This window comes from Nocardia salmonicida NBRC 13393 (assembly GCF_001613085.1).
Classification (GTDB): Bacteria; Actinomycetota; Actinomycetes; order Mycobacteriales; family Mycobacteriaceae; genus Nocardia; species Nocardia salmonicida.
Genome location: NZ_BDBR01000035.1, coordinates 1 through 113,837, shown reverse-complemented (window position 1 = coordinate 113,837; position 113,837 = coordinate 1). Strand labels below are relative to the sequence as shown.

The window sequence follows — 113,837 nt, the reverse complement described above, 5'->3', positions numbered from 1 at the left end:
TTCGTGTCCGAGAGTCGTCGGAAGGTGTTTGAAAGCACCCATTTTCAGCAGGGCCATCATGCCCGGCGCCAGCCCGGCGGAGACGACCTTGACCACCACGTCGAGCGGTCCTGGCTGGGGAATGGGGATCTGTTCGAGGGTCAGGGCATGTGAGCCTTGGGTGGCACGGACGGCGAGCATGGTCATCGCGAGCTACTTTCCCCGGCGAGGGCATCGAGAAAATCGGGTGTGCAGGGCTGTGCGGTACGTGAGGTCTCGGCGACCTGAGGCAGTTCGCGATGGGAGAGCACGCTGAGGTACGCGCCGTCTTCGCGGCCGACGCTGGTGTGGGCGATGCCGAGCGGGATGCGGACGAAGTCGCCCGGACCGAGTTCGATGAACCCACGTTGGGTTACCAGGGTGCGTGCACCGCTGATCTGGTATTGGATTTCGTCGGCGTCGAGTGTGCGTGTGTAGCGCCGCACGTCGCCGCGCTCGGTCGTGAATGTCCCTGTGCCCAAACTGAATTGGTCGGTCGCGAAGAGCGGATTCGACCCCGGGCCGACAGCGAAGACCGACATCCGGTCGGGTTCGTCGTTGACGCGGTCGAGTAGGGCACCCTCGTCGATGGGGAACACGGTGATGTCGTGGCCCGGTGAACCCATGCACTGGGTGACAGCCTCGTTGAGCTGTCCTGGCCGCCATCCAGGAAACGGTGGCAGCGCTGCCTCCGACGTGCGCACGGCGCTACCTGTTTCGCTGACCGGGGCTGGAATGTAGAACAGCAGATGGCTTTCGGTGCGTCCGTAGTTGTCGTGAGCGACACCGCGAGGGATGCGGGAGAACTCGCCGGGACGGTGTTCGATGGTGCCGAGTTCGGTCATCAGGGTGCGTTCGCCGTCGATCTGATAGGAGATCTCGTCGACATCGCAGTTGCGGTGGTAGAAGGGCTGGCGATTGTCCATCGTCTGCCATTCGATGCGGATCTGGTCGTTCTCGTAGACTCCGCGCGGCGGCGCGAACGGCTGTGCATGGTATCGCTGGGGGAAGTGCACGACCGTCAGCGGCGGATGATCGCGCCACAGCTTCATCGGCATCTTGCCCGGATGTGGTGGGGCGAGCAGGTTTCGTTCGTCGCGGTGGATGCTGCGCAGGGGAACCTCGGACGTCATGGTGACGATGTCTTCGATGACAACACTCATGCCAGAGACCTCTTTGTCTCGTCAGGAAACGGATTCGGTGACAGGCAGAGCCTGGTAATAAGCCGCTGCGCCGGGGTGCAGCGGAATCGGGGTGATGCCCATGGTCGGCGGGTCGAGAGGGTAAGTGATCGGGCTGCGCTCGGGCGGCAGATGCCGGTACTGCGCCTCGATGAGGTGACGGGTCTCCCCCAGAATCCAGGCAACGGCGTAGGCGAGGTCCTCGGCCATATCCGCGCGGGTCACGACCAGGAAATCGGAGAAATCCAGGGTCTGGAACGCGCTGCGGCCGGGAAAGAACTCGTCGGCGACGGTGGCGGCGGGCCACCCGAAGTCCCGGTCGAAGGAGGCGAGCACCTCGGGTTCGACTTCGAGGAAGCGGTAATCGGCGCCGAACTGCTGCCAGTGCGGCAACATGACGGCTTCGTGCACGATCGCGTCGGCGCGGCCGGCGAGCACATGATCGAGCGACTCGAAGGGCCGTTCGTCGCCGAGAAACCGCCCGCCCCAGCCCTCGACATCGACGCCGGACCGGGCCAGCAGTTCGTGTCCGGCCACGCCGACGGCGTTGACGCCGTCGTTGACCGACGTCGCCACCCGCAGAACCGGTTTCAGCTCGCGTAGCTCGGCGAACGAGGTAACCCCGAGGTCGGCGTGCACGGCGAAGACCAGTCGATCACGTTGGGGCACGACACCAAGAGCGCGCAGGTCGGGATAGTGCTCGTCACGGTAGGTGCCGCGGCCGTCGAGCGCGACCGCGGTAAACGCGGCGGGCGTGGTCAGTGCGATGTCGACTTCACCGCGCCCGACGGCGCGTACGTTGTCGGAGAACCCGCGGCCGTTCCAGATGCCGACCCGAGTGTGCGGACCTGCCCGGTCGGTCAGTTCCTGAGAAATCCAACCACACACCCGGTGCAGATTGGCCGTGCCCCAGTCACCTTGCAGTTGCAGTCTCAGCGAACGGTCGATCCGGGGTTCGGCAGGCCGAGTGTTCATGCCGCAACCTCCTCGCCGCGAACCAGGTTCCGAACCGATCCGACACCATCGATCTCGACGCTGACCTGGTCGCCGTCGCGCAGGAACAGCTGCGGATCGCGACGATAGCCGACGCCGCCGGGGGTACCGGTCAAGATCACGTCACCAGGAGTGAGGGTGGTGAAGGTCGAGATCTCGGCGATCAGTCGGGGGATGGAGAAGATCAGCATCGACAGATCCGACTCCTGCACCTTCTCGCCGTTGAGCACGGTGCGGATACCCGCCGTCGACAGGTCGACCTCGCCCGGCGTCACCAACGAGGGGCCCAGTGGCGTGCTCGCCTGCCACGCCTTTCCCTGCATCCACTGGTGGGTCTTGTACTGGAAGTCACGCATGGTGATGTCGTTGGCAGCGCTGTAGCCGAGAACATGCTCGGCTGCGTCGGCTTCGGCGATGCGACGGCCGGGCCTGCCGATGATGACCGCCAGCTCACCCTCGTAGTCGACCTGGGTCGACTCCGGCGGCAACACGATGTCGTCGTACGCGCCGATGAGGCTGTCGGCGAACTTGGGGAACAGCACCGGATAGGTCGGCAGCTCGCGTTTGGTCTCGGTGACGTGCTCGCGGTAGTTCAGCCCGACGCAGAACACCTTCGACGGGTTGGGCACCACCGGCAGCAGACGGACCGCATCGATCTCGACTCGGCCACGAGTGTTGCGTTCGGCGTCGGACAGAACTTTCGAGGTGGTCGTCGAGCCGATCTCGGTGAGACCGTCCAACGGGACCAGGGTCGAACCCTGCACTTCGCCGACGCGGCGCACGCCGCGATGTTCGTAGGTCGCGTACGCCATGTCAGTGTCCTTCGCTGGTCTTGCGCCAAGAGGCGAGCTGGCCGCCCCAGAGGTTCACAGAATTGGGGATCGGCTTCCACCGGCGTGGCACGTACGTCACGCGGTCGTCGTGGAATTTCTCCATCTCGGCGGACAGTTCGATGTGGTTGCCTGCCGGGTCGTCGAAGAAGATGAACAGATTGTTGCCCGGGCCGTGGCGCCCCGGACCCCAGCTGACGTCGACGTTCTCGTCGGTCAACCGATCACACCACGCCTTGAAATCCTCCCATTCGGCTAGGTCGAAGGAGTAGTGGTCGATGTCGCCGCCCGCACCGACGTTGACCACGGCCAGGGTGTGGTGGTCGCGGTCGCTGCGCAGCCACGCGAATCGTCCGTCCTCGAGCTGATCGGAGATGCGGAATCCGACGGTGTCGACGAAGAACTCCACCATCGGCACCACATCGTCGGTGGCCAGGGTGATGTGCTGGTATTTGATCGGACGGCGACCGGTGTCAGCGGCGTTCTCGCCCTCGCGCGCCACCGCGGTGTGGAAGTGGACGGGTGTTCCGTGTGGATCGGTGACCACGATGCCGGTGGCGCTGCCGAGGCCGGCGTCGAGATAGGTCCGGTCGAGGGGCGATACGGTGTGCCCGGCGGCGGACAGCCGTTTGGCGATGCCCTCGACGCCGTCGAGGTCTCGGACCTCGAAACCGTAGTGGTGCAGTCCCTTCTCGCCCTCGATGAGATCGATGACATGGTGCCCGGCACCCCAGCCCAGGCGAAGTCCGCCGTCCGGCAGCTGCTCGTGCACCTGCAACCCGAGCACCCGACCGTAGAACGCAGCCGCCGCCGCGACATCGGGCACGCGGAACCCGATGTGGGACACGGTGGTACGGGTCAAAGTGCCTGCTGCCTCGCGCTCCTGCAAGATGATCCGCTGTGGTTTATCCATGGCTCAAAGCCCTTTCTGTCCAGGTCGAGATGGTGGCCATCGTGTCGGTGGTCCGGTCGGGCGACCAGGCGGCCGCGACCACCCGGTCCGGTCGGAGAAGCACGAATTGGTGGGTATAGGCCGCGAATTCCCGTGCCGCGGCCCCGTCGACGTCGATCAGAACCCGACGTCGAGTCCGTGGAAGGTGCTCCCCCAGCGCGAGCAACGCCGTGGTCGCGCCGAGCTGGCGGACTACCGGCTCGACTCCTGCCCAATCCCGCTCGTCGACGTCGACGCCGATCAGCGCCCAATCCATGCCGAGCACGTCGTCTAGCCGGACAACGGTGTGATCGGCTGAGTCGAAGACCAAGGGCTGCCCCAGGGCGACACCGACACCGACATGTCGACCGGCGTCGAGGACCAAACCTTCGGTGAATCGCTGCGAAGGGCGGTAGCGCATCTCTTCGAAGTACGCGCGGCCTTCCTCGGTGCCCAATGCTTGCTCGATCAGTGTGTCGCGGCGCTCCGCGAACCGCGACGATGTGGTCATCACGACACGACCCATACGCTCCGACATCCGGACCGTCGCCTGTACGTGGGACGCGCGTTCGCTTTGGTAGCTCGCCAACGCCGACGGAGCGAGCCGGCCGGCGACCACGTCGGCGATCTTCCAGGTCAGGTTGGCCGCGTCACGGATACCGGAGTTGAGGCCCTGCCCGGCGAAGGGCGGCATCATGTGCGCCGCATCGCCGAGCAGGAAGGAACGCCCGATCATCCACTCGTCGGCGATGACCGCGTTGAACCGGTAGTTCACCGCACGTTCGACCTGCGTCGGCGTCAAGTCGCGATAGGGCGCAACCAACGCACGGATCAGCTCGAACGACGGCGGCTCGGCGGGTGTCCCCTCACCGTCGAAGAGCCGGAATTCGTAACGGCAGCGGCCGTCGAGCCCGGGCACGATGACGTGCGGACGGGTCGGGTCGCCGTGATGCATAGCGAAGCGTTCGGTGTGCGGATCGTCGAGGGTGTCGGCGACCAACCACACATCAGGGTAACTACGCCCGGTCATCTCGATGCCCTGGCTGAGTCGGGTCACCGATCGACCGCCGTCACAGCCGAGGACGTAGGCGGCATCGAGGGTCACCCGGCCGGCGTCGGTACGAGCGTGCACTCGCACCGAGTCGGCCAGCTGGTCGAATCCAGTTACTTCGACGCCGAATCGCAACGACACATTCGGCATCTGCGCCAGTGCTTTGACCAGTGCTCGCTCGAGATCTGGCTGAGCAAAAGGGTTTTTGAACGGGTGCCCCAAGCGGAACGGCCGCGGACCGCGCGCGTGAAACAGCGGCCTCCCGTGGCGGCCGTAGTAGCGAGTGCCCGTGCCCGGAACCACGATCGGCAGCACCTGCTCGACGATGCCCGCTCGCTGGTACACCCGCAGGGACTCGTCGTCGATGCTGATCGCTTTGGGCTCATCGCTGGTGGAGTGATTCTGTTCGACCACGACCACATCGACACCCCGTGCGGCGAGCAGGGCCGCGGCCGTCAGACCGACCGGCCCAGCACCGCAGATCACCACCTCGGTTTCGTCTGGCGACTTCACCGGCGCCATCACCTCACCTTCTCCCGCTGTCGAACGAACTCGATAGTCCGACCCTATGCGCGGTGTCCTGCATTACAAAAGTTATGTCCTGTATTACAGGACATACATAACCTGCCCCGTTTGCGTATGAGTCACCTCACGGCGCCGATAATACTCTACCAATATACCTATACTGCTAGAGTTAAATGAGGTCCCGAATTCTCCCGGATCACGAGGCGCCCCCGATGTCGGCGCTGAGCTACTTCCGCCACCCCAAGAACTGGCTGATCCCCAGCGTCGTCCTGTCCGCCGCGTTGTTCGTGATCACCGTGATCTTCACCGGCAGTGTCGCCGACCCGGCGGCCGATCTACACCACGCGCCGATCGGAATCGTCACCCTGGACAAGGGCACCGCCGACGGTCCGATGAACGTCGGCGACCAAGTCGTGGCCGCCATCATGATCCAGCCACAGCAGCCGAGCGAGGCGGTGAACTGGCGGCAATTCGACTCCGCCGAGGCAGCCACCGGGGCGATCGCGGACAACAATCTGTTCGCGGCGATCGTCGTTCCCGAGGACTACTCCGCCAAGCTCGGCTCGCTGCTCGGCCCGAACCCGCAACGACCCGAGATCATGGTGCTGACCAACCCCGGCGCGGGCACTATGGCCGCCGAGATCGGCAGTCAGATCGCCGAATCAGCGGCGCGCGGCGGGTCGGCGGCGGCCGCCGGCCAGTTGCTCGCGCATGCGCCGGGCTCAATCAGCCCTGCCAACGCAGTGTTGATCACCGACCCGGTCACCGTCGCCCATCACCAGGCATTGCCCTTCGGCGACCGCACCGGCAACGGCATGACCGCCTTCTTCTACGCCCTGCTATTGATGATGGTCGGCTTCCTCGGCGCCAACGTGGTCAACGGCCTCGTCGATGCCGAACTGGGCTTCGGCCCGACCGAGATGGGACCGAAGCGGCGCATGCTGCCGCCGCGCCGGATCACCCGCATACACACCTATCTGGCCAAATGCCTCACCTTGGCCATCGCTTCGGTACCCGCAGCAACCGCGATTCTGGCCGCGAGCGTGTTCGTGGTCGACCTGGATCTGCCGCACTGTGGGCTGCTGTGGTTGTTCAGCCTGCTCGCGATCAACGCGATCGGCGCGGGCACCCTAGCTGTGGTCACCCTGCTGGGCCCGATCGGCATCGTGGTGAGCATGATCTTCTTCATCGGCTGGTCGATCCCGGTGTCGGGCGGCGCGATTCCACAACAGGCTCTGCCGACTTTCTGGCGCTTCCTCGGGTCGTTCGAGCCGATGCGCGCGGTCTCCGATGGTGTCCGTGCCATCATCTATTTCGACGCTCACGCCGACGCGGGCCTCAATAGCGCGGTAGTGCTGCTGGTGATCGGGCTGATCGCCGGACTCACACTCGGACTGCTGGGCAACCTGTTCTACGACCGACGCGGTCTGCACCGAATTCATCCGCGAGCCATCTCGCACATTCAGGAGTTCCTGCACCGCGTGCCACAGCACGAGGACCCGGCGTCACACACGTCCGTGGCCCACCCACCCGCACACCCGTAGCTTTCCTCCCTGCCGCCGAGCCCCTCGATTCGAAGGGCTCGGCGGCGTGCGTCACGCGGCGGACAGGTCATCGTCGACGAGGCCGACAACATCGCCCCGGCCGCGCATATCGGCAATTTCTGAATCCGTTGCTACACCAGCACTTCGGATACACATGCCTGGTTGCCCGCTGCGACATGACCACTCCCCCCTCTTCATCGTCCGACGGGCGCACCCAGAGCGTGTGCTGATATTCGCCTGCCTCATCCGGTTCGTGGACGGCTACGACCTGTTCACCCTGGTTCCATAATCGGCGGAGGTGGGCTGCGCCGCCGAAGCCGAGCCGCGAGTTCGAGCTTGCTGTAGACCCGATTGTGGCAGTCGTGCTCGAGGACGGCGCCGATCACGTCCGGGTCGGGTCGGGGTAGCCGGGCAGGCGCAGATGAAGTTCTGGGCGTAGTCATGGATGTGCTGGGTGAAAAGACGACCTCGACGATCTGGGTCGCCGCGGCGGCCGACTGAACCGACCTGAACGAGCAACTGCAGCGGGTGGTCCGTAGCCGGATCACCCGCTGCAGTTATGGGTGCTGATATCAGTCGTGGTGGAGAAAGCGCCACGACCGCACGCTGTCATGCCGACGTACAGCCGGATGTCACCCTCGGGTGGAGTGCGCGCCGCTCATCAGTGCGGCCAGGTCGTCGGGTTCCAGGAACGACGGCGGAGGCGGTGGCCCCCAGGCATACAGGCCCTGCAAACCCTCGAGTACCGCAGGGCTCCAGAGCTCGTCCTCGGGCACTGTGTCCATATCGGAGTAGTACTCGGAGAAATTGCCTGCGGGGTCCTTGAGGTACCAGAAGAAGTTCGCGCCGGCGAAATGGCGGCCAAGACCCCAGATGTGGCGCTCGGGGTGGCCTTCGAGCATCGCATGCGCCCCCCTGCCGACCTCGTCGATGTCGTCGACCTGCCAACTCGTGTGGTGCATGAAGTTGACCGGCGCGGCCAGTACCAGCACATTGTGGTGTTCGGCCGAGCAACGCAAGAACGCGGCCTTGTCACCCATGTAGTCGCTGACCTTGAAACCCAGTCCGTCGACGAAAAAGCGCATGGTCGCGGCAAGGTCCGTGCTCCCCAGCACCGCGTGGCCGAGCTTGCGTGGCCGGACGGGCTCGGTTCGCGACAGAAACGGTGCCCTGCCCCACCGGTCGATGCGGCCGGGGCCGTTGTACGGCGTCGGCGCGACGGCAGGCTCGGTGATGATTCGCGGGCGCACCAGCACGCGCACCACGGTTCCGGTTACCGGTTCGACGGCACGCACCGACAGCGGATTGCTGTCGCTCGCCACCCCCATCGCGGCGAGCCTGCCGGCCACCGAGGCGATGTCATCGCTGTCGTCGGCGGCGACGGTGAGGTCGAGCAGCTTCCGCAGTGGTGCGTGCACCACCTGGAGCTGTTCACCGCCGTCGCGGGTCGCGAAACGTCCCGCACCGAGCGGATCGAGTCCGAAATCGGTGTAGTAGGTGATGGTTTCGGCGGGGTTGGGGACTCCGATGGTGACCTTGCCCAGTCCGTGCAGTGCCATGACGGCTCCTTACCGCGTCCCGACGAAGGTCTGGCGCAACGCACCGATTCCCTCGATCCAGGAATCGAGACGTTCTCCGGGCTGCAGGAATCGCTTCGGCTCACGACCGATACCGACTCCGGCCGGGGTGCCGGTGAAGATCACATCGCCGGGGAACAGCGTGACCGTCTGCGACAAGGCGGCGATCAGGGACGGGATCGGGAAGATCAGGTCCCTGGTGCGGCCCTTTTGCACTTCTTCGCCGTCGATGCAGCACCCGAGCTCGAGATCGTCGGGATCGGCGAGCTCGTCCGGTGTCACCAGCCACGGACCTTGGGGCGAGAACCCGGGGAAGGACTTGCCGAGGCCGAACTGTGGAGCGGGACCGCGCAACTGGGAAGCCCGTTCGGAGATATCCTGGCCGACGGTCAGTCCCGCTACCCCGGCCCACGCCTGCGATGGTTCGATGTGACGCAACGTCTGGCCGATGACCACCACGAGTTCGACTTCCCAGTCCACATTTCCTCCTTCGGGGATGGTCACCGTAGTGTCGGGGCCGCTGAAGCTGGACACGTATTTGGTGAAGACCGGCGGCAGATGTTCGGGCGCATCGAACCCCGATTCCGCCGCGTGGGCCCGGTAGTTCAGTCCGACCGCGAAGACCTGGCGCGGCGCGGGCGACGGCGCGCCCAACTCGGCGCGATCCAGCGCGACCGAGTGCCCTTCGATTTCTTCGGATGACAGCGCGGCCGCCCACTCTCGCACGCTGTCCCAGTTGGCATACAGGTCCGCGAAGTCGCCGCTGAATCGGCCACCCGATGCCGCGGCGATTTCCACGGCGCGTTCGTGGCCGCGCTCGCCGTACACAATGGCTCCGCGGCCCCGCAGATTCGCAATACGCATGACAGTTGTTCTCCTCCGTGTGATGTGGTGCGTCAGCAGACGCTGGTCGTCAAGCAGGCGATGTACTCCGCCGCCAGGGTCGCTACGCCATCGGCGGTCTCGGCGGTGCCGAATACGTAGTGGTCGGGCCTTATCAGCACGGCGGCAAGGGAATTGGCAGCCAGCCATGCCGTCCAGGCTCCGTCGTGATCGCGTAGGTCGGGGTTGCCGCTGGTTGCCAGTGAGAGGGCGGTCACCTCCGCTGCGGCCAGCGATGCGCGCAGCGGCTCGTCGAGTAGGTCGGCGGCTGGTCGCTGCGCGGCGAGTATCAACGACGCGCCGTACCCGGTGGCGTTATCCAGCAGGACTGCGGTGTCGGCGACGGTGACGGGGAACTGTGGGGTCATCGTCCCCGAGAGTTCACCGCTCGTGCGCACTGCTCCCGCCCCGAGAACCGGACGTGCACCGACGGGCAACACCACCGCGGGGTCGGCGTTTCCAGCGATCATGCGGGCGTCGCGCTGTGCGGCCTGTTCCGGGTCGAGCACGCAGATCACTTTTCCCAGTTCCACCGACATCGCGATCGCGTGCTGCAGGTGCACGCTTCGTTCACTGGTGTAGGTGTCGAGCAGATCCGGCGGCGATACCCGGCGCAGGACCCGGTCCAGTTTCCAGGCGAGGTTGGCGGCGTCGCGCACCCCCGAGCACATGCCTTGGCCGGCGAACGGCGGCATCTGGTGGGCGGCATCGCCGGCGATCATCATTCGTCCGTTACGCCAGCGATCGGCCCAGCGGGCGGCGAAGGTGTAGATCGCGTGCCGTTCCAGCTGAGTGTTGGCCGGAGTCCGGCCCCACGGCGACAACAGCTCCCATGCGCGATCGACGGTGCCGAGTTCGGCGGGATCCTCGCCGGGGAGGCGCATGAATTCCCAGCGGCGCCGTCCCTGCCCACCGGAAACGATCGTGGTCGGGCGTGCCGGATCGCACAGCTGCCAGTTCTGCGGCGACCAGACGATGTCGTCGGTCGGGATCGTGTCCACGATCAGCCAGTCGAAGAAGAAGCCTTGATCGTGCATCGTCGCGCCCATACGCCGGCGCACCAGGCTGTTGGCCCCGTCGCAGCCGACGACATAGCGGGCGCTCAGTGTTCGGGCGACGGCCGATGCCGGCGCGGCTTGCCCGGAGTCGATGACGGTGTCGGCCACGCCGATGACGACCTGCCCTGGGTGCTCGTCGACGGCGACGACCTCTGCGCCGCGGATCAGCGTGACGTTGGGCATCGTCTCGACAGCGTCTGCCAGTACGTGTTCGAGTTGGGGCTGAGAGAAGAAATTGGCGGTGGGCCAGCCGTTAGGGCCGATGCCCGACCAGTCGATGCGCAGCAGCGCCTCCCCGGCCGCGTTGCGCCATTCGTAATGGTCGGGAACTGGATCCGAGATGGCCTTGACCTGTTCGGTCAGGTTCATCGATCCGAATACTCGGCCGATCTCGTCATCGAAGTGCACTGCGCGGGGAAGTGGATACGGTTGGGGCCAGCGTTCGACGATGACGACATCGTGGCCGCGCAGCCCGAGCATTCGCGCGGTGGCCAGCCCGACCGGTCCCGCGCCGACGATCACCACGTCGTGATCTGGATTGAGCATTGATCCTCGCTTGGATGGTTCTCAGTTGCCCTGGTGGACAATGTGTTTGACTTCTTGGAACTCCTCGATCGCGCGGTGACCGTTGAGCCTTCCGAGGCCGCTGTGTTTGAAGCCGCCTTCTTCCATCTGGTCGTGGACGACGCCCCAGGTATTGGTCCAGACGGTGCCCGCGTCGATGCGGCGCGCGACCCGCATCGGGCGATCGACGTCCCGAGTCCAGATCGAAGCGGCCAGCCCGTACTGCGTGGCGTTGGCGCGTTCGATCGCGTCGAGTTCGGTATCGAAGATCTCGAAAGTCGCTACGGGCCCGAAGATCTCGTCCTGCACCACCGGCGATGTCACGTCGGCTACTTCGATGAGGGCGGGACGAAGGAAGGCGTCTGTACCGGTCGGCTCGACCAGCCCACCACGCACCAGCACCTTCGCGTAGGCCGCTGCCTCGTCGATGATGCGGTCTATACGCTCGGCCGCGGCCCGGTCGATCAGCGGGCCCATGTCGGTCTCGGGATCGGTGCCGGGACCGACCTTGACCCGCGACAACGCCTCGGCCATCAGCTCGCGCAGTTCGTCGGCGATGCCGCGTTGCGCCAGAATTCGGCTACCGGCCATACAGAATTGGCCACTGAAGGTGGTGATCGCGGCGGTCAGGGTCGGTACGACCGCGTCGAGGTCGGCATCGTCGAACACGATCATCGGCGACTTGCCACCGAGTTCGAGTGAGACCGGTTTGAGGCCGGGCGCCGCGGCCGCCATGATGGCGCGCCCCACCACGGTGGACCCGGTGTAGCTGATCACATCGGAGTGCGGGTCCGAAACCAGTACCGGGGCACCGGTGTTGCCCGATTCGGTGAACGCGTTGACGACACCGGGAGGCAGTGCCTGGGCGATGAGTTCATAGAGCAGCCCGTTGGTCAGCGCGGTCTGCGCGGGCATCTTCATCGCCACGGTGCACCCCGCGGCCAACGCGGGCGCGAACGAGCGCACCGCCAGGATGATCGGCGAGTTCCACGGCACGATCACCGCGGCTACACCGATGGGCTGGGGCAAGGCCATCGAGTACATCCCGGGTGCCAGCTGGGCGGCCCGTCCGCTGTCGGTCAGTGCGAGGGCGGCGTTGTATCGCAGCTTGGGGATGGTGGCGTCGACTTCCATGGCGGCATCGGCGAGCTTCTTGCCGTTTTCCCGGGACAACAGCTCGACGAGTTCGTCGCGACGTGCGGTCATCGCGTCGGCGAGCGCGAACAGCGCCGTCGCCCGAGCCTGCCGGTCCTGCGACCAGGCCGTGGTGTCGAATACCCGGCGAGCGGCGTCGATCGCAGCCCGGGCGGTGACCGCACCCGCGTCGGCGAAGGTGCCCAAAGGCTGGCCGGTGGCCGGGTCGACGCTGGTGCCGATGGCGTGGCCGTCGCGCCATCGGCCGTCGATGAGGTTGCGGGCGTGTGGGAGTGTCATGGGGCCTCGAATCGGATGACGGGTTTGACGGTGAGACCGGAGCGCGCGTCATCGACAGCGCGTTGCAGTTCGGTCGGTGGATAGAAGCGCACGAGTCGATCCAGCGGCAGCCGTCCGCCGCGATACAGCTCGATCAGTGCCGGGATGAAGGTGACCCGGTCGCTGCCGCCTTCGGTGACACCGAGCAGGGTCCGGCCGTCGATCATGGCGTTGACGTCGACAGCGATGCGGGTTCCCGCTGCGGGCGCACCGATAACGGCGACGGTGCCGCCTGCTCGGATCTGTTCGAGTGCCCCTTCGAGCAAGCTCGGCACGCCGGTGGTCTCGATGATGTAGTCGAGCTCGCGTAGTTCGCCCGCGTCGGTTGTCGTCGCGGTGGCGCCGAGTTCGCGAGCCAGGCCGAGCCGGGCGGGAAGCCGGTCCACGGCCACGATTTCGCTCGCACCGCACAGCCGTGCCGCCATCACCGCCGACAAGCCGACCGCGCCTGCCCCAACAACGGCGACACGGGACCCCGGCGGCGGACGAAGGAGATTGAGCACTGCTCCGGCACCGGTTTGGATGCCACAGCCGATCGGCGCGAGCATCGCCAGTTCGTCGTCGTTCTCGACGGCAACCGGCACGACACTGTGCTGCGACGCCACCGCATATTGCGCCAGCGACGACTGCCCGAAGAACAGTCCGCCGATCGGCTGCCCCGACCGGTCCCGCAGGGGCGTCGTCCCATCAGGCCTGCGGGCACCGAAGTTGAGCGGAAAATAGGTGGGGCACTGAGTCGGACGGCCGGTCCGGCAACGAGTGCACGAACCGCAGGACGCGAACGACAACACCACACGGTCGCCGACCGCCGCGGTGGTGACACCGGCCCCCACCGCTTCGACCACACCGGCGCCTTCGTGTCCGAGAACGGCGGGCAAGGGTGTCGGCAACCGTCCTGCGAGAACTGACAAATCGGTGTGGCAGACCCCGGCGGCGACCAAGCGGACCAGTACCTCGCCGGGACCGGGGTCATCCACGATCACGGTCTCCCAGGAGAAGTTGTCCGCGGCGGCACGGGCGACAGCGGCAATGGAATCGATCGGCATGAACGCCACGCTACGATCGTGTCCTGCATAACAAAAGCAGCATCCTGTTATATAGGACACATCAAAATTCAGGAAGATCTACCACTAGAGGTAAACTGGGTTGTGCCCAACACTGACCACGGAGACCTCGCCGCCGACATCACCCGAACGAGTTGGGCGCTGCATCGAGCACTGCGGCAGAGCCAGGGAACTCCCCGCGGCGAAAACCCACGGCCGCTCGCCCAGGTAGAGGTCCTCAAACTAGTCGACAGCCGCCCCGGTATCACCGTCCGCGAGATCGCCGAGGCATTGCGCATGCAGGCCAACAATGTCAGCACACTGATCTCGGCCCTGACCAAGGACGGATTCCTCGACCGACGTAGCGACCCTGCGGACGCCCGGGTGATACAACTCCATCCCACCGCCAAGATGCGAGCCGCGAGCACCGAACTCGCCGACCGTCTCGACGCCGGGGTTTCCGACGCCCTGGCGACATTGAGCGAACAGTCCCGGACCCGCATCGCGTCGGTACTGCCGGACCTGCGCGCACTCGCCCAAGCGCTCGCCGCACAGCCATGAAGTCGGCAGCTACGCCCCGCTCTGCCTGATCAGGTATCGCCATCCAGCGTCCAGCTGGGCAGGATTCCAGACCTGCTCGCGCTTGAATTCCGTCTCCGCACGGTCCGACCACACCGCCGGGCCTCCCGCCGATGCGGCGAGAAGCTGTGTCCGGCAAGCACGTTCGAGCAGCACGGCGTACATGACGGCGGTGCCGATGTCGGGTCCCACCGTCACCGCACCGTGGTTGGGTATCAGAATCGCGTTCGCATCGGACAACCCTCGGGCCAGTGCGTGACCCAAATCCGTTGTCGCGATCAGCGCTCCGGTTTCTTCGAACCTGGGCAACTGCGGATACGCGAAGGGCACCGCGTCGTGCGAAATCGGCAACAGGTCACACCCCAAGGACGCGAAGGCCGCGAGTGCGGGTGCGTGCGTGTGCACCACCGCGCCGACGTCGGACCGCGCAGCCATGATCTCGGTGTGGATCGGGAACTCCAGGTGCCGCCGCCCCGACCCAGCCAGCACCTCCCCGGTCGGCGAGACCAGCACCACCGTGTCGAGATCGATCTCCTCGAACCCCCATCCGGACGCCTTCATCCACACCCCGGCACCGTCTGGATCACGCACCGAGGCGTGCCCCCAGACCATGTCGCCGAGCCCTGCGGCGGCCAACGCGCGACCGGCTTGGACCACCGCGTTCCTGAGGTCTTCCATATGTCTCCTTCGACCGAGTTGAGCGACTGAGAGATCCATCGCCGCCGCGACAGTCCTTACCGTAAGGTCAAAATCCTATATAACGGCACACACATCCTGCTTTACAGGACAATATTCTGCCGACTAACGTGTGTCCATGACCGAACGAAACGCCGCACCCAGCACCTATCGGGAACGCAACTCCACAGCCGATCGCGCGCTCGACATCCTGCTGCTGTTCTCCATCGACAAGCCGGTATGGACCGGCACCGAGGTGGCCGCGGGACTCGGCGTCGCCCGCTCGACGGGCTACCGATACCTGCAGAGCCTGTCCAGCAATGGGTTCATCGAGGAAACCCCCGGCGGATTTCGGCTCGGCCCCAGGATCTTTCAACTCGCTCGCCTCGCCCGCGTCGGTCTCGGGCTGTCCGAGGCCGCGCTACCGGCGATGCGGACACTGGCCGCGCAGGTCGACGAAACGGTGCTACTGACCCGCCGATCCGGTCGCTCGGTGGTCTGCCTCGATCTCGTCGAGGCCCATCACACAGTTCGGCTCTCCTACGAACGCGGCCAGGTCCTGCCGATCAACGCGGGCGCCGCAGCAGAAGTCCTACTGGCCTGGACCGACCCCGACGAGGTCACCTCGGTACTGGAACAGGCACCGCTCGAACGATTTACGAGCAAGACTCTCACCGATCCCAAAGCGCTGCGCACACGACTGTCCCGTATCCGCAAAGCCGGAATAGCGGTGTCACAGGGCGAACTCGACCCCCACATCCTCGGCGTCGCCGCACCGGTACGAAATGCCGCGGGTTCAGTCTGCGCCGCGGTCAGCGTCGCCGCCCTCGCTGCCCGGGTTCCCCGCACCCGCCTACGCGAGGTCGAGTCCGCGGTGAAAGATGCGGCCGCAGCGATCTCACGCCAGCTCGAACTACGCGACTCCTGAAGATCAGGACGCACATACCGATATCCAGGAAGGAATTTCTACGATGGGCGGAATCAGTCACCCCATCGAAGAGGAGACCTGGATGACCGTGCTGCACGACTTCGACCCGAGGACCCGACTTGTCGCCACTGCTACGGGGGTGTGCGTCGTATGAAGAACGAACCTGCCCTTGAACAGATCCGCGACACGATTTCCGAGCTGCTGCGCACCGAGGAACTCACCACCCTGGCCGTCATCGATGCCGACTGATTTCCCTCGGCCGCAGCCATGCACATCGCCGGCGACGGGCTCATCGCCTACATTCACACATTCCAGTACAACCGCAAGCACACCCATCTGCAGGCCAATCCGAACGTCAGCTACGTCGTGAGCGAATTGCCCGATGACGGATACGCCGAGCGCCGTCTGACTCGCTCGTTGCAAATGCAGGGTCGCGCCAGCCTGGTCACCGACGCCGACGAGATCCAGCATGCTGTGCAATTGAGTCTTGCCCAATTCCCCTGGCTCGCCGACACTTCGATGTACACCAACGTCAAATTGCCCGACCAAGGCCAACAGGTCTTCTATCGCATCACCCCGACCAAGGCTTTGTGGGCAGATCACCAGGTCCGCATGCTCTGGCGCGTCCTGCTCGAGTTCAGCGAGGACGGACACGAGATCATCGACTCGCAGGACTACAACGCTGTCATGGGCCGCAAGCGCTGATCCCAGCTTCCGAGGTCGCGCTGACCGAGGCGTGCGGCTGCGGCACAGGCCGAGCACCAGCGTTTCCACGCTCATGCTCGACTTGTGCCCACCTATTTGCGTCGGCGACTCGGGGACTCTGTCCCGAACGCAAGCCGACCGCTGACAACTATCAGGCCACACAGATTCCGGCGACCGCGACAGGAACGATCGCTTGGCGCGTGCACGTGGATCCTGGAGGGTAACCACCTGTCACCGCGGCGAACCCGGGATCCTCCACCGCCTCGAGCAGCGCTGCGGCAGACTCCCACACGGCCAGATTGATCAATACGTTGCTACCGGCGGATCCACGGTAGAGATCCGCCCTGAGGAGTCCGGAGCGCTGCCTCATGAACTGCGTGGTCTCGCTCCAGGCAGCAATGGCAGTGTCTACCCCGCCCTGCGGGGCAATGACGATATCGAGCAGTGTGAATGGACCGTCGGTTGCGGCCAGCTGGGACTTGAAAGTCGATCCTGGACAGAGCTCGAAGAAATCGATCGTCGACACGCTGCCTGTAGCACTGCCGGTTGTGGAATCGAAGGAATAGCCCCAAGGTGCACCCGCACAGACCCCCGGCACGGACACCGGCCGAACGAGATGCGGATACGACGCGGACCCCTCCGGATACTGCGGGAGAAGTTGCTGGAATTCCGTGCTTGCGAAAGCGCGCGCGAGGCATTCGGCCGACTCCCATACTGCGACGTTCGTCAGCACCCGACTGCCACCGGTACCCCGGTACAGCTGCGCGGAAACAAGACCGGAGTGCTTCTTCATCACTTCCGAATCCCGTCGCCATACTTCGATCACCGCATCGATACCGTCCGGGGGCGCGACAAAAGTATTGACAATCATCACCGGCTGACCCCCTTCTTCGTTGAGTTGCCCCATGAATGGGGTTGCGCGGTCGAAGTCGTTCAGCGTGATCATCGAAGTCCTCGGTTCGTGTTCGAATACGGCGGCGGTGCGCGCACCCAATCGACAATTGTCCGACCGAGTCCCAATTTTCGGTACCGAGGTCCTGATTTGCAGGAACCATGTGGCGTGACATCGCGAGACAGAGCACCACGCGAAGGTATGACCCCGTGGCCGCATCGCAGATGCCCCGGTACGTTCAATCGAGGTAATTCTGCTCGGCCATGTCGGTCGTCGGGCGGTCGTGGCGATGGGTGGCATCGGCTTCGGCTCAGCGGATCCAGTTCCGCGACGCCTCGTGATGCACTCCGAGTTGCTCGGCGAGCTTCGGGATCGTCGGCTTGGGATCGGACTCTCGATACTGCCACTGATCGACTCCTTCCGGTCCTATCGGACTACGGGTTGGAGCGATGCGTGAAAGCGGGGAACCTCAACCTGTCTGGCTGCGCAACCCGGACCAATACCATTGGGTCATCGTTTCCACGGCTTGATGTTGTCGTCACGAGGACCTCGCTCAGGGCAGTCGACAGGTCGTCGAGCGACTGCTGCACCACCGCGAGGTAAAGGTCGAGCTTGTTTGAACAATGTTGATAGAGAACCGGTTCGGTGACTTTCGCAAGCGTGCCGACAGTGGTCATGGTCGCGCCGTGGTAGCCGTGGGCGGAGAAGGCCGTCCGCGATTTTGCCTTCGTAGAATGCGGTGTCCTCGACGGATTCTGGGGCAGCCAGGGCAATTTCAGCGGCGACGTGACACGGTGGAGGGACGCGGAATCGCAACGCAATGCAGAGCGAGGTGGGCTGTCTCGGCCTTCAACCCGTGACGGTTCATTCTGCCATTAGTTCGTAGCCGGACCAGTGAGGAAGCTCATCGAGTCGCGGACCGCGCTGACTGAACCGGCCAGCGGTTCATCAGAAGATCAACGGGCGCCCAGCCACTCACGGCGGCCAGAACCTGCTGGGCTGCTGCCGGGTGGCAGATGATTGGCTGATGCTGGTGCGCACGGAAGCTATGCCGCAGATCCGGCTGACCAGCACACCCACCGTCGCGCCACCGACGAGCACCCATGCCCATTGGGGTTTCAGCGGGTTGTTGCATGGTGCCGAGCAGAGCACGAGCAATACGAGGTTAGAGCGATCGTGGGCATCCGGCGTACCGGTCGATGCCGCATCGGCGGCGGCATCGACCGTCATCGGACACCGTTCAATGCGCTGGTGAGTGCCCGGACGACTTCCGCTGCGAGCACGGCCTGACCAGCCGAGGCTAGGTGAATCCGGTCCTCGCTCAACAGGTCTGGACGCTTGTTGATGGGATGGTCCCAGGTGTCGATCAGGAGAGCGCCGTGTTCGGTGGCCAGTTGTCGGGTGATGGCGTTGACACGGCTGACCCGCTCGGCGAAGTCGGGGATCCGCGGGACCACGAAGCGCTTGACGAGGGTGAACACGGTCAGTGTCGCGCCGGTGCTCGCCGCGATCCCGTACAGCTCGCGCAGGTCGTCCTCGATGCGTTCATACGACGGTTCAGGACGAAAGATGTCATTGGCACCGGATGGCAGGTGCAGCAGGTCGGGACCGAACTCGACGATGCGCTCCGCCTGGGTCGCAACCGCCTTGCGCGTCGTCGCGCCGATTTCGGCGGTGTTGAGGTAGGCGATCGAAGGGTTCACCAACTGCAGTACGCCTCGAACACGCTCGGGCCACGGCAAGGTCCGGTAGCCCGGGCTGGGGTCACTCGTACCCGCGGACAAGCTGTCGCCGATGGACGCGAAGCGCATCCACGGCGCACCGGTGAGCAGAGCCGCTGCCGTCTCGTCGGAAAGGCAGTAGGGGTCCGTCGACTCGGTGCGGACGGGAGCGTCGATCGATGAATCAGTGGTCATGCCATCCAGACTTCTCTGCCCGATACCTGGACACGAGTGTCTGATCGGCCATCATACGTATGATTTCAGACATGAATGTTGTAGCCTTGGCGATCTCCGACGGAGTGCCCCTCTACGAGCTGGCCGCGCCGTGCGCGATCTTTGGTGCCACGGCGCCGCGCGGCATCGACGACTGGTATGACCTTCGGGTTTGCAGTCCGCCCGGCGCACGCGTCGACCGCTGGTTCGCGGCGTCGACGCCCTACACCTACGACGATCTCGTCACCGCCGACCTGGTGGTTGTTCCGGCTTGTGCCGACCTGCGGCCGCCGGAACCACTGGTGGCCGCCGTGCGCGCCGCCTATGACCGGGGAGCACGAGTGATGTCGATTTGTACCGGCGCGTTCGTTCTGGCTGCCGCGGGGATTCTCGACGGCCGCCGCGCGACCACGCACTGGATGTACGCGGACACGCTGGTACAGCGATACCCAGCGGTGACGGTCGACCCCGGCGTGCTGTACGTCGACGAGGGCAGAGTCCTCACGTCGGCGGGCAAGGCGGCCGGTCACGACCTGTGCCTGCACGTCGTGCGAAGCGACTTCGGTGCCGCGGTCGCCAACAAGATCGCCCGGCTGCTGATCGTCCCACCGCATCGCGAGGGCGGCCAAGCGCAGTACATTTCCCACCAGGTTCCGCGGCGATCCGCAGACGGACTATCACCGGTCCTCGACTGGGCACTGGCACATCTGCACGAGCCGATCACCGTGGAAGACCTCGCCAACCGCGCACACCTCGGCACCCGCACGCTGCATCGACACTTCCAGACACGACTCGGCACCAACCCCCTCGCGTGGCTGCAGCAGCAACGGGTTCGACGCGCGCAGGAACTGCTGGAACGAACCGACTTACCGATCGACACCGTCGCTGCCGAGGTCGGCCTCGGCAGCGGGGCGGTACTGCGCCGGCACTTCCGGCAGGCAATCGACACCACCCCCGACGCCTATCGGCGAACGTTCTCCGCCGTGACGTCGGCACGTGCGACCGAGTCGGGCGCAGTTTCACTCACGCGGGATGCGTCCCCCGCCCGTTAACCTTTCGCCATGGTGGCGCAGCTACCGCTCCACACCCTCGCCCTGCTCGCGCAGTCGCCACGGTCACCCTAGAAGGCCGACGTTCAGGACGCCGTTGACGTTGATGATCGCGTCGGTGACCAGGTCGCCTTCATCGACGAAACAGCCCATCGGCATGATCCCGGCGTTGTTTCTCTCGCGTAAGTTGCGGCTCCACAAGCTGATCCCGGTCGGGGTGCAGTGGCGATCGCGCGGACGCCGTCCCATTTCATTTCCGCGCACCAGCCACCTGGCGGCTGTGGTGGCCGTCCGGGCTTGGCCAGCATCGGTGCTGGCACCGAGAGACCCACACGATCAGCCTATGCCCAGACCGTCACCTTCGGAATCGACGGAGTCACCTACGAAATCGACCTGTCCGATACCAATGCCACCACGTTGCGCGACACGTTCGACCAGTGGCTCCCTTACGCCCGCCGAATCAGCCGCTCCAAGACATCCACCGGTCGACTCGCCACGAAAATTCCTGCGAGCGCACCGATTCGACGCAACGATCTCGCTGACATTCGGGCATGGGCCAGCAAGAACGGTCACACAGTGTCGACCCGCGGACGGATCTCCACCGAAGTTATCGCCGCCTACGAGGCTGCGTCTGCGTAGAGCAGAAGGTTGGTCGGCACGAAGCTGTGTGATGTTCACCGTGATACTGACGTCCCCACCTGCGGAGACCCCCGTCAGCGACACCAGTCCCGACCATCCGCCAACGGCGAGCAGCCCTGCGGTGGTTCCCTGCGGTTCGGGTGACGCGACCGGGCCGGGTACTACCGGCGCGTCGACGGAGGTTCTGAACGCTGCGGACCACTTCCACCCACCCACTGTCGATGTCACCTTCTAACTCTTTTTCGGCCACCCGGACCAGCCCCGGTTGACGCGACCTCCCGATTTCGCAACGCCGCCGCAGACACCCTCTCCACATCCACACCCGCAATGGCCTCGTGCGCACGCACGACCGCGAGCTACGTCTGTGCAGCGGCCGGCAACCTCTGATCACTCTCGGCGCCTACGTGCTGTAAATCCTCGAGTAGCACAGCACACGGGCGGCCGAATCGAGTTGGCGCTCTGGCGATTCCATACTCGATGGACCAACATGGCTCGAAACCAGATCCTTCAGTTTCCGGTAGGCATCGGCCACCGCTTGACCAGCGGTATCGGACCCCCGCCACTGCGCCTACCGCGACCGCCGCAGCCACGACTCCAGGCACCGACCCCCAGACTCACCACACCCATGACCGGCGCAGCTCTGACATTCTGACCCCGAATGAGGCTGCTAGCGTAGACCATTCGGGAGGATGAAGGCCCCCGTCACTACTCTCGGCAGGACACGCATACAAGAGGTGGGAGGGGCTCGGACGAATTCGTCCGAGCCCCTCCCACCGTGTCAGCAGCCCAAATCAGCGGTCGCGCTGATGCGCTGCTTGGCGCGCCTCATCGATGTCGGCTTCAGCGCGTGCTTTCTCCGCAGCGGCTTCCTTGCTGGCAGCCTCGCGCTGGGACTCGGCCTTGTCCTGCTGGGCCTGACCCTCTTCTTTGAGGTTGTCGTCGCCGGTAAGCGCACCAGCGGCTTCTTTGGCCTTGCCTTTGACGTCTTCGACGACGCCTTCGACGCCTTCGCGAACTCCGTTACCGTGCTCGGGCATAGTTTGACCTCTCGTCGCAAGGATGAACTGTCGTTTCCGGCATACCCCGACTCCTCCGAACCAACCAGCGTCGAATTCGGCCGCACGCTTCGCGTGATGGGCGCCGTCGGTCGTTACCCCGCGGTCGCGCCTTCTCGATGTCCGGTCATGGGCGCGGGCGGTCACTGCGTATCCGAGGAGCGCTGCCACGAGCCGCGCACCACCTCAGGACCACCACGGCCGCTGAGCTCGGCCTCGACATGTACGGCCTCGACCTCCAAGAAAGCTGGTGTAGGCGTGGACGCGCACGAGCACGGCGTCGCAGAGGTCGAGGGGGCGTGGACCGATCGAGCCTACGGGTGCCGAGCCTGGCTCGGGCCCCGCCACCGAAGTCAACAACACCATCGAGCACACAGCCGAACAGTGTCAGATCAGCGGACCGTGGCCGCAAGAGTGAACGTGTTGCGCAGTCCAGAAAGACAGACCTATCTACCCGCCGCTGCCAAGTAGAGCTTCTCGACCGCTGGCGTAGATGAAGCTGCGGGCGAATCGGCTCAGGACTACCATTTGTTGACGTGCAGTACTGTGTCGAGCGGGGCGCGTTTGGCGAGCTTGAAGTCGGTGCCCTTCGTGTAGGCAACAGGCAAGAGCACGCCCTGCCGAATACTCGGGGGAACTCCCAGCGCCTCGGCGACCTCTCGTTCGTACTCCAGATGCAGTGAGGTCCACGCAGACCCGAGGCCGCGCTCACGCAGTGCGAGCGCGAAGCTCCAGGCGGCGGGGAGCAGCGAACCCCACAGACCGGCCTGGTTCCCCTCCGGCATCTGCCCACCCGGAACGTGGATCGCACCGATCACCAGCACCGGTACCTGCTCCATCACCTCCGCCAGATAGGTCGCACTCGAAGCCACCTTCTCCGCGGTATCGGTGTCCTTCGGCGGCTTCGCCTGCCGCACGGCCGCACCCGCCGCAGCGTAGGCGGTGTAGGACTTGCGGTAGTACTCCGCCACGATCTTCTTGGGCTCGGGATCGGTCAGCACGATCCAATGCCAGCCTTGCAGGTTACTGCCCGACGGCGCCTGGAGCGCCACCTCCAATGCGTCGGTGACCACCTCCAGCGGCACCGGCCGATCCAGGTCGAGACGTTTGCGCACCGACCGGGTCGTGGTCAGTACCTCGTCAGCGGACAGGTCGAGATGCGGGAACTCGACAGTCATACGTTCTCCCATCTTGCGCTCGGTATCAGGATCGCCCCGTCATGTAGTCGACGGGGCGTATATCAAAGTATGCGAAGATCCCGTCACGGGCCTCGCCATGCCCCAGCACACCACGAATCCGACTGCCCATCCGGTCGCGGGCTCGGCGATCCGGCTGTTATCAGAAATGCGGCCCGAGGGGCAGAGAATGAGCGTGCCCCGCGATCCCCGCTCCCACCCTGCCGGCCCTGCCACGAAGAAATCGCTGTTCACCGATGCGATCGGCTCCGCAGGCCAGATCTTGCCCACGACCGCGGCGCGCTCGGGGATCGCGCTAGTGATTTCTCGATTGATTGCGACCGCCTGTAACGGGAAACCGTGAACAACAACGATATCCGGCAACCGGAGTTCACTGGTGGCCTGTCGCGGTTCTCGCTGGTCGGCGATGCCGCACGATCGCAGGAGGTGTTGCATTGTCTGTCGACCAACGCGACGGGGATGTCGCGACAGGCGCTGACAGCTCCGTCGTCGCGCATCACAGCGAGGCCGAGGCCGCCGAACGATTCGCTGTCCGCAGTGCCGCGGCGTTACTCGGCGCTATGGGCATCGGTATCGGGTTCGGGGTGCTCACCGCACTGGTCCGGACGCGGTGGGAACCGATGCAGACCGCGGATCAAACGGTCACCGACCACCTGGTCGCCGTGGTGGCGGATAACAAGGCCCTGCAAAGCATAGTCACCGGCATCACCGAACTCGGAGCGACCAGCACGCTGGTTGTGGTGCTGACCGTCGCCACCATCTGGCTGCTGCTGCGTCGTCTCCCCCGACTTGCCGTCTACGTGGTGCTCACCGCCGCGGGCGGCCTGATCCTCAACCCGGTCGTCAAAGAGCTTGTCGCACGGTTACGTCCGGTGGTGGACGAGCCCGTCTACACCACGGACGGTTGGAGCTTTCCCAGCGGACACGCGATGAGTTCACTGGTGTGTTACGGCGTTGTGCTGCTGGTCTTCACGCCCACCTGGCAGGCGGGCGCACGCCGCGCGGCGACGGTGTTCGCGGTGGGGATCGTGATCGCCATCGGGGTGAGCCGGATAGCGCTCGGCGCGCACTACCTCACCGACGTCCTCGGCGGCTGGTTGCTCGGCACATTGTGGCTCGTACTGGCAACTGTCGCCTTTCACCGATGGCGTCGCGACGCCCGGATCGACAGCACCGGCCCCCTTCCCGGCGACGTCGCCCCGGCCGAGGAAGACGACTTGCGACCGGTCCCGGTTCAGCATCCGCCCGCGCTGCCGCACCCATGGCAAGGGATCGGCGAGCTCGCGGTCGCGTGGGTCCTGCTTGTCGGTGGGCTGGTGGGAATCGGCATGCTGGTGCGCACCTTGGACACCGACACCGCTGTCCTGGGGTGGGATCACCGCGTCGTGGCGATGCTCGCCGAGCACCGTAATTCCACGCTCACGTCGATCCTCGATGTGTTCGGCGAGATCGGAAATACCATCGCGATCATCACGGTCGCTCTGATCGTCGCCGCACTCGCGGTGGGCATCGCGCGGAGCTGGCGACCGGTATTGTTCCTCGGCACGGCGCTGCTGGGCGAGATCACGCTATTCCTCACCACCGCTGCGATCGTCGACCGGGACCGGCCCCGGGTCGCACACCTCAATCCCGACCTTCCCCCCACGGCCAGTTTCCCTTCCGGGCACGTCGCCGCCGCACTGACGCTCTACGCCGGCACCGCCGCGCTGGTATGGGCCACCACACGCCGATGGCAGTACCGGGTCTTCGCAGCCGCGGCACTCCTGATTCCGGCGCTGGTAGCGGCGCAGCGACTCTATGCCGGAGCCCACCACCCCACCGACATCATCGGCTCGATCCTGCTGTCCTCGGTATGGACCGCGATCGTCTGGTGGGTCGTGCGACCCGTCTCGACCGGCGATCGGTCGGCACTCCCCCAGGCTCGGCCTGCCCGGCGCAGTTCATCCGCGAGCTGATCGTCGGCCGAATCGACCAGGGCCACCCCGACCAGCGCACGGTGACGCTGACGATGCTCTCGCGCCTGCACGACCTGCTGTCGCTGTTCACCCGCGACGGCCTGTCCAAGCTGGTGGAAGAATGCACCTACCCGCTGACCGGGCGCCGCTGCGTCGGCCGAATCTACAGCGACTACGCAATATTGGAACTCGGCGCCGCACAGGTCCGTGTCCGCGCGACCTACGGTATCTCGCTCGACGAATTACGGATCAGAACGGGAATACACTTCGCACACTGAGCACTGAGCACTTCAACCGAAACGTCAACCTCCTGATACGCGAGGCCATTACCAGCTGGCCTCGAGACTCGATCAGGTCTGCGCCACCACGGGTTCGACACCGTGTCGATCTCCGGTAGTGGGATGCTCGATGGATGAGTGTGCAGAACTTCCGGGACGTGGCCACAACCCGCTTGCGCGGGTTCGATGTTCGAGCCGTGGCGGATGTACCGGGGATGCGGCGCGCGACAGTGGTGCTGTGTGTGCTCGAACATGACGGACAGCCCTGCGTGATCGTGATCAAACGCGCCTACCGCGGCCGCAACGCCGGGCAATGGGGACTGCCCGGCGGGCGGGTCGACGGCGACGAGACCACTGTCGCAGCCGGCCTGCGCGAATTGCAGGAGGAGATCGGCCTCGATGCCTCCCCCGCAGAGGTGCTCGGCCGGCTGGACGATTTCCCCGCGGCCTCCGGTTTCGCGATCACGCCGATCGTAGTGGCGCTCGACAACCCCGGCGCCCTCTCTCCCAACCATGAGGTGCACCAGGTGCATTTCGTTGCTCTCGATCGGCTCGCCGCCGACGGGGTTCCATACTGGGCCGATCAACCGGATGGAACCCGCCTGCTGCAGATGCGACTCGGCGATGCCATGACCATCCACGCTCCGACCGGAGCGATGCTGCTGCAGTTCCGTGATGTCGTGCTCCTCGGTCAAGAGACCAGGGTCGCGGACCTGCTGCAGCCCGTTTGGACACATAGGTAGCCGGCGACGACGGATTCCACATCGGCAGGTTTCAATGAGGTCGAAGACCGGGTTGTCTGCTTGACAAGTGAGTTTCGGTGGCAGTCAGGCGGTCTCGACCATCTTTCGGAACGGCGGCGTCGGTCGAGCCTTCCAGCCCGTCGGTTGGTCAGCGCACGTTCGATTCCACTCTGACCACCGGTAAGAGAGGGCTATCGGAGGTCAGGCCGCCGGTCGACCCCCGGCGTATGGATCGATTTGCCGATCTTTCTGTCGGGCCCCTCCTAGACCCCCCAGAGAATCAACCCGAGTACCGCCCAGAAGTGGGCGCAATACGCCCAAGCCAGCTGGGCCGAATACCTTGCCGATTTCCCAAGATGACCGCCAATCTCTCACTCGACTTGGCGGACGGCCCATTGCCGGATACCGCCTGTCTTACAGCGCTTTCAGTTCCTCGGTGACAGCGAGATCGCCAGCGCCGAGTCATCTCGCCATCGACTCTCACGCTACGGCGACCGAGATCTGAACTCTGTTCTGCACACCGTTGCGATGATCCAGATCCGGATGACCGGCAGCCCCGGCCGCACCTACTACGACAAGAAGATCAGCGAAGGGAAGGCACCGAAAGAAGCCAAACGCTGCTTGAAACGACGCCTCGCCGATCGCTGTTGGCGAACCATGATCCGAGACGAAAGACAGGCAGCCCCGACCAACACTCACCCACCACGCCGATGCCGCTTGACAAATCCAGAGGTATCACGGGTTGGGGGCCGCTTCTTCCTAGTGGAAGATGGTCGTCATCATGCCGAAGCGTTATCCCCCCGAGGTTCGTGAGAAGGCCGTTCGCCTGGTCTTGGAGCGTCTGGATGAGTTCGAGTCCCCGTATGCCGCGGCCAGGGCAGCCTGAGTGGCTGGTGTGGTCATGATTGCTTCGTATTCGATCGGGGTCAATCTGCCGGGTCTGGCTTGGCGGCGGCGGCGGTGGTAGGTCCGTTCGATCCAGGTCACGATCGCGATCCTGAGCTCGTTGCGGGTGGCCCAAGCCTGGCGGTCGAGGACGTTCTTCTGCAGCAAAGCGAAGAGCCCAAGGCGCGAAAGAACTTCCGGGACCGAAACTACGACCGCTGTCGCTGTCAACAATGCAGCCGGCGACCTGCTCACCGGCCGCGCTGCGCCTGGCCGCAGCCGATGCCAGAGCATCGACCGCCAGGCGTGCCTTCATCCGCGAATCGATCGATCCGCACGCGGTCCGCGCCGCCATCGACTCACCGACGACAGCCTCGCGACCCACGATGTGAAGTCGCGTCCCATTCCATTGCCCATGGACGACGGCGCCGCAGCTGACGACCCACCCTTCGGGCACGAATACTCCACTCCGCGCCCGTGCAATCGCGCGCCAGAATCGAAACCGCTGTCGCAGAAGGCAATCGATGTCGTATCACTGCCGAACGCTCGGCGATCGAGTTGGCTCGGTACCACCGGGTGAGGCACGCGACGCTGCCGGGTACTGGTGGAACAGCAGCGGGTACCGCTCGACCACGAGGGTGGTGACATATCGGGGCTGGCTACGAAGCGCCCTACGATCCGTGGGCGGCCGACCGGCGCACATCGAAGCAGAAGGCGATGACTTCTTCGGTCGGGCCCGGTCGACGCTGGTATATGTGTCGGGCTATCCGGGCGCCGCGACGGACAACCGGCCACGACCCGGACAGGGCTTCCACGTGATGGATTCCCGGATGGGCGCTACCTGGTCACCGAACGAGGCTCTGTGATCGAGGCGCGACCGGGTGATACCGGCGATGCACGAGGGTCGTTGGTGCGGTTGATGAAATCGGCCATCGCGATCTATCGCGAGGACAACGAACCCGCCTACCGATAGACATGCATCGGCCCCTGCCCTGAGTTGCGGCAGGGGTCGATGGTGTTACTGGGCTGGGGTTCGGTGCGCCTGTTCGACGAATTGATTGGTGTAGGTGGCTTCGAGGTCGATGCGGTCTTGGACAGGGGCCACGTTGCGGGAGTATTGGCCCAGGATGCGCAGGACATTCTGGGCGCCTTCGGGTTTCATCAGGCCGTCGCCATTGAACATGCCGATCGAGTCGCGGATGGATTTGGCGTAGAGGGCGGGGTCGCTGCCGGCGTATTGGGACGGCATCTTCGCGGCGATCTCGCCGGGATTGTGGGTGTCGATCCATCGCAGGGTCTGAACGAAGGCGTTGGCCAGTTTCTGGACGATCTCCGGGTGGGCGGAGACGGTGTCGCACTTCATGTACAGCGACGAGGCAGGGTACAGGCCGCCGAGTGCGGCGCGGGTGCCTTCCTCGTTGCGCATGTCGGTGAGGATCTTCGCGTCGCCGGACTGGACCATTTTCGCCACGGTGGGGTCGGTGGTCATGCCCGCGTCGATGCCGTCGTGGTTCATGCCCGCGATGAAGGTCTGTCCCGCACCGACTTTCACCCGGGTGTAGTCGGAGGTGCTCAGGCCCTCCTGACCGGCCAGTGCCTGGGTGAGGAAGTCGGTCGACGAGCCCAGCGAGGTGACGCCGAGGTTGCGGCCGCGGAAGTCGGCGGGCGAGCGGATAGTGTCGGCGTCGGCGGTGGAGACCAATTCCACTTCGCCTGGTACGTCGGCGAATTGGACGACGGTTCGCAGGCACTGGTCCTTGGCCTGTAGGTCGATGGTGTGGTCGTAGAAGCCGACTACGGCTTGGACGTCGCCGGTGAGCAGCGCGGTTTCGGCGCTGGCGCCGGACTGTTCGCCGAGCAGCTTCACGTCGATGTCGTTGGCCTCGAACGCGCCGAGCTGCTGGGCGAGCATCGCGGGCAGGTAGATCACCTTCTCCAGACCGCCGACCATGATGGTGATCTGGGGCCTGCCGTCGGCCATCGGGATGGACCGTGAATCGCGGCAGCCGGTGGCCAGCAGCAGCGAACTGATCGCGAGCAGGGCCAGGGCGAAGGGTTTGCGGTATCTCATCGTCTACACCCCGTGACCCGACTGTGCCTGCGAGGGACGCCATTTCAGGAGGCGCCCTTCCGCGAAGCCGATCAGCGATTCCGCGATCAGGGCGACCACGGTGATGATGATCATGCCCGCGTAGATGCCTGCCGCGTCGAAGGTGCCCTGCGCATTGGAAATCAGCAGACCCAAACCCTTACTGGCACCGGCATATTCACCGACCACCGCGCCGATCAGGGCGAAGCCGAAGGCGGTGTGCAGGCTGGACAGGATCCAGGTCGTGGCGCTGGGCAGCACGATGGAGCCGAGGATCTGGCGTTTACTGGCACCCAGGATGCGGGCGTTGTTGATGACATTGCCGTCGACCTCCCTGGCACCGGTGAAGGCATTGAAGAACACGGCGAAGAACACCAGTACCACCACGGTCGCGACCTTGGAACTCAGGCCGAGGCCGAACCAGATGATGAACAGCGAGGCCAGCACGATGCGGGGAACGGCGTTGAGCGCCTTGATGAACGGGGCGAGCACGTCGGCCCAGTAGCGGCTGCGACCGAGCAAAGTGCCCAGCACTACGCCGGCGACGGTGCCGATCACGAAACCGAGCACGGCTTCCTGCACGGTGGTGAAGATCTGCAACCAGATCGACCCGAACTGCGTTCCCTCGGTGAACCATTCGACCAGCCGATCCCAGATCAGGGAGGGCTTGGAGTAGAAGAACGGGTCGATCCAGACGCTGGCGACCAGCTCCCACGAACCCAGCCACAGCACGATCAGCGCGGCCCGCAGACCCCACACGCGCAGCTTGGACTTGCGGGTCTTGGCCTTCACCCGGGCCAGGATCTGCTCCTCGGATTCAGCCTCGACCTCCGGCGCCGTCGCGGCGATCTTGGTCATCGTCTCAAGCGACACGGGTCGCTCCCTTCGTGCGAGCCGCCTCGACCTGATCGCGCAGCGTTTCCCAGATTTCCTTGTAGAGGTCGCGGAATTCCTCGGTGAGACGCACCTCTTCCACATTGCGCGGCCGTTCGAGGGTGACGCGGAAATCACCGCAGACGGTCGCGGGGCTCGCGGTCATCACCACGACCCGGTCGGCCAGGGCGATTGCCTCCTCGAGGTCGTGGGTCACGAAGATCACGGCGGCATCGGTGCCTGCCCACACGCGCAGCAGTTCGTCCTGCATGAGCTGGCGGGTCTGCACGTCGAGCGCGCTGAAGGGCTCGTCCATGAGCATGATCTCGGGTTCGTTCACCAGGGTCTGGGCCAGTGCGACGCGCTTGCGCATACCGCCGGAGAGCTGGTGCGGGTAGTAGTCCTCGAACCCCGCCAGCCCGACGATGCGCACCCATTCGGCGGCCTTCGCCTTCGCCTGTGCCTTCGACACGCCACGGAAGCGCGGGCCGAGCGCGACATTGTCGAGCACGCTGCGCCACGGCAGCACGGCATCCTGCTGGAACATGTAACCGATGCCTTCGGGGATGCCGTCAACATCCTTGCCGTGCACCAGCGTGCGCCCCGCCGAGGTGGGCTCGAGGCCCGACACCAGCGAGAGGGTGGTGGACTTGCCACAGCCGGTCGGGCCGACCACCGCGACGAATTCGCCGGGGGCAACGGTGAAATCGATGTTCTTCACCGCGGTGTGGATGCCACCGTCGGTTCCGGGAAAGCGCTTCGTCGCGCCCCGGAGTTCGATGAGTGGATTGCTCATTGCTGCTCCTGTGTCCGGCGCCGCTGGATGTGATGTGCGGCCGCTGTCGAACGGTAAGTGTTATGGGTCACAGGGGGCGCGCTTGTGCGCACAACCAGCGCAAGCGGCGATACAGACGTTGTGCGCATTGTGCTCACAGCCACCGGAGGTGCCTACACTGAGCCGGTGAGGCTGTTCCCCCGTGGCGTCCGGCTGCGGACGCAGATCGTCTTGCTGCAGGTCGCGCTGGTGGCGTTGATCCTGGGGCTGGCGTTCGGGGTGTTCGCCTATCTGAGCGATCAGCGGCTGTCGGCCGAGTACGGGCAGCGGGCGTTGGCCATCGCGCGCACGGTCGCCAGCGATCCGGTGGTGCGCGGCGAGGTCGCCCGGTACGCGGCGCTCGAGCCTGGGCCGTTGCTCCGCGCGGAGCTCGCGAGCGGGGAACTCGAGCAGACGGCCGAGGCGGCGCGGCTGCGAACCGGGGCGCTGTTCGTGGTGATCACCGATGACGCGGGGTTGCGGTTGGCGCATCCCGACCCGGCGCGGCTGGGTCAGAAGGTGAGCACAGATCCCTCGGAGGCACTGGCAGGGCGCGAGGTGGTGATTCGCGAGCACGGCACACTCGGCGACTCGGTGCGGGCGAAAGTGCCGGTGCGCGAACCCGGTTCGGATCGGGTGGTGGGCGAGGTAAGTGTCGGGATCTCCACCGAGGCGGTGAGCGATCAGCTGGTGAGCGACCTGCGCCGGGCCGCCGTCCTGGTGATGGGCGCGCTGTTCGCCGGGATCGTGGGGTCGGTGTTGCTGGCGCGGCGGTGGCACGGGTTGACGCTGGGCCTGCAGCCCGCCGAGCTGGCCGAATTGGTGCGCGAACAGGATGTGGTGCTGCACGGGATCGGAGTGGGGGTGGTCGCGGTCGATGACAGGTGGCGCACGACGGTGATCAATGACGAGGCGCGCGCCCTGCTCGGAATCGACGGGAAGAGTGGACGTTCGGTGGATTCGATCGGTCTCACGCCGCGCGTGCTCGAGGCGTTTCGCAGCGCCGACGGGCAGCCGGTGCAGGCAGCGGTCGGCGATCGGATCGTCGTGGTCACCGCCAGGATGGTCACCCGTGAGGGGCGGGCGCTGGGGGCGGTGCTCGATGTGCGCGATCGGACCGATGTGGAGTCGCTGACCCGGCAGCTGGACGCGGTGCGGTCGATGAGCACGGTGTTACGGGCACAGCGCCACGAGTTCGCCAATCGATTGCACCTGCTCAGCGGGTTGCTGCACGGCGATCGGCCCAGCGAGGCCGCGAAATACATCGACGAGCTGCTCGGGTCGGGGCCGCTCGGTGCGGCGATGCCGGGGATCGATGCGGTGCGCGATCCCTATCTGCAAGCGTTTCTCGCCGCCAAGGCTGCTCATGCCAGGGAGAACGGGGTGTCGTTGCGACTGGGGCCGAGCACCTGGGTGGACGCGAATCTTGTTGCGCCGGTGGATGTGACGACAGTGCTGGGCAATCTGCTCGACAATGCCGTCGATGCCGTGCGCGGCGTCGACCCTGCCGCCACGGGGTCGGACGTGCCCGCCGAGTTCGACGCCCGCATCTGCGATGATTCCGTGGCGAACGGTCCTGGCGCGCAGGCCGGTGCGCTCGTCGAGGTCGAGTTGGTCCAGGAGGGATCCAGCCTGCACATCACCGTCGCCGACAGCGGCCCGGGAATCGGACCGGAGTTGGTGGATTCGCTGTTCGCCGAAGGGGTTTCGACGAAATACGGTGGCAGGGTGCCTGGAGGTCGCGGGGTGGGGTTGGCGTTGTCACGGCAAGTCGCTCGGGCGCTCGGCGGCGACGTGTGGCTGGCCTCGGCCGGCGCCGCCGGTGGACAACTGAGCGGGGCGGAGTTCATCGCGCGCCTACCCGGCGTGCTCAGCGAGGGAGAAGTGGCGTGAACCGGCCCGATTTCACCGTGCTCGTGGTCGATGACGACTTCCGGGTGGCGAACATGCATGCCGGAATCGTCGGCGCGTTACCCGGATTCGCCGTCGGCGCGGTCGTCAACACCGTAGCCGCCGCCCGTCAGGCACTCGCCACGACCGCCATCGATCTCGCCTTGGTCGACGTCTATCTGCCGGATGGTTCTGGCATCGACCTGGTACGCGAATTGCACTGCGACGCGATGATGCTCACCGCTGCCACCGAATCGACCACGGTCCGCGCCGCCTCGACGGCGGGAGCGCTGGCGTATCTGGTGAAACCGTTCGATCACACCGTCCTCGCCGCCCGCCTAGCCGGCTACGCCCGTTACCGCAGAATCCTCGCCGCCCCCGAGGTGAGCGCACGCGACGTCGACGCGGCGCTCGAAGCGCTGCGACCCGTCCCTGCCACCCCGGACCGGGGATCCGCCACCGCGTCACCCACCAGGGAACTCGTACTCCGAGCGGCGCACGGGGCCACCGCCCCGATGTCGGCGGGCGAGGTCGCCACCGCCATCGGAATCTCGCGGGCCACCGCCCAGCGCTACCTCGCCGCCCTCGTCACCACCGGCGATCTACGCATGCAACTCCGCTACGGCACCACTGGCCGCCCCGAACAGGAATACTCCCCTACCCGCCGCACGCCCTGAGTGAGGCGACTCGCGCCGACACCGAGAACCCGCTGCGTGCCGAGAGGTGCGGCGGCACAAAATCAGTCGACCCGACCGTTGCTCGACAACTAGCGTTGATCTTCGCCATCACGCCGCCGTCGAAACGTCATACCGTGCTCGAAGCCGAAGCGATCGCCGCCAACCGCGCGAATTGGGACGACCGGGCCAACGTGCACGCTCCGCATTTCTGCTGGTGGACGTGCCACGATCGCTGCGCTATGTCCGACACCGGTGCCCGAGAATGCTGTTCCGAAGTCCTCGGCGCATAGTCGTTCGGCGGCGGCTGCCGCCTCGATACCTAGTGGGGTGAGGAACGCGGAGGGATCGATTTCGGGGTATTCGGCGCGCACTCCCGCCACGATATAGCTCATGAATGTGGTCAGGCAGGTGAGCGGGAGTGGGGGCAGCTCGGGACGGGCGAGGCCCAGCAGGTTCTCGATGTTCGACGGTGGTGCGGTGGCGACTGCGTCCCGGAAGTCGAGTTCGGGTGTGTACCGCGTTGCAATGTTCGCGGTAGCGAGAGCTGCTCGGCCACCTTGGGACTGGCCGACGACAGCCCAGCGCGTGGAGAGTTCGGGTGTCACCTGCCGGACCGCGCGGACGGAGTCGACGACGACGTTGCCTTCACTGCGGGCGTCGAGGTAGGCGTGGACTCCGGGGGTGCCGAGGCCGATGTAGTCGGTGGCTACGACGGCGTATCCGTTATCGATCCAGCTCGTCAGGAACATGGGGTTGCGGGCGAACAGTCCCGTCACGGACGGTGCGCAGGTGTCCGCGACGCCGGTGGTGCCGTGCGCCCAGGCGATGATCGGCCAGCAACCGGCAGGTGCGGCACCCGTCGGGACAAATGCGACGGCGGACGACTCCGCGTCGACGCCCCGGGACGTGCGCGTCGCGTAGGTGGATTCGGTACCCGATGCCGCCCCTCCACCCACTTCTCCTTCGGGTAGGCACCGGAGTCGATCACCGTGCCGACAGCGGGCTGGGCATGGGCTACCACCGTTCCGCTCTTCATCGTCAACGCCGCAAGAACAACGACTCGAAGCCTCGAGACTCTCCCCGATCCTAGATCGTTTGCGCCCTCGGCCAGGTGCCGCGGGCGATGCAGTCCGAATCCGTCAGCGAGGAGCTATCGAACCCAGGAGTCCGGTACTCCAGATCGCCGAGTTGTCCGAGCCTGCGGGGTCGTCGACCGGAACCAACCCGTTGAGCGTCACCTGTCCGCCGGTGAGGCCACGTCCGAAGTCGGGTAGCAACGTAAAGCCACACGACTGTTGGCGACTCCCCACCAGTCCTGTGACATCCTGCTGTCGGCACTGGCCGTCGGACGAGACCGTCAGCGGCGGGGAAACGCCCTCGATCGTGATGTCGAGGCGTGCAGCGAAGTCGGGTTCGGCGGGATTGCCGTAGCAGATGCTCGAGTGCGCGGCGACGGCGCCGGACGGCTCGCCCGTGACCGCACCCGTTGCCGGATCGGTGGACACGGAATGGATCTCGGTGGTGCGGACCCCGCCCGGGCACGCGGACGTTCGACCGAGGGAACGCGAATTGACCTCGCGGCCGACCGAATACTTGACCGAACCGGTCGGCTGTGGCTTCCCCGGTGCCGGGTCTGCGACCGGCGCGGTACCCGCGCCCATCGAGTAGACCGTCCACAGGGACCCCGTGCGGCCGTTGGGCAGCCGTGCCGGGTTTGCTACAGAGTTGCTGGTTGCTACTCCGCCGGTGACTCCGGTCGAGTTGGGGTCGACTGCCAGTACGCAGTCGACCCCAACTCGACCGGGTTCGCCGATGTAGAACTCGAGTCCACATGGGCCACTCATGGTCAAGTCGCCCAAGCCCGGGGCGGTCAATTTCCCCCACTGGTCGAGAAAGGCGCGACCGTCGATGGTCGGACCGTCGCAGACGTAGATGGGTCCGACGTCGCGTGCCGTCGGGTCGGTGAGGAAGCCGGTCTCGTCGTTGTTGGTGAAGGTGTATATTCGCGCGTCGAGCCGCTCGAGGACCGCGATCGAACGTGGGCTACCGAAGTACGAGTTGCACTGGGCGTTGTCGGTCGAGGAGGGGCGGAGGCCACTGTCCACGGTGCGGTACACGTGGAACGATCCAGGTCCGTCGGAGATGGTCCCGGGAACTGTGGCGGGTGCGGGTGCGATCGGGTTCGGATCGGCGCTCACTGTCCCGGTTGCGACAAGCGTCAGCGCCGCGGCGGCGGCAGCGAGCACGGTGAACGACCTTCCCGGCACGGGCGCTTCTCTCTTCTCTCGGGTTACGACAAGTTTCCGATTGAACCGTGACAGATACTTTCCGTTCAGGCGCCATTTGATAGATGCCATAGGGAACGTCGAATTCCACTGTGCGATTGGACAACTTATGGTCGATCGGACGAACTGTTTTGGTGAGCAGCGGGTTTCCGCGGACTGGAATGACTGTTACCTTCTGACGAATGTCGACAATGAGTTCCACGAAGGCGGCACGCACCGCAGCGGTTGCGCTGGCGGTGGTTGCCACTGCGGTGGGGTCGTGGGGCGCGCTCGGCGGCGGCATCTCGGCGGCGGCACCCGAAGGCACGACGCCACTCGAGTACGGGCAGACACGCGACGTCGCGTCCGTTCCCGGGCCTGGTCAGCCCGAAGGTATTGCCGTCGATCCACAGGACGGCAGTGTGTGGGCGGGGTCCAACAGGCCGTATTCGTCTGGAACACTGTGGCATTGGGATTCGGCGGGCACACTGATCGATACAGTATCGCTCGCAGGGCATGTTCCGGCGGAACACGGAATCAACGGAGTCACTCTCGATGGTGACGGACGCATCTACGCCCTGGATTACTCGGGGTCACGCGCTGTTCGAGTCGATCCCGCCACGGGCGATCAGTCCGTCTACGCAACGTTCGCGGACCTCCCACCGTGTGGCGGAGCGCCGTCGCAGCCCTGCGAACCGTCCATCGTAGACCGGCCTGCTTGGCCGAACTGGGCGACGTTCGACGAGGCAGGCAATCTGTACGTCTCGGACCTGAACCAGGCCACCATCTGGGTCGTGCCGCCAGGGGGCGGTGCGGCACAGATCTGGTACCAGAACCCGGACTTCGCGTCGATCTACAGCGTCAACGGCATGCAATTCGATGCGGCCGGTCGCTTGACCTTCGTCGTAACACTCTCTCTCGCAGCGGATATCGAGATGATTGCTCGTGGTTCGATCTACAACATCGCCGTCGAACCCGACGGATCACCCGGCGAGCTCCGTCGGATAGCGGTCACCGGATTGGGCGACGGGCTGGCAATAGGCTCGAGCGGCCGCATCTATCTGGGCAGCTCGAGCCCGCTCGACAATTCGGTTCAGGTGATCGATCCGAACCTCGGCGTGATGACGGATTCGATCCCGCACCTTCCTGAGCGCTACGCCCGATCCATTCCTTACGCGACCCCGGCGTCACTGGGTTTTCGCGGCACCTCGCTGATCCTGAGCAACCACGGGCTGTTTGCGCTCGATCCGCGCCAGTACGCGATCCTCGAACTCGGTGTCGGCGAGACAGGACTTGCGCTCAACTACCCCCGCGGGCTCGCGTAGGCGTCGGCGGGCCAGTTCTCGGCGAAACCGCACAACGTCTTCACGCTGTACCTCGGGGTTGCCGTGATGGTCGAGCTCGTCGGACTCACCCCGCTGGTATCGCATCGGCTCCGGTTCGGAGCGGTCGCAGGTCTGGCCGGTGCAACCGCGGACCTGTGGCTCGAATCGCTGTGGGTCGACGTGATATTCGTCTACCCGTGGCCGACGTCGATGTGGGCAGAGACTCGGGCGATGGCCCCGTGCCGGTCGGTGTGGTGTGCGGCCTGACGGCCAGTCTGTTCGCGCGGGCGCGTTCACCAAACCCTCTGCATCACAGACGCGCCAGAGCTAGCTGTCGGTCGCCTTCTGGTCGAATTGGATCACCTTGGCGTCGGGATCCGGCGACGCGCCGAACACATCGAGGACCCGGTTGCTGTGCTTGGCGGCGATTCGGTAGTAGCCGTGGCCCGCCGGGCCGAGCCGGAAACGCTGGTTGTTTCCATTGGTCCGGTCCCACTGCTGCACCCTGGCGCCGACGGCCGTGGATCCGCACGTGACGTCGAGCAAACGCGACGGGTTCCGGGCCCCTGCGGGGACCTTCAGCCCGAGTGGCGAACCCTACCGATGGCCCGGACGTTGCGAACCTCCGGCTGACGGAGAACAACAGAGCGGTTCTCTGGGAGGTATGCGCCCGTCACGACGCGGGCGCGGTGCGGTAGATAGCTCCGTAGCAACGCTCAACTGTCGGTCCAGCGGCGTCGGATGGGGCGCTCGCCCAAGCCTCCTGTGCGGTAGGACCGACGGTGCGTGCCAGGTCGGCCGGGTCTCAGAAAACAGTTTCTCGCTGCCAGCGTGGGGTAACCGCGCAAATGGTGCATGCCCGCGCCGACCCGATGCTGTCAACGCCGAAGGGACGAGATCGCATGAGCACATCCGACACCACGACCTTGCTGACGCAACTACGCACGGTCCTTGCATTGACTAATACCGAAATCCAGATCGCTGAAACCCGGATCGCCCAGGCCCGCACCGACGCGGTGCGCCGGGAGTTGGCCGAAAACGCCGACAACGCCCGCGTCCGCGCCGAAGCCATCGAGGCCGCCATCCGCGATCGGGGCAGTGTGCCGGAGGTCGTCGGTCCCTTCCTCGGCCGCGCCGCCGCCGCGGTCAAGGCGATGGTCGAACAGGCCCAGCCCTTCGATGAAGCCCTGCTCGGTGACCTCACCCTCGAACACCAGTTGCTCGACCGCGCCCGCTACATCAAGGCACTCGCCACCACCGCCCAGTTACCCGATGTAGTGGCGTTGGCGGATCGGTTGATCACTGCGCATTCCGCGACCGTGGACTGGCTGACCACCGTCCTGGCCGAGGACGCCCTCGGCGGGCCGGCAGCGCTGCGCCGCAGTCCGCTGCAGGCGGCTGCCGGGACGGCGGTGAAGCTGGTCAACCTACCTGTCTCCTGGTCGACACGTGGCCTGGACCGGGCACTGGACACCGTCCGCGCCACTCCACCGGCACTCGGCGGACTGTTCGCCCAAGGCGCGCGCGCAGGCGATGCCCGTCGGCTCGAACGGAGATCACGTTGTCGCGCTGGAATTTCGGTGGATACATCCGAACGGCGTCCGGTTACAGCTGCGGCACCGTGTTCCTGGAGGACACGAGTGCCGCAGGTCGCAGCCTAGCGATGATGCCGTCGAGATCCAGGGCGAACATGTCGGGCCGGAAGGTGTGACCGCCGGGCAACTCGTGCCATTCGTGCGGTATGTCCGCGTCGCGCAGGCGTGCCCGGAACTCCCGCTGGCCCGCGAGCACCTGGGTCTCGTTCACGCTGTCGAACCAGTTGAGCGGATCCGGGCTGGTGCCCGCAGCCAAGAAGATCCGCTTGTTGCGGTAGCGTTCGATCTGTTCGATCGGATTGTCCGCGCTGACCCTGGCCTGGTTCCAGAACGGTGCGCCGTAGATCGTGCCGCCCGCCAGGTCCATTGCCGCCGAGGACACGTTCGCCCAATGCGCGACCAGGCCGAAGTCGCGACGTAGACTTGCCGGGCCGGAGTGGCTGCTGACCGAGGCGAAGTGGCCGTAGTACTTGGCCGCGTACTTCAGCGCGCCGAAGCCACCCATGGAGAATCCCGCGACCGCGCGACCGTCGTATTCGGCGTAGGTTCGGAAGTTCGCTTCGATCCAGGGGAGCAACTGGGCGATGTGGAACGTCTCCCAGTTGCGCGGGCCGACGAACGAACTGACCGGGTTGGAATACCAGCCAGCGTGCCCCCCATCGGGCATCACGACGATGATCGGCTTACCGGCGGTCAGATCGCGGATACCCAGCAGGTCGAATGTGCGGAAGTCCTGGTCGCTGCCTCCTCCGTGGAACAGGTAGAGGACGGGATAGGTGTCTGCGCTGGTGTGGTAGTCCTCGGGCAGCAGGACGTTGACTCCGGGGTTCCAGCCGATCGCCGCCGTGTGGAAGCGGTAGTACCACATGCGAGGGTCGTTCTCGTTGCGGTCCACGATCGACAACCCGAACCCGTCGCTGCGCCCGACGAATATAGCCAGTGTGTCACCGGTGTCGATGCGGTCGGGGTCGGTGATGGCATTGGCGGTGGCGATCAGTGGTGAGATCGCGGCATCGCCGTAGAAGCGGAGTGCGATCTGCGACAGCGTGTCTCCCGCGAGGACTTCGTATCTCGTGAGATCGGGAATGATCAGCTGTCGGCCCGCGTCCATGTGGTCGGGGTCGGTGATGGCATTGGCGGTGGCGATCAGTGGTGAGATCGCGGCGTCGCCGTAGAAGCGGAGTGCGATCTGCGACAGCGTGTCTCCCGCGAGGACTTCGTATCTCGTGTAATCGGGGATGATCAGTTGTCGGCCCGCGTCCATGTGGTCGGGGTCGGTGATGCCGCTGGCGGTGGCGATCAGGGAATGTAGTTCAGCGTCTCCGTAGAAGCGCAACGCCAACATCGGCAGTGTCTCCCCGGTGACCACGGTGTGCGTTCTGACCATTCGACTCACCCCTTTGATAGCAATTGGCTCTAGTGTCCGCTTCTGGAGATTCGCTGTCCAGTACCTCGGCCGACTTGGTGGTGGAGGGGAAAGTTGTTGCAGCGGAATGCGTTTTCGCGGCCCTGGGTTCATTCCGACCCGTCGGCTGCGTTGGGTTCGGGGATACGTCGGCCGACGACCGCAGGGCCGTCGCCCCGTTCGCTGAAACCAGCCGTGTCCTGGCCGATCTGGCGGGAGGTCACGCGGACCGGTCCTGGGGCAAAAGGATTCGTGAATACACTCGCCCGCGTGTGTTGATCCTCGACGACGGGACTGCTGCATGGATAGGTGACAACCTGACCTGCCCCAACCCGCGAGATGGGGCAGGTCACCGCTGTCACCGGATCGTGCAGCAGTCCCCAGTGCCTTGGGAGCGGTAGATGTACCCGCGTTCCTCGAGCCGGATCAGCGCCTCACGGACAGCCGGGCGACTTTTACCGGTCGCCGAGGCGATGTCGGGCTCGCTCGCCGCAGCGCTCCGTGATCGGTGGATCGCCCACGGCCCGACCGCACTGCTCGACGGAATCGGCGCTCCCTGGTCTGTTCCACCGACCTCGCAATAGTGGAAATGGGCTGGGTGCGTACACGAAGGCGCGTGATGTCGCCAGGCGGGCGACGATTTTCGTCAGGTGACCTCCGGGATGGGCGTGGCGTATCCGTCGGCCTGGACGTCCCCGCTGGGCCGTAGACCCTCAGAATGATGTAGGAAGCCCTTCTTGGCCATCAGCCGGTCATCGTTCCCAAGGAGGGTGAAGGACCCGAACTCGCCCACATCAGGTGCCGTGAACTGCAACCGATAACGTTCGCCCCAAGGGTGGAGGATTCGCCCAGCCGCGCCTGCACCTGGTGTCAACCATCGCCTGTAGTTCTGGCCTCATGTTGTTTCCTTTCAACTCGGAGAGATCCCGGTCACGGTCAGAGCCTGCTACGGCAGATGTAGGTTGCTCCCGCCGACCGGCCTCCCATCTCGACGGCGAGCCGTCTCACACCAGGTGTCTCGTGTCGGACATGACAGATTTACAGTCGGACATCGGAATGCCATCGGCGCGTCACCACAACGTCAAAGTTCAAGGTGCACAATGGATTCCGCCCCCAGCACCGAATGGAAGTCCACACCCCATACTGGACTCGGCGTCGCGTTCCGATCCGAGCTCGTTTCCAGCGCTTGCGTCGGCCACGGGATGCCGCGTGCCTCCGCCGCCGGGTGCACCACACCCGCAGCTCGGAGGTCACTGTGTTCGAATCATGTTGTTCCCCTCATGAATCCGCCCATCTGCTCCGTGCTCGGTACGGGCTACCCGTGGAACTGTTCGCCGATCGGCTGTACCTGACCACCGGACACGACGTGGAAGCGATCGTCGTGCCCAGCGGACTGAGCGAACAGGTCCGCGCCCGACTCGCCCATCTCCCACAGGCCACACCCGCCATCATCGACCCCCGCAACCGCTACTGCACCTTCCTGACCTCACAGCCGATGCCTTATCACACTGTGCCCCAGCCGATTCAGCGCCAACTGGCACTTCATGGCGTCACTGTTCCGCAGCCTGGAACCCGTGTCATGCTGCCCCGTTCCGACGATCAGTTCGGCTGGCATTGGGCCTGCGAACCCACACCAGGCCGACTGCGCCTAACGCAGCGAACGCTGGTACTGAGCGCCATCCGCCTGTCGATACTCGAAGGTGCGGACGTTGTTCCGGCATGAGCACGCGACGGCGCATACGCGACTGCCCGATTGGCACGAACTGCTGGCGACGTTCGGTGGCAACCGCAGCGAACAGCCCGGCGCTCATCCGATGCTCCGCTCGGCACGCACGCTGGCAGAACTCCACCACGATCGCCGCGAACAACCCACGCGAGCAGCCGCGATCGGTTGCCGTAGAAGCGACCTCATCGCGACCATCGATGGCTGGCCGCACAGGCACCTGACGAGTCGTACTGCGCGCACCGATCGGCGCTCGGGGGTATCTGAGGTTCCCCGCTGAGCATTTGGTCTTGCCAGCAGCAAGCCAGCGTTGGAGATAGGCGCGGGTGCCAGCGTCGGTCCGCATGCGCGTCAGCACGATCGTGTGGATTGCCCTGTTCAGCTGACGGTCGCCGCCTCGGCTGAGTCGATGCCGGGTGGCATTTTCCGATGATGCTGAAATTGGTGCATTCCCAGCAATTTTGGCCAGCGCAGCCTCGCTTCTGATCCGGCCGGGGTGCGGAGTGCCATCCCCAACGCAGCCGGGCATCTGTCCTGGCGGGCGCTACGCTGGTCACGAGGTCTCCGGTATTCGGTTCGTCTTGGTAAACAAACCATCTACCGGAGACCTCACGCATCTACAGGCAACGACACGCGAAACCCCAACGCCCACAAGCGACTACGGGTCAGCGGCGCCGAGTTCAACTACTTCCTGAACACGGCCTAGTCGAAGCGCGGGTGAACGCAGGGTTGTAGCGATCACGGCGACAGACGTGGCGATCCCGAAACTGCGGCCGGGTAGCTACTTCTCGGACTGACTGCTCGAACGCCGCAAACGCACTGAACCGGCCCTCACCAGCGTGGTGGCGACCTACTATCGGCTCGGGGTGCGGGCGGCCGTATGCGCCGCCGCCTCGGCAGCCGCACGGCGGCGCGTGCACGGCGTGCTCGCCCAGCCTGCCGACGGGTCGGGGACACCGCTCCGCTGAGACGGAGTCGCCGTTTGCGGCCATAATCGTGCCTACGTGCGCACCCGAGAGGGGGTCGGAATGGCTACATTGGGCGAGTTGGTCGCTCATGCGGGCCTGCGACCGCTGATGCCCGAGGTGGCCGAGCGGGCTCGGCTCGAACCGGTGCACGGGGTGTGCGCGTTCGACGCGATGTCGTCGGACGAACCGATGAGCGCCCGGATCGTCTACATCCGGGCGCGCGTTTGGACGTCGCTCGATGCGCTCGCGGAGACGGCGGACGCTCTTCGATCGGCGGGCGCAGTGGCTGTCCTGGTGGACGACGACGATCGACTCCTGCCCTCCGAATTCGTCACCGCCTGCGTCGAGCGCGCGCTACCGGTGCTACTTCTGCCGAAAGGGGTCCCGCTCGAGCGGATCGCCTCCGGGCAAGCGCATCCCACCGCGGCGACCGCCATTCGGGAAACCGTCGACGGGTTCGCCGCCGACAGCAGCATCAAAGTCTGGCTGGTATTGCAGGGGTGCGTCCTCGGTTCGTCCGCGACTGATCTGGATCTCGTGGGCAAGATCGTCGCGCGCGTACCCGAGACCGTGCGTGGCGGCTCGAATCCGCCCGCCGCGATACACGCGGTACTCCCCGAGTCCGGCATCGACCTCGCCCTCGCCAATCCCGAACGTACACAACTGCATCCGGGACGCTTCGCCCAGCTCGTCGGTGACCTCGATACCCAGATCAAGTCGGTCGAGGTGGCCAGATCCGCCCGCCGGGAATCCGAGGACGCGCTGATCCGGGAACTGCTCGAGGCCAAGGTCGCCTCTGCGGCGCTCGAGCCGTGGGCGCGCTCACTCGGCCTAATTCCCGGCGCGCGCGTGCGGGCGGTCGCGGTGGTGATTCCAACATCGGGGACCGAGAACAAACTGGTCACCGCACTGCGGGACCTCGGGCTGCACACCGGCGGCACCAGCGTCTGCGGCAAACACGGCAACGGCGCGTACGCGTTGATCATCATGGAGGACACGACAACCGGCAACGCGACGGATTTCGACCAGAATCTGGCCGTGCTCCGCGGGCTGTTCGCGCACCGGTACGGACACGAGCTCTCCATCGGCACCAGCTCATGTCTGGTCGGATCCGGTGACGACCTGGTGCGCGGACTGATCAATGCCAGGCACCTGGCCGACCGCCACGCCCGCTCCACCGCGCCCGCGGCACCCAAGATCGCGCTGCCTGCGCCGTTGAGCACGACCCTGCTGGCCGCCGATCCCGCGATGGCTCAATCATTGCACCGCGTGCTGCTGCAACCGGTGCTCACCTACGACGAGACCAAGGGCTCGCACTATCTGGAGACGCTGCGCACATTCCTCGCCCTCGACTGTCAATGGGCAGCCACCGCCAACGAATTGGGCATCCACATCAACACTCTGCGCTATCGGCTGACCCGTATCGAGCGGCTCACCGGCCGCGGGATCCAGTCCATGGCCGACCGCGTCGACTTCTATCTGGCGTTGTCGCTGCGCGAATCACAACGCCGCGAATAGCGGATCGCGGCTGAGCCACCAGGGCTCGGGCAGCCGCGGTGCGAATTCGGCGACTACATCGTATTCGCCGCCGACAGCCCGGCCGACATACGACGGATGCGCGCTGTAGTGGTTACTCCGGAAGCAGAACGGCAGGCCCTCGGGATTTCCGTCGAACCGGATGCCGAGCAGCGCCTCGGCGATCCCGGCCGCGTCGGTCGTGCGGGCCACCTCCGCGGCCAGTCGCACCGCGTGCACCGCGTTGTAGGCGCCGACTTGCGCGGCGTGGGCACGGCGTTGGCCTCTGACCTCGAGCAGGGCCCGCCGATAGGCCCGGTTGGCGTCGGAGTCGATCGCGGAGAAATAGGTACCCACCATGTAGTGCCCGTCACCGACCTCGGGCGACATGTGCTCGAGGTCGATGGGCGTGGTGACCGTCGCGGCGATCGGCAACGTGCCGGAATCGAAACCGGCACGGTGGAATTCGGTGTAAAAGGCGGTGGTCGATTCCAGGCCGACGATATTGGAGATGACCACATCGGGCCGCACCCGCTCGATATCGCGTACGACATCGGTGAAGGAGGTCTCCCGCAGCGGCACATAGCGATTTCCGACGGTTTCGATGTCCCAGCGCCCGCCCACTCGCTGCACCGCCTCGGCCAATACCCGCGGGTAGATGTAGTCCGAGCCGACCACGTAGACGCGGCGGCCGAGATTGCCCGCGATCCACCCGAGGTAATCGGCCAGATATTGATTGGGGGCCGCCCCACAATAGAACACTCGGTGATCGGTTTCCTCACCTTCGAAATAGGTGGGGTACATCAGCAGCGCGCGATGGGCGTGCACCGCCGGAATCATCGCCACGCGGCTGGCGGAGGTATATCCGCCGACGATGATGTCGACGCCTTCTGTGCGGCACAGGTGATCGATTCCGGCCACCGACAGCCCCACTTCGGAGCGATCGTCGAACACCGCGAATTCGAGTTCCGCGCCACGCACACCGCCACCGGCATTGATCTCGTGCACAGCGAGAGCCGCGCCGTCGAAAATGGATCGTTCCATCTCCGACTGCGGGCCCGTGAGCGAATACAGCAAGCCGATCTTCACCATCGCTCCTCTCGGCGGCACGAGCCTCCCCTGTCTGCCATCAGGCCAACTCTACGCCAGATCCGGTGTCGCACAGATCGAGTGACCGAGCTCCCCAGGCTAGCGGGCGACCAGGTTGCGATCCGGTGACCACGCGTTTCGCCCAGGTGTCGGACACGTGCACGTTACTCGACACGCGCATCCGTTCGCACTGGTGAACAGCATCGGAGCAGGCGCGGAGGTGTACGAACATCCAGTCCCGGCGCGCTGCGCGCTGGCGGTCGGTCCAATTGTTCGGCGCCGCCGTTCCCGGTTTCGTAGTTCGTGTTCGGCGAGAGCATCCGAGGAGGACACCATGACCGAGGCCATCAGCAGGCCCGCGAAGATTCGCACCGCAGTAGATATCGGCGGCACCTTCACCGACGTTTTCGTCCAGGGCGCGGACGGAAAGATCATCACCGCGAAATACCCCACCCAGTCCGACCCCATCGAAGGCGTCCTGGCCGGGATGAAACAGGCGGGCGTCGATTGGGCCGATGTGGAATTCTTCTCCCACGGCACCACCATCGCCACCAATGCGCTGATCACTCGCAAATTCCCCAGGATAGCGCTTGTGACCACCGAGGGATTCCGCGACGTGATCGAAATCCGGCGCGGCGACCGCGAATCCTGGGATCCGTATCAGGCCGTCGCGGAACCGTTCGTGCAGCGCAGGCATCGGCTCACGGTGCGCGAACGCATCGGCTACGACGGCAAGGTCCTCGAAACCCTCGACGAGAACCAGGCCCGCGATGTCGCGCGAATCCTGCGCCGACGCGACATCGAAACCGTCGCCATCTGTTTCGTCAACTCATTCACCAATCCCGAGCACGAGGAGCGGATGGCCGAGATCCTCGCCGAGGAACTGCCCGGTGTCGCGATCACCACCTCGAGCGATGTGCTGCCGGAGATCTTCGAATACGAGCGGTTCTCAACCACCGTCGCCAACGCGGCGCTGGTGCCGATCATCGGGCCGTATGCCCGCACGCTCGAAGCCCGGCTCGAGGCGAACGGCTACGCCAACGACGTACTGCTGCTGCATTCCGGCGGCGGTGTGATGACCCCCAAGATGGCCGAGAAGTACGGCGCGCGCCTGGCAGCCTCTGGCATCGCCGCGGGTGCCATCGCCAGCAGGCACATCGCCCGCATGTGCGGTTTCGAGAACTCCATCGGTTTCGATATGGGCGGCACTTCCACCGATGTGTCGCTCACCGAGAACGGGATGCTCGGCACCACCAATATGTGGAGCGTCGAATTCGGCTACCCGATCTGCTTCCCGAGCATCGAGGTGCTCACCATCGGGGCCGGCGGCGGCTCCATCGCCTGGCTCGACGAGGCGGGCTCGTTGCACAACGGCCCGCAGTCCGCGGGCTCGGAACCCGGCCCGGCCTGCTACGGCGTCGCCGACGATCTGGCGACCAACACCGATGCCAACCTGGTACTCGGCACGGTCGGCAAGAAGCTCGCCGGCGGGGTGAAGAAGCTCGACGAGTCGATGGCGCGGGCGGCGATCGAAAAGATCGCGACCCCACTGGGGCTGGACGTGGAGACGGCGGCGCAGTCGATCATCAAGGTCGCCAACGCCAATATGGCCGACGCGATCCGGCTGATCTCGATCCGCAAGGGGCACGACCCGCGCGACTTCGCGCTGGTCGGTTTCGGTGGCGCGGGCCCGCTGCACGCGGCGTACCTGGCCAAGGACCTCGGCATCCCGACCGTGATCATCCCCCCGCATCCCGGTGTCACCTCGGCGATGGGTTGCATGCTCGTCGACATCCAGCACGACCTGACCAAGATGTACCTCGCCGACGCGGCGGCAGCCGATCTGGGTCATCTGAACCGGTCGTTCCGCGAATTGGAGACCCAGGGCAGGCAGCGCCTCACTGCCGAGCATGTCGACGACGCCGACATGATGTTCGAGTATTACCTCGATATGCGCTACCTCGGGCAGTGGCGGGCCATCGCGGTGCCGGTGTCTGGCCCGCTGAGCAGCCTCGACGAGGTCATCGCGACGTTCCACGCGACGCACCTGAAGGAGCACAACTTCGCTGACGAGGCCGCGGGCGTGGAGATCTACCGGGTGCTGGTCCGGGCGATCGGGGTGACCCCGCGCAACGACGTGGTCCCCGCCGTCCCGATCGACCCGGCCGATTTCACCCCGGTGCCTGTCGAGGTACGCGAGGTGCTGTTCCCCGACGAGTCGACCCGGCTGCGGACTCCCATCTACCACCGCGGCGACCTGCCCGCCGGTGCCGTCCTGGTCGGACCGTGCATCGTCGATCAGCTCGATTCGACCACCGTGGTGCCGCCACACACGACCGCGCGGGCGGACGAATGGGGCAACCTCGTGCTTGAGCAGACCGCGTAATCCCTTATCTCCCTATCGAATTCATTGAGGTGAACCATGCCAACATCACTTGATCCGGTGACCTTCGAGGTACTCAAGAACGCCTTCATCAACACCGTCGACCAGATGGCCGAGCAGATCCTGCGGACCTGCTACTCCTTCGTCATCTATTCGCGCGACTTCTCCTCGGCCCTCTGCGATACCGAGGGCAACACGGTGATGCAGGGCACCGGCGACATCGCGGCCCACGTCGGCACGCTGCACTACACCGCCAAAGCCGTCATCCGGCAGTTCGAGGGCGATATCCACCCCGGCGACGTTTTCATCATCAACGATGTTTACGAAGGCGGCAGCCACTTCAACGACACCCGCATCATCCGGCCGATCTATTACCACGGGGAGCTGCTCGGCTATGCCCAGGCCAACGGGCACTGGGCCGATGTGGGCGGCGCGACGCCGGGTTCGTTCAACGTCAAGGCACTCGACCACATGGGTGAGGGCCTGCGCATTCCGCCGACCCGGCTCTGGAGCAAGGACGAATTCCTCGAGGACGTGGCGTATCTGATCGCCAAGAACACGCGCAACCCGCGCGACATCATCGGCGACATGCAGGCCCAGGCCGAGGCCACCCGCGTCGCCGAACGCGAAATCCAGCGCCTGTGCGACAAATACGGTGTCGAGACCATCAAAACCGCGATGGCCGAGGTACAGGACTACGTCGAGGAGCTGACCCGCGCGAAGATCTCCTCGCTGCCCGACGGCGTCTGGTACACCGAGGACTACATCGACCAGGACCCCGCACTCGGCGAGGGCCTGATCCCGGTCACCATGAAGATGACGATCTCCGGCGACTCCGTGCACTACGACCTGAGCGAATCGCATGCCTCGATCTCGTCGATGCTCAACGCCGGCTTCGGTGGTTCTTTCGCCGGCATCGTCGCGGGCACCAAGATGCAGTTCCCGGATATCCCGCTCAACTCCGGCTTCTACCGCGTGGTCACCGCCGATCTCGGTCCGCTCGGTTCGGTGGTCAATGCCGACTGGCCCTCGCCGTGCGCCGGATTCTGTTCGGGACCGTTCGAGAAAATCATGAGCTCGGTCTTCGAGATCTGGTCCGACATCCAGCCCGATCGGGCGATGGCGTGCACGTTCAATCTCGAGTATCTGCTGGTCGGCGGGCGCGACGGGCGCGAATCGGGCAACCCGAATTTCATGTGGTACGACTGGATGATGGGCGGCTGGGGCGCCCGCAACGGCGCCGACGGCTACAACGCCTCCGCCGCGGTGTTCGGTGTCCAATACGGCACCCAACCCTTCGAAGGCCAGGAACGCCTGGCGCCGGTGCTCACCTCCCGCCACGATCTGGTGCCCGATTCCGGTGGGCCGGGCAAGTTCCGAGGCGGCCTCGGCGCGGAAAAGGGCGGCAAGCTGTGGGCGAGCAACAACACGGTGATGTCGTACTGCTGCGACCGGGAACGCTCGGTGACCTGGGGTCTGTGGGGCGGGCTGCCGTCGATCCCCCACGGCGTGTGGCTCAACAAGGGCACCGACCAGCAGCAATATCTCGGTTCGATCTTCGCCGCGCTACCGATCAAATCCGGTGACGAGTTCACCCGCCCCTCCGCCGGCGGTGGCGGGCTCGGCGACGCACTCCAGCGCGACATCGACGCCGTGCTCGAGGACGTCATCGACGGGTACGTGACGATCGAACGGGCCGAGAAGGACTACGGCGTCGTCATCCGCGAGGTCGACCCCGAGATCTTCGAGTACGAGGTCGATCTCGAGGCGACCGTCGCCGCGCGCGACTACATCCGCGCCAACCGCCACGCCTGGATGGCGAAGGACCCCGCCGAGGTGTCCACCGAGTATCAGACCGGGCTGATCAACGAGATGGACTGCGTCCGCCAGTACGGCGTGATCCTCGATTGGGGCAGCGGCGAGGTGCTGCCGAACACCACCGACCAGTTCCGGGCGATGCTGCGCCGCCGCACCATCGTGCACTGGACCGACGACCCCGCCATCCCCTACGTCAAGGGCACGCTGACCGCCGAACCCGCCGCGGTCTGAAACCCGTTGTCGCGGATGCCACGACGCGGTGGCATCCGCGACACCCACCTACCGACTCCCCCGCTGGCAACGGCGCCAACACCCCTCGCTCGAATCGAAGGAAGACTCGATGTCCGTTTCGCCGCCGCTGCGCACCAGCGACATACCCCCGCTCGTCACGTCCACCACCGACGACCCCAAAGTTCTCGAACATGCTGCCGCCGAGGACTATTCGCTGCACATCGTCCCGCTGTCGTGGCGCAGCGGCCGACTGTCGATCTCGATGGCCTGGTTCGGTCTGATGAGCGCGATGTTCTGGGTGGTCGTCGGTAGCACCGTCACCCTCGCCGTCGGCACGATCGACACCTTGATCGGCATCGCCGCGTCGGCCGTCAGCTATGGCGTGATCAACTCCGTCGCCGCTCGCTACGCCGCCAAGACCGGCACCAGCGTCTCGCTGTTCTCCCGTGCCCTGTTCGGCAGGGCCGGTTCGGCTTTCGCGGCCGCGCTGTTCGGCATCACCATCACCTACTACGTGGTCGCCGAGGGCGCGATCGTTGCCGCCGCGCTGCACGCGTATCTGCCCGCGGTGCCGATCGCGTTGTGCGCGCTGATCGTGGTCCTCTACCAGGCGCCGCTGGCCATGCGCGGGGTGACAACCTGGCTCGACAAGATCAACGGGTGGTTGCTGCCGCTGTATCTGCTCGGGCTGGTCGGCTCGGTGGCGTGGACCATCGCGGAGTACGGATACTCCAACGGCTGGCTGACCTATGAGCCCGCCGCGGCCGCCAGCTCCGGCGTCCCCGGCTGGTGGTTCGCCTACACGATCTACATGGGTGTCTGGGTCGTCACGATGATGGCCTGGGACTTCGCCCGATTCGGCAAGCCTGCCGACGCGGTGTTCAACGGGTGGGTCACCTTCGGCACCCCGTTCTACGTGATGACGCTGTTCGTCAACGCCGTCGTCGGCATGTTCCTGGCGCACACCATCGATATCGAGGGTCCGCTCAACGAGGAGTCGGCCATTCTCGGGATCATCGCGATGATGGGCTTCTGGGGTCTGCTGTGGGTGCTCATCAGCCAGACCCGGGTCAATACGGGAAACTTCTATCTGGCCTCGACCAACCTGCAGAACTTCTTCGCACGAGCACTGAAGCTCACGCTCCCCCGGGTGTTCTGGCTGGGTGTGGTCGCGGTGGTCGTCTACGTCATGATGCTCACGAATGTGCTGACCTGGATCCTGCAGGCACTGAGCTACCAGGGCGTGATCATCGTCAGCTGGGTGGCGATCGCCATGACCCACATCGCCCTGACCTCGCGCAGCGGTTCGTCGCTGGGCACCGCGGAGTTCCGGCCCGGTCGGGTGCCAGCGGTCAACCCCGCCGGCATGACCGCCTGGTCGGTCTCCTCGGCCGTCGGCATCGCCCTGGTCGCCTTCGGCGGCGCGCAGGGCACGGTGTGGGCGCCACCGGTGAGCTGCGTGCTCGCCGCTGCCATCTACGCTGTGGCACTGCGCATTTCGAAGCCCGGCTGGTTCGTCCTGGACCGCCCGCACGACCCGCGCACCGAGGTCGAGGACCCGTGGGAGACGCGCGTGCGGTGCCACCGCTGCGAAGATTCCTACATCGCCTATGAAATGGACCGTGACCCGTCCGCCGGTCACCAGGCCATCTGCCTGGCTTGCGCTTCGAACACGCCCAGCTTCCTCCGGGCCGCCGAAGCCGAGGCAGGCTCGTAGCCTCTCCACGACATCCGATCGGCCCCCGTCGCACTCTGAGGCGGGGGCCGATCGTCGTCGGTCAGGACTCGTGGTTGTCCGGGTAGGCGGTGACCGCGAGGAACTTGATCGGGAGCCGGACCAGGTCGTTCGGGCCGTGGATGCCCTCGCCGTCGAGCAGCAGCGAATCACCTGGCCGCAGGGTGTATTCGGCGTCGCCGTGGCCGTAGACCATCACGCCCTCGAGCATGTAGAGCAGTTCGGTCCCCGCGTGCTGGAAGCGCGGAAAGACCTCGCTGGCGTTGGTGAGGGTGACGAGTACGGGTTCGAGGCGCTTGTGCTGGCCGCGCAGTGCGCCGAGCAGTTCGTAGTGGTGGCCGATGCGGGTGCCGCGGCCGACGATCACCGCGCCGTGGCCGGATTCGACGTACACGGCTTCGCGTTCGGTGTCCGCGCCACGGAACAGCGAGGTGACGGGGACGTCGAGGCCGGCAGCCAGGCGCGCGAGAGTCGAGAGGCTGCACGAGGTCTGGGCGTTCTCGATCTTCGACAGCATCGCCTTGGAGATGCCGACCTTGTCGGCCATGTCGCCCACCGAGAGTCCGGCGGCCTTGCGCAGCGACCGCACCTGTTGGGCGATCGCCTCTTCGAGGTCGTTGCCGGTGGGCGCGGTCCCGGTGACCTCACGCTGGACGGGAGCGGGATCGCCGGTGTCGCGCACTTCCTGGATCGGTCGGGCTGCCATAGCGTCGATCATAACTGACCGAAGTTTCCTCTGAGGAAACCCTTGCGCATGCCGAAAGCCCCCTCTCGGTGATGAGCCGAAAGGGGGCGGGCGCAGAGTCGCGGATCAGCCGACGGGCGCCTCCGCCGCATCGGTGGTGATCGCCTCGGCGGCCTCGACCGCGTCGGCCTCCGCGGCCGGAACCGACGTGACCGGGATCGTCTCCATCGCGTACGCGGACTCGCCGTGGACGGCCACGTCGAGCCCCTCGGCCTCCTTCTCGTGATGGACGCGCAGGCCCATCGTCTTGTCGAGCGCCTTCGCGATCAGCCAGGTCACGATGAAGCTGTACCCGACCACCGCGACCACCGCGACGGTCTGACGCCACAGCAGGTCGAACCCGCCGCCGTAGAGCAGCCCGGCGACCCCGTTGGGCGCCTTCGGGTCGGCGATGAAGCCGATGAGCAGCGTGCCGAGAATGCCGCCGACCATGTGGATTCCGACCACGTCGAGCGAGTCGTCGTAGCCGAGGCGGAACTTGATCGAGACCGCGAGGCAGCACAGGGCACCCGCGGCACCACCGACGAGCAGCGCGCCCATCGGCGACACCGCACCACAGGCCGGGGTGATGCCGACCAGGGCCGCGATCAGACCCGAGCTGGCGCCCAACGACGTGGCGTGACCCTCGCGGATCTTCTCGACCAGCAGCCACGCGCAGATACCCGCGCACGCGGCGGCCAGGGTGTTCAACACGACGACCGAGGCACTGTTACCGGCCGAGAGCGCGGAACCACCGTTGAAGCCGAACCAGCCGAACAGCAGGATGCCCGCGCCGAGCATGGTCAGCGGAAGACTGTGCGGGCGTGGCGGAGTCGCGAAGTTGCGACGCTTGCCGAGCACCAGCACCAGGGCCAGTGCCGCGACACCGGCGTTGACGTGGACCGCGGTACCACCGGCGAAGTCGATGGCGACGAGCTTGTTGGCGATCCAGCCGCCGGTGATCGACCCATCGGCCGAGTCGAACGCGAAAACCCAGTGCGCGACAGGGAAATACACCAGCGTCGCCCACACGCCGGCGAAGACCATCCAGGCGCCGAACTTCATCCGGTCGGCGACGGCCCCGGAGATCAGCGCGACAGTGATGGCGGCGAACAGCAACTGGAACCCGGCGACGAGCGCGGGCGGCAGCGCGGGAACGGCCGGTGCGGTCAACATCGACGCCAGGCCGAGCGCCTCGAGCGGATCGCCGAGCAGGCCCGCCCCGCCGACCGAATTGCCGAGTACGGCAGAGTAACCGAACAGCACCCAGAGGATACCGACGACGGCGAAGGCGCCGAATGTCATCATCGCCATGTTGAGGGTGTTCTTCGCGCTCACCATGCCGCCGTAGAACATCGCCAGGCCGGGAACCATCAAGCTCACCGCGGCGAAGGCGGCGAGCATCCACGCGGTATTCGCCGCGGCTATTGCTTCTTCCATTGTTGTCTACCTCAGAGGGTCATGCGGCAGAAGTCTGCCATTGAGAATCCAGGTCCACCGGTAGTGGACCACCCCGATAGTTTCGATAGGTCTACTTACGGTGACGTCCTTGTTAAGTGCTTCACGGCGTCACACCGCCGAATGTGCTGAGCCAGCGCAGCGCTGGACCCCGAGTGCGCTCGAGTCCCTTGTATTCGGTCATGTCGTGCGGCAGGTCCTCGAGCACCCGGTACAGCCGGTCGGCCCAGGCCTCCACCGTCGCGATCGCCGCGAACGGAAGCAGGTAGGTGCGGATCAAGAACATCACCGCGCCCGAGTGCGGCAATCGAATCAGGTGCTGCACTTCGGTTCTCAGGAACAGGCGCTCGCCGACGTCGGCGAGCGGGCCGTCGGCGAGGGTACGACGATCGCGGCCCCACTCGCGAAAGGTCTCGGTGGCGGTGTCGAGTTTGCCGTCGACCGTCAGCGACCAGTTGGTCCGCCGAAAACTCTGACCGGGCTCGAGGCGCATGAGGAACTCGTGCGCACGGGTGATGATCTTCTCGCCGTGCACGCGCGGCACGGGGCCGTGGATCTGCAGGAAACTCATCCCGATGTCGAATCCGAACGACCAGTTGGCCGCGAAGGTGACAACACCCGCGTCACCCCAGAGCTGGCCCATACGCTGATCGAGCAGGACGACATCTTCTTGGATCTGGCCGCAGATGTAGTCCAGCGGGCCGGTCGGCAAGGTAGCCGGATCGCCGAAGGTGAAGGTGTCATCGATACCTAGCAGATCGTTGCGCCAGCGAAAAGCGTTGTCGTCGGTCGGCACTCGATCCAGATGCATGGTCGCCGGATAGCCGGCGGCCAGCTCGCGCATCAGCGTCAGCATGGCGTCCCAGCAGGCGGGCACCATGTGCGGCAAGCATTGCGACCGGGAGGGATCGCAAGCGAGGACGCGCGCTCGTTCGTCGAGTTCGCGACGATAGTGCCGATCGATGTCGACGCGGCGTTCACCCCAGCCACCTGCCGCGGTGACGGTGCGCCGACCGGCGGGTTCGATATTGGTGCTGTATCGGTACCGGTCGCGCGGGAACGGAAACGGGTAGTTCTCGATGTCGGCGCTGAGGTAGGCAGTGGTCATCACAGTTCCAGTTCCACTCGGTCGCCGACGGCACGGGACACGCACGGCATCATCACGTCGCCCGCAGCGCGCTCGTCGTCGGTGAGATAGGTGTCGCGGTGATCGATCCCGCCGCCGCGGACGGTGAGTCTGCATTCGCCGCACACGCCCTGCCTGCAGAGATTGGGTACCGCGATGCCGCGGGCGAGCAGTGCTTCGAGGAGCGAGGTGTCGGCGCCGACGGGAACCAGCGCACCGCTGCGGCCGAGGCGCGCGGCGAACGGCGCACCGCCCGCCGCCGTGGCGGCGGCGAACGGCTCCGCATGCAGGCGTTGGCGGTGCCAGCCCGCATCGACGGCGGCCGCGGTCACCGCCTCGATCAGTCCTTCGGGTCCACACACATACAGGTGCGCTCCCAGCGGTACGTCGACAAGGCGAGCTCTCATGTGCGACAACAGTTCCGGCCCGCTCCGCGGGATCGTCAACCGATCGCCCGCCAGCGCGCACAGGTCATCGACATGCGCGTCGGCGCCCGGCCGGTGCACGTAGACCACCTCGAAGGAGCGCTGCCACAGGACCGCAGCGCGGACATGCGACACGATCGGCGTGACACCGATCCCGCCGGCGACCAGCACGTGATGACGGGCATCGACCACCGGAGCGAAGGCGCTGCGCGGGCGCGAGGCGACCACATGATCACCGACGTTCAACGAGTGCACCCACGCCGAACCCCCGCGACCGGCTCGATCGTGGCGCACGGAGATCGAGTAGTGCCGGGGTTCGACCATCGGACCGGTCAGTGAGTACGAGTTCCGCGCACCGTCGGCCCAGGTGAGCGCCAGATGACTACCCGGCGCGAAAGACGGCAGCGACACCCCGCCGACGGGCACCAGCGTCACTTCGCGGATCCCTTCACACAGCGTCCGCAGCCCGGCGACCCCGAGTAACAACTCGTTCGGACCGACCGTCGCGGTCGTCATCGCAGCTCCTCCGCATCGGCGCTGTACCCGAGGTAGGCGTGGCGATGTCGGGAGAAGTGGTAGTAGACAACCAACTCGACGCCACACCCACCGCAGGCCATGGTCTCGTCGATCCCGGCTTCGGTAGCCGTTGTCGAGCGGCAGTGCGCGCAGAACACCTCGCGCGCACCCGCGTCGAACCCGTCGTCGGCGCCGAGGACGACGGTGATCACCTCACCGTCGATCGCACCGGCGGCCAGGACGCGGGCCCGGATCCGAGCGACACCCGCGCCGTCGCCGACGACGAGGAAGCGCCACCCCGTCCGCGCCGACCCGAGCGCCGCGTCGACATCGTCGACGCGCACATCGACCACCGTGCTCGGCGCCGGAATCACCTCACGATGCGTCGCGACCTCGGCAGCGGCCCGCGCATCGGTGACGAAGACGAGGTAATGCGGTGCGCGCGAATCGAACTCGGCGCTTCCCACCGACCGCGCCGACCACCGCGGCACGCTGGTGTTCGCCATCGACACCGCCATGGCTACGGCGCGAACGAACGGTGACCGACGAAGAAGGCCAGCGCCCGGTCGGGGGTGGTGAACCGGATGCGCGATCCCTTCGGGAAGAAGATCGCGTCCTTCGGACCCGCCGTCTCCACCTGCCCGGAATCGAGATTCTCCAGCCGGAACTCCCCTTCGAGCACGACCTTCATCTCGTCGTAGGCGTAGTAGTAGTCCAGCGGCGCATCGGTGCTGCGCAGCTCGAAGTAGCCGGCCGACATCTCCGAGCCGTTCGGGTTCGAGTAGACGTCGTCGATGTAGCCCTGCGTGCCGGGGTACTCCGCGGTCGGCATCTGCGGCAGGTTCTGCCAGAACTCGGTGGTCACCCGGAACGGGGCGACGGATTCGGAAGCGGTCATGGGAACTCTCCTTGACTCGACTCTACAAGCGGCTTGTCCAGCCGCTGTGGTGAAACTTCGACCATTGATAGGAAACCATCGACTGCATTGCCTACGTGTTAATTCTCATGAATTGACGCCTCCCTAGAGGAAACACAGTCGCTGGAGCCATAAACAGTCCTCGGCGACATCCGCGATTGACGGGCACGTAACACGGTGGACATCCGCGGACTGTTTCATTACATACAACATCGAGTCACAGCAGGAAACCTCCAGGAGAATCGGGAAACACTGTGAAGGAAACGGCCGAGTACGTCATCGTGGGCGGCGGACTGGAGGGGCTCGCAATCGCCTGGTCGCTCGCCCACCGGGGTGAGACCGATGTCCTCGTGCTCGAGCGCGACACTCTCTGCTCCGGCATGACAGGCAAGTCCAGCGGTGTGGTCCGGTGCCATTACGGCAACCCGTCACTGGCGGCGATGGCCTGGTACGGCGTCGGCATCTTCAGCCGGGCAGGCGAGATCTTCGGCGACGACATGGCTTTTCGGCAGTGCGGCTACGTCGTCGGGGTCGCCGAGGACAATCTCGCGCCGCTGCGCGCCAATGTCGCCATGATGCGCGGGCTCGGCATCGATGTCGAGTTCATCGGTCATGACAAGATGGCCGAACTGTGGCCGGGGCTGCACCTGGACGACTTCGCGGCCTTCGCCTATGAGCCGCTGGGCGGGCGTGGTGAGGCCTACATGTCGGGGATGGCCTTCGCCGCCTCGGCACGCAAACTCGGGGTGAGAATCCGTCAATCCACCACGGTCGCACGCCTTCTCGCCGACAGCGCCGGTGCGGTCTACGGCGTGCGGCTCACCGACGGCACCGAGATCCATACCGGGACAGTGGTTCTGGCCGCCGGTCCGTGGACACCGGCATTGGCCGCGGGCGTCGGTGTCGAGGTCGACGTCAAGGCCCAACGCGCCCAACTCGTGCTGGTCGACCAGGGCGAGCCGACGCCGGAGGTTCCGGTGCTGTCGGACCTGGCAGGGCTGCAATACATCTGCCGCGAACCCAACGGCGAACTACTGGTGGGTAATTCGGATCACCAGGCGCCGGAGTACATCGACCCCGACAACTTCGTCAACCGCGCCGACGAGGCCACCTTCGAGAAGACCATCGTCAAGCTCGACAGGCGTCTGCCCGACATGCCCGATCCGCGCATCACCAGTTCCTACGTGGGCGCCTACGACGTCACCCCCGACTACAACCCGATCATCGGCCCCGCGCCCGTCGCCGGATTGTTCCTGGCGACCGGGTTCTCCGGCCACGGATTCAAGATCTCCCCCGCGGTCGGCGAACTGGTCGCCGACCTGCTCACCACCGGAACCACCACGCTGCCAGACGTCGATCCCCGCGACTTCCGGTACAGCCGATTCGCCGAGAACGACCTGCTGCTCAGTCCCCATCCGTACGAGGGCGCGGGCGAGATGCGATGAACCGGCCCACCACCTTTCGATCATCCCGACCAGGAGCCTGACATGGCCATCGATGCCGCCGAAGCCTTCACCCCGATCACCTCGGACACCCAGCCGACGCTGACCGAACTGGTCCACAGCACCGGCACCACCTTCATTCTCGCCCTGTTCGTCACACTGTCGGGCAAACCATGCGCGAAACTCGTTCCCGCGCAAGCGGTCCAGCAACTGGAACACGACGGCGTCGGGTTCGCCGGTTTCGCCGCGGGTGGCATGGGGCAACAGCCCAGGGATCCCGATCTCGTCGCGATGCCCGACGCGTCGTCGTTCACCCCGATCCCGTTCATCCGCCCCGGCCTCGCGCTGGTGCACTGCGACCCGCACGTCGAGGGCAAGCCGTGGCCGTTCTCGCCGCGGATCATCCTGCGCGAGACATTGCGCCGCGCCGCCGATCTCGGGTTCACCGTCAACGTCGGCGCGGAGATCGAATACTTCCTGGTCAACCGTGGCACCTCGGGTGAACTCGTCACCGCCGATGCGTCCGATCGAAGCCCTCGGCCCTGCTACGACGCTCGCGACGTGACCCGCATGTACGACCATCTCACCGAGATCTCCACCGCGATGAACGCGCTCGGGTGGGGCAACTACGCCAACGATCACGAGGACGGGAACGGCCAGTTCGAACAGAACTTCGACTACGCCGATGCCATGACCACCGCCGATCGGGTGATCACCGCGCGGTATCTGCTGTCGGTGGTCGCGGAGAAGCGGGGTATGCAGGCGACTTTCATGCCCAAGCCGTTCGCCGACCGCACCGGATCCGGCATGCACATGCACCTGTCGCTGTGGCGCGAGGACGGCGCGGCCTTTCCCGATCCCGCGGACGAGAAGGGTCTCGGGTTGTCGTCCACCGCCTACGGTTTCATCGCAGGCATCCTCGAGCACGCCTGTGCCCTGCAGGCCGTGATCGCCCCGACTGTCAACTCCTACAAGCGCACCGGTGCCACCACCACGAGCAGCGGCGCCACCTGGTCGCCGCGCTTCGCCACCTACGGCGGCAACGACCGCACCCACTATCTGCGCGTGCCCGACTGCCATCGCGTCGAATTGCGCGGCGGCGACGGCTCGGCCAATCCGTACCTCGCGGCCGCGGCCGCCATCGCCGCCGGTCTCGACGGGGTGCAGCGGGCCCTCGACCCCGGTGCACCCGGCAGCGGCGAGAGCAAGAGCGACACTCTGCCGATGACGCTGCTGCACGCCATGGACGCACTCGACCGCGATCCCGTCCTCACCGGAGCACTCGATATCGCCGGGCCAGGGGTCGCCGAGTACTTCGCGCGACTCAAACGCGAGGAGTTCTTCGCCTGGCACAACACGGTCACCCCCTGGGAGATCGACCAGTACCTGACCGCCTTCTGACCGACCACGAAAGAGGAGCACACCATGTGTGGAATCGTGGGCTTGCACCTGCGTGACAGAACGCTGTATCCCGAGCTGGGAGCGCTGCTCAGCGGCATGCTCGACCAGATGTGTGACCGGGGACCCGATTCGGCGGGCATGGCCATCTACGGCGACCCGACCTGGTCGCCCGAGGGGCACGCGACGATATCGCTACTCGAAACACCGCTCCCGACAGCCGATCTGGCGGCCGCGCTCACCAGCCGACTCGGCGTCGAGGTCACCGCGTTCGACCTCGCTCCCACCGCGGTGGCGCACGCGCCGGTCACCGCCGAACAGCTCCACGATGCCGTCCGCGCGATCGCACCGACCGCCCGGGTGATCGGCTTCGGCACCGACGTCACCGTCCTCAAGGGAATGGGCAACCCCACCGCGCTCGCCCACCGCTTCGGCCTACCGAACGCCTCCGGGTGGCAAGGTGTCGCCCACACCCGGATGGCCACCGAGTCCGCCGTCACCGCCGAGGGCTCGCACCCGTTCTCGGTCGGACCCGACCAGTGCCTCGTCCACAACGGCTCGTTCTCCAACCACATGAGCATCAAGCACACCCTCGAACGCGAAGGCGTCATCTTCGACAGCGAGAACGACACCGAGGTCGGCGCGCGATTCGTCGCCGGACAACTGGCCGACGGCGTCGATCTGGAGAAGGCCCTGCTGCTGCTGAACGAGACGTTCGACGGCTTCTACACGCTGCTGGTATCGAACAAGGACTCCTTCGCCGTGGTCCGCGACGCGATCTCGTGCAAGCCGGCGGTCATCGCCGAAACCGGCCGCTGGGTGGCCATGGCCTCGGAATACCGCGCCCTGGCAGACCTACCCGGCATCGACACCGCCCGAATCTTCGAGCCCGAACCGGAAGAGGTGTACGTATGGCACCGACAGTGACCGACACCGCCACCACCTTCGATCTGCGCACGACCACGGTGCGCGGCACCAACAAGGCGCTGCAGGCGGCCGACGCGCCCGCCCGTGCGCTGATCACCGCACCGCGCGGCGCGCACGCCCTGGCCTGTGGGCTCGACAGCGACATCGACGTCACCATCGACGGTCATGTCGGCTACTACTGCGCGGGCATGAACCAGCGCGCGACGGTCACCGTCGCGGGCAATGCGGGCGTCGGGGTGGCCGAGAACATGATGTCGGGCACGGTCCGCGTTCAAGGCGATGCCTCGCAGTCCGCCGGTGCCACCGCACATGGCGGTCTGCTCGTGATCGAGGGCAATGCCGCCGCGCGCTGCGGCATTTCGATGAAGGGCGTCGATATCGTCGTTGGCGGCGATATCGGGCATATGAGCGCCTTCATGGGTCAGGCCGGTCGACTCGTCGTCTGCGGGGATGCCGGTGAGGCACTGGGTGATTCGCTCTACGAGGCGCGCATCTACGTGCGTGGCACCGTCGCGTCACTGGGTGCGGACTGCATCAAGAAGCAGATGGCGGCCGAGCATCTCGCCGAACTCGCCGAATTGCTGGCGGCCGCCGGGATCGATGCCAACCCCACCGATTTCACCCGCTACGGCTCGGCCAGGCAGCTCTACAACTTCCACGTCGACAACGCCTCGGCGTACTGACCTCGCCAGGAGACGATCCCATGACCTTCAACCCGACCCTGCGCGAATCGGCGACCTTCGACCGCGGCGTGATCGCCGAGATCCAGCGCGCCGCCGAGACCGGCATCTACGACATCCGCGGCTGGGGCGCCAAACGCAAGCTCCCCCACTTCGACGACCTGCTCTTCCTCGGTGCGTCGATGTCGCGCTATCCCCTCGAGGGCTATCGCGAACGCTGCGACACCGACGTGGTGCTCGGCGATCGCCACGCCGAATTCCCGCTACACCTCGATATTCCGATCACCATCGCCGGAATGAGCTTCGGCGCGCTGTCCGGGCAGGCCAAGGAAGCACTCGGCCGTGGCGCCAGCGAAGTCGGCACCTCCACGACCACGGGCGACGGCGGGATGACCCCCGAAGAGCGTGGCCAGTCGAAACACCTGGTTTATCAGTATCTTCCGTCCCGCTACGGGATGAACCCCGATGATCTGCGTAAGGCCGACGCCATCGAGATCGTGCTCGGACAGGGCGCCAAGCCCGGTGGCGGCGGCATGCTGCTCGGCCAGAAGATCACTGAGCGGGTTGCCGGCATGCGCACGCTGCCCCAGGGCGTCGACCAGCGCAGTGCCTGCCGCCACCCCGACTGGACCGGGCCCGATGACCTCGCCATCAAGATCATCGAATTGCGCGAGATCACCAACTGGGAAAAGCCCATCTATGTGAAGGTCGGCGCGACCCGCACGTATTACGATGTCAAGCTGGCGGTGAAAGCCGGCGCCGACGTGGTGGTCGTCGACGGGATGCAAGGCGGCACCGCCGCGACCCAGGATGTGTTCATCGAACACGTCGGGATCCCCACCCTGGCCGCCATTCCCCAGGCGGTGCAGGCACTGCAGGAGATGGGTCTGCACCGCAAGGTGCAGTTGATCGTCTCCGGTGGCATCCGCAGCGGCGCCGACGTGGCCAAGGCCATGGCGCTGGGTGCCGACGCGGTCGCTATCGGCACCGCGGCCCTGATCGCTTTGGGCGACAACAGCCCTCGCTTCGCGAAGCAGTACCGCGAACTCGGCTCCGACGCGGGCTTCTACGACGACTTCCAAGCCGGTCGCGACCCCGCGGGGATCACCACCCAGGACCCCGAGCTCGCCAGGAACCTCGACCCCGTCGAAGGCGGCCGACGACTGGCGAACTATCTGCGCGTGCTCACCATGGAGGCGCAGACCCTCGCCCGCGCGTGCGGAAAGTCACACCTGCGCAACCTCGAACCGGAGGATCTGGTGGCGTTGACGATCGAAGCCTCGGCCATGGCGCGCGTCCCGCTGGCGGGCACGACCTGGATCCCCGGCCGGTCATGACAGACACCTTCGACGCCATGTGGGCGTCCATCCTCGATGTCGGCCGCGAGCCCTCGACCGGCGGCTACCGGCGCTTCGCCTGGAACGACGCGGACATGACACTGCGCGAATGGTTCACCGGCGAGGCGAACCGGCGCGCGATGACTGTCGAAGAGGACCGCAACGGCAACCTCTGGGCCTGGTGGCTGCCCGCGGGCTGGACCGGCGAGCCGCGGGACGCCTTCGTCACCGGTTCCCACCTGGACTCGGTGCCCGACGGCGGGGCATTCGACGGGCCGCTGGGCGTGGTCTCGGCCTTCGCCGCCGTCGACGTCCTACGCGCGCGTGGCATCGTGCCGACCCGGCCGGTCGCCGTCACCGCGTTCGCCGACGAGGAAGGCGCGCGCTTCGGCGTCGCCTGTATCGGCTCACAATTGACCTCCGGTGCCCTGAAACCCGAACGGGCGCTGCGCCTTCGCGACGCCAACGGCATCACCCTCGCCGAGGCGCTCACCGGCGCGGGTCGCGATCCCGCCCACCTCGGCGCCGATCCCGCGCTCACCGAACGCGTCGGCGTCTACATCGAACTGCATGTCGAACAGGGGCGCGCGCTCGATCTCATCGACGCGCCCCTCGCGGTGGCGTCGTCGATCTGGCCACACGGTCGATGGCTGTTCACGTTCACCGGCGAGGCCAATCACGCGGGCGCGACCCGGCTCGTCGACCGGCGGGATCCCATGCTCACCTTCGCCTCGTCGGTCCACACCGCGCGGGCTGCCGCCGCGCTGCACGATGCGGTCGCCACGTTCGGCAAGGTGCGGGTACTTCCTAACGGCGCCAACGCGATTCCCTCTGAGATCAAAGCCTGGCTCGACGCCCGCGCCGCCGACGAGGCAACGCTGACCGAACTCGTCGACCACATCACCCGCGAGATCCACGGGCATGCCGCGGCCGACGGGATCGGCTTGCGGTCGGAGGCGGAATCGATCACGCCGATCGTCGAGTTCTCTTCCGACACCCGCGAGCGGCTGCAATCAGCGCTCGGCCACCTCGGCGAGATCCCGGTACTGCCGACGGCGGCCGGGCACGACGCGGGAATCCTGTCGGCCAAGGTTCCTACCGCCATGCTGTTCGTCCGCAATCCCACGGGAGTCTCGCACTCCCCCGTCGAATACGCAGAGCCCGCCGACTGCCACACCGGTGTCGACGCGCTGGCCGATGTCATGGCCGAGTGGGTGTCCTGAAGGAGGGAAGCCGTTGTCGCAGTGGGGCCGACTAGTTGTTGCGGGTCATGACGTTGTTGACGCCGACGCAGGAGTGATCTGAAGGGGACGGATCTCCCGGCGGCAGGATGGAAAACACCACATCCTCCGTCCGCTCGACCGGGAAGACCCGTCCGTGACCCACCGTAATGCCCCGCTGTCCATCGAAGGCCGTCGCCGTCTGGCGCAACGCTGTCGAACCCGCCCGGTCGCTCACGTCGCTGCCGAGATGGGGATCTCCCGTCAATGCGCATCGAAATGGGTCAACCGCTACCGCCAGTTCGGTGAGGTCGGCCTCGCCGACCGCTCCAGCGTCCCGCACCGCCAACTCACCGCCACGCCAGTGCAGGTGGTGACCCGGATCGAGGCCCTTCGTCGCACCAAGAAGTGGTCGGCTCGGCGCATCGCCTTCGAATTATCCTGCGGCAGTGAAGCACTCGCAGTTCGCACGGTGACCCGGACCTTGAATCGTTTAGTTTTGAATCGGCGTAGGTTCATCGATCCCAACGGTGCAGACAACCGGACACCAAGACCCATCGTTGCTCGCCGGCCTGGTCACATGATCCATGTCGACGTGAAGAAGGTCGGACGGATCCCCGACGGCGGTGGCTGGCGCGCTCACGGCCGCAACTCCGCCCAAGCGAAGGTGGTCGGAGCCGCCAAGAAGCGCGGCGTGAGAGCGGGGTACGTCTACCTGCACTCCGCGGTCGACGGCTACTCCCGCCTTGCTTACACCAAAGCACTCGGTGATAAAAAGCTGTCACAGCAATCGGATTCATGGAACGCGCCCGAGCGCTCTTCAACGCTCACGGCATCGTCTTCCTCGTACGGATCGTCACCGACAACGGCTCCTGCTATCGAGCCGGCGACTTCGCCAAGTCCTGCATGGTGCGCGGCACCAGCGGATCCGGCCTTACACACCACGTCACAACGGAAAAGTGGAGCGCTACAACAGGATCCTGGCCGAGGAGTTCCTCTACGCCCGCGAGTGGACTTCCGAACATCAACGATCCGAAGCTCTCAGGGTCTGGAACGTTCACTACAACTATCGACTTATGGTCGGTGCAGCGTCGTTTCGTGGGAGTAGCTACCCGCTGAAGCGGTGCCAGGAGGCGGGCGCGGCTGGCTCGACAACTATCTGTCACCCGGTGCTTCGAGGTTGACTCGTCGATGGTCTGGTCGCCGCGTCCGCTTTCGTCTGCGGCCTGACTCGACAGAGGGATGACAACACGACGCAGCGATGCGTCTTTCTGGAAGTCGGCTTGTCGGCCGCGACACTCTCCTCTGGTCCACAAGGAAGGCCTTTCGGATGATCATTCTCGGTGTCGACCCGCACAAGTCGTCGCATACCGCCGCTGCTGTTCAGGCCCGGGACACGACCACCCTCGACACGATCACGATCTCATCCGCTACCAGCGAATATCGTCGTCTGCTGCGCTGGGCACAGCGCTGGAACGAGCGATACTGGGCGATCGAAAACGCGGACGGGCTCGGACACAACCTAACCCAATGGCTGATCAGCCACGGCGAGCGCGTGGTCGACGTCCCGCCCACCGCTACCGCCAAGATCCGTGCACTCTCCCGAGGCGGACGGCGCAAAAACGATCCGATCGACGCAGCTGCTGCCGCCTGCGTCGCGGCGATCAGGGGCGAGAGCCGGCCCGTTGTCGTCGAGGGCCACACAGATGCCCTGGCGTTGCTCGACGAGCGGCGCCACACCCTCAACCGGCACCGCACCCGACTCCTCAACCAGCTCCACGCTCTGCTGCGGGAACTGATCCCAGGCGGCGCGAAACGTTCATTATCAGCCACCGCCGCCGAATCCATTCTGCGCACCGTGACCGCCGCTACCATCGCCGACCGCGTCCGAATCCAGCTCGCAAACGACCTAATCGACGACATTCGGCGCTACGACCAGCAGCTCACCGACAACACAGCTCAGATGAAACAACTCCTCGACGAACACACCACATCACTACCCGACCTGGTCGGTGTCGGACCCGTGCTCGCCGCCCGCGTCTTGGCCAGCACCCGCGATCCGCGAAGGTTCCCCACCGCGGTGGCCTACGCCAATTACACCGGAACCGCGCCGGTCCAGGTTGCCAGTGGCGACTACAACCGACATCGGCTCTCCCGCTACGGAAACCGCGAGCTCAATTCAGCGATTCACTCCATCACCGTCATCCAGATCCGGACCCGGACCAGCGCCGGAAGACGCTACTACGACCGCAAACGCGCAGAAGGAAAGACCGCCAGAGAAGCCACCCGCTGCCTCAAACGCCAGATCGCCACCATCCTCTGGCGAACCATGATCAAAGACGCTCAGGCACGCGAAAACACCGCCGATCCGCTGCGCGGATCAGTTCTTCCGGGGTTGCGGTCGTCGAGCGGACGGTGTCGAACAGTTCGTCCTGATCGCGGGCCAGCTGGCTCATCTTGTGCTCGTACACCGCGAGAAATAGACCGTCTTTGCTGTTGACGCGCTTGTACAGAGCACGCGGGGCGACGTCGGCCCGCTCGCACCTCGAATCCCCAGGTGGTTCTCCAGGTCAACCGTGAGGTCGGATGGGCGGCGTCGCCGAGCCGCCGATCACCGGGTGTCGAGCTGCCGGAATGGAAACAGGCCCAGAACAAGTCCCACCGCAAGGTCCGTGCCCGTGTCGAGCACGCTTTCGCTCGGATGAAGACATGGAAGATACTGCGGGACTGCCGTTTACGTGGTGACAGGGTAGGTGTCGCGATGGCTGAGGTAGCGACTCTGGCCAACCTCGCCCACGCTTACTGATTCCTGGCGGGCGGATCGCTCGCCGTCGCTAATTCAGACTTACGGGACATCCCTTAGCCTCATCAACGGCGGGACATAATACGGGGTTACGTCATTCCTCATTCCTCCACCCCTTCGGATGAGTCGATCACCCAGCGATCACCGCCAGCCGGACACCCCGCAGTGGCAACAATCCGCCGTCACCACAATGCGGCACAAAATGAAAAAAAGTGAAGAATCACAGCAAGTCTGGCTCTTCGATATAGACGATCATAAACAATTTTGCTACCGAGCTGGCACTGTATAAGATCTGACATAGATCAGCGATTTAGTGAAGAGGAAGATCTACGGGGTAGGCAGGGCTTTGCCGCAGACAGTCTGGGATACCCCAAACACATCTCACGAGCGACGACGGGCACCGCCGCTCGTGAGATGTGTCGCGGATCGAAACCAGACACTTACTCCAGGCCGAGCTCCAGATATCCCGGTGTCGAGATATCTCTGCCCACCGTCGTCCATATGGGATATCCGACCGCGACCTAGGAGATCCGTTGCTCCCTCAGCGCATGCCCGTTGCTGCTAGCGCACAACCTGATATGCGGCCACCACTCGTACTGATACAACGCGTAGCGGAAGCCTTGCAGGACTGGGAACCACCACAGCGATTGGAACTGCCGCCCGGGTCGGCCAAAGATCGGGATCACTTATCTGCATGTGGTTTCGAGTATCCTCTGCACCTAGTCGATCGATGTCAATGCTCGGCGCCCGCGAATACTTGGTGCAGTTGCCGATGGGACCGGCTGCCGTAACACCTATCGGCGGGCCTTCGCGTTCCTGAGCGATATCTTCAAACGCGCGATTCCACCGCCAGGTACCGCCATCGGCACTCTTACACCTGCCAGAGAAGCCTTGCGGCCCTAACTGATCGAATTCTATCAGACCGGAGAGCGACTACTGCGTCTCCATTGAACAATAAGGCTGGGCACCACGCTACACGCGCTGCCCAGCCTCCGGACTTACTCGTCTAGGTATGAGATGGCCTGTCAAGTGCCGGACAAACTACTTGAGCGAGGAAGCGCATGGCTATCAACGAGCTCGATGTACTACTCGGCTTCTGGGAACTCACCGCTCGCACACGCAAGTCCGACCACGAGGACATCACTGGGTTCTCACCGCGACCCACATACTGGACGGCAGCCTCCTGCAGCTCGACGGCAGGCTGTGGATCGGCCGCACGCAGATCCACAGCCTTCAATTGATCTGGCGACTACGCCGCGATGGCGGTGGCGGTGGCAATCCGAAGCCACTCAGGCCACCACCCCAGCCCCGCGAAAGATCGAGATCAGCATGACATCGCACAAAGTTTTCTATCGAAAGATTGTACGGAAAGTAACCTAGGGGAATTGACGACCGCAATGCGATTTTCATCGCCATCGATACCAGCCCTCCGGAGATCATCAAGTGAAGCACTAAATGTACTAATGTAGAGAAATGTAGGCAGCGTTGCTAGTTTTCTTTTCGGACCCACCCGACAAGGAGAACAATGAAGAATCGATTTATTGCCTACTCGATTGCGGCGTTCACAGTTGCAGTCTCGACGCTTGTGATTCCTGGTGTGGTGGCATCCGCGGCGCCGTGCTCCGACGTCGACGTGACCTTCGCCCGCGGCACGGGTGAGCTGCCAGGTCTCGGGATCACAGGCACGCCTTTCGTCAACAGTGTGAAATCACAACTGGCCGGTCGATCGGTGAGCACGTACGCGGTCGATTACAGTGCAAACGCCTCCCAAACGAGCGCAGGCCCGGGTTCTCGCGACCTAGTCGACCACGTCACTTCCGTCGCGGCTGCCTGCCCTGCAACGCAATTCGTGATCGGAGGGTACTCGCAGGGCGCAACAGCGGTCTCCAATGCGGTTGGGTTGCGGACGCCGAGCAGCTCCACAGGTGCGGTGCTGCCTGGCTCGGTCACCGATCGCATCAAAGCTGTCGTCGTCTTCGGGAATCCGCTCGGATTGACCGGCGAGCGCATAGAAACGTCGAGTAGCGTCTACGCGACCGTGGCAAAGAGTTTTTGCAACTTCGGCGACCCCGTCTGCCAGTTGGGAGGAATCATCGGAGCGGCGCATCTGACGTACGGCACCAACGGGAGCACCACTACGGGCGCGACATTCGCGTCATCCCGTATCGCATCCGCATCCTCCTAGCCTCGGACATTCATGGCACGTCGTCACCGGCAGGGCCGAGCGGCCTTGTAAGCAGCTCGCAATGCCGCGCCGCCAAGTGCTGGGTGGCCCCCGGAGGTCAGGAGGTTGGGCGACCTCCGGGGGAGCTCCCACGTGACGGTTCTCGTCTGCCCACGCCGGGAACCGTGGGTACCGTTGTTCCGCTGTCCAGAGTCATGCAGCCCGCGGAGCGAATCACCACCGTCGGCCTGGTTGGTGGCGGGATCGTCCGCGATCATGTACGGCGCGCCGCCGCTTAGCACCGCGACGTCACCGGGGCTCAGCTGCACCGGGTCGCCGCCTTGTGCGGTCACCCAGGCGGAACCGCGCAGGAGCACCGCGAGCGCCAGCGGCGAGCCGTGCTCGAAGTGCAGCGCACAGGATCCGGACAGGAAGGACTGGTTGAACAGGAGACATGATCATGGCCATTGAAGAGGATCCCCCAGTCGATCGCGAACACCGTGTCGGGCGTCGTCGCCTGCTCGCTGGAGCGGCCGGTGTCGCCACGGCCACGGTACTGTCGCCGGCCGCGACAGCGGTGGCCGAGCCAGCTCCCTTCGACGTGAAGCGGCCACTGCTGATCCGCGGTGCCACGGTGGTGACGGTGGACGACACACGTGGCGTCCTGCCGGACACCGATGTTCTCGTCGTGGACGCGAAGATCAAGGCAGTCGGCAGTAAACTCGCCGCACCGCACGCAGCGGCAGTCATCGAGGCCAAGGGTGCGTTGCTCATCCCCGGCTTCGTCGACACCCACCGCCACATGTGGCAGTCCCCGTTGCGCGGCATCGGCGCCGACTGGACGATCGCGCAGTACTCCGACGCCTTCAACCAGATGCTCCCGCACTTCCGCCCCGAGGACATGTACGCGGGCAACTACCTCAGCATGATCGAGGCGGTGGCCGATGGGGTCACCACCGTTGTGGACTGGTCACACGGAGCGCTCACGCCCGATCACGCCGACGCGGCCGTCGACGCGCTGACGGCCGTGCCCGGCCGGGCGCGGTGGGCCTACGGCCGGTGGGCCGGGGCCAGCAATGCCGCCTGGGTCACCACCGGTGAGGTCGAGCGGATCCGCAACGCGCGGTTCAGCAGCCAGGACCAACTCGTGACCATGCAGCTGGCACTGGAACTGCTGCTGCAGGACCCCACCACGGAAGACGCTTTCCGTTATGCCGCCGACCACGGCCTGCCGGTGACATCGCACGCCGGTAGTGATGATGCCGAGATCACTTACCTAGCACAGCGAGGGTTCCTGCGCCCGAGCACGACACTGGTGCACGCTGTCGGCTTCTCGGACGACTCCTACCGCAGGATCGCCGACAGCGGAGCCTTCCTGTCGGTCGCGGCGGAGAGCGAGGTCAACACCGGGTTGGGCTACCCGCCCACCGGCAAGGCCCGGCAGTTCGGCATTCCCCTGTCGCTGTCCTCGGACACCGTGGTGTGGTGGAGCGGCGACATGTTCTCCGCGATGCGGGCTACGCTCAACGCCGAGCGAGGACTCGCCCTGGCGCGAGGTGAACAGGTGACCTCCCACCAGCTGCGAGCCGCCGATGTCCTGCGATACGCGACACTCGGCGGCGCCGAGGCACTGGGAATGGCCGACCGGATCGGCTCCATCACGCCGGGCAAACTCGCGGACCTCGTCCTGCTCCGGCAGGACACGCCGTCGATGACACCGGTGAACAACCCGGTGGGGCATCTGGTCTACCAGGCGGGACGCGACGACATCGACACCGTCATCGTCAACGGCAAGGTGCTCAAGCACCGCGGCGAACTGGTCGGGATCGACCTTCCGCGAGCGCGCCGGCTGGCCGAATCGACGCGCGACCACTTCCGGGCTGGTGTCGGGGAAGCGGCGTGGCAGAAGTTCATCGACCCGCCTGCCGCGCGCTGATCGGTGCGACGAACAGGCCGGCAGCACACTCATCGGCCGATGAGTTTCCGTCGGATGGCCCGTACTCACATCCATGACCTAAGACATCAGGGCCGCAGTGCCGGCCGAACGCCGTGACCAGGAAGAACTCCTCGCCGGGCGCACCGGATGAGGACACGCCGGCGCCGCCGCGGCTGATGGCCATGTGGGACAGCACGTTGCTCGCCTATGCCGACCGCAGCCGGATCATTTCGACGGAGTACCGCAAGGTCGTCATCCGGTGCGCTCGTCGACGCGGCCAGCGCAGCTCTCGCCCGGAGGTCACGCCCTGAGGTCTGAACAGCAATATCAAGATGAGGACCGCGCCGAGGATCAGCGGTCGGGCACCGTCGGGGATGGTGACGAGGAGCCCGCCCACGGTGAGGCCGCTCTGCAGGTTGACCACGGTGTTGGTCTCGGCCCATAGGCTGCCGCCGACCCCGCAGATACCGGCGGAGAGGACGAAGGCAATCACCCGGTGGCGCGTCACATGGATCCCGACCCCCGGCGCGGCGAGCATGTTCTCACGCGAGGCCCGCAGGAGCCGGGCAGTGCGTGTGCGCTGGTAGAGCCAGGCCACCACGACTGCGCCGAGAGCAAAGAGCAGTATCGCCTGGATGTCCCAGGCCTGGCGCACCCGACCATCGACTGCCCACTGGGGGCCTGATCTGCTTCCAGTAGGTGAGCAACTGCACGGTCACTGCGAGCAGCGCAAAGGTGGCGATCCCTGCTTGCTGGCTCTGTGAGGTCTCAGGAGCTGCTTGACGGATTGTTGTCAGGAGAGTCTTGTCTGTTGTCGGGAGACGCTTGACGTGGATTCGCGCCTGGGCCGAAGCCTCTGAGTCGGGTGACCGGATCGGTGTTGTGGCGCGGGCGGACGGCGAGTTCTTCTTCGCCAGCGAGGATGCGGAAGTAGGTGTCTTCGATCACGACGGTGACGAGTTTGCCCGCGTTGCGATTGCCTAGTTTGAGGCGTTGGTTGTTCACCATGATCCGGTCGCTGGCGCTGATTCGTCGTTGTGCCCGGACCTAACCGGCGGGCACCTGAGGCGGCGGAAGTGGAGTTGAGACCGCGCGGATACCCCGCAGTGTCGGCAGAGTCTCCCGGGGAATGGGGCAGGGCCAGGTGTCGGCAAGCGCTCCGCCGGCGATGGCGTGTATCAGGCGCCCGTCCAAGCGCAGCGTGATGGTTCGTCCGGCGAGACTGGTGCCGATCTGGTGATCGGCGCCGGCGATGCCGACAGTTCCGTCACGGGAGACCCTACGGTCGATCTCGACTACCTGCCCACCCGGCACGGTAGGTGCGCCGCAGGCACGCGCCAGGGCCGCCGGAGCGGGCGCGGGCCCGGCCGGGCGCGCGCCGCGCAAGGTCAGCGGCAAGTCCTCAGGTGAGAGCCGGGACACGACGGTCTTGACCAGACGGCCTTCCAGTACGACGTGGATGCTGCGCAGGTCAGCCCAGAGTGTCAGCGTCCGCCCCGACCACGACGGGTGCATCGCGAGTTTCTGTCCCTTGCTCACCCCGGTGACATCGCCGCTGGGTGGGATATGGAGCTCGGAGTCGCCACCGCCCGGCCGCGCTTCGGCTGGCGCATGGAGTCGGCTGCCGGGAACCTGCTGCAGCACGCCTACGAGCTCGTCGTCACGACGGGGGGCAGGCCGGTGTGGGAGTCGGGCCGGGTGGAGGCGCCCGACGGGGCGGGTGTCGAGTACGCCGGTCCCGAGCTGGCCTCGCGCACCCGCTACGAGTGGCGGGTGCGCAGCTGGCTGCACGGTCGGCCGACGCCGAGCGCGTGGGCGGCGGCGGCCTTCGAGACCTCGTTGCTGCGCACCGCGGACTGGCGGGCCCGGTGGGTGGTCCCGGACCAGTAGCCGACTCTGCTGGAGCGGTCCTCGTTCGCCGGAGCCCTCTCCCGGTGCCGAGGGCCCCACCACCCCACCGGGTGCCCGGCTGCGTCCGCCGCTGCACCTGCGCCAAGGCTTCACCTCGAGTGGCCACATGCGGCGCGCACGGCTCTACGCGACGGCCCACGGGGTGTACGAGGCCGAGCTGAACGGCCGGGTGGTGGGTGGGCCGCATCGGGCTGGCGGGCTCGAGCGCCAACTACGGCGACCGCCTCGGCGCTGACAACTGGAGATCGAGTACGTGGACGGCTCGGCGGCCACCGTCGTGTCGGGGGACGACGTCCGCGCGGCGGTCGGCCCGCGCAGGTACGCCGACCTGTTCGTCGGCGAGCACCACGACGCCACCCGCGAGCTGACCGGATGGTCCACGCCTGCCTTCGACGACGCCGGGTGGCGACCGGTGATGTCCGAGGACGGTGGTCTCGCCGTGCTGACTCCGTTCGCGGGGGAGCCGGTGCGCCGCACCCGGGGTGCGGTGCACCGCCGCCCCCGCGAACGCGAGGGCGAGCGACCCGTCCCCCACCACTGGGAACACGTGCTGTGGGTCTGCGGCCACGACGACCTCGAAACCTTCATCCCCTTCGCCGACGGGGTGCACCTCGACGGCGTCGTCGAGCAGATCACCGTGCCGTTCCTGATCGCGCACGGCGCAAACGACCGTCAGATCCCCGTCGAGTACGCCCACCGGTCCTACGACCAGGCCGTCCACGCCCCCAAGCGCGACCTGCGGATCTTCACCCCCGAGGAGGGCGCCAGCGAGCACATCGGGCTGGATCCTGCTCGCGGTCGACGGAATTGTCGAATTCGGGCCAGCCGGAGGCAGCCCCGAGTGGATGACCGACAAAGCGATCTTGGAGCGCGATCGTAGCCGCGAGATGTTCCGAACGGCTGTCCACGCCGGGATGCGCGTCGCAGCCGGTACCGATGCCGGGACTCCCTTCAATCGTCATACCGACCTCCCCAAAGAGCTCGCGGTGATGGTCGCAATCGGCATGTCGCCGATGCAAGCTCTCCTGGCGGCGACAGCGAATGCCACCGCGAATCTTGATCTCCTCGACGAGATCGGCACTATCGAGGTGGGAAAGGCCGCTGATCTCGTGTTGCTCGACGGGGACCCGCTCGAGGACACCGGCGCTTACGGTCGACCGGTTCTGGTCGCGAAGGCCGGCGTCATTGCCCGCAACGACCTAGCTCAGCGGTGGTGATGCGGTCGACGTAGACGCGGGAAGAAGCCGAACGAAGCCCCGGCGTTCCTGATCAATCGCTTGCCGGTGGCCGCTGTACGAGTTCGTCAGGGCAAAGGCATGAGGATGACGTCGACGATCGCTGCGATGTCGTCGTCGCTGATCGGCCTGCCGCGGACAAGCTGCCAGTGGATCAGGAGAGCGAGGGCGGCGGAGACCGCGATCGGCTGCTCTCCTGACGGATCGGTCCGGCCCGGGGGACGATCGCCGCGCTCCACCGCGTGCGCCAGCACGCCCTCGACGGCGTGGTGCAGAGACTCGATATAGCGCTGGCGGACGAGGCCGCACAGTTCCGGTTCCTGGCGAGCTGTGTCGAGCAGCGCTGAGAGCAGGTCGGCGCGAGAGTGGTCCGGGCTCCGAGTGGCGCGGGTCATGGTCGCGATGAGTTCCGCGCGGAGTTGGCCGGGACCGATCGTGACCGGGACGAGGTCGTCGGTGAGGCCAGCATGGTCCAGCGCCTCGGCGGCAAGTTCGGCGCGGGATCTCCAGCGCCGGTACACGGTCGCCTTACCCACCCCCGCTCGTGCCGCGGCCTTGTCCATGGTCAGCGCCGGATATCCGCCCTCAGCGAGCAACTCGTTGGCCGCGCGCAGGATCTGGGCATCCCGGGCGGGGTCACGTGGAGGGCCCGAGACGCCGGGGGGACGGCGCAGTCGCGCACTGGGTTCGGGCATGCCTGCTCTCTTCTCCACACTAGGACCACTTTGTATCGAGCCTATCGGGACTGTTAGCGTCCCCTGAACACGGAACATAGTTGTCTCGGGTTCTGAATGATCAACTTGATTGCGAGGTGGCGTAGTGAAGGCTGTGGGTTTCACCGAGTTCGGCGGCCCGGAGGTCATGCGGGTTCTGGAACTGCCGGAGCCGCATGCCGGTCCCGGGCAGGTGCGGATCAAGGTGGCCGCGGCCGCCGTACACGCGTCCGATGTCAACGCGCGGCTAGGAGTGCTCGCCGACCACATCCCAGAATGGTTCCCGCCCGCCGAGAAATACGTGCTGGGATGGGACGCGGCCGGGGTGATCGACGAGGTCGGCGAGGGAGTGCGCGCCGAATTGGCGGCCGGCGCCGAAGTGATCGCCCTACTGGAGCCGAAACTGGCGCTGGGCGCGCAAGCGGAATACGTCGTGGCACCGGCGGAATCAGTGGTCCGCGCACCGAAAGGGGCCGACCTGACGGCGGCGTCGACCCTGCTGATGAACGCGCTCACCGCGCGAATGGCGTTGGAGGCCCTCGAGCTGCCGCCAGGAGCAACCGTCGCGGTGACCGGCGCAGCCGGTGCCGTCGGCGGCTATGCGGTGCAACTGGCCAAGGCCGCCGGGCTGACGGTGATCGCCGACGCAGCCCAGAAGGACCGGGACCTGGTCATCGGCTTCGGCGCCGACCACGTGCTCCCCCGTGGAGAAGGATTCGCCGAGCGAGTCCGTGAGCTGCACCCCCACGGCGCGGACGGAATCATCGACGGCGCGGTGATGAACGACACGGTGACCGCGGCGGTACGCGACGGCGGAAACATCGCGACTGTCAAAGGGTTCGCCGGGACTGCGGACCGCGGGGTGCGCTGGTGCCCCGTGTTCGTGTACAGCGGACTCCGAGACACGGTGGCTCTGACGGAGCTACGCGACCAAGCCGAAGCCGGAATCCTGACCCTCCGCGTCGCAGCGACATTCCCAGCCGACCAAGCGGAAACGGCGCACCGGCTCATCGAAGCCGGCGGCGTACGAGGCCGTCCCGTTCTGCGGTTCTGAACCAGAACGAGGACCGACCGCCCCGCTCGAGTACGGGCGGGTCACGTGCACGGCCCGAAGCGCCCGGGGACGGCGCAGTCGCGCACTGCGGTCGGGCATGCCTGTCCCCTTCTCGCACTAGGACCACTTTGTCTCGAGCTCATCGGGGCTGTTAGCGTCCTCCATCAACCCGGAACATGCTTGTCTCGGGTCTTGAGTGATCAACTGCTTGCGAGGTGTCGTAGTGAAAGCTGTGGGTTTCACCGAGTTCGGCGGCCCGGAGGTCATGCGGGTTCTGGATCTGCCGGAGCCGCATGCCGGGCCAGGGCAAGTGCGGATCAAGGTGGCCGCCGCCGTCCACCCGCACGATGTCAACGCACGGCTCGGGTCATCGCCGACTACAGAGATGAAGCGCAAACGATCATTACTCGCGATCTTCATTTCGGCTTCGAGTCGGTCCCTGTGTCACCGACGGTGCAGTCATTTTTTCCGTATCGGTTGCCGCCACCGTCGCGGCATTACGACAAGCGGTCGAGAACAAACTACTTCCGGACTCCTCCGAATTGTCCGTACGCGCTGAGATTATCTGCCGGTTCGTGCACTCACTTATCCTCCAGCCCGTAGGCGCCGTTCGGCTCGAGACCATGGACGAGCTCGACGCATTTGCGCGAAAATATTTGGTGCCGATCATCTCCGGATGAACAGGCCCTGACCCTGCCAAAAGGGACAAAGAATTTCCACCTGCAGCCAGATGGAGACCTACCGTCAACGGGTAGGGAAAGGCCATTCAAGCATCGAAAAAGGTGCGAGATGTTGGCGCGGCGGATCAGGGCAGGAGATACAGGCGTTCGTTCGGCAGCCTGGGGAGCCCCGCACAGTCCCCGGAATCGACGGCGACTCCACATGGCCGGCGGGCGCCCACGTCGCAGACGAATACCAACGCGGCAGTCAGACAAGCGACGAAATCTATTCGTACACTGGAGAACTCGACCGTGACGCGGACGTCTGGTTCATCCGGGCACGGCGAACAATCGACGGGGCTCATCTGCGGTGCCATCTCCAGACTCCAGCGCGAGCGCGCCCGACCACGACCGCACCGGACTGCCTGGCCGCAGTGGCGGCCGGGGGTATCCCGGCGAGAAATGTCTTTTTGGGCGACGTAGGCGAGGACATCGCGATGTCGCTGCCACAGACCCCACACGGATCCTCAGGAACGTCGTCGATACCGAACAGAGAAACCGCCAGCGTCATCGTCGCTGCTCGGATGACCCGCGCGCCGCCGATGGGATGCCTCCGGCAACGGGAAACATCGACCAGCGACCAGGTCGGCAAGTAGCCGGCGCAGGGATTACTCATGTCCATAGGCAATGCCGCCGGGACGCGTCGTCGAGGACAGAATCCACCCCGCTTGCCTCATCGCTTCGAGAGCCTCGACCAGGTCCGCAAGTGAAAGATCGCACCGGTGAGTTCGAACCTCGGCAATGGACGGTTTCAGCTCGGAACTCGGACTACCCGGCATCGGATTCCTCCCGATCGGCGGCTTTGCCCCCGCTCGGGTCGATCGACCAGGCGGCGGGCTAAGCGACTTCTCATACTGACTCGGCTCATTAACAGCCCCCTGACCACAGAGGCACAGCTGCCCAGGCAGGTATGCGAGGCCCGGCGCAGTCGTGGGTGATCGGCCGCCGAGAGCGTCAAGCAGAGGCGCACGGTCGACAAATCTTGAATGGTCCCAATACTACAATGCAACAGATTTAGTTGCAACGTTGCATACGACAGCGCGGAGGGTGTGCGGGATGGAGCCCTGAAGAACCGCGCCTCGTTGCGAGTCTTCCGTGCATCCCCGCGTCCGCGCGCCCGTCGCCTGGGTCGTGTCCCCCAACGATTTGAGCCATTCGACGATGAGGGCCAGCGTGAATACGCCACGGTAGGCCGTGGCGAGCTTGTCGTAGGTACCCGCAATCTCGTCAGAGGAAAGTTCTTGTCCAACAGCGCTATCCGGTCCACGTGCTGGGGATTGGCCCGCAGCGCTCATGCGGCGGCGTTCCTCACGCACCCATTTATGGAGAAGGTTCTCGTGGACATCGAGTTCGCGGGCGATGTCGCGGACCGGCCGCCCGGAATCGATGACTCGGTGCGCGGCTTCGACCCGGTACTCGGGTGAATACGATCGACGCGGACGAGGCATGGTGAACATCCTTCCAGGGACCGATGGTCCCGCTATCTCGGATGTCCACTACTTCAGGGGAACCTCACCCTCGGAGAACCCCATTGAGATTTGTCATTGGGTGTCAGTTGGCGAACTAGGGTCTCGTTACTCGTGTCAGTAGCGTTCGTCACGATATGTCAGTAATCGCATGGTCAAGCCCAGGATTTGGCGCACGATTGCCCGAGCAAAATTGTTCGCGGAAGTTCACTCGAGATGTCAGTAGGGGTTCCGGAATCGCCGAGAATCCAACGAAGTGCGACCTGGCGGGGGTCGCGCGACCAGTGGGCGCGGTTCGCGTTCCCATCTGCTGCTCGCCGACACCATGAGCGGCCGGCTCGCGGCTCGCGTGCACGCGAGTGTCCCGCTCGACCGGGTCGCCGAGGCCCACCGCGCGGTCGCGAAGGGTGGTGTGCGGGGGAAGTGCGTCATCCAGCCCTGATTCCGTCGGCCCCGGGGTGGAACCCGATGCCGCCGCGGCAGTGTCGCGGCGGCCCTGCAAACCCTCGTATTGCGGGAACTCGGATGCGACGCCCGGTTGTACGTGGATTCGTTCAACGCCTGGGCATCGGACCCGGGAGGTCCGATCGAGCAGGGCCGCGGCTGAAGGGACATCGTGGCGTGCCGAGCACCGGGACCTCAGCCGAATCGGATGATCGACAGCACGCCGACGACCACGCAGTAGACGGCGAAGGGCAGCAGTGTGCGGGTCTGGAAGTACCGCTCCAGGAACCGCACGGCGAGCCACGATGACAGTCCGGACACGATGGCTCCGACGAGCACCGGACCACGGATGCCCGCCGTCGCCGGGCTGATCAGTTCCGGGGTCTGCAATAGTCCCGCGCCCAGAATCGCCGGAGTCGCGAGCAGGAAAGCGAATTTGGCCGCGTGTTCGTGTTCGAGACCGCGCCACAGTCCGCCGACCATGGTCAGGCCCGCCCGGCTGAACCCGGTCAGCAGCGCGCCGAGCTGGGAGAAGCCGATGCCGATCGCGTCACCGAATCCGAGGGCCGCCAGTTGCCGATCGGACTGGCGGCGCGACGGCGCGGTCGCGGTGAGGACCCCGGCACGAGCCTGCCGGTAGGCGAACCGCCGCCCGTATTCCGTCAGCGTCGGCTCGTTGCGGCGGCGTAATCCCTCGCCGACGATCAGCACGATGCCGTTGGCCACCAGAAAGACAGCTGCGCATATCGGTGCGCCGAACAGCGCGTGCAGCGGATGTTGCAGCAACGGACCGAGGATGGCGACGGGAACGGTGGCGACCAGGATCAGCAATGCCAGCCGCTGGGACACGGTGTCGAGGCTCCCCGTCCGCACCGTGGTGACGAAACCGGTGACTATGGCATACCAATCCCGCCGGTAGTGACCGAGCAGCGCGACCGCCGTTCCCACATGTAAAGCCACCACGAACGCCAGATACGGTGTGCCCGTGCTCGACTCGCCCTCGGTCACCAGATGTTGCCAATCGCCCCCGAGCCACGCCGCGATCAACACCGAATGCCCGAGACTCGAGATGGGAAACAGTTCGGTGACACCCTGCACGGCGCCGATCACAGTCGCTTGGAAGTAGGTGAGCATCGCAACGAGTCTCGCATGCGCGCAACGGCTACCCGGAGCAACCCCGGAGCGGTCCGATATGCCCGAATCACCTATCCCACAGTAAATTTCGTCCGGTGTGCGTCGATGTCGAACGACGCTACAGCGCTCGGTAAAGAAGGACGCCAGTTTCGGGCTGGCCGTCCGGCGTCTTCAGACGTATCGGCACCGACCATCCCGCCCCGGACCCGATATCGCAGGCCGCGCCGATCGACTGGGTTCAGGTCGGACGTGACGACCATGCCAGCGGTGAACCACCAGGCCCCGCACTGAACTCTTCTGTGCGCGAGGCCATCGCGGGGATGGCGGTCGGTGGCGACGCGGCCGACATCATGCGGCGCTTCCTCGACGGATGGAACCAGGCACAATCCCTGGCCGACATCGCCACCGCGATGGCGGACAACGCAGAGGTCGCGGCGGCGATCGGCCCAGTCACCACAGCACGGTCGATCTCGATCGCCACCGACCTCTACGACACCTACGGCGACCTCGACGACATCCTGAGCACCACACAACTCGACACCCTCGAAAGGCTGCGCCTGCACCCAGACTCATCCGACGGGCGATCACCGGCGATAAGACCCCATTATCGGCGGTCAGGCTGCCTATCGCCCCGCCGTGGGCATTCGATCCGCCGATCCCTTTTCCCTGTCCGGTCCTTCAGCCGCGCAACGCCGAACGCCCCGAGCTCGCTGGTAACGAGTTCAGGGCGTTCGTGATTGGGTAATCGGCCGCGCACAGGCTTGATGCAAGCTAATGGTTGGCGTTTCACAGTGTACTGGCACGAGCCCGGCACTGTGGAGCCGCGATTCAGGATCTCCCACCGCATACGTCAACCCACCACCATCGATGCGCTGGCGAGTCAGATGATGTAGGCAGTACTGGATTGCCTGAACAGTCACCCGATAGCGCGATTGGGGTTGCATCGCGTGAATTTCCTGGCGCCCAAGCGAGAATTCAGGTTTCATAGAGAGAGGAAGAGCCGCTGACAGGAGACAGGAGCCTGTCGTGCCTCTTCCGATCCACCCTCGTCGCCGAACCCGGCTAACCACCCGGTCGAGCGAGATGACGGTGCCGCCTCCGACGCGGTCCATGTGATCAGTCCTCGCGACATACCCATGCTCAATCCCGCTGCAGCGGCTGCACTTTTGCGTCTTCTGCAGCGGATTCCGCGCTCAGAGCCAAACAACGAGGGTACGGAGAGGCCATGACCCAGATCAGGTTCGCGTTCGCCGGACGCGTCTCGACAGAGGACCAACAAGACCCAGAAGCGTCCCGTAACTGGCAGCTAGGGCGCGCCAATGCGCTGATCGAGCGCCACGGCATGGTTGTCGCCGAGTTCTTCGACGTCGGCCAGTCTCGCTCGATCCCGTGGAAGCGACGACCCGAGGCCAGCCGACTTCTCGAACTACTCAGCAACCCCGACCGCGGCTTCGACGCGGTCGTGATCGGCGAACCTCAACGCGCCTTCTACGGCAACCAGTTCGGACTGACCTTCCCCGTCTTCGCCCACTACGGCGTCCAACTCTGGGTACCCGAAGTCGGCGGACAAATCGACCCGGACTCCGAAGCCCACGACATGATCATGTCGGTCTTCGGCGGCATGTCCAAAGGCGAACGCAACCGGATCAAGATCAGAGTCCGCGCCGCCATGGCAGCACAAGCGCAGATCGAGGGTCGATACCTCGGCGGTCGACCGCCCTATGGATACAGACTCGCCGACGCAGGCCCACACCCGCATCCGGGCAAAGCTGCCGACGGCAAACGATTGCACCGACTCGAACCCGTCGCAGCACCGGTCGTGCAACGAATCTTCAGCGAATACCTTTCTGGCGTGGGCGTATTCGCGCTCGCGTAGCTGCTCACCTCCGCCGAGATCGATTGCCCCTCAGCACACGATCGTGCACGCAACAGCCACCGTGAAGGGGCGGCGTGGTCGAAAAGTGCTATCCGCGCGATTCTCACCAACCCGCGCTACACCGGGTATGCCGTCTGGAACAGGCAACGCAAGCAGGGAAACACTCATCGATGTCGAGGACGTCGCCCTGGGCCACGAAACACGACTCACCTGGAATCCGAAGTCGCAGTGGGTGTTTTCCGATCAGCTCGCGCATGAAACCGCTGATCGATCGATCGGTGTTCGACCAGGTGCAGCTCCGGTTGGCCTCACGCGGGCCGCAATCCACAGGTCGAGCGACCCAGCGGCGTAAGCACCCCTACGCTTACAAAGGTCTGGTGTCCCACGAAACCTGTGGTCGCTTGATGCAAGGCACGTGGAATCACGACAGACCACATTATCGTTGCCGTTATCCCTCCGAGTACGCCATCGCCAACCGGATCGACCACCAACCGTCGGTCTATCTCCGCGAGGATCAGTTGAACGAACCCCTCGACCACTGGCTGGCTCAGGTCTTCAAACCAGAACAGATCGAGGTCTCGCTGGCAGCTATGGAGGGCGCACAACCTGACCGATCACCCGAACTCGAGACGACGAGACGGCTCATCAGCGACTTCGATCGAAAGCTGGCCCGGTACCGCGATGCACTCGACGCAGGCGCTGATCCTGTCACTGTCGCAGGATGGACCAGACAGACGCAGGCCGAGCGACAGGTCGCGGCGAACAGACTCGCGACCTTGGAGCAAACTGCCGGTCAGTATCCGCGGCTGACCCGTCGAGACATTCGGGATCTGGTCGAGGGTCTCGGCGGGATGCTCGCGGCCCTGCGTCGAGCTGAGCCGGACGATAAAAATGTGGTCTACCGCCAGCTCGGGCTCAAACTCACCTATAGAGACAAAACACGGATGGTGATCGCCGAAGCGACCCCACCCGTGGGTGTACTGGTTGTGTCCGGAGGGGGACTTGAACCCCCACGCCCTAATACGGGCACTAGCACCTCAAGCTAGCGCGTCTGCCATTCCGCCACCCGGACTTGCTGGTGTGCCAAAAGATTATCCGACGCGCTGTCGGAAACCAAATCGCCCAGTTGACCTGCCGTTTTTGCGAGTCGGCACGCCTCGAGGGTGTACCCACATTTGCTTGCGACCGCCGAGATCGAGGCTTTGGACCGGAGCCATCTGCCGGGACGCGGTTCAGTCCTCGGTCGGTGCGGTCGTTGTCCGTTTGCGGCGCGGGGCCGTCTGTTCGATGCGCGGATCCTCGGTCACCGAGAAGCGTTTGACGTACTCGGACAGGAACGCCTGCACTGTCGCGGTGGCCGGGATGGCCAGTAGCGCACCGACTGCTCCGAGTAGTGCGCCACCGGCGAGCACCACCAACAGCGCGACCGCGGCATTGACGTCGACGGTGCGCGCGGTGATCCGCGGTTGTAGCAGATAGTCCTGTAACCACTGGTAGACGATCGCGAACAAGATGATCCAGACCGCGTCCATCGGATCGACGGTCAGTGCCACGAACACCGGAACGGTCGCGGCGATGTAGGTGCCGATGGTCGGGATGAACGCGGAGATCACGCCGAACCACACGCCCAGGGCGATGGGGTTGGGGATGTGGAGCAATGCCAGGAACGCCCCGTGCGCGACCGCGGAGACGATCGCCAGTAGCACCCGTGAATACAGGTAGCCGCCGGTTTTGTCGATAGCGAGGTCCCAGGCGTGCAGGAAGGTCTGCTGACGGGTGGGTGGTAGCAGAGAACAGACGGTGCGCCGCACCTTCGGACCGCCCGCGGTGAGATAGACGCTGAACAAGGCGATGCTCAGGATCTGGACCAGACCGCCCAAGACGGTGGTCGACACGCCCCAGACGTTGTCGGCGGCGGTGTGGGCGTAGCTCTCGAGCAGGTCGGACTCGCGCATCATCCGCTGGCTGAGGTCGTGCATCGTGAAGTGCTGACCGAAGGTGTGATTGATCCGGTCGACGCCCTCGTTGAGCAGGCGTGGCGATTCATGGACCAAGTTGGTGGCCGTCTCTACGAGCAGCGTCACCAGCGCGGCGAGAAAGGCCAGTACACAGGCGAAGGTGCCCACGAAGACCAGGCCGGTGGCGAGCCCGCGCGGGACGCCGCGTCGCACCAGCAGCGCGACGGCCGGTTCCATCGCCAGGGAGATGAAGAACGCGACCACCAGGATGATCAGGATTCCGGTCAGTCGGTGAAACGCCCAGTCCGCGAGCAGGAACAGCCCGAAGAACACCAGGGCCAGCGCCATTGCCCGAGGCAGCCACTTCGGCATTCTGGTAGGCGCGGGCGCCGGCGGGACGTTGCCAGGGGAGTCGATGTCCACGACTTTCAGTGTGGCCCCGGACCAGCCCATTTCCCGGCTCCGACGCGGCCGTTTGCGCTCGCGGCAGGCTGCTCACCGTTGACGCGCGTCGCCGCACATCCAGCATTTGCACACTCACTACCCGATCATGCATCGATTCGGCGGCGTTCGGAGCATCGGCTTGCTACAGTCCCAGACAGCTGACTACGGGTGCGTAGAAATTGTTTATACATCCGTGTAGATCAGAGGGTCGGATCCGGTCGAGCCGCTCGGCGACCGCATTGAACACGGGGTGATCGAGATGGTATCGATGGACGATAGATCTACTGCAACAACCGATTTAGAGCTCATTGTCCGGTTCTGCCTCGACTGGTGGCGCGACCATCCGCGACAGTCCGTCGAGACCGCGGGCCGACAGGTAACCATGGCGTGGCAAGCCAGCGCTGAGCTGGTCCGAGCGCTGGTTCACCGGCGCTTTCCGCTGTCGGAATTCCTCCGCCAGAGCTCTTTCATGGCAGGTGTCTCAGCCACTCCGACGCTCCTGGTCGCCATCCCTATCGCAGCTATCGTGTCGATCCAGATCGGTTCGCTGGTGAGCCAGGTCGGCGCGACGACCTTCATCGGGGCGGTCAACGGCCTCGGCATCATCCGTCAGGGTGCGCCGCTGGTCACCTGCCTGATGATCGCGGGCGCGGTCGGTTCGTCGATCTGCGCCGATCTCGGCTCCCGGACGATCCGCGAGGAGATCGATGCCATGCGGGTGATGGGCGTCGATCCGATCGGCAGGCTGGTGGCGCCGCGCCTGCTCGCCGCGGTGCTGGTGAGCATTCTGCTGTGTGGGTTCGTGGTGTTCGTCGGGTTCGCCACCGGCTACCTGTTCAACATCTTCATTCAGGACGGCACACCCGGTTCCTACATCAGCACCTTCGCCTCGTTTGCCGTCGCGAGCGACCTGCTGGTCGCGCTGGTGAAGGCAGCGGTATTCGGCGCGCTCACCGCGATCATCGCTTGTGATTGCGGCCTGAACACCAAAGGCGGCCCGGGCGGTGTCGCGAACGCGGTGAACTCCGCGGTGGTCAGTTCGGCGATCGTGTTGTTCGCGGCCAATATCGCGCTCACCCAGATCTACAACACCGTGTTCCCTTCCAAGGTGCTCTGAGATGACCAATTACATACCGCCCCTGCTGCGTCCGCTCCGCGCTGCCAAGGCAGCGACCACCCCGCTCACCGAGGCGAACGCGAGATTGGGTCACCAGGGTGTCGTTTTCGTCGAGTCGTTGCTGGCCATTCCGTTCGTTCTTCGGCACTACCGCAAAGAGGTGGTGCGATTGATCATCGACGTCACCTGGGGCAACGGTGCGCTGGTGGTCGGTGGCGGCACGGTCGGGGTGATCCTGATTCTGTGTGGCTTCGGCGGCATCACCGTGGGAATGGAATCGCATACCGCCTTGGATCTGCTGACGATGAGCCCGCTCACCGGCGCGATCTCCGGCTTCGCCACCACCAGAGAGCTGGCCCCGCTGCTGGCCACCATCGCCTTCGCCGCTCAGGCGGGTTGCCGGTTCACCGCCCAGATCGGCTCGATGCGGATCGCCGAGGAGATCGACGCGCTCGAGTCGATGGCGATCCGCCCACTCCCCTACCTCATCACCACCCGCATGCTGGCCGCCGCGGTCGCGATCCTGCCGCTCTACAGCGTCGGAATGGCCACCGCCTACCTCGCCACCAAGGTCACCGCGTTCTTTTTGGGGGACAACGGCATCGGCACCTACGACCACTACTTCCACCAGTTCCTGGACCCGGGCGACATCGTGTATTCGGTCCTCAAGGCGGTCGCGTTCGTGCTCGTGGCCACCTTCATCCAGTGTCACTTCGGCTATATCGCCGCGGGCGGGCCGGAAGGCGTCGGAGTGGCGGCCGGGCGCGCGATCAAGATGACGATCATCGTCGTCGTTTTCCTCAATCTGCTTCTCACACTCGCGATCTGGGGCGTCGACTCCGGTATCCGAATCTCCGGATAAGGGGACTGATATGTATCCGGATCCCAGTGGACGCGGCTGGTCGCGCGGGCGGCTGAGCGTGGCCGGTGTGGCGATGGCGCTGAGTCTGTCCGGCGTCGTCGCACTGCTCGGGCTGCGCTACGCGGGCCATTTCGAGGAAACCGTCGCGGTGACTGCACTGATGACCAGTACCGGCGACGGCCTGCCTGCTCGCGCCGACGTGCGCTTTCGCGGGCTGCTGGTCGGCACGGTGTCGGCGGTCGAGATCGCCGAGAAGGGGCTGAGCCAGCGGGTGCGCCTGGACCTGGAGCCTGCTGCTGCCGGGGCCATTCCGGCTTCGGTGACGGCCCGTGTCGTGCCTGCCAACATCTTCGGAGTCACCTCGGTCGAACTCGTGGACAACGGCCCGGCCGCGACATCGTTGCGGGCGGGTGCTGTCGTCGAGCAGGACACCAGCCGCGCCACAGTGGCCCTGCAGACCACGCTGACCACGTTGCGCGATGTCTTGAACCGCATCCAGCCCGCCAAACTCGCCCGTGTGCTGGCCACCCTGGCCGAGGCACTCGACGGTGATACCCGAATGCCCGGTTCCACGATCGAACGGCTCGACCAGTGGATCACCGAGGTCCGCGCGCTGCCCGGCATCGGTGATCTGCTCGGCGATCTCGGGGCGGCCACCGCGGCGGTGAATCAGTCGGCGCCCGAACTCGCTGATGCCCTCGGTAAATCGGTGCAGACGGCGCACACGATCACCGTTCGCCGCAACCAGGTGATCGCACTGCTCACCTCGGCAGGTACTGCCACCGACGCGACCCAGGCGCTGTTCGCCCGGAACCCGGACGCGGGCAAGGAACTCGTCGTCGGACTGGACGAGACATTCGGCGCGCTCGCGGCGGATCCGTCGGCGTTGAGCGAAACCGTCACCGCACTCGGTGATTCCCTGAGTCGCCTTGCCACCGTGTTCAATTGGGGACCCAGCAAGCAGATGCAATGGGACGTCACGGTCTCGTTCACCCCGTTCCGCCAGTACACCGCGGCCGATTGCCCGCGTTACGGCAACCAGGCCGGACCACGGTGCGACACCGGCACCATCCCGGATTCCCCAGCGCCACAGTCGTATCCGGCACAGCTGATCCCGGGCTGGCTGTCCTCCGCGGGGCCCGCGCCGATTCCCACCATGCCGGCACTGCCTACCCTGCCGAATATTCCGGCGCTGCCGAACATCCCCGGACTCTCGCTGCCCGGTCTGGTGATTCCCGGCATCACCGCCCCGGCAGGTTCTGCCCCACCACCGCCCGGCCGAGCCGGACCGGTCGCGCTGACCGGCCCCGCCGCGGTGGCCGCGTTCCTGGGCAAACGCCCGAACACCACGCAGCAACTCCTGCTCGGCTCCGTGCTCACCGGTGCGACCGTGACGGTCGCACCGCCATCCTCAGGAGGTCACTGAGATGCGCACCCGCAACACGTATTTCGGGCTCGCCGTCTTCGTCGCGCTGTCCATGATCGCGACCTACACGATCTGGTCGACCTTGCAACGTTCGGTGCCGGGCGACACCCATCGCTACAGCGCCACCTTCACCGATGTGCTCGGCTTACGCACCGGCGACGACGTGCGCATCGCCGGAGTGCGCGTCGGCCGGGTCGACGCGATCGATCTGGTCGACCGCCGCAACGCCGAGGTGACCCTGTCGGTGCAGTCTCGCCAGCACCTGAGCACCACCACCAAGGCGATGATCCGCTATCAGAATCTGATCGGACAGCGCTACGTCGCGCTGGCCGTGGGCGAATCGGCGGGTGAACCACTCCCCGCGGGCGGCTCGATTCCCCTGGAGCGCACCGAATCGTCGTTCGACGTCTCCGCCATGCTGTCGGGCTTCGAACCACTGTTCAGCCTGCTGCAACCCGACGAGGTGAACTCGCTGTCGGAAACCCTGGTGCGGGCGCTGCAAGGTGACGGAGTGTCGTTGTCGGCCTTGATCACCCAGGCAGCCGCACTGGCCGCGACCTTCTCCGAACGCGACGAGATCCTCGGCGCGGTGATCACCAACCTCAGCGATGTGATCACCAGCCTGGCCAACCGCAGCGGTGAGCTGGAGACGCTGATCACCCAGTCCCGTGCGCTGGTCAGCGGACTGTACGAACAGGGAGCGGTACTCGAGGATTCGGTCACGGGAATCGCTGAGTCGACGACGAAACTCACCGAACTCATCACCAGGGTCGCACCGGGTATGGCACAGGCACAGCGCCAGGCGAGCGAAGGCGTCGACCTGCTGCTGTCCAATGGTGCGCGGCTGGACCAGTCGGCGATCGAGCTACCGCTGATCCTGGCCGGTCTGGCCCGGATCAGCGGCAACGGCACCTACATCAATACCTACGTCTGCAGCCTGGACGTCTCGTTGTGGGGCGTGCTGTTCCCCCGCGGACTGTTCTCCCAGGTCGGCGGCAACGAACACTCGGAGGTCTGCCGATGATCACATTCCTGTTCTCCCTTGGCCGCACGACCCTGCTCGACGCGTTCCGCAACCGGTACTTCGCCCTCGGCATCGCGGCGGGGGTCACGGTGATCGTGCTCGTTCTCGGATCCGGGATACTCTCGCGCGCCCACCTCGGTGAGGACACCGTCCACGCGGAATTCGCCCAGGCCGCGGGCCTGCGGACAGGCAACAGCGTCGACGTGGCCGGGATCGAAGTCGGCACGGTCACCGCCGTGCGGCTCGAGCGGGATCGTGTCCTGGTCACGATGAGTGTGCGGCCCGACCTCTCCGTGGGTCACGACGCGAAAGCGGCGATCAAGATGTCGACCATTCTCGGCAAGATGCACGTCGAACTCGATCCGGGGGCCGAGGGGCACCTGCCTGGTTCCCGAATCCCGTTGTCGGCCACCACCGTTCCCTACAACCTGGCCAAAGTCGTGAACGATCCGAAATATCGCAATTCCTTCGAGCATCTCGAACGGCTCGATCCGAACGCGTTGCGCGCCGGCCTGGACGCGGTGAGCACCCAGCTGGGCGATTCACCGGCGCTCACCGCCCAGGCGCTCGACAGCGTCGGCGCGCTGGCCAAGGTGATCGCCTCGCGGCGCGACGAGGTGGATCAACTGCTGGGCAGCATGGATCAGGTCTCCGGGCTGATTTCCGACAACCAGAACAGTGTGCTGGTGTTGCTGACCAATGGTCAGGCGATCGGCGACTCCGTCGTCCGGCGTCGCGATCTGATCAGAGAGCTACTCGACAACATCGCCGCAGCTTCGAAGATCCTGCAGGACATGGGCATCGACGACGGCGGCAGACTCGGCCCGCTCATCCACAACCTGAACACCATGTCGCAGGGTCTGGAAAAGAATCGCGAGCACCTCGACGCGCTGTATCAGGTGATGCCGGTGGCGGTCCGCCAATTCAACAACTCGTTCGCCCAGGGACCCTACGGCGACATCTACATGCCGTGGCTGTTCCCGGACAACTGGCTGTGCCTGGCCGACGCGGTAGAAGGGTGCAAATAATGCGCAGGTTGGCGCAATGCCTCGCACTGGTGATCATCACCGGCGTCGGGGCGGGCTGTTCGTCGATCCCGGTGTCGCTTCGCCCCGATGCCGTCCACCTCACCGCGGACTTCGAAGGCGCCGCGGGTCTTTTCGTCGGCAATGACGTGTCGGTCCTCGGAGTCCCGATCGGGCGAGTCGACGCGATCGAGCCCAAGGGCGCCTTCGTCGAGGTCGCGATGACCATCGAGCCGGGCGTCGAGCTGCCCGCGAACGTCATGGCCGCCCTGGTCTCCCCTCAGCTCATCACCAACCGTCACGTCGAATTGACTCCCACCTATACCGGCGAAGGGCCCACACTCGCCGACGGCGCCCACATACCGTTGGCGCACACCAGGACTCCGGTGGAGCTCGATCGCATTCTGCGAAATTTCGAACAACTCGGCGAGGCGCTGAAGGGCGACAACGCGAACGGCCCGATGGCCAGCCGGGTGCTGTTTCCGATGCTCGACGGCAACGGTGACCGAATTCGCGAAACTCTCGACGCCCTCTCCACGACGTTCGAGGTGTCGCTGGCCAATCGCGACCAGATCTCGCGCACCATCGTCGAACTCAACGAGCTCACCACGATGATCGCCGGGAACGACCAGACGGTCCGCGACTTCAGCGGCCGACTCACCGAACTCGTCGCCCTGCTCGCCGAACAGGCGCCGGGCTTGGCCGCGGTACTCACCCAGGTCAACGACTTCATCGCCAACACCTCGACGGTGTTGGCCGAGAATCGCGCGCCGCTCACCGACGCGGTGAGCCGTCTGGTCACCATCACCGGCCAGATGCGCGACAACGCACGCGGCCTCACCGAGATCGTCGATGTGACGCCGTTGATGGCCGACAACTTCGCCCGCGCGGTCAGCACCGACCAGCAGGCGCTGCGGCTCCACCTGCTCACCGATAAAACGTTGCTGGACAACGAGACTCTGTCGCTGCTGTGTGCGCGGGTCGCGTTGCGCGCCGACGGCTGCCGGACGGGCAAACTCATGGACTTCGGTCCGGACTTCGGTCTGACCGCCGCGCTCCTCGGACTGTCCGAATGAGCAGAGCCGCCCGCCTCACTGTCACCGCGCTGGCCGCGCTCAGCGTGTGCTCGTGCACGGTCACCGTCGACAATGTCCCGTTGCCGCGCCCCGGTGTCGACGGGCCGTCCTACCGCTTGCACGCGGTGTTCGACAACGCGCTCAATCTGCCCGAACGGGCCAGGGTCAAGATCGGCGGCACCGACGTCGGGGTCGTTACCAAGATCGATACGACGAACTTCCTCGCCGATGTCGAGCTCGAGGTGCGCCGCGATATCGCGCTACCGCGGGGCACCCGTACCGAATTGCGGCAACCGACCCCGTTGGGCGATATCCACGTCGCCATCGTGCTGCCGGAGCACCGGCCAGGGACTCCATTGCTCGCCGACGGTGATGTCATCGACCGCGAGCACACGTCGGCGGGCGCGTCGGTCGAAGAGCTGATGATGGCGATGTCGATGTTGCTCGACGGCGGTGCGATGAACCAGGTCGCCCGCATCACCTCCGAACTGAACGCGATCGTCGGCGGACGCGGGCCACAGCTGTCGCACCTGCTCACCGAGCTCACCGCGACGCTGGGCGCGTTGAATCAGCGCACCGGGCAGATCGATTCGGTCTTGCACGGACTGGACGGGCTCGCCTCCACTCTGCGCGCCCGCAAGGCCGAACTCGGCCAGGCGGCCGATACCTTCCCTGATCTGATCGCCGTGATCGCCGAGAACAACCGCGCCATCACCGATCTCACGACGAAGGTGTCCACGGTGACCGCCGCGCTCGGCGACTTCACCTCGACCACCGGTCCCGAATTCCTCAGCCTGTTCGACAGCGTGCAGGCATTGATGACCGGATTCACTCGGATGGGGGACAACTTGGGCACCACGCTGGACAGGCTCAACACGCTGGGCCCGGTGGCGCGGACGTCGATGCAGGGGTCGAGTCTGGCTGTCGCCGCGCGGATCTCGTATCTGGACATCGGCGCGCTCACCGACACCGAGGGCAGCAGATTGCCCGACGGCACCGACGTCACCGCGTTCGTCGGCAGCCTCGCCCAGGTCCTGGCTCGGGTGCTCGGCCGGCTGCAGGGAGGCCCTCGATGATCCCGCGCGCCGCCACCCTCGTCGTCCGGCTGGCACGCTGGGCCGAACACCACAAGACAGCCGGGGCCATGCTCGGCATGATCGGGATGCTCGTCATCGGATCCGGCTACATCGCCGTCGACGTCGTCGGCATGCGGCCACTGCACACGACCTACACCGTGCGGGTCCAGCTCCACAGCTCCGGCGGCCTGCTCCCGCACAGCAACGTCACCGTGCGCGGGGTGCGGGTGGGCGCGGTACGCGCGATCGTGCTCGACGGCGTCGGCATCCTCGCCGAGGCCGAGATCGACAGCGCCACAACCATTCCCGTCGGAACGCCGGTTGCGATCGGGCGTCTTTCGGCAGCGGGCGAACAGTATCTCGACTTCCGGCCGACCACCGGCGCGGGACCCTACCTGGCCGATGGTGCGACGGTGGCTGCCGACCAGGTGAGCACCCCGGTCACCATCGACTCGTTCCTGGACAACACCGGATCCCTCATCGCCGGGATGAACCCGGATCGGCTCACGGTGATCGTCGACGAACTCGATCGCGCACTGCTCGGCGGCCCCGATGTGCTACGCACTGTGATCAGCGGTCTCAGCCAGGCGATGACCGGCCTCACCGGTCTGCTCCCGCAGACCACCGAGCTGATTCGCAATCTGCGGGTCATCGCCGACACCACCGCGCATGCCCAGCCCGACCTCGCCACCCTGGTCCGCGGGTCGAGCGCGCTGTTCGACCAGATGAACGCCGCCGACAACGAGGTGCGCGAACTTCTCGACGACGGTCCGGGCAGGCTGGCCACCCTCGGCGGTGTTCTCACCGAGACCAGCGACCCGCTGACCAGCCTGGTGACCAATTTCGTCGCCATCACCCGAGCGGCCCGATTGCGGACCCCGGCCATGACAGCACTGTTTCCCGCCCTGCGCGCCGGTGTGGTCGCCCTCGGAGTCCCGGCCCACGACACGCCTTTCACACCATGGCGGACATCTGGCCGCGTCCCACCTGCGAGTACGAGACCATTCCGGTCTCCCCCGCCGGGGTCTCCGACGGCCGTGGCCGCCTCTACAACTACTGCGTCACCAGCCATCCCGAGCTGCAGGTCCGCGGCTCGGCCAACGCGCCGCGCCCCGCCGGACCCGACAACGGATCGGGCCCGCCTCCCGGCGTCACCGGCGACGAGCTCTCCGTCCCCTTGCCCGCCAACTGACTCCTACCGCCGAAGGACGTATCCATGACCACCGACGACTCGCACTCCGAGACCACCGAACCGACCACGGAACCTCGGCGAATTACCCTGCGCCGCTTCGTGGTCCCGGCAGCCGCGATGATCACGATCGCCGCTGTCGCCGCCGCTTCCTTCCTCGCCGTGGACAACCACCGCATCCGCGCCCGTGAACAGGCGCGCGACTCCGCACTCGCGGCGGCCTGCACCTACGCCCCGACGCTGGCTCGCTACGACGCCAAGGACCTCGACACCTATTTCGCCGCCGTGCTGGCAGGCGCCACCGGCAGCTGGAAGACCGAATTCGATGCCACCAGCAAGGATCTGCGCGACGTGCTCACCCAGGGGCAGGTGGTCTCCACGGTCGGCAACGTCACCTGCGCCATCGAGTCCGCCGACGAGACGTCCGCGACGGCGGTGGCCGTCATCAATCAGACCATCACCAGCCTCGGCACCAAGGGCGAGCCCGCTCCCGGACAGCTCTCGGTGAGCATGTCGCTGCGCAAGGACCTCGACCGCTGGCTCGTCAGCGAAGTCAGCACCCCGACGCTTTCGCGCTGATCGAGAGGATGCCCGATGACCGACCGAACCGCTTCTCCCCGTACCGAATCGCTCCTGGCCGGTGTGTCGCACAGCTCTACCGCGCGCCGATACCGGCGACGGAGCGCACGCCTGGCGACCGCGCTGGCCGGACGGCTGCGACTGACCCTCGTCGCCGGGCTCGCCATGACCATCGCGGCAGTCACCTCGATCCTCGGCGGAATATTCGCCCTGGCGGCCCTCGTCCGTGGGCTCGAACAGGTGCTGCCTACCTGGGCCGCCTACGCCGTGACTTCCGTCCTGCTACTGACCTGTGCGGCGATGGGCATCGCGATCTGCGTGTGGCTACTCGCCCGCGCGATGAGTGCCGTGCGGTCCTGACCCCCTGCCGAAAATGTTCTGTCGGTTGAGGAATGGCGCGCCCGTTCGGCAATCACAGCCGAATTTCGGTCGAAAACACAGCGCGAACCGTAGCGGCCCGTGGTACGGACTGCTATCGTCTTACTTGAAAACTACGCGCGAGTAGTAATTATATTGATAGCTCGCGACCGACAGCAGAGAATATGGGGAGAACCGCATGGCAGCATTACGCGCATGGTTGTCGCTACCGGAGGTCACGCCGGCCGAGGACTACGGATTCTTCGGACCCGACTCCGTCGCCTGGCGGGTATGGAGTTACCCGACCGGGTTGACCATCGGCTTCCAGCGAGCAGTCGTCATCGAGGAACTCGACCCCGCACTGATCGCGGCCGTGGACACCACCGGTGCGATCTACAGCCGCCCCCGCACTCGCTACGACCGCACGCTGCGCTATTTCGCCATGGTGATGTTCGCCGACAGTCGGTCGACGACCAGCGCGGCCGACATCCTGGTCAAGATCCATTCCAAGGCCGTGGGAATCGATCCGGTGACCGGGAAGTACTACGACGCGAATGACCCGCAGTCACAGTTGTGGATTCACCTCACCGCCTGGCACTCCCTGCTGATCGCCTACGAGAAGTACGGACCGGGGCGGCTCAGCGCCGACGACGAGTCCCGATACTGGCACGAATGCGCCCGGGCAGCCGAACTCCAAACCTGCGATCCCGCAGATGTTCCCCGTACTCGCGAAGGCGTGGCGCAGTACTTCGAACGCATGCGCCCGCAACTCATCGGATCCGATATCGCGAAGAAGGCGATGAATCATCTCCTCGACGCCGAGGTGATGCTGCCGCCGATGCCGCTCGTGCTGCGACCGCTGTTCATAGTCGTCGCGGCATTCCTGCGACGCGGAACACTGGCCACGATGCCGCGCTGGATGCGGGAAATGGCCGGACTGCCGACCGGACGCGTTCTCGATCTTCTCGTCCTGCCCTGGCTGAGCGCGGCGATGACAGTGGTCAGCTTCAACACTCGGCTGCAATTGCTCCTGCTGCAGCTGATCTCGCCGACGACGGTGCCGGTGGCGGCGCCGGTGCTGCTCGAATTGACGCCGAACAATCCGGTGACGACGACGCCCCGGCAGGCTCAGAAGAAATATGGATACGACATCCCGGCGCAAGCCCACCACGCACTTCGCGCGAAACAACGCGATCGCGTGTTGACGAACGGCCTCGCTCCCTCCGATGAGGGCCTCATCGAATCGCAACCGATCCTCGGCGACATCGCCTGACAACGGAATAGAGAACGACAATGGTGACAAAGCTACTGGAACGCCGGCTCAGTATCCGTCAGATGATGTACCTGGCAATCGCAGGAGGCATTCCCTATGTTGCGATCGGTGTGATCTGGTTGATCACCCACGACAGCCATCTGAGCGACTTGCACGGGCTCGACCGATTGTTCTCCGCGATCGGCCAGATAATCGCTTGGCCCGTGCTGATTATCGCCGATATCGAACTGCGTTAGTCAGCCGGTAAATCCGCTCACCCTGTGTTCGGTGAGCGGATTTACCGGCTTCTCGACCTCACACTCAATCGGGCTGATCATCGCTGTCCGTATCCCCGGATAATTCGGCTCCCGGCCTGTCCGGCAACGTCCGGATCATGGACCGGACAGTGGGGCGTAAACGTTCGGGCGGAAAGCGTTGCGGATCCGACAGCACCATTCGTCCCAGTACTTCGGTGAACCCGAGCATGACGTGGGCGATCAATTCGACATCGACCTCGTGCGGGCCACCGCGCACAGCGAAACCCGCGGTCAGCAGATCGACACACTGGTCGAGGAGCTTGTCGCGGGCCGCGCCGAGCAGTTCGCGATAGTCGGTCGGCGCACCGTCGCTGTGCAGCAGGATCAGGCGCCAGCGGGTCGGTGCGGCGGCGACGGATTCGAGAAACGCCATCACGGCCGCGACGTACTCGCGATCAGGGTCGGATTCTTGCAGGTCACGAGGCATAGCAGCGGAGACCTGACCCATTCCCCGTGCGTGTTCGCGGTGCAGCAGGTGCGCCATCAGCTCCGGCGCGGTGGGGTACATCGCGTACAGCACCGGCTTGGCCACGCCGGCTTCCTTGGCAACCGCCTGCATGGTCAAATTCGCGAGTCCGGCATCGCCGACGACACGGAGCGCGGCGTCGAGCAGCTGCGTTCTACGCTCGTCCGGCGGAAGTCGGGGCCCGTTGCGACGCTTCGGGCGAGCGCTGGTCTGGATGCTCTCGGTACTCACCACTGCATTATCTCCCACACCCGCAGCGGTCGTCGGCAATCCTCAGGAAAATGTTTCCGCTGAACACTGTCTCAATTAGTTCATTCAGCAGTCGAGATTTCAAATCGCTGGCCGCACGCGAATCAATAGACGTGCAATCCCTAATTCGGTTTGGGCATCCAGTTCCACTGCCCGTACCACTGCGCGGTTGCTCCGCACAGCGGTACGGGACAGGTTCACCGTCAGTCCCTCACCGCACCCTGGTGAGAGCTCAGTCCGCGACCACTTCGCTGCGGTCACCGCTCCACAGCGTGTGGAATTTGCCCTCTGCGTCCACGCGCTCGTAGGTATGCGCGCCGAAGAAGTCGCGCTGGCCCTGGGTCAGCGCGGCCGGCAGCCGCTCCGCGCGCAGTGCGTCGTAATAGGACAGCGAGGACGCGAACGCCGGGACCGGAATCCCGAGCAGGGTGGCGGTGGAGACCACGCGCCGCCAGCTGTCGATGGCCGTCTCGATCGCCTCGCGGAAATACGGTGCCAGGATCAGGCTCGGCAGGGCGGGGTCCTGCTCGTAGGCGTCCTTGATCCGGTTCAGGAAGCGGGCGCGGATGATGCAGCCGCCGCGCCAGATCGTGGCCAGGTCACCGGGGTGCAGATCCCAGTCGTACTCGGCGCTGCCCGCGGCGATCTGGTCGAAGCCCTGTGCGTAGGCGACGACCTTGGAGGCGTACAGCGCCTGCCGGATGTCCTCGGTGAACTGCTCGACATCGGTGGGCTTGTCGGCGAGGGTGCCCGATGCGAGTCCCACCGCGGCTTTGCGCTGAGCGCGCGAGCCCGACAGCGCCCTGGCGAAAACCGCCTCAGCGATGCCGGTCACCGGAACACCGAGATCGAGCGCGGACTTGACCGTCCAGCGACCGGTGCCCTTCTGCTCGGCGGCGTCGACGATGACATCGACCAGCGGCTTGCCGGTCTTCGCGTCGGTCTGGGCGAGCACCTCGGCGGTGATCTCGACCAGGTAGCTCTCCAGATCCCCGGAGTTCCACTGCGTGAACACGTCCGCGATCTGCTTGGCGTCGAAACCGAGCGCGTCGCGGAACAGGTGGTAGGCCTCGCCGATCAACTGCATGTCGGCGTATTCGATGCCGTTGTGCACCATCTTGACGAAGTGCCCGGAACCGTCGGGGCCGATGTGGGTGCAGCACGGGGTGCCGTCGACCTGCGCGGCGATCGACTCCAGCAGCGGGCCGAGCGACTCGTAGGACTCCTTCGGTCCGCCCGGCATGATCGCGGGACCGTTGAGCGCGCCCTCCTCACCGCCCGAGATGCCCGCCCCGACGAAGTTGAGGCCGCGTTCGCGCAGGGCGGCCTCGCGCCGAATCGTATCGGTGTAGAGGGCGTTGCCGCCGTCGATGATGATGTCGCCCGGCTCCATCGCGTCGGCGAGTTCGGCGATGACGGTGTCGGTCGCCTCGCCCGCCTTGACCATGATCAACACTCGCCGCGGCTTCTCCAGCGCCGCGACGAACTCCTCGACGGTCTCGGTGCGGACGAAATCGCCGTCACCGCCGTGCTCGGCGAGCAGCGCGTCGGTTTTGGCGACGGAACGGTTGTGCAGCGCGACGGTGTACCCGTGCTTGGCGAAGTTACGGGCAATATTGCTGCCCATCACGGCCAGGCCGGTCACACCGATGTGCGCACGCGCGGTAGAGGTCGACATTGAGATCAGCTCTCTTCGTTCGGCGGGTTCGATGGAGGCGAAAGACGGACTCCTTGGCAGGCAAGTTACTGGGTGCCGGTCCGTCGCCGAACACCTACCACCGTGACCGGGGCTACACGCGGAACCGCGCCGAGCCCGCGTGTCGGCGGGCGCTGCTAGTGTCGGTCGAGTTCTGACACGGGGTGTCTCGCGACCGCGAGGCTGAGAACAGACCCGCCGAACCTGTTCAGGTAATGCTGACGAAGGGATGTCACGGTGTTGCACGCCCACACCACGAAGACAGACTTGTTCACCGACCACCTGTGGGACCGGACCAAGGTCCTGCGCGGTGCGATCGACGACTTGGAATTCCTGCGGCACCTCGGCGAGGGCACTTTGCCGCTCGAGGTGTTCCGCACTTACATCGAACAGGATTCGCTGTATCTCACCGGGTACTCGAAGGCGCTGGCGATTCTCGCCGCGAAGTCGCCTGACCCGCAGACCGCGGCTTTCTGGGCGACCTCGTCCGCGAACGCCGCCGCTGTCGAGTCGGCCATGCACGATCAGATGCTCACCGGTGGCGCGCTGCCTCCGCGGCAGGGCGAGCCGGAGCATTCGCAGACCTGCCTCGCCTATGTCTCCTTCCTGATCGCCGCCGCCGCGACGGAGTCCTACGCCGTCGCCGCGGCGGCCGCGCTGCCCTGTTTCTGGATCTACGCCGAAGTGGGGCGCGACCTGGCCGCGAGCGCCGCGAAGGTGATCGCCGCCGACTCCGCCCACCCGTACGCCCAGTGGGTCACCACCTACGGCGCAGCGGAGTTCCAGCAGTCCGCGGCCACGGCCCGATCGCTGGTCGACGCCGCTGCCGAGTCGGCGAGCGAGCGCGAGCGGGCAGCGATGGAGAAGGCTTTCATCCTCGCTGTGCGCTACGAGTTGATGTTCTGGGACACCGCCCTGCACCCGCAGCCCTGGCCTGCCGCATGAGCGCGCGTCTTCGCCGCGGGCTCGCGGTCATGGCAACCGTCGTCGCGACCCTGTCGCTGCTCACCGCCTGTGGTTCGGGCGGCGGTTCCGATCAGACCATCCGGTTCGCGCTGGACTGGACGCCGAATACCAACCACGTCGGGCTCTACGTCGCGTTGCAGCGCGGCTACTTCGCCGACGCCGGTCTGGATGTACAGGTCCTGCCGTACAACAACACCTCGGTCGACACGATGGTCGATGCCGGAAACGCGGAATTCGGGATCAGCACCCACAATTCGTCGACCTTCGCCCGCGCCTCGGGTGCGCAGGTCAAGTCGGTGCTCGCCCCGCTGCAGCACTGGGCCACGGGCATCGGCGTGCGCGCCGACCGCGCCGACCTCGCCAGACCGAAGGACCTCGACGGCAAGACCTACGCCGGCTTCGGCGACCCGGGCGAGCGGGAGGCACTGCAGCAGGTCATCCGCAACGACGGCGGCACCGGGGATTTCACCTCGGTGATGCTGGGTTCGTCGGCCTATGAAGCGGTCTACTCCGGCAAGGCGGACTTCACCGTCTCGTATCTGGCGTGGGAAGGGATCGAGGCCGAACACCACGGCACCCCGATGCGGTACTTCCGGTACACCGATTTCGGGTTCCCGGACTCGTACGCGATCGTGATCGATGCCAACGAGGGCTGGCTGGCCGAGAACCCCGACCGTGCCGCGAAATTCGTGCAGGCGCTGCAACGCGGATACCAGTTCGCCGCGGACAATCCGGACGCGGCCGCCCAGGATCTCATCAATGCCAATCCGGGCGCGTTCAACGATGAGGCGCTGGTCTTCGAGAGCCAGCGCATGCTGGCCGCGCAGTTCATGAAGGACGCCGGCGGCAAGGTGGGCACCCAGACGGTGCAGCAATGGTCGGCGAACTCCGGCTTCCTGTATCGGGGCGGTCTGCTGACCGGCTCGGATGGAAAGCCGCTGACCACCGAACCCGACTGGTCGACCTATTTCACCAATGAGTACCTCGCCACCCCGTGAGCTGTCCGTAGCCTCGTCGCCGCTGGTGCCCACCGGCGACGACGGCGGGACGGCTCGCTGGGCGGGGATCCGATGGGCGGTGCCGTCGTTGGTCACGGTGGCGGTGCTCGTCGCGATCTGGCAGGTCTACGTCACGAGTAGCGGTGTCCGTCCGCAGGTGCTGCCGTCACCGCTGCGGGTCGTCCAGCAGGGGTGGGCACACCGGGACGAGATCATCTCGCATGCGGCCGCCACCTTGCAGGTGACGCTTGTCGGGTTCGCGGTGTCGCTGACGCTGGCGTGGGTGCTGGCGGTGATCGTGGACTTCTCGCCCTGGCTGCGGCGTGCGTTGGTGCCGCTGTTCGTCGCGTCGCAGACCGTGCCGATCGTCGCGATCGCACCGTTGATGATCATCTGGTTCGGGTTCGGTCTCCTGCCGAAGGTCCTGGTGGTCGCGCTGGTGACGTTCTTCCCGATGGCCATCGGCCTGATCGAAGGTTTCGCCGCGGCCGACCGTGACGCGGGCGCGCTGCTGCGGAGTATGGGCGCCTCCCGGCTGCAGGTGTTCCGTTATGTGCGACTGCCGTCCGCGCTGCCGCGGTTCTTCACGGCGCTGCGGATCGGCATCACCTACGCGGTCGTCGGCGCGGTATTCGCCGAGTATGTCGGCGCGAGCGTCGGCCTCGGCATCTATATGAGCCTGCAGAAGAACTCGTTCCGCACCGACCTGGTCTTGGCGGCGGTGCTGGTCACGGCGCTGCTGAGCATCACGCTGTACCTGTCGACGTTCGTGATCGAACGCCTCGTCGCGCCGTGGTCGCGCGAGCAGAACAGGAGCCGACGTGACTGACGCCGGGGACGACCGCATCGTCGTCGATCACCTCACCAAGTCGTTCCCGCAGCCCGGCCGGCACAGCCCGGACCTCGCGGTACTGGGCGGGATTTCGTTCACCGTCCGAGCGGGCGAGTTCGTCACCGTCATCGGGCCGAGTGGTTGCGGCAAGAGCACCGTGTTCAACATGCTGGCCGGACCCGAATCCCCCGACTCCGGCAGCGTCGGCTTCCGCGCGGCCGACGGCGAGGACACCGCCGCGCACTGCGCCTACATGCCGCAGAAGGACCTGCTGTTCCCCTGGCGAACCGTCCTCGACAACACCATCCTCGGCCTGCGGGTACAGGGTGTTCCGAAGACGGAGGCCCGGCGCCGCGCCCGCGAACTGTTCCCGGTTTTCGGCCTGTCCGGTTTCGAGAACGCCCGCCCGTCGCAGCTGTCGGGCGGGATGCGACAGCGAACCGCACTGCTGCGGACCGTCGTCCAGGAGCGTGAACTGTTGCTGCTCGACGAACCCTTCGGCGCGCTCGACTCACTGACTCGCACCGAGATGCAGTCGTGGTTGCAAGAGGTCTGGCAGCGCTACCGCTGGATGGTCCTGATGATCACCCACGACGTCCGTGAGGCGGTGTACCTGTCGGACCGGGTGATCGTCCTGTCGGCGCGCCCGGCCACCGTGCGCCACGAACTGCGCATCGACCTGCCGCGGCCGCGGGGGTTGTCCACAATCACCGCCCCGGAATTCGTCGCGCTGGAAGAGGAACTTCTCGCGATCCTGCACGAAGAGTCTCGTCGGGCGTTCACGGAACAGCGGTAGCTCGCGCGACGCCGAACTGTTGTGCCGAAGCGGCGAACAGCGATTGGCCGCCGTTTCCCTGGGTAGGCGCACCCTATGGGCTCGTCGTACCGCGCCGGGCGAAAGACCACCGCCATAACCGTGACAGGAGACCAGCGCCGATGATCGATAGGCACAGTATCGCCGAACTGCCGACCACCGCTGTCCGCACCGCCTTCCAGACGGGGGCGCGGATTCGGCACGCACGGGTGTTCCACCCCCGCGGCATCCGCCTCGCGGGCCGGTTCCATGCCACCAGCAACTATGTGCCGTGGTTCGGTCCCGGCGACCGAGCGGTCATCGCCCGGGTGTCGAAAGGCGTCGGCAGTCCCGGCGGGGTACCCGATGTCCTCGGGCTGGCGTTCCGGGTACTCGATCGCGACGAGCGTCCCTGGGACTTCGCGCTGGCAACGACCGGCACCAGCACGCTGGGCCGGTTCGTCATCACCCCCGCCCGCGCCTGGTCCAGCGCCCGTTTCGGCACCCTCCTGCCCTACCGATTCGCCGACGCGTCACCGGTCTGGCTGTTCGCCGAACCGCTCGACACCGACGACCTGCCGAATACGGCGTCCTTGCGAGCCCTCGACGATCACCTCGACGACCAGGTGATCCGATTCTCGCTCGTCGCCGATGGGATCGGCCGCCCACCCGAGATCGTCGGCGAACTCGACCTGCGGCGAGCCGAGCCCGGCGAACACCGCACCGACTTCTTCGATCCGATCCTCAACCGACCTGCCGACGTCACGATGATCCCCCAGGCAGTGAACTGGCTGCGCGAAAGTGCCTACACCGGCAGCCGCCGCGGCCGCACCGACGACAGCGCCCAGCCCGCGACCTGATATCTCGCAGGACGATCTCCGATTCGGCTCCCGAGACGCGGGCATTCGACCGGTGAACCACCTCGTGTTCCCGGATGAAAGAGAGCCCGATGCTCATGAGACGAGCCCGCCGTCGCGTCCACCCCGTGGGTCGCGTCGCCTTGTTGGGCGTTCTCCTATCGGCGGGTGTCATTGCCTGCGCGACGACTACCGAATCGCGAGGCACCAACGGGGACACGGCGAACGGGCTGGTGATCGGTCCAGCCGCCGGTGCGCAGTTGTGCGACACGTTGTGGGCCGATCTCGCTAGCTGGCGCCAACAGGGCAGTGCCATCGCTCGCGTGAGGTTCAACGGTGTGGTCCACATCTGGGCACTGCGCAACGGTGCGATCAATATCGCCGTCGCCCGCGACCGCGACGCGATCGACGCTGTCACGCGCGACCAGTGCCCCAACGCACGCCAGCAGGTCACACAGATCATCGACACCGTGGATCTGGCCTCGGGACTCGTCGGATTCTGAATCGCGGGTGGGCACCGTGCGGCATCCAGCAGGTACCGCCGTGCCGATTCGTTGTGAAACCGGCTGGTACACAGACGAACTCGCGGACGGACCGGACCACCGTTTGACCCCTCGGAGACCGGGTAAGCGGCCGACGATCAGGAGGATATCTGGATGACGGACAGTGTTGCCGAGCGCGAGCCCGTGGCGCAGGACTGGTCGCAGGGCCCTTCGGCGCTGCGGTGGCGGTCGTGGTGGGGCGTGCTGCGCCGCACCGTGGCCGAGTTCATGGAAGACAATGTGACCGATTGGGCCGCTGCGCTCACCTACTACAGCGTGATGTCGATTTTTCCCGGCATCATCGTACTCACCGCATTGCTCGGGCTGCTCGATCCCTCGGCGACCGACTCCTTCATCCAGACCATCGAGCAACTGGGCCCCGGTCCCGGCACCGAACTGCTCGTCGACGCCATCCGGGAGTTGCAGGGCTCCCGCTCGCTGGCGGGCCCACTGGCGATCGTCGGTGTGGTGACGGCGCTGTGGACGGCTTCCGGCTATATCGGGGCCTTCATCCGGGCCTCCAACACGGTCTATGACACCGAAGAGGGCCGCCCGATCTGGAAGACGCTGCCGCTGCGCGTCGGGCTGACCGCGGTGATGGTGCTGCTGATCGCGGTGTGCGTGGTCGGGGTGCTGTTCACCGGCCGCTTCGCCGAAGCGGCGGGTGAGTGGCTCGGCATCGGTTCGGTCGGTGTGCTGATCTGGGACATCGTCAAGTGGCCGGTACTCGCCGTGCTCGTCAGTCTCGGAGTCGCCCTGCTGTATTGGGCCGCGCCCAACGCGCAACAGCCGGGATTCCGGTGGCTCTCGCCCGGCAGCGTGCTCGCGGTGCTGGTGTGGATCGCCGCCTCGGTCGGCTTCACCCTTTACCTGGCCAATTTCGGTTCCTACAACAAGGTGTACGGCTCGCTGGCCGGTGCCGTCGCCTTCCTGGTGTGGCTGTGGCTCAGCAATGTCGCGGTGCTGCTCGGTGCCGAATTCGACGCCGAACTGGCTCGCGGCCGCCGCATCGAACAGGGCCAGCCACCCGACCACGAACCCGTCCTCCCCCCGCGAGACACACCCCAATAAGGAGGTAATGCCATGGCTGACACGCACACCGGACCACCCGATCGCTCGGTGGCCGAGCTGGTCGACGACGCCACCCAGCAGATCACCCGCCTGGTGCGCGACGAGATCGCGCTCGCCCGCGTCGAGATGCAGGACCGCACAAAGGGAATCGCACGCGGCGTCGGAATCGTCGGCGCCGGAGGACTCGTCGCCTTCTACGGCGGCATCGCCCTCACCGCCGCCGCTGTCTTCGCGCTCGCGCTCGTGCTGCCGAACTGGGCAGCCGCCCTGATAGTCGGCGCGGGGCTGGTCGTGGTCGGCGCGGGGCTGGGACTGCTCGGCAAAAAGAATGTCACCGAAGCCGCGCCGCCGGTGCCGAGGGAAGCGATGCAGAGCGTCAAGGAAGACATCGAGATCGTCAAGGACGGGAGTAAGCGATGAACGAGCCCAACGATCCGGAGGCACTGCGCCGGGACCGCGAACAGGCACGGCAGGAGCTCGGCGAGACCGTCGCCGAGTTGACCGACAAGCTGGACGTACCCGCACGCGCGAAGGACAAGGTCCACGACGCGGCCGACGCGGCCAAGGACCGGGTCACCGACGCGAAGTATCAGACACTGGCCGCCGCCGACCAGGCGCGGGACAAGGCAGAACAAGTGCAGGCTGTCGCCAAGGAGAAGGCCCGGCACGCGGCCGAGAAGGTCGAATCCTCAGTTCCTGAACCGGTGACCGAACGTAGCAAGCAGGCGGCTGAAGTGGCTCGCCGGAATCCGATTCCGGTGGCCGCGGCCGCGATCTCCGCCACGGCCCTGGTGTGGTGGCTGGCACGGCGGCGTCGGTCATGAAGACGCTGTATCGGCCTCTCGGCATGGCCGTCGGGGTGCTCGGCGGCATCGCCGCCGGGGCGGTGTTCAACCGGGTCTGGGGTGTGGTGGCCGGCGGCGAACAACCGCCATCGGCGACTGCTCGCGACCGCACCTGGCGTGAGGTTCTGCTCGCCGCCGCACTGCAGGGCGCGGTCTTCGGTCTGGTCAAGGCAGCCGTGGACCGTGCAGGCGCGACCGGCTACAAGTCACTGACCGGGACCTGGCCTACCGACTAGCTCGCCACCTGACCACAAGTCCCGTGGATTCGGTTTGGACCTGATGTGCTCGGGTATCTGCCGGTTTGCAGATCGAACCACAGACCGCCGCCGGGGACGGGATGGCCGAACTCCTGACCGGCCGGCGGGCGGTTGCCGGGGCCAGCGCGTCCCGTCCGGACGCTGACCCAGTCGACGGTCCCGGCAACCGCCAACCACCCGAGGTCCGATCGAACTCGGACTTTCGGCTTCGACCCAGATACGGCGACAATCGTCGCAGTCGAGGGCGCGGTCATGATGTCGATCTCAGATCGCAGGTTCGCTCGCCCGCGCCGACTGGTCGGCCTCACGCACGCATTGCCTGAACCGCTTTCGACCTGACTGACGAGGTCTCAATCCTCGCCGTGAGTCTCGGTACGTCGACCGGATTCGTCGTTCTCGGTGGTCAGTCCATGCTGCCCCTCGACCCCGATCACCGCCGCCACGTCGCCGTGTAGATGCCGTACGGCGGCGTCACCGTCGTTATCGGCGATCGCGATGTCCCGACGCCACTGAGCGACAATGTCCAGGCGGTCCATGAACTCCTCCTTCGACGATATGGTGAACGGCTCGCGGCCGACGGCCGCACCGTCGTGTTACCTCGAAATCCGCATCCCAAACAGCCGCGCCTGAGCGCCGTACTCCTGTTTGCGCTTTCGGGCCCCGGGTAGGCAGTCACTGTACGAGTTGCAGGGCCTCGAAGGCTTGCAGCTGTGACCGAATCCAGTCTGTGACGGCAAGACGCAGGCAGGCTGGGGAAGGAGTACCCGTTGAGCACGGTAGCCGCAACTGTCGATGTAGACGTCCCGATCCGTACGGCCTACAACCAGTGGACGCAGTTCGAAACCTTTCCGCAGTTCATGGAAGGAGTCGAGCAGGTCAGTCAGCTCGACGACCGCCACACCCACTGGCGCATCCACGTCGGCCCGTCGACACGAGAGTTCGACGCCACCATCACCGAACAGCACCCGGACGAGCGAGTCGCGTGGAAATCCGACAGCGGACCCGACCATGCCGGAGTCATCACATTCCACCGGCTCGACGACACCCATACCCGCGTCACGGCGCAGATGGATGTCGACCCACAGGGTTTCGTCGAAACCGCTGCCGACAAACTGGGCGTGCTCGAGCACCGAGTGAACGGTGACATGAAGCGCTTCAAGCAGTTCATCGAGAGCGAGGGTCACGCGACCGGTGCGTGGCGCGGCGACATCCCGCGCCCCGACGCTGGGATCTGACCCCTGACACGCTGACGGCAGCGGCCAGGACTCCCCTGTCCCCTATGCACGAACGGAACGCCCCGCACTCGGAAAGAGTGCGGGGCGTTCCGTTCGTGCTCGGCCGATCGAAGCCCAGCAGCACCAGGATCAGGTGTCGGAGCGCGGACCGGCGGTAGCGGCGAGGGCCGTGGCGAGGTCCCGGTGGATCGAAATCCACTCGGTCATGCCGGCGAGGTCGATCACGCGCGCGATGGTCGTGGCAGCACGCCCGTCGGCGAGATGCATTCCGATGCCGCGTCGGTCCAGATGCTGGGCTAGATCGGTGAGGACCATCACGGCACGTACCGACAGGAACGTGACCTCGTCCAAGTCGACGACGAGATGTCCGCCCTCGGCGGACTCGGGGACAGCGGACTCGAGCAGGCCGCGCCAGCGCGGGAGGGTATAGGCGTCGATCTCCCCGCGAGCATGGAGCACGATGACCTGCCCTGCGGATTCCGAGACGGCATCCAAGCGGCGGCAGAGATCGGCAGCCGGGTCGTCGGCTGCGGGCGAGCGGGTTTCGTCGGGACGATTGTTCAAAAGACTCGATTCTTCAGCACCATGGAGCAGTGCATTGCCAACAGTCCTGTGGGCTCAAGATCGGGCCGGCTACCTATTCCAGCACGCGGCCCGGCAAACCGCATGGCTCCGGAGCCATCCGGGCACCCAGTTGTTCGCTATCGGTCCTGAATCGCGGTGGTCCGCTTTCGTATTTCGTCTCTGCGACCCAAGCACCGTACCCCCGACACGCGGTGCGCCGAGGGCAAAACAGCGGGTGCGTCGCCAATTCCCGAGCCGGTAATATGGGGCGCGAGTAGCCATCGGGCGCGGTTGTCCGGCGCCCCGCCGTCTCCGCCGTGCCCCCGTCATCGTGTGTCCACGGAGGGAGCGTCGTGCAGAGCCTGAATTTCGAGAGCGACGACCTGGCGGTGACCGAGGAGTTCCTCAACAACGCCTACACCAGGGTGCAGATCAGCAATCACGGCCCGCACCAAGTACGTACTCGGATTCGTCGCGAAGTGCTCGGTTCGATCAACTTCGACCAGCTCGAGCTGGGTTTCGACATGGCCTACGACGCCGACCCGCTGGGCCGGGTCTGCCTCGTCACCGTGCACAGCGGCCGGATCGACGAGAACTATCACGATGACGGCCCCGACACCTTCACCCCCGGGCAGACAGGCCTGCTCACCCCCCACGACCTGCCCTACTCGGGCGTCATCCGAACCAGCCGCTACGACATCACCATGTTCGACCCCGCGATCCTGGACCGCGTCGCCACCGCCGACGGCGGGGAACGAGTGCGGGTAGACGGGCACCGACCGGTCACGGTCGCGGCCGGAAACCGGCTGCGACGGGTGATCACCCATCTGCAGCAGATCGCCGCCGACCCCGACGCAGCGAACAGCCCGCTCACCGTCACGGCGGCCTCGGACTATCTCGCCGCGACAGTGCTGGCCACCATGCCGACGACCGCCGAGAACGAGCCGAACGCCACCGATCGGCACGACGCTCACCCCCACACCGTGCGCCGCGCCATCGCCTATATGGAGTCGCATCTGGGTGAAAGGATCGCGATCACCGATATCGCGGCGGCGACCTTTGTCACTCCGCGCGCCCTGCAACTGGCCTTTCGTCGTCATCTGGACACGACGCCGCTCGAATACCTGCAGCAACTGCGGCTGGCGGCGGCACACGAACAACTCGGCGCCGCGCTGCCGGGTGACGGCCAGACTGTCGCGACCATCGCCTACCGGTGGGGCTTCACCCATCCCGGCCGCTTCGCCACGGCCTACCGCCACCGCTACGGTCAACCACCGAGGCAGACCCTGCGCGAATGAGCGCTGCGAAGGTCTAGGGCCGTCTCAGGCCCGAGCGAACCGCATATCCACCACGGTGCCCGCCGCCGATGTACTGACCTCGAATTCACTGCTGAGGGCACGCATGATGCCCATCCCACGCCCACGTGACTGATCGGTGTCCGGGTCGGGTGTCAACCAGCTCCCCCCGTCGGTCACGACGGTGTGGACGTGGGTCTCGGTGAGCGCGGCGGTAACGCGCACTGTGCCGCCGTCGCCACGGTGACCGTGCTCGACGGCGTTGGTACACGCTTCACCGACGGCGAGCACGATGTCGTAGGCCGCGTTCGGGTCGACCGGCACCTCCGCCAGCCACGCCTGCAGCGCGTGACGTACTTCGGCCAACCGCGCGGCGTCTGCCGAGAAATCGATCTCGAACGGCTTCACGGCGCTGTCCTGCCGAGATGGGTGCGTCGTCACCTGATGCCTCCCTCTTCATCTCGACGTCCAACGAATCCGCGAGAACCCCCGCGCCATTGGCAGTACCCGTGCAGTACTCGGGTATGCCACTTCCGGGCGTGAGAATGCCCTCTCACCGCGGCCCGGCGGATACGTCCGAGCCAGGGTACCCCGGTGCTGCGCAACGGTTTGTGGCCCGAGTGGATGGGGTAGGTTGCTGGGGCAAGAATCGCTCGCACATTCGCCGACCCGGCGAAGCTAGAGGTAAGAGGTAGAAAAGTGGCGAATCGCAACCGGGGAGACCTTCGGTGAGTGTTGAAGGCGGCTTCCGAGACCTCGACGTGCAGACACGGGCACAAGACGACTTCGAAATCCTTACCGTTCGTGGTGAGGTGGATATGGCCTCGGCGCCCCAGCTGCAAGCGGTGCTGGAGAAGGCCCAGCAGGGCGGCAAGACGCTGGTGGTCGATATGACCCAGGTCGGCTTCCTCGGCTCGGCCGGGCTCAGCGCGTTGCTGGTCGTGTCCAAGGCCGCGCCCTATCAGCTGCGCGTGGTCGCCTCCCGCGAGGTCGCGCGACCGATCGAACTGACCGGGCTCGACAAGCTGCTCGCGGTCTACGGCACCCTGGAGGCGGCGATCGCCGCCGAGCCGAACGCGCACTAGGTCCGAGGTCGCGGCTCCCGCACTCGCGGGAGCCGCACGACCTGCACGAAGAACTCATCGATCTGCCTGATCGCGGCGATGAACTGGTCGAGATCCACCGGCTTGGTGACGTAGGCGTTCGCGTGCAGTTTGTAACTGCGCAGAATGTCTTCCTCGGCCGCCGATGTGGTGAGCACGACCACGGGGATGTGCGACAGCTCCGGATCGGCCTTGATCTTCTCCAGCACCTGCCTGCCGTCGTACTTGGGTAGGTTCAGGTCCAGCAGGATCAGATCCGGCCGTGGAGCGTCGACGTGCGCGCCGGTGCGATAGATGAAGTCCAGCGCCTCCTGGCCGTCCCTGACCACGTGCAGCGTGTTGCCGATCTTGTTGTCCTCGAAGGCTTCCCGCGTCATCAGTTCGTCGCCGGGGTCGTCTTCGACGAGCAGGATGTCGACCGGCTGGCCGGGATCGGTCATGCGAATACCTCGTTCTCGATGGATACAGCGGTGGTCGCGGGCGCGGCCGCCCGCAGGGTGAAGCACAGGCGGGTGCCGTCACGATAGTCGGTATCGAGCCAGATCCGGCCGCCGTGGAATTCCACGATCTTCTTGCACACGGCCAGTCCGATCCCGGTGCCGCCGTAGGCATCTCGCGGATGTAGGCGCTGGAAGATGACGAAGACCTTCTCCGCGAATTCGGCTGCGACGCCGATCCCGTTGTCCGACACCGAGAACTCCCATTCCTCGGCGTCGTCGGCGTTGGGCGCACACGTCACCCGGACCACAGGAGTCAGGTCGGGCTTGCGGAATTTGATCGCGTTGCCGATGAGGTTCTGCCACAGCATGGCCAACAGGGTCGGTTCCCCGACGAGCTCCGGCAGTGCCTCCGGGCGCTCGATCACGGCCTCGGATTCCTCGATGGTCGCCGACAACGCGGCCACCGCCTCGTCCAGGGTCTGATCGAGGCCCACCGGCTCGGTGCCCTCCGACATCCGGCCGACGCGGGAGAAGGTGAGCAGGTCGTTGATCAGCACCTGCATGCGTTTGGCGCCGTCGACGGCGAAATCGATGTACTGCTTGCCGCGATCGTCGAGTTGGTCGCCGTAGCGCTTCTCGAGCAGCTGGCAGAACGAGGCCACCTTGCGCAGCGGCTCCTGCAGATCATGGGACGCGACGTAGGCGAACTGCTCCAATTCGGTGTTGGATCGGCGCAGTTCCTCGGCCTGGACGTCGAGATCCTGCTTCTGTCGCAGCAACACCGCTTCCTGGATGCGTGTGGAGTCGAGCTCGGCGACGATGTGGTGACGCATGTTCTCCACCGCCTCGCACACCAACGCGATATCGGAAGGGCCGACGGCATCGATATGCGCGTCGAACTCCCCCGCGGCCACCCGCCGCGACGACTCGGTGAGATAGCCGAGCGGCCGAACCACCAGGCGCCGAACCAGAACGGTGAGCAGCACCCCGGTCAGCAGGAAGACAGCGACGATGCCCGACAGCACGATGTTGCGCGTGGTGCGCGCGCTCGCCAGCTCGGCGGAGTCGCTGTCGACGACCGCGGTGAGATGCTCGTTCTGCACCGCGAAGGTACCGCGCACGGCGTCGAAGAGCGCCTTTCTGCGCACCGCTCCCGTGGCGGCGTCGAGACCGGTGCCCGCCCGAGGCGACACCGCCCCGGTACCCGGATCGGTGAAGTCGGCCTGCCACCGCTGGGCGGCGAGGTCGACCGCGGCGAGGTCGGCGACCAATCCTGGATGGCCGCCGAGCAGCTCCCGCAAGCGGTTCGCGGCGCGGGTCTGCTCCTGCCGCCCTCGGTCGTAGGGCTCGAGGAACTGCGGGTCGGCGGTGATGGCGTAGCCGCGGATGCCGGTCTCCTGATTCAGCAGCGCACCCTGCAGCCGATGGGCTTCGGTGGCCGCGGGCAGAGTTTCGGAGAGCAGACGATCGGTGACCCGGCCGGTGTGCGCGATGACCTGCGCGCCCGCCGCGGCACCGAAGATCACCACCAAAATCATCAGCACGAACACTAGCTGGAACCAGCCCTGTGCCGTCATCTTGCGGACCGACCCGGACCGGGTGGATGTACTACTCGTCACGTCGTCCGCCTCATCGCATCACTCCACCGCAAATACAGGATGGCCACATCGTCATCCAAACCGCCGGCCGCCGAAGACAGCTCCGCGACCTGTCCGATCAGCGCGTCGACGAAGGTCTCGGGCTGCTCGGTGGGCAGTGTCTGTGCCAGTTCGAACAATCCGTCTTCGCCGAGGCGGGTGCTGCCGTCGCCGACACGTCCTTCGAACAAGCCATCGGTGAACAGCATCAGCCCCGCGTCGTCCGCGAGTGCCACCTCGTGCGCCGGCCACTGCGCGTAGCCCGGGACGAAACCGAGGGCCGGTCCGCCCGGCACCTCGATCCAGCTCAGTCCGGTACCGGTGCACCGCAGCATGCCGGGGTGTCCCGCGCGGCGTACCGACACCTCTCGGGTCGCCGGGTCGAGTACCAAGCTGGTTGCGGTGGCGAAGGTTTGCTGATCGGCGCGTTCGGCGAGCAGCACTTCCTCGAGCAGGTTCAGTTGCCTGGCACCGGTGACGCCGCTGAGCACCAGCGTGCGCCACGCCAGTCGTAAGGCGACCCCGGTCGCCGCGGCATCGGGACCGTGGCCTGAGACGTCACCGATGATGGCGTGCACGACGCCGGTCGGGTCCTGGACCACGTCGTAGAAATCACCGCCGAGCAGTGAGTGGTCACGACCGGGTCGATACCGCGACACCACCTCGACTGCGGGGTCGGCGCCCAGCAGCGGAGTCGGCAACAGTCCGCGTTCCAGCCGGGAGTTCTCCTGCGCCCGCATCTGACTGGCCTGCAGGGCCGCGCTGGTGAGTTCGGCCTGTTTGCGCTGGATCGCGTAACGCACTGCGCGCCCGAACAATTCCGGGTCGACTCGACCCTTGACCAGGTAGTCCTGCGCGCCGGAGGCCAACGCGAACAGCCCGGTGCGCTCTTGGTCGAGTCCGGTCATCACCACGACAGGGACCTGGTCGTTGCGAACGCGAATCCCGGCCAGCGCCTCGAGTCCGTCCGCGTCGGGGAGATGCAGATCGAGCAGCACACAATCGGGGACGTCGGTGCGTAGGCGCTCGCCTGCCTCGGTCAGGGTGCGTACCCAATCCAGGTGTGGGCGCGGAGACAGGTCCGCGACCATCTCCTCTACCAGCAAAGCGTCGCCGGGATCGTCCTCGACCAGCAGTATGTGGAGTTGGCGCCGCGATCCGGGCCCGGCCGCGAAGAGATCGGCGTTCAACGCGTCACTGCGCACCACAACCACCGCCGGCACAGCCGAGAGTCGCCTGCTCGCACCACATCAGACCTACCCCTCCCCACCTGGACAGCACAGAACCCAGGGTGTGCACGAAAGCCTCCGATCACAGGCGCCCACTGCGCGAACTGACTCCGCCGGCCGGTTGCTGGACCGAAAGTAGTACCGGGGATGCTATCCGATCGCGCCGACACCCATGCCCGCGCGGGATTCCCCGCCCGGCTGCGGTAATTCGACTGGATCAGACGAGGCCCTCGACCTCGGCCACCGAGGGTGGGACCCGGGTCGACGCCGCGAACACGTCGATGAGCAGGTCATCGTCCTCGTAGTGGGCCGAGGCCGACAGGCCCGTGGTCTGGCGGGCGATCGCGTGGACGTCGTCGCCGGTCAGCGGGTAATCCGCCACGACGTGGCGCCAGTGCGCGCACAGCAGGGTGCCCCCCGGCTCGAGGTGCGTCACGGCTTGCTCGAAGACGTCGCGCAGACTCGCGGCGTCGAGGTAATAGCAGACTTCACTCAAGACGATGAGATCGAAATCCTCTGCCTCCCAGGGCTGCCCCAGACCCCACAGCCGGAACTCCACCGGTACGTCGACCAGACGCAATCGCGCGGCGTCGAGTGCACGCTCAGCGATATCGGTACCCACCAGATGATCGCAGCGACCGGCGAGCTCCTCGGTGAGCACACCGATGGAGCAGCCGGGCTCGAACCCTCTTCGATAGTGCGCCTTCGGCAACATCGCCATGGTCAACGCACGTTTGCGCTGCTCGTACCAGCGGGTGGTGAAGCGCCACGGGTCGTCGTCGTGGGCGTACATCCGATCGAAATAGCCCGGCGGCATGGGTGTTTCGCTCACTGGAAGAAGACCTCGTCCGGTGCGGTGAAGCGCTGGAGGACATGCGCGGGCAGGACGGGACGATCCGCCGGATGATCCGACAGCGGGCGGATCTGAGTGCGATGCTGCGCCATCGCCCGCGCCTTGGCCGCGACCGCCGACGGCGACAGCGGTAGTGCGAGGGCATTCTCCGAGGTCACTCTCGGATGCTCCGGACTGCCCCAGTGCCACATCCACACCGGGTACTCGAGCAGCTCGGTCGCGGTGTCGGCGCAGGCCGCGGCGGCGGCTCGGCCGACAGCTTCGTGGTCGGGGTGACCGTCGTGGCGCCAGGTGGCCGCGCACCGCACTCCTGGTCCACCGAGGTGGGACAGGACATAGGTGAGCAGATCAGTGAGCTCGGTCTCCTGCTCCGCGAGACCGCCGTCGCGCATACCGAGCCGCATCGGCGCTCCGGTAGCGAGTTCGTAGGCCGCGTTCTGCGATTCCTCGATACGCAGAGCGGCCAGCTCGGCAGGGGTGTGGGTGGGTGAGCCCGGATGCGAGGCCTCACCGTCGGTGACCGCGATCAGCGTGACCGGGATGTCGGCGGATCGCAGCTGCGCGATGAGCCCGCCCGCTCCGAGCACCTCGTCGTCGGGATGCGGCGCGACCACGACGAGGTGCTGCCAGCCGTGGATCGGGAGTTCGGGTCGACTCGCCCGCCACCGCGCCCAGACACCTTCGTCCGCACCGGGACCTTGCGTATCGATCAGCGGCCGGGTAACCATGAGAACTCCTTTTCCGCCTGGTCACGGCCGAGGGCGGCCAGATCGCGTTCGGCATGACTCTGGCGCAGGTACACGGTCAGGTCCGCGACCCGGCGGGCATGGGCGCTGTCGCCGCACAGCGGTCCCGCGCCGAGCGCGCGCCCGACCCGGTCCAAGGTTTCGGTCGACGCCTGCTCGACCACCGCACGCACAGTCCGGGCCCGGACTCGACCGTCACCGGCGGTGTCTCGCGGATCGGCGTCGATCGCGTGCGCGGCGGCGGAAAGGCTGGTGCGCGC

At 65.8% G+C, this 113,837-nt stretch carries 110 protein-coding genes, 1 tRNA gene, 11 pseudogenes and 1 riboswitch (1 of these 123 running past the window's edge); of the genes and pseudogenes, 66 read left to right on the top strand and 56 right to left on the bottom strand.

Annotated elements, in window-relative coordinates; genetic code table 11:
- The 7 genes and pseudogenes from NS1_RS28315 to NS1_RS42715 form a co-directional block, all read right to left on the bottom strand.
- Positions 1-186, bottom strand: partial view of an alcohol dehydrogenase catalytic domain-containing protein gene (locus tag NS1_RS28315; protein ID WP_062989377.1) — the start only. Its footprint begins 912 nt before the window's first position; 186 of the gene's 1,098 nt are visible here — the first part of the coding sequence; the start codon lies at positions 184-186; its stop codon lies beyond the left edge, outside the window.
- On the bottom strand, positions 183-1,181 hold the full coding sequence (locus tag NS1_RS28310; RefSeq protein WP_062989375.1) for a cupin domain-containing protein: 999 nt from the start codon (positions 1,179-1,181) through the stop codon (positions 183-185). Before NS1_RS28310 ends, NS1_RS28315 begins: the two co-directional genes overlap by 4 nt.
- Before the next feature lie 21 nt (positions 1,182-1,202).
- Positions 1,203-2,174 (bottom strand): TAXI family TRAP transporter solute-binding subunit, encoded by a 972-nt coding sequence (locus tag NS1_RS28305; protein WP_062989373.1) that lies wholly within the window; start codon positions 2,172-2,174, stop codon positions 1,203-1,205.
- The gene (locus tag NS1_RS28300) at positions 2,171-3,004 is read right to left on the bottom strand and encodes a fumarylacetoacetate hydrolase family protein (RefSeq protein ID WP_062989371.1); all 834 of its coding nucleotides are present in this window, start codon (positions 3,002-3,004) and stop codon (positions 2,171-2,173) included. The genes NS1_RS28305 and NS1_RS28300 overlap by 4 nt, the downstream gene beginning before the upstream one ends.
- Before the next feature lies 1 nt (position 3,005).
- The gene (locus NS1_RS28295) at positions 3,006-3,935 is read right to left on the bottom strand and encodes a VOC family protein (RefSeq protein WP_169812851.1); all 930 of its coding nucleotides are present in this window, start codon (positions 3,933-3,935) and stop codon (positions 3,006-3,008) included.
- Complete coding sequence (locus NS1_RS42720; protein ID WP_507762138.1) at positions 3,928-4,374, bottom strand: hypothetical protein; 447 nt, start codon at positions 4,372-4,374, stop codon at positions 3,928-3,930. Before NS1_RS42720 ends, NS1_RS28295 begins: the two co-directional genes overlap by 8 nt.
- 126 nt (positions 4,375-4,500) lie before the next feature.
- Positions 4,501-5,526 (bottom strand): annotated as a pseudogene (locus tag NS1_RS42715) (FAD-dependent monooxygenase); the annotation flags it as partial.
- A 215-nt stretch (positions 5,527-5,741) separates the two neighbouring features.
- Here NS1_RS42715 and NS1_RS28285 point away from each other — a divergent pair.
- A complete protein-coding gene (locus tag NS1_RS28285; protein WP_062989366.1) occupies positions 5,742-7,073 on the top strand; it encodes a YhgE/Pip domain-containing protein in 1,332 nt (443 codons plus the stop codon).
- Between the two features lie 632 nt (positions 7,074-7,705).
- Here NS1_RS28285 and NS1_RS28280 read toward each other — a convergent pair.
- The 5 genes from NS1_RS28280 to NS1_RS28260 are packed head-to-tail and all read right to left on the bottom strand — an operon-like array spanning position 7,706 to position 13,673.
- Complete coding sequence (locus NS1_RS28280) at positions 7,706-8,632, bottom strand: VOC family protein (RefSeq protein ID WP_062989364.1); 927 nt, start codon at positions 8,630-8,632, stop codon at positions 7,706-7,708.
- 9 nt (positions 8,633-8,641) lie between these two features.
- Positions 8,642-9,514, bottom strand: a complete 873-nt coding sequence (locus NS1_RS28275) for a fumarylacetoacetate hydrolase family protein (protein WP_062989362.1) — start codon at positions 9,512-9,514, stop codon at positions 8,642-8,644.
- A 32-nt stretch (positions 9,515-9,546) separates the two neighbouring features.
- Positions 9,547-11,136: a bifunctional 3-(3-hydroxy-phenyl)propionate/3-hydroxycinnamic acid hydroxylase MhpA gene (gene mhpA / locus NS1_RS28270; RefSeq protein WP_062989361.1), complete on the bottom strand. Its 1,590-nt coding sequence runs from the start codon at positions 11,134-11,136 to the stop codon at positions 9,547-9,549.
- Between the two features lie 21 nt (positions 11,137-11,157).
- Positions 11,158-12,588, bottom strand: a complete 1,431-nt coding sequence (locus NS1_RS28265) for an aldehyde dehydrogenase family protein (protein ID WP_062989359.1) — start codon at positions 12,586-12,588, stop codon at positions 11,158-11,160.
- Positions 12,585-13,673, bottom strand: coding sequence for an NAD(P)-dependent alcohol dehydrogenase (locus NS1_RS28260; protein WP_062989419.1), 1,089 nt, complete (start codon positions 13,671-13,673; stop codon positions 12,585-12,587). Before NS1_RS28260 ends, NS1_RS28265 begins: the two co-directional genes overlap by 4 nt.
- 102 nt (positions 13,674-13,775) lie before the next feature.
- On the opposite strand from NS1_RS28260, the gene NS1_RS28255 reads away from it, so the two are divergent.
- Positions 13,776-14,231 carry a MarR family winged helix-turn-helix transcriptional regulator gene (locus tag NS1_RS28255; protein ID WP_062989356.1) on the top strand — a complete coding sequence of 152 codons (456 nt, stop codon included), beginning with the start codon at positions 13,776-13,778 and terminating at the stop codon, positions 14,229-14,231.
- A gap of 9 nt (positions 14,232-14,240) precedes the next feature.
- On the opposite strand, the gene NS1_RS28250 is transcribed toward NS1_RS28255, so the two are convergent.
- Positions 14,241-14,927, bottom strand: a complete 687-nt coding sequence (locus tag NS1_RS28250; protein ID WP_062989354.1) for a class II aldolase/adducin family protein — start codon at positions 14,925-14,927, stop codon at positions 14,241-14,243.
- Positions 14,928-15,063: 136 nt separating this feature from the next.
- On the opposite strand from NS1_RS28250, the gene NS1_RS28245 reads away from it, so the two are divergent.
- Positions 15,064-15,852 (top strand): IclR family transcriptional regulator, encoded by a 789-nt coding sequence (locus NS1_RS28245; protein WP_062989352.1) that lies wholly within the window; start codon positions 15,064-15,066, stop codon positions 15,850-15,852.
- 267 nt (positions 15,853-16,119) lie between these two features.
- A complete protein-coding gene (locus NS1_RS28240; protein WP_218019982.1) occupies positions 16,120-16,557 on the top strand; it encodes a pyridoxamine 5'-phosphate oxidase family protein in 438 nt (145 codons plus the stop codon).
- A gap of 151 nt (positions 16,558-16,708) precedes the next feature.
- Here the strand turns inward: NS1_RS28240 and NS1_RS41010 are convergent, their stop codons facing one another.
- From NS1_RS41010 to NS1_RS28225, 4 genes are all read right to left on the bottom strand, one after another.
- On the bottom strand, positions 16,709-17,503 hold the full coding sequence (locus NS1_RS41010; protein ID WP_169812850.1) for an antibiotic biosynthesis monooxygenase family protein: 795 nt from the start codon (positions 17,501-17,503) through the stop codon (positions 16,709-16,711).
- Between the two features lie 380 nt (positions 17,504-17,883).
- Complete coding sequence (locus NS1_RS39430) at positions 17,884-18,222, bottom strand: TetR/AcrR family transcriptional regulator (RefSeq protein WP_255284726.1); 339 nt, start codon at positions 18,220-18,222, stop codon at positions 17,884-17,886.
- A gap of 202 nt (positions 18,223-18,424) precedes the next feature.
- The gene (locus NS1_RS28230; RefSeq protein WP_062989347.1) at positions 18,425-18,679 is read right to left on the bottom strand and encodes a hypothetical protein; all 255 of its coding nucleotides are present in this window, start codon (positions 18,677-18,679) and stop codon (positions 18,425-18,427) included.
- Positions 18,676-19,365, bottom strand: coding sequence for an SGNH/GDSL hydrolase family protein (locus NS1_RS28225; RefSeq protein WP_062989345.1), 690 nt, complete (start codon positions 19,363-19,365; stop codon positions 18,676-18,678). Before NS1_RS28225 ends, NS1_RS28230 begins: the two co-directional genes overlap by 4 nt.
- A gap of 71 nt (positions 19,366-19,436) precedes the next feature.
- Between NS1_RS28225 and NS1_RS28220 the strand changes: the two genes are divergently transcribed.
- The gene (locus tag NS1_RS28220; protein ID WP_062989343.1) at positions 19,437-20,435 is read left to right on the top strand and encodes a helix-turn-helix domain-containing protein; all 999 of its coding nucleotides are present in this window, start codon (positions 19,437-19,439) and stop codon (positions 20,433-20,435) included.
- A gap of 63 nt (positions 20,436-20,498) precedes the next feature.
- Here the strand turns inward: NS1_RS28220 and NS1_RS28215 are convergent, their stop codons facing one another.
- Positions 20,499-20,681 carry a hypothetical protein gene (locus NS1_RS28215; protein ID WP_062989340.1) on the bottom strand — a complete coding sequence of 61 codons (183 nt, stop codon included), beginning with the start codon at positions 20,679-20,681 and terminating at the stop codon, positions 20,499-20,501.
- Between NS1_RS28215 and NS1_RS28210 the strand changes: the two genes are divergently transcribed.
- Complete coding sequence (locus tag NS1_RS28210) at positions 20,655-21,071, top strand: histone-like nucleoid-structuring protein Lsr2 (RefSeq protein WP_303753114.1); 417 nt, start codon at positions 20,655-20,657, stop codon at positions 21,069-21,071. The genes NS1_RS28215 and NS1_RS28210 overlap by 27 nt on opposite strands.
- 791 nt (positions 21,072-21,862) lie before the next feature.
- Here the strand turns inward: NS1_RS28210 and mbp1 are convergent.
- Positions 21,863-22,108, bottom strand: coding sequence for a microaggregate-binding protein 1 (gene mbp1, locus NS1_RS28205; protein ID WP_062989336.1), 246 nt, complete (start codon positions 22,106-22,108; stop codon positions 21,863-21,865).
- A 539-nt stretch (positions 22,109-22,647) separates the two neighbouring features.
- Positions 22,648-23,304, bottom strand: a complete 657-nt coding sequence (locus NS1_RS28200; RefSeq protein WP_062989334.1) for a nitroreductase family protein — start codon at positions 23,302-23,304, stop codon at positions 22,648-22,650.
- A gap of 452 nt (positions 23,305-23,756) precedes the next feature.
- Between NS1_RS28200 and NS1_RS28190 the strand changes: the two genes are divergently transcribed.
- From NS1_RS28190 to NS1_RS42665, 4 genes and pseudogenes are all read left to right on the top strand, one after another.
- A complete protein-coding gene (locus NS1_RS28190) occupies positions 23,757-25,277 on the top strand; it encodes a phosphatase PAP2 family protein (protein WP_062989329.1) in 1,521 nt (506 codons plus the stop codon).
- Positions 25,278-25,318: 41 nt separating this feature from the next.
- Complete coding sequence (locus NS1_RS41005; RefSeq protein WP_169812849.1) at positions 25,319-25,555, top strand: hypothetical protein; 237 nt, start codon at positions 25,319-25,321, stop codon at positions 25,553-25,555.
- Between the two features lie 134 nt (positions 25,556-25,689).
- A complete protein-coding gene (locus NS1_RS28180) occupies positions 25,690-26,298 on the top strand; it encodes an NUDIX hydrolase (protein ID WP_062989325.1) in 609 nt (202 codons plus the stop codon).
- A 444-nt stretch (positions 26,299-26,742) separates the two neighbouring features.
- Positions 26,743-26,976: pseudogene (locus NS1_RS42665) on the top strand (transposase); the annotation flags it as partial.
- A gap of 201 nt (positions 26,977-27,177) precedes the next feature.
- Here NS1_RS42665 and NS1_RS42535 read toward each other — a convergent pair.
- The 4 genes and pseudogenes from NS1_RS42535 to NS1_RS28150 form a co-directional block, all read right to left on the bottom strand.
- Positions 27,178-27,514: pseudogene (locus tag NS1_RS42535) on the bottom strand (IS3 family transposase); the annotation flags it as partial.
- 687 nt (positions 27,515-28,201) lie between these two features.
- Complete coding sequence (locus tag NS1_RS28160; protein WP_062989317.1) at positions 28,202-29,254, bottom strand: ABC transporter substrate-binding protein; 1,053 nt, start codon at positions 29,252-29,254, stop codon at positions 28,202-28,204.
- 3 nt (positions 29,255-29,257) lie between these two features.
- Entirely contained in the window at positions 29,258-30,145 is an 888-nt protein-coding gene (locus tag NS1_RS28155) for an ABC transporter permease (protein WP_062989315.1), read from the bottom strand.
- Positions 30,135-30,941 carry an ABC transporter ATP-binding protein gene (locus NS1_RS28150; protein ID WP_062989313.1) on the bottom strand — a complete coding sequence of 269 codons (807 nt, stop codon included), beginning with the start codon at positions 30,939-30,941 and terminating at the stop codon, positions 30,135-30,137. Before NS1_RS28150 ends, NS1_RS28155 begins: the two co-directional genes overlap by 11 nt.
- Before the next feature lie 165 nt (positions 30,942-31,106).
- Here NS1_RS28150 and NS1_RS28145 point away from each other — a divergent pair, with 165 nt between their 5' ends.
- Together NS1_RS28145 and NS1_RS28140 are read left to right on the top strand one after the other, a co-directional pair.
- Positions 31,107-32,852, top strand: coding sequence for an ATP-binding protein (locus NS1_RS28145; protein ID WP_255284725.1), 1,746 nt, complete (start codon positions 31,107-31,109; stop codon positions 32,850-32,852).
- Complete coding sequence (locus NS1_RS28140) at positions 32,849-33,526, top strand: response regulator (RefSeq protein ID WP_157125422.1); 678 nt, start codon at positions 32,849-32,851, stop codon at positions 33,524-33,526. The genes NS1_RS28145 and NS1_RS28140 overlap by 4 nt, the downstream gene beginning before the upstream one ends.
- 89 nt (positions 33,527-33,615) lie before the next feature.
- Here NS1_RS28140 and NS1_RS28135 read toward each other — a convergent pair whose 3' ends face one another.
- Together NS1_RS28135 and NS1_RS28130 are read right to left on the bottom strand one after the other, a co-directional pair.
- Positions 33,616-34,482 carry a lipase family protein gene (locus NS1_RS28135; protein ID WP_062989311.1) on the bottom strand — a complete coding sequence of 289 codons (867 nt, stop codon included), beginning with the start codon at positions 34,480-34,482 and terminating at the stop codon, positions 33,616-33,618.
- Between the two features lie 183 nt (positions 34,483-34,665).
- Positions 34,666-35,793 carry a hypothetical protein gene (locus tag NS1_RS28130; protein WP_062989309.1) on the bottom strand — a complete coding sequence of 376 codons (1,128 nt, stop codon included), beginning with the start codon at positions 35,791-35,793 and terminating at the stop codon, positions 34,666-34,668.
- 866 nt (positions 35,794-36,659) lie between these two features.
- Between NS1_RS28130 and NS1_RS40350 the strand changes: the two genes are divergently transcribed.
- Positions 36,660-37,115 (top strand): SMP-30/gluconolactonase/LRE family protein, encoded by a 456-nt coding sequence (locus tag NS1_RS40350; RefSeq protein WP_157125421.1) that lies wholly within the window; start codon positions 36,660-36,662, stop codon positions 37,113-37,115.
- Positions 37,116-37,442: 327 nt separating this feature from the next.
- On the opposite strand, the gene NS1_RS39420 is transcribed toward NS1_RS40350, so the two are convergent.
- The gene (locus tag NS1_RS39420) at positions 37,443-37,661 is read right to left on the bottom strand and encodes an RICIN domain-containing protein (RefSeq protein ID WP_169812848.1); all 219 of its coding nucleotides are present in this window, start codon (positions 37,659-37,661) and stop codon (positions 37,443-37,445) included.
- Between the two features lie 356 nt (positions 37,662-38,017).
- Here NS1_RS39420 and NS1_RS28115 point away from each other — a divergent pair.
- Positions 38,018-38,713, top strand: a pseudogene (locus NS1_RS28115) (ferritin-like domain-containing protein); the annotation flags it as partial.
- A 7-nt stretch (positions 38,714-38,720) separates the two neighbouring features.
- Here the strand turns inward: NS1_RS28115 and NS1_RS28110 are convergent.
- Positions 38,721-40,097 (bottom strand): alpha/beta hydrolase-fold protein, encoded by a 1,377-nt coding sequence (locus NS1_RS28110; protein WP_062989303.1) that lies wholly within the window; start codon positions 40,095-40,097, stop codon positions 38,721-38,723.
- A gap of 197 nt (positions 40,098-40,294) precedes the next feature.
- Between NS1_RS28110 and NS1_RS39415 the strand changes: the two are divergent.
- Together NS1_RS39415 and NS1_RS41900 are read left to right on the top strand one after the other, a co-directional pair.
- Positions 40,295-40,405: pseudogene (locus NS1_RS39415) on the top strand (ATP-binding protein); the annotation flags it as partial.
- Between the two features lie 1,031 nt (positions 40,406-41,436).
- A complete protein-coding gene (locus NS1_RS41900) occupies positions 41,437-41,838 on the top strand; it encodes a hypothetical protein (RefSeq protein ID WP_062989301.1) in 402 nt (133 codons plus the stop codon).
- 325 nt (positions 41,839-42,163) lie between these two features.
- Here NS1_RS41900 and NS1_RS41895 read toward each other — a convergent pair.
- Positions 42,164-42,367, bottom strand: a pseudogene (locus tag NS1_RS41895) (transposase); the annotation flags it as partial.
- A 220-nt stretch (positions 42,368-42,587) separates the two neighbouring features.
- Between NS1_RS41895 and NS1_RS41205 the strand changes: the two are divergent.
- Positions 42,588-42,707 (top strand): annotated as a pseudogene (locus NS1_RS41205) (transposase); the annotation flags it as partial.
- Between the two features lie 159 nt (positions 42,708-42,866).
- Positions 42,867-44,324 (top strand): PucR family transcriptional regulator, encoded by a 1,458-nt coding sequence (locus NS1_RS28095; protein ID WP_063816295.1) that lies wholly within the window; start codon positions 42,867-42,869, stop codon positions 44,322-44,324.
- Here NS1_RS28095 and NS1_RS28090 read toward each other — a convergent pair.
- A complete protein-coding gene (locus tag NS1_RS28090) occupies positions 44,307-45,413 on the bottom strand; it encodes a transporter substrate-binding protein (RefSeq protein ID WP_174562688.1) in 1,107 nt (368 codons plus the stop codon). The genes NS1_RS28095 and NS1_RS28090 overlap by 18 nt on opposite strands.
- A 331-nt stretch (positions 45,414-45,744) precedes the next feature.
- Between NS1_RS28090 and NS1_RS28085 the strand changes: the two genes are divergently transcribed.
- The 3 genes from NS1_RS28085 (at position 45,745) to NS1_RS28075 (ending at position 51,559) form a co-directional block, all read left to right on the top strand.
- On the top strand, positions 45,745-47,796 hold the full coding sequence (locus NS1_RS28085) for a hydantoinase/oxoprolinase family protein (protein ID WP_062989295.1): 2,052 nt from the start codon (positions 45,745-45,747) through the stop codon (positions 47,794-47,796).
- A gap of 36 nt (positions 47,797-47,832) precedes the next feature.
- On the top strand, positions 47,833-49,842 hold the full coding sequence (locus tag NS1_RS28080; RefSeq protein WP_062989293.1) for a hydantoinase B/oxoprolinase family protein: 2,010 nt from the start codon (positions 47,833-47,835) through the stop codon (positions 49,840-49,842).
- A gap of 109 nt (positions 49,843-49,951) precedes the next feature.
- Positions 49,952-51,559 (top strand): purine-cytosine permease family protein, encoded by a 1,608-nt coding sequence (locus NS1_RS28075; protein WP_062989291.1) that lies wholly within the window; start codon positions 49,952-49,954, stop codon positions 51,557-51,559.
- A gap of 61 nt (positions 51,560-51,620) precedes the next feature.
- Here NS1_RS28075 and NS1_RS28070 read toward each other — a convergent pair whose 3' ends face one another.
- The 6 genes from NS1_RS28070 to NS1_RS28045 form a co-directional block, all read right to left on the bottom strand.
- The gene (locus NS1_RS28070) at positions 51,621-52,283 is read right to left on the bottom strand and encodes a helix-turn-helix domain-containing protein (RefSeq protein WP_062989288.1); all 663 of its coding nucleotides are present in this window, start codon (positions 52,281-52,283) and stop codon (positions 51,621-51,623) included.
- Between the two features lie 105 nt (positions 52,284-52,388).
- The gene (locus tag NS1_RS28065) at positions 52,389-53,741 is read right to left on the bottom strand and encodes an ammonium transporter (protein ID WP_062989286.1); all 1,353 of its coding nucleotides are present in this window, start codon (positions 53,739-53,741) and stop codon (positions 52,389-52,391) included.
- 121 nt (positions 53,742-53,862) lie between these two features.
- Positions 53,863-54,867, bottom strand: coding sequence for a heme-dependent oxidative N-demethylase family protein (locus tag NS1_RS28060; RefSeq protein ID WP_062989284.1), 1,005 nt, complete (start codon positions 54,865-54,867; stop codon positions 53,863-53,865).
- Positions 54,867-55,826: a PDR/VanB family oxidoreductase gene (locus NS1_RS28055; protein ID WP_062989282.1), complete on the bottom strand. Its 960-nt coding sequence runs from the start codon at positions 55,824-55,826 to the stop codon at positions 54,867-54,869. Before NS1_RS28055 ends, NS1_RS28060 begins: the two co-directional genes overlap by 1 nt.
- Positions 55,823-56,332: a dimethylamine monooxygenase subunit DmmA family protein gene (locus NS1_RS28050; protein ID WP_063816297.1), complete on the bottom strand. Its 510-nt coding sequence runs from the start codon at positions 56,330-56,332 to the stop codon at positions 55,823-55,825. Before NS1_RS28050 ends, NS1_RS28055 begins: the two co-directional genes overlap by 4 nt.
- Positions 56,333-56,346: 14 nt before the next feature.
- Positions 56,347-56,724, bottom strand: coding sequence for a cupin domain-containing protein (locus tag NS1_RS28045; RefSeq protein ID WP_062989278.1), 378 nt, complete (start codon positions 56,722-56,724; stop codon positions 56,347-56,349).
- A gap of 272 nt (positions 56,725-56,996) precedes the next feature.
- On the opposite strand from NS1_RS28045, the gene NS1_RS28040 reads away from it, so the two are divergent.
- The 10 genes and pseudogenes from NS1_RS28040 to NS1_RS39390 all read left to right on the top strand — a co-directional run bounded on the left by NS1_RS28040 (position 56,997) and on the right by NS1_RS39390 (position 68,734).
- Positions 56,997-58,187: an NAD(P)/FAD-dependent oxidoreductase gene (locus NS1_RS28040; protein WP_062989276.1), complete on the top strand. Its 1,191-nt coding sequence runs from the start codon at positions 56,997-56,999 to the stop codon at positions 58,185-58,187.
- A 42-nt stretch (positions 58,188-58,229) separates the two neighbouring features.
- Complete coding sequence (gene glnT, locus NS1_RS28035) at positions 58,230-59,585, top strand: type III glutamate--ammonia ligase (protein WP_062989274.1); 1,356 nt, start codon at positions 58,230-58,232, stop codon at positions 59,583-59,585.
- 24 nt (positions 59,586-59,609) lie between these two features.
- Complete coding sequence (locus tag NS1_RS28030) at positions 59,610-60,509, top strand: class II glutamine amidotransferase (protein ID WP_062989272.1); 900 nt, start codon at positions 59,610-59,612, stop codon at positions 60,507-60,509.
- Positions 60,494-61,192, top strand: coding sequence for a GltB/FmdC/FwdC-like GXGXG domain-containing protein (locus NS1_RS28025; protein WP_062989270.1), 699 nt, complete (start codon positions 60,494-60,496; stop codon positions 61,190-61,192). The genes NS1_RS28030 and NS1_RS28025 overlap by 16 nt, the downstream gene beginning before the upstream one ends.
- Positions 61,193-61,212: 20 nt before the next feature.
- Positions 61,213-62,526 carry an FMN-binding glutamate synthase family protein gene (locus NS1_RS28020; RefSeq protein WP_062989268.1) on the top strand — a complete coding sequence of 438 codons (1,314 nt, stop codon included), beginning with the start codon at positions 61,213-61,215 and terminating at the stop codon, positions 62,524-62,526.
- On the top strand, positions 62,523-63,749 hold the full coding sequence (locus tag NS1_RS28015) for an allantoate amidohydrolase (protein ID WP_062989266.1): 1,227 nt from the start codon (positions 62,523-62,525) through the stop codon (positions 63,747-63,749). The genes NS1_RS28020 and NS1_RS28015 overlap by 4 nt, the downstream gene beginning before the upstream one ends.
- A 154-nt stretch (positions 63,750-63,903) precedes the next feature.
- Positions 63,904-64,930, top strand: a pseudogene (locus NS1_RS39400) (IS481 family transposase).
- A gap of 146 nt (positions 64,931-65,076) precedes the next feature.
- The gene (locus tag NS1_RS28005; protein ID WP_063816294.1) at positions 65,077-66,246 is read left to right on the top strand and encodes an IS110 family RNA-guided transposase; all 1,170 of its coding nucleotides are present in this window, start codon (positions 65,077-65,079) and stop codon (positions 66,244-66,246) included.
- Between the two features lie 99 nt (positions 66,247-66,345).
- Positions 66,346-66,552: pseudogene (locus NS1_RS39395) on the top strand (transposase family protein); the annotation flags it as partial.
- Between the two features lie 1,522 nt (positions 66,553-68,074).
- Complete coding sequence (locus tag NS1_RS39390; protein WP_084504546.1) at positions 68,075-68,734, top strand: cutinase family protein; 660 nt, start codon at positions 68,075-68,077, stop codon at positions 68,732-68,734.
- 23 nt (positions 68,735-68,757) lie between these two features.
- Here the strand turns inward: NS1_RS39390 and NS1_RS42530 are convergent, their stop codons facing one another.
- Complete coding sequence (locus tag NS1_RS42530) at positions 68,758-69,162, bottom strand: cupin domain-containing protein (RefSeq protein WP_084504545.1); 405 nt, start codon at positions 69,160-69,162, stop codon at positions 68,758-68,760.
- Positions 69,163-69,173: 11 nt separating this feature from the next.
- On the opposite strand from NS1_RS42530, the gene NS1_RS28000 reads away from it, so the two are divergent.
- Positions 69,174-70,649: an amidohydrolase family protein gene (locus NS1_RS28000; RefSeq protein WP_169812847.1), complete on the top strand. Its 1,476-nt coding sequence runs from the start codon at positions 69,174-69,176 to the stop codon at positions 70,647-70,649.
- 205 nt (positions 70,650-70,854) lie between these two features.
- On the opposite strand, the gene NS1_RS27995 is transcribed toward NS1_RS28000, so the two are convergent.
- The 3 genes from NS1_RS27995 to NS1_RS27985 form a co-directional block, all read right to left on the bottom strand.
- Positions 70,855-71,304, bottom strand: a complete 450-nt coding sequence (locus NS1_RS27995; RefSeq protein WP_062989259.1) for an ABC transporter permease subunit — start codon at positions 71,302-71,304, stop codon at positions 70,855-70,857.
- Positions 71,305-71,417: 113 nt separating this feature from the next.
- Complete coding sequence (locus NS1_RS40340; protein ID WP_062989257.1) at positions 71,418-71,657, bottom strand: hypothetical protein; 240 nt, start codon at positions 71,655-71,657, stop codon at positions 71,418-71,420.
- A 39-nt stretch (positions 71,658-71,696) separates the two neighbouring features.
- Positions 71,697-72,188, bottom strand: a complete 492-nt coding sequence (locus NS1_RS27985; RefSeq protein WP_062989255.1) for a hypothetical protein — start codon at positions 72,186-72,188, stop codon at positions 71,697-71,699.
- Positions 72,189-72,215: 27 nt separating this feature from the next.
- On the opposite strand from NS1_RS27985, the gene NS1_RS40335 reads away from it, so the two are divergent.
- The 3 genes from NS1_RS40335 (at position 72,216) to NS1_RS27970 (ending at position 73,777) form a co-directional block, all read left to right on the top strand.
- Positions 72,216-72,539, top strand: a complete 324-nt coding sequence (locus NS1_RS40335) for a glycoside hydrolase family 78 protein (RefSeq protein WP_062989253.1) — start codon at positions 72,216-72,218, stop codon at positions 72,537-72,539.
- A gap of 259 nt (positions 72,540-72,798) precedes the next feature.
- Positions 72,799-73,440: an alpha-L-rhamnosidase N-terminal domain-containing protein gene (locus tag NS1_RS27975; protein ID WP_307620026.1), complete on the top strand. Its 642-nt coding sequence runs from the start codon at positions 72,799-72,801 to the stop codon at positions 73,438-73,440.
- Positions 73,406-73,777, top strand: coding sequence for an amidohydrolase family protein (locus tag NS1_RS27970; RefSeq protein WP_062989248.1), 372 nt, complete (start codon positions 73,406-73,408; stop codon positions 73,775-73,777). Before NS1_RS27975 ends, NS1_RS27970 begins: the two co-directional genes overlap by 35 nt.
- Positions 73,778-73,863: 86 nt before the next feature.
- Here NS1_RS27970 and NS1_RS27965 read toward each other — a convergent pair whose 3' ends face one another.
- Positions 73,864-74,490: a TetR/AcrR family transcriptional regulator gene (locus NS1_RS27965; protein WP_062989246.1), complete on the bottom strand. Its 627-nt coding sequence runs from the start codon at positions 74,488-74,490 to the stop codon at positions 73,864-73,866.
- A 124-nt stretch (positions 74,491-74,614) separates the two neighbouring features.
- Here NS1_RS27965 and NS1_RS27960 point away from each other — a divergent pair, with 124 nt between their 5' ends.
- Positions 74,615-75,562 carry an NADP-dependent oxidoreductase gene (locus tag NS1_RS27960; RefSeq protein ID WP_062989244.1) on the top strand — a complete coding sequence of 316 codons (948 nt, stop codon included), beginning with the start codon at positions 74,615-74,617 and terminating at the stop codon, positions 75,560-75,562.
- Between the two features lie 223 nt (positions 75,563-75,785).
- Positions 75,786-75,929 (top strand): annotated as a pseudogene (locus NS1_RS42195) (NADP-dependent oxidoreductase); the annotation flags it as partial.
- A 1,350-nt stretch (positions 75,930-77,279) separates the two neighbouring features.
- On the opposite strand, the gene NS1_RS42525 reads toward NS1_RS42195, so the two are convergent.
- Positions 77,280-77,729, bottom strand: coding sequence for a transposase (locus NS1_RS42525; RefSeq protein ID WP_169812846.1), 450 nt, complete (start codon positions 77,727-77,729; stop codon positions 77,280-77,282).
- Positions 77,730-78,003: 274 nt separating this feature from the next.
- Between NS1_RS42525 and NS1_RS41885 the strand changes: the two genes are divergently transcribed.
- Positions 78,004-78,189 carry a zinc-binding dehydrogenase gene (locus NS1_RS41885; protein ID WP_062989241.1) on the top strand — a complete coding sequence of 62 codons (186 nt, stop codon included), beginning with the start codon at positions 78,004-78,006 and terminating at the stop codon, positions 78,187-78,189.
- Between the two features lie 197 nt (positions 78,190-78,386).
- Here the strand turns inward: NS1_RS41885 and NS1_RS27950 are convergent, their stop codons facing one another.
- A complete protein-coding gene (locus NS1_RS27950) occupies positions 78,387-79,325 on the bottom strand; it encodes an undecaprenyl-diphosphate phosphatase (protein WP_062989239.1) in 939 nt (312 codons plus the stop codon).
- Positions 79,326-79,624: 299 nt separating this feature from the next.
- Here NS1_RS27950 and NS1_RS27945 point away from each other — a divergent pair, with 299 nt between their 5' ends.
- The 3 genes from NS1_RS27945 (at position 79,625) to NS1_RS42520 (ending at position 81,459) form a co-directional block, all read left to right on the top strand.
- Positions 79,625-80,062 carry a hypothetical protein gene (locus NS1_RS27945; RefSeq protein ID WP_062989237.1) on the top strand — a complete coding sequence of 146 codons (438 nt, stop codon included), beginning with the start codon at positions 79,625-79,627 and terminating at the stop codon, positions 80,060-80,062.
- A 488-nt stretch (positions 80,063-80,550) separates the two neighbouring features.
- A complete protein-coding gene (locus NS1_RS38660; protein WP_063816293.1) occupies positions 80,551-81,201 on the top strand; it encodes a recombinase family protein in 651 nt (216 codons plus the stop codon).
- Positions 81,202-81,459, top strand: a complete 258-nt coding sequence (locus tag NS1_RS42520) for a recombinase family protein (RefSeq protein ID WP_373864371.1) — start codon at positions 81,202-81,204, stop codon at positions 81,457-81,459.
- A gap of 729 nt (positions 81,460-82,188) precedes the next feature.
- Here NS1_RS42520 and NS1_RS27935 read toward each other — a convergent pair.
- A tRNA-Leu gene (locus NS1_RS27935) sits at positions 82,189-82,273 on the bottom strand.
- Between the two features lie 160 nt (positions 82,274-82,433).
- Entirely contained in the window at positions 82,434-83,582 is a 1,149-nt protein-coding gene (locus NS1_RS27930) for an AI-2E family transporter (RefSeq protein ID WP_255284722.1), read from the bottom strand.
- Between the two features lie 289 nt (positions 83,583-83,871).
- Between NS1_RS27930 and NS1_RS27925 the strand changes: the two genes are divergently transcribed.
- From NS1_RS27925 to NS1_RS27870, 12 genes are all read left to right on the top strand, one after another.
- Entirely contained in the window at positions 83,872-84,720 is an 849-nt protein-coding gene (locus tag NS1_RS27925; RefSeq protein ID WP_157125419.1) for an MlaE family ABC transporter permease, read from the top strand.
- 1 nt (position 84,721) lies between these two features.
- The gene (locus NS1_RS27920) at positions 84,722-85,582 is read left to right on the top strand and encodes an MlaE family ABC transporter permease (RefSeq protein ID WP_062989233.1); all 861 of its coding nucleotides are present in this window, start codon (positions 84,722-84,724) and stop codon (positions 85,580-85,582) included.
- 10 nt (positions 85,583-85,592) lie between these two features.
- Entirely contained in the window at positions 85,593-87,008 is a 1,416-nt protein-coding gene (locus NS1_RS27915; RefSeq protein ID WP_062989231.1) for an MlaD family protein, read from the top strand.
- Position 87,009: 1 nt separating this feature from the next.
- A complete protein-coding gene (locus tag NS1_RS27910; protein WP_062989229.1) occupies positions 87,010-88,032 on the top strand; it encodes an MlaD family protein in 1,023 nt (340 codons plus the stop codon).
- Positions 88,029-89,060 carry an MlaD family protein gene (locus NS1_RS27905; protein ID WP_062989227.1) on the top strand — a complete coding sequence of 344 codons (1,032 nt, stop codon included), beginning with the start codon at positions 88,029-88,031 and terminating at the stop codon, positions 89,058-89,060. The genes NS1_RS27910 and NS1_RS27905 overlap by 4 nt, the downstream gene beginning before the upstream one ends.
- On the top strand, positions 89,060-90,133 hold the full coding sequence (locus NS1_RS27900) for an MCE family protein (RefSeq protein WP_062989225.1): 1,074 nt from the start codon (positions 89,060-89,062) through the stop codon (positions 90,131-90,133). Before NS1_RS27905 ends, NS1_RS27900 begins: the two co-directional genes overlap by 1 nt.
- The gene (locus NS1_RS27895; protein ID WP_062989223.1) at positions 90,130-91,209 is read left to right on the top strand and encodes an MCE family protein; all 1,080 of its coding nucleotides are present in this window, start codon (positions 90,130-90,132) and stop codon (positions 91,207-91,209) included. The genes NS1_RS27900 and NS1_RS27895 overlap by 4 nt, the downstream gene beginning before the upstream one ends.
- Positions 91,206-92,429, top strand: a complete 1,224-nt coding sequence (locus tag NS1_RS27890) for an MCE family protein (RefSeq protein WP_307619989.1) — start codon at positions 91,206-91,208, stop codon at positions 92,427-92,429. Before NS1_RS27895 ends, NS1_RS27890 begins: the two co-directional genes overlap by 4 nt.
- Positions 92,426-92,977, top strand: a complete 552-nt coding sequence (locus NS1_RS27885) for an Rv1363c family protein (RefSeq protein ID WP_062989221.1) — start codon at positions 92,426-92,428, stop codon at positions 92,975-92,977. Before NS1_RS27890 ends, NS1_RS27885 begins: the two co-directional genes overlap by 4 nt.
- 15 nt (positions 92,978-92,992) lie before the next feature.
- The gene (locus NS1_RS27880) at positions 92,993-93,337 is read left to right on the top strand and encodes a hypothetical protein (protein WP_062989219.1); all 345 of its coding nucleotides are present in this window, start codon (positions 92,993-92,995) and stop codon (positions 93,335-93,337) included.
- 196 nt (positions 93,338-93,533) lie between these two features.
- Positions 93,534-94,607: an oxygenase MpaB family protein gene (locus NS1_RS27875; protein ID WP_062989217.1), complete on the top strand. Its 1,074-nt coding sequence runs from the start codon at positions 93,534-93,536 to the stop codon at positions 94,605-94,607.
- A gap of 62 nt (positions 94,608-94,669) precedes the next feature.
- Positions 94,670-94,843, top strand: a complete 174-nt coding sequence (locus NS1_RS27870; RefSeq protein WP_255284721.1) for a hypothetical protein — start codon at positions 94,670-94,672, stop codon at positions 94,841-94,843.
- A gap of 64 nt (positions 94,844-94,907) precedes the next feature.
- On the opposite strand, the gene NS1_RS27865 is transcribed toward NS1_RS27870, so the two are convergent.
- Together NS1_RS27865 and gnd are read right to left on the bottom strand one after the other, a co-directional pair.
- The gene (locus NS1_RS27865) at positions 94,908-95,600 is read right to left on the bottom strand and encodes a TetR/AcrR family transcriptional regulator (RefSeq protein ID WP_255284720.1); all 693 of its coding nucleotides are present in this window, start codon (positions 95,598-95,600) and stop codon (positions 94,908-94,910) included.
- A 250-nt stretch (positions 95,601-95,850) separates the two neighbouring features.
- On the bottom strand, positions 95,851-97,296 hold the full coding sequence (gene gnd, locus NS1_RS27860; protein ID WP_056809500.1) for an NADP-dependent phosphogluconate dehydrogenase: 1,446 nt from the start codon (positions 97,294-97,296) through the stop codon (positions 95,851-95,853).
- 168 nt (positions 97,297-97,464) lie between these two features.
- A riboswitch (TPP riboswitch) is annotated at positions 97,465-97,561 on the top strand.
- Here gnd and NS1_RS27855 point away from each other — a divergent pair.
- The 10 genes from NS1_RS27855 (at position 97,552) to NS1_RS27810 (ending at position 104,454) form a co-directional block, all read left to right on the top strand.
- A complete protein-coding gene (locus NS1_RS27855) occupies positions 97,552-98,259 on the top strand; it encodes a TenA family protein (protein ID WP_062989412.1) in 708 nt (235 codons plus the stop codon). It overlaps the preceding riboswitch by 10 nt.
- Positions 98,256-99,278: an ABC transporter substrate-binding protein gene (locus NS1_RS27850; RefSeq protein ID WP_062989211.1), complete on the top strand. Its 1,023-nt coding sequence runs from the start codon at positions 98,256-98,258 to the stop codon at positions 99,276-99,278. Before NS1_RS27855 ends, NS1_RS27850 begins: the two co-directional genes overlap by 4 nt.
- A complete protein-coding gene (locus NS1_RS27845) occupies positions 99,256-100,107 on the top strand; it encodes an ABC transporter permease (protein WP_255284719.1) in 852 nt (283 codons plus the stop codon). The genes NS1_RS27850 and NS1_RS27845 overlap by 23 nt, the downstream gene beginning before the upstream one ends.
- Positions 100,100-100,906 carry an ABC transporter ATP-binding protein gene (locus tag NS1_RS27840; RefSeq protein ID WP_062989209.1) on the top strand — a complete coding sequence of 269 codons (807 nt, stop codon included), beginning with the start codon at positions 100,100-100,102 and terminating at the stop codon, positions 100,904-100,906. The genes NS1_RS27845 and NS1_RS27840 overlap by 8 nt, the downstream gene beginning before the upstream one ends.
- 140 nt (positions 100,907-101,046) lie before the next feature.
- Positions 101,047-101,763, top strand: a complete 717-nt coding sequence (locus NS1_RS27835) for a hypothetical protein (protein ID WP_063816292.1) — start codon at positions 101,047-101,049, stop codon at positions 101,761-101,763.
- Positions 101,764-102,083: 320 nt separating this feature from the next.
- Positions 102,084-102,263 (top strand): hypothetical protein, encoded by a 180-nt coding sequence (locus NS1_RS40325; protein WP_131816831.1) that lies wholly within the window; start codon positions 102,084-102,086, stop codon positions 102,261-102,263.
- A gap of 153 nt (positions 102,264-102,416) precedes the next feature.
- Positions 102,417-103,373: a YihY/virulence factor BrkB family protein gene (locus NS1_RS27825; protein ID WP_062989205.1), complete on the top strand. Its 957-nt coding sequence runs from the start codon at positions 102,417-102,419 to the stop codon at positions 103,371-103,373.
- A gap of 12 nt (positions 103,374-103,385) precedes the next feature.
- Positions 103,386-103,793, top strand: a complete 408-nt coding sequence (locus NS1_RS27820; protein ID WP_062989203.1) for a phage holin family protein — start codon at positions 103,386-103,388, stop codon at positions 103,791-103,793.
- Entirely contained in the window at positions 103,790-104,197 is a 408-nt protein-coding gene (locus tag NS1_RS27815; protein WP_062989201.1) for a DUF3618 domain-containing protein, read from the top strand. Before NS1_RS27820 ends, NS1_RS27815 begins: the two co-directional genes overlap by 4 nt.
- Entirely contained in the window at positions 104,194-104,454 is a 261-nt protein-coding gene (locus NS1_RS27810) for a DUF4235 domain-containing protein (protein WP_062989199.1), read from the top strand. Before NS1_RS27815 ends, NS1_RS27810 begins: the two co-directional genes overlap by 4 nt.
- Positions 104,455-104,825: 371 nt before the next feature.
- On the opposite strand, the gene NS1_RS27805 is transcribed toward NS1_RS27810, so the two are convergent.
- Positions 104,826-105,011, bottom strand: coding sequence for a hypothetical protein (locus tag NS1_RS27805; protein WP_062989198.1), 186 nt, complete (start codon positions 105,009-105,011; stop codon positions 104,826-104,828).
- 231 nt (positions 105,012-105,242) lie between these two features.
- On the opposite strand from NS1_RS27805, the gene NS1_RS27800 reads away from it, so the two are divergent.
- Positions 105,243-105,710: an SRPBCC family protein gene (locus NS1_RS27800; RefSeq protein ID WP_056809517.1), complete on the top strand. Its 468-nt coding sequence runs from the start codon at positions 105,243-105,245 to the stop codon at positions 105,708-105,710.
- Between the two features lie 129 nt (positions 105,711-105,839).
- Here NS1_RS27800 and NS1_RS27795 read toward each other — a convergent pair whose 3' ends face one another.
- Positions 105,840-106,274 carry an STAS domain-containing protein gene (locus tag NS1_RS27795; protein WP_062989196.1) on the bottom strand — a complete coding sequence of 145 codons (435 nt, stop codon included), beginning with the start codon at positions 106,272-106,274 and terminating at the stop codon, positions 105,840-105,842.
- A gap of 353 nt (positions 106,275-106,627) precedes the next feature.
- On the opposite strand from NS1_RS27795, the gene NS1_RS27790 reads away from it, so the two are divergent.
- A complete protein-coding gene (locus tag NS1_RS27790; RefSeq protein WP_062989194.1) occupies positions 106,628-107,572 on the top strand; it encodes an AraC family transcriptional regulator in 945 nt (314 codons plus the stop codon).
- Positions 107,573-107,596: 24 nt separating this feature from the next.
- Here the strand turns inward: NS1_RS27790 and NS1_RS27785 are convergent, their stop codons facing one another.
- Entirely contained in the window at positions 107,597-108,010 is a 414-nt protein-coding gene (locus tag NS1_RS27785) for an ATP-binding protein (RefSeq protein WP_084504531.1), read from the bottom strand.
- Positions 108,011-108,297: 287 nt separating this feature from the next.
- On the opposite strand from NS1_RS27785, the gene NS1_RS27780 reads away from it, so the two are divergent.
- Positions 108,298-108,654, top strand: coding sequence for an STAS domain-containing protein (locus tag NS1_RS27780; protein WP_056809524.1), 357 nt, complete (start codon positions 108,298-108,300; stop codon positions 108,652-108,654).
- Here the strand turns inward: NS1_RS27780 and NS1_RS27775 are convergent.
- From NS1_RS27775 to NS1_RS27750, 6 genes and pseudogenes are all read right to left on the bottom strand, one after another.
- Complete coding sequence (locus NS1_RS27775) at positions 108,651-109,112, bottom strand: response regulator (RefSeq protein WP_062989190.1); 462 nt, start codon at positions 109,110-109,112, stop codon at positions 108,651-108,653. The genes NS1_RS27780 and NS1_RS27775 overlap by 4 nt on opposite strands.
- Positions 109,109-110,731: a sensor histidine kinase gene (locus tag NS1_RS27770; RefSeq protein ID WP_255284718.1), complete on the bottom strand. Its 1,623-nt coding sequence runs from the start codon at positions 110,729-110,731 to the stop codon at positions 109,109-109,111. The genes NS1_RS27775 and NS1_RS27770 overlap by 4 nt, the downstream gene beginning before the upstream one ends.
- The gene (locus NS1_RS27765) at positions 110,728-111,972 is read right to left on the bottom strand and encodes a PP2C family protein-serine/threonine phosphatase (protein ID WP_084504529.1); all 1,245 of its coding nucleotides are present in this window, start codon (positions 111,970-111,972) and stop codon (positions 110,728-110,730) included. Before NS1_RS27765 ends, NS1_RS27770 begins: the two co-directional genes overlap by 4 nt.
- A 223-nt stretch (positions 111,973-112,195) precedes the next feature.
- Positions 112,196-112,810: a class I SAM-dependent DNA methyltransferase gene (locus NS1_RS27760; protein ID WP_062989186.1), complete on the bottom strand. Its 615-nt coding sequence runs from the start codon at positions 112,808-112,810 to the stop codon at positions 112,196-112,198.
- Complete coding sequence (locus NS1_RS27755) at positions 112,807-113,559, bottom strand: PIG-L deacetylase family protein (RefSeq protein WP_063816291.1); 753 nt, start codon at positions 113,557-113,559, stop codon at positions 112,807-112,809. Before NS1_RS27755 ends, NS1_RS27760 begins: the two co-directional genes overlap by 4 nt.
- A pseudogene (locus tag NS1_RS27750) lies at positions 113,541-113,837 on the bottom strand (acyl-CoA dehydrogenase); the annotation flags it as partial. The gene NS1_RS27755 and the pseudogene NS1_RS27750, both read right to left, overlap by 19 nt.

What these genes read in the sequence shown, in the direction of transcription:
- NS1_RS28310 (WP_062989375.1), bottom strand. Translation starts at nt 1,181, where the DNA reads ATGAGTGTTGTCATCGAAGACATCGTCACCATGACGTCCGAGGTTCCC.
- NS1_RS28305 (WP_062989373.1), bottom strand. Translation starts at nt 2,174, where the DNA reads ATGAACACTCGGCCTGCCGAACCCCGGATCGACCGTTCGCTGAGACTG.
- NS1_RS28300 (WP_062989371.1), bottom strand. Translation starts at nt 3,004, where the DNA reads ATGGCGTACGCGACCTACGAACATCGCGGCGTGCGCCGCGTCGGCGAA.
- NS1_RS28295 (WP_169812851.1), bottom strand. Translation starts at nt 3,935, where the DNA reads ATGGATAAACCACAGCGGATCATCTTGCAGGAGCGCGAGGCAGCAGGC.
- NS1_RS42720 (WP_507762138.1), bottom strand. Translation starts at nt 4,374, where the DNA reads ATGCGCTACCGCCCTTCGCAGCGATTCACCGAAGGTTTGGTCCTCGAC.
- NS1_RS28285 (WP_062989366.1), top strand. Translation starts at nt 5,742, where the DNA reads ATGTCGGCGCTGAGCTACTTCCGCCACCCCAAGAACTGGCTGATCCCC.
- NS1_RS28280 (WP_062989364.1), bottom strand. Translation starts at nt 8,632, where the DNA reads ATGGCACTGCACGGACTGGGCAAGGTCACCATCGGAGTCCCCAACCCC.
- NS1_RS28275 (WP_062989362.1), bottom strand. Translation starts at nt 9,514, where the DNA reads ATGCGTATTGCGAATCTGCGGGGCCGCGGAGCCATTGTGTACGGCGAG.
- mhpA (WP_062989361.1), bottom strand. Translation starts at nt 11,136, where the DNA reads ATGCTCAATCCAGATCACGACGTGGTGATCGTCGGCGCGGGACCGGTC.
- NS1_RS28265 (WP_062989359.1), bottom strand. Translation starts at nt 12,588, where the DNA reads ATGACACTCCCACACGCCCGCAACCTCATCGACGGCCGATGGCGCGAC.
- NS1_RS28260 (WP_062989419.1), bottom strand. Translation starts at nt 13,673, where the DNA reads ATGCCGATCGATTCCATTGCCGCTGTCGCCCGTGCCGCCGCGGACAAC.
- NS1_RS28250 (WP_062989354.1), bottom strand. Translation starts at nt 14,927, where the DNA reads ATGGAAGACCTCAGGAACGCGGTGGTCCAAGCCGGTCGCGCGTTGGCC.
- NS1_RS28245 (WP_062989352.1), top strand. Translation starts at nt 15,064, where the DNA reads ATGACCGAACGAAACGCCGCACCCAGCACCTATCGGGAACGCAACTCC.
- NS1_RS28240 (WP_218019982.1), top strand. Translation starts at nt 16,120, where the DNA reads ATGCACATCGCCGGCGACGGGCTCATCGCCTACATTCACACATTCCAG.
- NS1_RS41010 (WP_169812850.1), bottom strand. Translation starts at nt 17,503, where the DNA reads ATGATCACGCTGAACGACTTCGACCGCGCAACCCCATTCATGGGGCAA.
- NS1_RS28230 (WP_062989347.1), bottom strand. Translation starts at nt 18,679, where the DNA reads ATGACGGTCGATGCCGCCGCCGATGCGGCATCGACCGGTACGCCGGAT.
- NS1_RS28225 (WP_062989345.1), bottom strand. Translation starts at nt 19,365, where the DNA reads ATGACCACTGATTCATCGATCGACGCTCCCGTCCGCACCGAGTCGACG.
- NS1_RS28220 (WP_062989343.1), top strand. Translation starts at nt 19,437, where the DNA reads ATGAATGTTGTAGCCTTGGCGATCTCCGACGGAGTGCCCCTCTACGAG.
- NS1_RS28215 (WP_062989340.1), bottom strand. Translation starts at nt 20,681, where the DNA reads ATGGGACGGCGTCCGCGCGATCGCCACTGCACCCCGACCGGGATCAGC.
- mbp1 (WP_062989336.1), bottom strand. Translation starts at nt 22,108, where the DNA reads ATGCCCGAGCACGGTAACGGAGTTCGCGAAGGCGTCGAAGGCGTCGTC.
- NS1_RS28200 (WP_062989334.1), bottom strand. Translation starts at nt 23,304, where the DNA reads ATGACTGTCGAGTTCCCGCATCTCGACCTGTCCGCTGACGAGGTACTG.
- NS1_RS28180 (WP_062989325.1), top strand. Translation starts at nt 25,690, where the DNA reads ATGAGTGTGCAGAACTTCCGGGACGTGGCCACAACCCGCTTGCGCGGG.
- NS1_RS28160 (WP_062989317.1), bottom strand. Translation starts at nt 29,254, where the DNA reads ATGAGATACCGCAAACCCTTCGCCCTGGCCCTGCTCGCGATCAGTTCG.
- NS1_RS28150 (WP_062989313.1), bottom strand. Translation starts at nt 30,941, where the DNA reads ATGAGCAATCCACTCATCGAACTCCGGGGCGCGACGAAGCGCTTTCCC.
- NS1_RS40350 (WP_157125421.1), top strand. Translation starts at nt 36,660, where the DNA reads ATGCAATTCGATGCGGCCGGTCGCTTGACCTTCGTCGTAACACTCTCT.
- NS1_RS28110 (WP_062989303.1), bottom strand. Translation starts at nt 40,097, where the DNA reads ATGGTCAGAACGCACACCGTGGTCACCGGGGAGACACTGCCGATGTTG.
- NS1_RS28095 (WP_063816295.1), top strand. Translation starts at nt 42,867, where the DNA reads ATGGCTACATTGGGCGAGTTGGTCGCTCATGCGGGCCTGCGACCGCTG.
- NS1_RS28090 (WP_174562688.1), bottom strand. Translation starts at nt 45,413, where the DNA reads ATGGTGAAGATCGGCTTGCTGTATTCGCTCACGGGCCCGCAGTCGGAG.
- NS1_RS28085 (WP_062989295.1), top strand. Translation starts at nt 45,745, where the DNA reads ATGACCGAGGCCATCAGCAGGCCCGCGAAGATTCGCACCGCAGTAGAT.
- NS1_RS28080 (WP_062989293.1), top strand. Translation starts at nt 47,833, where the DNA reads ATGCCAACATCACTTGATCCGGTGACCTTCGAGGTACTCAAGAACGCC.
- NS1_RS28075 (WP_062989291.1), top strand. Translation starts at nt 49,952, where the DNA reads ATGTCCGTTTCGCCGCCGCTGCGCACCAGCGACATACCCCCGCTCGTC.
- NS1_RS28070 (WP_062989288.1), bottom strand. Translation starts at nt 52,283, where the DNA reads ATGGCAGCCCGACCGATCCAGGAAGTGCGCGACACCGGCGATCCCGCT.
- NS1_RS28065 (WP_062989286.1), bottom strand. Translation starts at nt 53,741, where the DNA reads ATGGAAGAAGCAATAGCCGCGGCGAATACCGCGTGGATGCTCGCCGCC.
- NS1_RS28060 (WP_062989284.1), bottom strand. Translation starts at nt 54,867, where the DNA reads ATGACCACTGCCTACCTCAGCGCCGACATCGAGAACTACCCGTTTCCG.
- NS1_RS28055 (WP_062989282.1), bottom strand. Translation starts at nt 55,826, where the DNA reads ATGACGACCGCGACGGTCGGTCCGAACGAGTTGTTACTCGGGGTCGCC.
- NS1_RS28050 (WP_063816297.1), bottom strand. Translation starts at nt 56,332, where the DNA reads ATGGCGAACACCAGCGTGCCGCGGTGGTCGGCGCGGTCGGTGGGAAGC.
- NS1_RS28045 (WP_062989278.1), bottom strand. Translation starts at nt 56,724, where the DNA reads ATGACCGCTTCCGAATCCGTCGCCCCGTTCCGGGTGACCACCGAGTTC.
- glnT (WP_062989274.1), top strand. Translation starts at nt 58,230, where the DNA reads ATGGCCATCGATGCCGCCGAAGCCTTCACCCCGATCACCTCGGACACC.
- NS1_RS28030 (WP_062989272.1), top strand. Translation starts at nt 59,610, where the DNA reads ATGTGTGGAATCGTGGGCTTGCACCTGCGTGACAGAACGCTGTATCCC.
- NS1_RS28025 (WP_062989270.1), top strand. Translation starts at nt 60,494, where the DNA reads ATGGCACCGACAGTGACCGACACCGCCACCACCTTCGATCTGCGCACG.
- NS1_RS28020 (WP_062989268.1), top strand. Translation starts at nt 61,213, where the DNA reads ATGACCTTCAACCCGACCCTGCGCGAATCGGCGACCTTCGACCGCGGC.
- NS1_RS28015 (WP_062989266.1), top strand. Translation starts at nt 62,523, where the DNA reads ATGACAGACACCTTCGACGCCATGTGGGCGTCCATCCTCGATGTCGGC.
- NS1_RS28005 (WP_063816294.1), top strand. Translation starts at nt 65,077, where the DNA reads ATGATCATTCTCGGTGTCGACCCGCACAAGTCGTCGCATACCGCCGCT.
- NS1_RS39390 (WP_084504546.1), top strand. Translation starts at nt 68,075, where the DNA reads ATGAAGAATCGATTTATTGCCTACTCGATTGCGGCGTTCACAGTTGCA.
- NS1_RS28000 (WP_169812847.1), top strand. Translation starts at nt 69,174, where the DNA reads ATGGCCATTGAAGAGGATCCCCCAGTCGATCGCGAACACCGTGTCGGG.
- NS1_RS40340 (WP_062989257.1), bottom strand. Translation starts at nt 71,657, where the DNA reads ATGGTGAACAACCAACGCCTCAAACTAGGCAATCGCAACGCGGGCAAA.
- NS1_RS40335 (WP_062989253.1), top strand. Translation starts at nt 72,216, where the DNA reads ATGGAGCTCGGAGTCGCCACCGCCCGGCCGCGCTTCGGCTGGCGCATG.
- NS1_RS27970 (WP_062989248.1), top strand. Translation starts at nt 73,406, where the DNA reads ATGACCGACAAAGCGATCTTGGAGCGCGATCGTAGCCGCGAGATGTTC.
- NS1_RS27965 (WP_062989246.1), bottom strand. Translation starts at nt 74,490, where the DNA reads ATGCCCGAACCCAGTGCGCGACTGCGCCGTCCCCCCGGCGTCTCGGGC.
- NS1_RS42525 (WP_169812846.1), bottom strand. Translation starts at nt 77,729, where the DNA reads ATGCCTCGTCCGCGTCGATCGTATTCACCCGAGTACCGGGTCGAAGCC.
- NS1_RS27950 (WP_062989239.1), bottom strand. Translation starts at nt 79,325, where the DNA reads ATGCTCACCTACTTCCAAGCGACTGTGATCGGCGCCGTGCAGGGTGTC.
- NS1_RS38660 (WP_063816293.1), top strand. Translation starts at nt 80,551, where the DNA reads ATGACCCAGATCAGGTTCGCGTTCGCCGGACGCGTCTCGACAGAGGAC.
- NS1_RS27925 (WP_157125419.1), top strand. Translation starts at nt 83,872, where the DNA reads ATGGACGATAGATCTACTGCAACAACCGATTTAGAGCTCATTGTCCGG.
- NS1_RS27920 (WP_062989233.1), top strand. Translation starts at nt 84,722, where the DNA reads ATGACCAATTACATACCGCCCCTGCTGCGTCCGCTCCGCGCTGCCAAG.
- NS1_RS27915 (WP_062989231.1), top strand. Translation starts at nt 85,593, where the DNA reads ATGTATCCGGATCCCAGTGGACGCGGCTGGTCGCGCGGGCGGCTGAGC.
- NS1_RS27910 (WP_062989229.1), top strand. Translation starts at nt 87,010, where the DNA reads ATGCGCACCCGCAACACGTATTTCGGGCTCGCCGTCTTCGTCGCGCTG.
- NS1_RS27905 (WP_062989227.1), top strand. Translation starts at nt 88,029, where the DNA reads ATGATCACATTCCTGTTCTCCCTTGGCCGCACGACCCTGCTCGACGCG.
- NS1_RS27900 (WP_062989225.1), top strand. Translation starts at nt 89,060, where the DNA reads ATGCGCAGGTTGGCGCAATGCCTCGCACTGGTGATCATCACCGGCGTC.
- NS1_RS27895 (WP_062989223.1), top strand. Translation starts at nt 90,130, where the DNA reads ATGAGCAGAGCCGCCCGCCTCACTGTCACCGCGCTGGCCGCGCTCAGC.
- NS1_RS27890 (WP_307619989.1), top strand. Translation starts at nt 91,206, where the DNA reads ATGATCCCGCGCGCCGCCACCCTCGTCGTCCGGCTGGCACGCTGGGCC.
- NS1_RS27885 (WP_062989221.1), top strand. Translation starts at nt 92,426, where the DNA reads ATGACCACCGACGACTCGCACTCCGAGACCACCGAACCGACCACGGAA.
- NS1_RS27880 (WP_062989219.1), top strand. Translation starts at nt 92,993, where the DNA reads ATGACCGACCGAACCGCTTCTCCCCGTACCGAATCGCTCCTGGCCGGT.
- NS1_RS27875 (WP_062989217.1), top strand. Translation starts at nt 93,534, where the DNA reads ATGGCAGCATTACGCGCATGGTTGTCGCTACCGGAGGTCACGCCGGCC.
- NS1_RS27870 (WP_255284721.1), top strand. Translation starts at nt 94,670, where the DNA reads ATGATGTACCTGGCAATCGCAGGAGGCATTCCCTATGTTGCGATCGGT.
- gnd (WP_056809500.1), bottom strand. Translation starts at nt 97,296, where the DNA reads ATGTCGACCTCTACCGCGCGTGCGCACATCGGTGTGACCGGCCTGGCC.
- NS1_RS27850 (WP_062989211.1), top strand. Translation starts at nt 98,256, where the DNA reads ATGAGCGCGCGTCTTCGCCGCGGGCTCGCGGTCATGGCAACCGTCGTC.
- NS1_RS27845 (WP_255284719.1), top strand. Translation starts at nt 99,256, where the DNA reads ATGAGTACCTCGCCACCCCGTGAGCTGTCCGTAGCCTCGTCGCCGCTG.
- NS1_RS27835 (WP_063816292.1), top strand. Translation starts at nt 101,047, where the DNA reads ATGATCGATAGGCACAGTATCGCCGAACTGCCGACCACCGCTGTCCGC.
- NS1_RS27825 (WP_062989205.1), top strand. Translation starts at nt 102,417, where the DNA reads ATGACGGACAGTGTTGCCGAGCGCGAGCCCGTGGCGCAGGACTGGTCG.
- NS1_RS27820 (WP_062989203.1), top strand. Translation starts at nt 103,386, where the DNA reads ATGGCTGACACGCACACCGGACCACCCGATCGCTCGGTGGCCGAGCTG.
- NS1_RS27815 (WP_062989201.1), top strand. Translation starts at nt 103,790, where the DNA reads ATGAACGAGCCCAACGATCCGGAGGCACTGCGCCGGGACCGCGAACAG.
- NS1_RS27810 (WP_062989199.1), top strand. Translation starts at nt 104,194, where the DNA reads ATGAAGACGCTGTATCGGCCTCTCGGCATGGCCGTCGGGGTGCTCGGC.
- NS1_RS27805 (WP_062989198.1), bottom strand. Translation starts at nt 105,011, where the DNA reads ATGGACCGCCTGGACATTGTCGCTCAGTGGCGTCGGGACATCGCGATC.
- NS1_RS27775 (WP_062989190.1), bottom strand. Translation starts at nt 109,112, where the DNA reads ATGACCGATCCCGGCCAGCCGGTCGACATCCTGCTCGTCGAAGACGAC.
- NS1_RS27755 (WP_063816291.1), bottom strand. Translation starts at nt 113,559, where the DNA reads ATGGTTACCCGGCCGCTGATCGATACGCAAGGTCCCGGTGCGGACGAA.